We start from the raw sequence: 96,033 nt of genomic DNA on the forward strand, positions 1-96,033 counted from the left end.
CATGCTGCCCGCACGCCAATCAAGACGTATGAACCCCTGTTGATCCGCACCGCTCCGGTTCGCCTCGCGCCACCGGTGCACGTACCGCAACGTGGTCGAATACTCGCCATCGTAATCAGTCTCCGCGAGCAGACGCTCGTGCACCCGTTTGATCGTGTGACGCTGCTTACGGGGCATCAACCGGTCCGCCTCCAGCCACGAATCCACCAGATGCGTGTACGGGTCGATCTTCGAACCATACCGACGATCCGTCTTCGGCCTGGGCGAGCAATCCCGCATATCCGCGTACTTCGCGACCGTCCCGCGATCGACATGCAGCCGCCGCGCTATCTGCGCGCGGGACAATCCCTGCCGATCAAGTCTCCTGATATCCTGCACCATAGGCATCGGTATCGCCATGTTCCTTTCCTTCCCGAGCCTTCGGCCAGCGGCAACCGGCCGAAACCAAAACGAATTGCAACTCGGGAATATACAGACAGGCGAACCGACGTCCCACTACCAAGTACTGCCAAACCTGAGGAAAACCATCAGCCTACACTGCGGAAAAACACTGCCAAACCTGTCGAACAAACATTGAAACAAAACAGGCCCTGCGCTGCCGGATCGTGCTGGCGTGCGCGGAGGGCCTGTCGAACAAGGAGGCGGCCGCGCGGGTCGGCGTCTGCCCGTCGACGGTGGGCAAGTGGCGGCGCCGCTTCCTGCGCGCGCGGTTGGATGGCCTGTCGGACGAGCCGCGTCCGGGCAGGCCGTTCACGGTCACGGACCGGATGGTCGAGGACCTGCTGGTGACGACCCTGGAGGAGACCCCGAGGAACGCGACGCACTGGAGCCGGCGGCTGATGGCCGAGCGCACGGGGCTCAGCGAGTCGAGCGTGGGCAGGATATGGCGCGCGTTCAACCTCAAGCCTCACCGGGAGGACGGGTTCAAGCTGTCGAACGACCCGCTGTTCGTGGACAAGGTGCACGACGTGGTCGGCCTGTACCTCGACCCTCCCGAGAGCGCGGTCGTGCTGTGCGTGGACGAGAAGAGCCAGATCCAGGCGCTCCAGCGCTCCCAGCCGGCCCCGCCGATGATGCCGGGCATGCCCGAGCGGCGCGCCCGCGACTACGTGCGGCACGGCACCACGAGCCTGTTCGCCGCGATGAACGTGGCCGACGGGACCGTGATCAGCGCCACCCACCGGCGCCACCGGGCCGCCGAGTTCGTCTCGTTCCTCGGCAAGATCGACGCCGAGGTGCCCGATGGGCTTGACGTGCACGTGGTGTGCGACAACTACGGGACCCACAAGGCGCCCAGCGTGAACGCGTGGCTGGAACGCCACCCGCGGTTCCACATGCACTTCACGCCCACCTACTCCAGCTGGCTGAACCGGGTCGAGCGCCTGTTCGCCGAGATCACCCGGCAGATGCTCCGGCGCAGCGACCACCGCAGCGTGCAGGCGCTGGAAAGGGATGTGCGCGAATGGGTCAGGACGTGGAATGAGAACCCACGGCCGTTCAAATGGACCAAGACCGCCGACCAGATCCTCGCCTCCATCGCCCGCCTCCTCCAACGCACCACCGGCATCTGACCCACACGAATTAATCAACGAATTAATGACGCAGCATACTAGCTCTGTTTGACTGGGGAACACCCCCACTGGAGTGGACACAACCGGGACACAATGACTGCGGAAAATCGCGAAACCAGTGGCAATCAACGAACACCGCCAATAGCCTAGAAACCGCGTCATATCAACGAAAACGAGACTAACGAAGCTCACAATAATTAACGAAACAACCCATAAACCGAACAAGGGGTCGCGGGTTCAAATCCCGCTGGCCCGATTTTCTGAATAGTCGGGAAAAGCTGCTCAGCCCTACGGGAGTAAGGTTGAGCAGCTTTTCATTTTTACTAGTTTTATTGATTTCTAACCTTTCAGAAAATGCGGGCAAAAGATGCCAGCAAAACCTACTCCTGCAGCGAGAGAACCGCCCCTCGCACCCGGTAATCAGCATCGATGTGCTGGACGAGTGCTACCAACATCCGAAGTCGGCGGTGAAGAATCCAGCAAGGAAAGGAAAGGAGGACGCTTCGCTTCATCGTAGCCAATGGAACGGGCGGAGTCACACCTGAAATGTCAATTGATCTATCCCACTACAGGAGGCACAGCGGGTTTCGGCACGCAGAAGGCCCGGCGCACTGCTCGCTGGTTGTCCCCATCAAGAGTTATTTCCCAGTAGTAATTGCCGGGTGTGAGCGGGAGTCCGTTGGAAAAATCGAGAGTATTTAGTTTCACGGCTCCGATATGGTTCCGCTGATCAAGTTGAAGACCGTTCAAGGCCGCGTCAATGGTGAGGACGCTGGCCACGCGCATCGGTTTCGGAACAGGGCCGGGCAGGCTCACTACACTGTTGCTGTCGTTGCGTAAAGCGTATTCGACAGTGACTTCGCAGGGACACAGTTCAGCGGGAATGTGGATTTCCGCGAATACGGAGAACCGGGGAGTCATGCCCGCGGCGCCAAGCGGGATGATGTTGCCCCCGACGCCGAGGATATTGCCCTTGCCCGTCTGATCGATGTTGGCGAAGTCGGCGATTTGCACGATGACGGTCGCCTGTTCGGATACTTTGCTCATAGTTCAGGCCACCTGACGTTCCAGGATGCCTTGGTTGGCCGTCGTTCCGATATTCTCCCTAGCGGTAAAGTCATTATCCGCGAAGTAGGGGGAAGGCAGGATGATCATCGAGTTGTCGGGAACCACCTCGGCACCACTGTCAAGGAATTCGCGGACCCGCGTCGGCTTGCCGTCATCGAAGTAGAACGGTATGTCCTCGCGTGCGAGTTTGCGTGTTTCTGCGAACGTGTCACCGGCCGCGGAGAATCCCGGCATGTCCTCGGATTCGGCCCACCATGCGCCGTCTTCCTTGTGGTAGGTGATTTTCACCTGTCGAGTGTCCATGTTGCGCCTCTTCACTTCTGTCCGAGGATATCGCGAATGTCCTCTTCGGACAATCCGATGTCCTTCGTCAGTATCTTCTTTACTAGTCCGGGCGGAACGTTCTGCCCGTCATGGAAGGCGAAGGTCAACGGCGGACGACCCTTAGCCTTCATTCTTTTATGCGAACCTTTCGCACGGTCGATCTCATATCCCAGCCCACGAAGGATGCGGATCAGGTCCGAGGCCTTCATCGAAGGGTAGTCGATCGGCATGCGTGATTGCCTTTCGGTTGGTTCAGTTCAGCAACAGTCCCATTTAATCACACTAAAACCGGCCAAAATGTGAATCTTCTATTCCAGGCAAGTGAGGACGCCATGCCCTTCGCCCAGCCGAGCGGTGGCTTCCTGCCGTTCAGTGACGGCTTCCTGCCGTTCCCGCTCCGCGGATGATGCCGTTTTATCCAATACATTTGTCCAATGCGGGCTGCTACTGTCATGGCTGATTTGGAGCGCAGTCGCGGGAAGGAGATGGGTATGGCGTTGACTTGGCTGATGCTGTTCGGGGCTATTTTCTGCGAGGTGGCAGCGACGTTGTCGTTGCGCGCCTCAGAGGGATTCAGCAAACTCGCTTGGGCGGTGCCGGTGATTGTGGGATACGGCGTCTGCTTCTTCCTGCTGGCCATGGTGCTGGATCGGGGCATGCCCACCGCGCTGGCATACGGGGTGTGGTCGTGCGTCGGCATCATCGCCACCGCGATCATCGCGCATTTCGCCTTCCAGGACCCATTGAACTGGCGTATGTGGTTGGGCATGGCGATTATGATCGTCGGTATTATCGTGCTGCAGTGGGGCAGCCATACGGCCGCACGCTGATGCGTATTAACGCGGAAGGTCATTCTCCAGATATTCCCTCAGCACTGCCGCATGGTTGACGATGGGGTCTTTGGCCGCGTACAACAAGGTGACGGCATCGTGCTCCGAGCAAACACGCTTCAACTCATCGACCGCTTCCGTGTTGGCGTCCAACTCCTGCCTGTATTGTTCGGCGAATTCATCGAACCGCTCCGGATCATGGCCGAACCATCGGCGCAATTCAGGCGATGGCGCGATGGCCTTCATCCATAGATCCAGCGCCGCCCGTTCCTTGCTCACGCCACGCGGCCATAGCCGGTCGACCAGAATCCGATATCCATCCTGCGGGGATGGCTCGTCGTAGATCCGTTTGATGCTGACGTTTACCATGGATTTCATGGTGTCAGCCTTCAATAGGCACAGTCAACGAACATGCCGCATAATGAACCCATATTCATACGCCGTCATTAGAATCTGGCAGCAGCGCGTGCGGCCATGCGCATGCATTATCAGGGGGATGGAACATGTCATTGTCGTGGTGGGAAAGGCCGATTGCGCTGACCGAGGCCCTGGTCGCGCAGCATACCGTCAAGCTTGCGCCCGAGCCGGACGGCGAACGTCGGGGATTGGTGCCGGCGCCGAATAGAAACAAGAAGCATCACGGAACGGCCCCGGCCGGGAATGGCAATGCCGCGTCGTCCATGGACACGACCAGCACCGATACTGGCACCGACGCCAACGCCGGTACGACTGCAGTACCGCAGGCGGAGCGGCCGTTCACACTCGTCGTGGTCGGCGATTCGCTCACCGTGGGCTGCGGCGTCGATAACCAGAACGAAGGCCTAGTGCCGGATATGGCGAGGGTTTTGGCCAATACCATCGAACGTCCGGTGCGATGGGTGGCTTACGGCAAGCTCGGTGCCACGATGCGGCGCGTACGGTTCCGGTTGCTGCCGCAAGTCAAGGAACAACCTGATCTGCTGGTGCTGTGCGCCGGCTCCAACGATCTGATGGCCCGTCGCAGCCCGAAGGAATGGCGCTCCGACCTGACCGCCGCCATCGACGAGGCGAAAGCGCTGTGCCCGCACGTCGTGGTCATCAGCTCCGGACAGGTGTACCGTTCGCCGGCGCTCGGGCACACCCTGCGCAAGGCGATTCTCAACATGACGGACGCGCAGACCGCCATCAGCAAGGAGATTTGCGCCGCCAAGCATGTGCGGTTCGTGGACATGACCCATTACGATACGGGGCTCACCGATGCCGAATTCTGGGCATACGACAATTTCCACCCGTCGAAGCGTTGCTATCAGCTGCTCGCAAATGGTGTGATCGCACAGGCAACGCCGGATCTCTGAGCCTTTACGGGCGGATGCAGGTGCGGAATATATTCAACGAATTATTTGGCGCGGGATACTAGTCCACGAGTTCAGGCACAGGGCATTGGACGCGGATACCCTAGGTATAGGTAATCTATTCAGCCGTCTCGCGGAGACCGACGACGCTCAGGGTGACTATGCCGTGCCCGTAGCGCCTCGCAGTGTGCCCCCGCAGCCTCAAAACCATTGTTTTCGGTCTACCGGGGCACACCCTGTGCCCCGGTACCGCTTTGAACCCGGTTTTTCGTCTGGCGGGGCACAGAGTACTGGCCACGAAAACCGCAGAAATCCGCCATTGTTGCGATTTGGCATGATACAGACGCATAACGCGGTGTGCCCCGGCAGCCGTATTTTGTCGAAAAATCAGCTGCCGGGGCACACCATCCGCCGAATATCTCACAATTCGGAATCCAATAGTTCAGATTCCATATGCGCCAAGCATGCGGCGCACGCGCAATGAGTAAACGACAGACGTACAAGACGCATACGAGACGCGCATGAGACGTGTCTGCAATCTCAGCGCGTCTCATGCAGCACTCATACGACATCGCATAGCACACATGCGACATCACGCGCCAGCGTCAGAACGCCATGCGGCAAGCCGCGCACGCCATCACTTGCGCTTGCCGACCTGCTTCTTCTCGCGGATGTTCACCGAAATCTGAATCGGCGTACCCTCGAAGCCGAACTCCTCGCGCAGCGAGCGTTCGATGTAGCGGCGGTACCCGTGATCGAGGAAGCCGGTGGCGAAGATCACGAAGCGCGGCGGGCGCGTGGATGCCTGCGTGGCGAACAGGATGCGCGGCTGCTTGCCACCACGCAACGGGTGCGGGTGGGCGGCCTGGATCTTGCCGAGGAAGGCGTTGAGCTTGCCGGTCGGGATGCGCTGATCCCACGATTCGAGCGCGGTACGCATCGCGTTGGCCAGACGGTTCGTATGCCATCCGGTCTTGGCGGACAGGTTCACGCGCTGGGCCCAGGTCACACGATCGAACTCGGTGATCCACAGGCGTTCCAGACGCTGCTTGTCGAACTCGTCCATCGCGTCCCACTTGTTGAACACCAGCACGATTGCGCGACCGGCATCCACGGCGGTGGACATCACCTTCAGATCCTGATCGGAGATCGGCTGGGAGGCATCGAACAGGATGAGCGCGAGCTCGGCGCGTTCGATGGCGGCCTGCGTGCGCAGGGAGGAATAGTATTCCGCCCCGTTGAGCTTGTGCTGACGGCGCTTGATGCCGGCCGTGTCGATGAACAGCCAATCCTCGCCGTCGACGTCGATGACCTCATCCACCGGGTCGCGTGTGGTGCCCGCAAGGTCGTTGACCACGGTGCGTTCCTCGTGCGCCAACTGGTTCAGCAGGGACGACTTGCCCACGTTCGGGCGGCCCACCAACGCCACACGACGCAGCCCGGACGGCGTGAGGAAGCCCGAGGTCTTCTCGGCCTTCTTCAACGAATCCAGCGCGACGTCAAGCAGATCGCCCACGCCACGACCGTGCATGGCGGAAACCGCGTACGGCTCCCCCAGACCGAGCTTCCAGAACTCGGCGGCCATGTATTCACTGGCCTGATCGTCGATCTTGTTGACGGCAAGGGTCACCGGCTTGCCGGCGGCACGCAGCATCTTCACGATGCGTTCGTCGGTGGAGGTCAGGCCCACAAGGCCATCCACCACGAATACCACGGCGTCGGCCAGCTGCACGGCGACCTGCGCCTGCGAGGCAATGGCCGATTCGATGCCCTCGACGTCGGCCTCCCAACCGCCCGTGTCCACCAGCTTGAAGTCGGTGCCGGCCCATTCCGCGTCATAGCTCACGCGGTCGCGGGTCACGCCGGGCGTATCCTCGACCACCGCGGCGCGACGGCCCAGAATGCGGTTCACCAGCGACGACTTGCCCACGTTCGGGCGGCCGACCACGGCCAGCACGCCCACCGGCTTGGGACCGGCCTTGCGCGTGCCGACCTCGACACCACGGCCGTTGATCAGGTTCTCGTCGTCTTCGGACAGCTCGTAATCCCGCAGGTTCGCGGCGTACTGCTCGTACTCCTGGTTCTCGATGGCCTCCTCGACCAGACCGATGAGCACATCCAGCGTGTGCTCGAAGTCCATGTCGGAGTTATCCACGGTGGTCACGCCGTCCGCGGCCGTCTGGAAGCTGGTCACCTTGGAGTCGGCCTTGTCGCGGGCCGCCACATCCTCGGCGCCGACGCCCTTGCCGCCCACGGCCTGACCGGAACGGCGGGCCTGACGAACCTCCTCACGGGCGGTGAGCAGCACGCGCACCTCGGCATCGGGCGCCACCACGGTGGTGATGTCACGTCCCTCCGCCACGACGCCAAGACCGCCGGAGAACGAATCGGCCGACGCCTCACGGGCGATGTAGGCGCGCTGTGCGGCGATGAGCACGTTGCGCACGGGAATGATGCCCGACACCTTGGAGACGTGCGTGGAGACCTCGGAGGAGCGGATGGCTTCGGAGATGTCCTCACCGTCCGCCATGACCTTCGGGTCGTCGGGGTCGACGGAGATGTCGAAGTGGTCTCCGGTGAAGAACTCCCCCACCGCTTCGGTGACCACACGCTCGTCCACCGTCTCGGCGTCCAGATCGATGCCCTGCTTCAGGCACCACCACGCGCAGGCGCGATACATGGCGCCGGTGTCGAGATAGGCATATCCGAAATACTTGGCCAGTGCCTTGGACGTGGACGATTTGCCCACGCCGGCGGGGCCGTCGATGGCGACGCGGATCACAGGCCGACCTCCTTGGACAGCGAACGGACCTCGACCGGTGACAGCACACGGTAGGAACCGGCCTTGAGGTCACCGAGCTTGATCGGTCCGATCTGGGTGCGGATCAGACGCTTGACCGGGAAGCCGATCGAGCCGAAGATACGGCGCACGATACGGTTCTTGCCGGAGTGCAGCACGACCCTGACGAGCGTACGATCGCGCGAGGAATCGAGGATCGTGCAGTGGTCGAGCTTGATCCAGCCGTCATCCAGCTGCACGCCGGTGGTCACGAGGCGGCGGCACACCGTGCCGGAGATCTTGCCTTCGAGCGTGGCGACGTAGGTCTTCTCGACCTCGTACTTCGGGTGCATGACGTGCTGCGACAGCTCGCCGTCGTTGGTCATGAGGATCAAGCCTTCGGAATCGTAGTCCAGTCGGCCCATGTGGAAGATGCGGTCGTACTTGTCGCCCACGATGTCGCGCAGCGTGTAACGGCCCTTCGGGTCGTCCATCGCAGAGAGCACTTTCCTGGGCTTGTTGAGCGCCAGGGTGACGTGGTTCGGATTGATGTGGACGCGGGAGCCGTCCACACGGACCTGCTGCTTGTGCGGGTCCACGCGGGTGCCGAGTTCGGTGACCAGCTCACCGTCCACCTCGACACGGCCCTCGGTGATCATGTCCTCGCACTTGCGGCGGGAGCCGAAGCCCGCCTGGGCGAGGACCTTCTGCAAACGGATGGAATTGGAATCGTCATGTGCGCTTCTGGCGCGGGAATATGCGTTTGGCATCGTTCTCCCAACGTGGCCGGACGGCATACCTGTCCCCTCATAGGTATTCGTATATGGACGGTTGCCGTGAATGTGTATCGATTGCTGTTCGGTTGGCTGGCATTCCCAGCCAATTCCAACCAATACATAATACCGGGAGCCAACGACTGCTGCTAGACTGGCGGGTTGGGCGGGTTCGCCCGTCTTCCAATAGTTGATGAAAAGGAAATGAAAATCATGGAAGAAACCAAGCAACAGCCGCTGGTCCTGCGCGTGTGCGCCGAACTGGCCGGCAGCTTCCTGCTGTGCTTCGCCATCTACGCCTTCTCCACATGGGGCTCGGCCGTGTATGGCGTCAATGTGGTCTTCACCCCCGTGGCCACCGCGCTGGCATACGCTGTGGTCACCGCGGTCTTCGCCCGCGTGTCCGGTGGCCAGCTGAACCCGGCCGTGACCGTGGCCGCCGTGCTCGCTTCGAAAACCAAGCTCGTTGATGGCGTGCTGTATGTGATCGCCCAGGTCGTCGGCGCCATCGCCGCCGCGTTCGCCGTGGTCAAGCTGCTGCCCACCTCCGAGCAGGTGGCCGCCAAGGTGTGGCTGTCCCCGGCTGTGAACGGTTTCGAGCAGGGGTCCGTTTCGTATTCGCTGCTCACGCAGTATGGCATCACGTTCTCAATCACGCTGGCGATTGTGGTCGAGGTGATCGGTTCGCTGATCATCGTGGCCGCCGCCATGTCCTCGCTGGGCGAGCACGGCGAGCCGTCCGACCGCTACGCCCTCACGATGGGCGCCGCCTATGGTCTGGCGGTCGCCGTGAGCTATCCGGTGACCGGCGCCGGACTCAATCCCGCCCGTTCCACGGGTATCGCGCTGGCCGCCATGAACGAGGGGCTGACGCAGAACCCGCTGCAACAATTGTGGGTCTTCTGGATCAGCCCGGTGCTGGCCGCCGCCGTGGTGGCGCTGGTGATGATCATCGCGCAGATGGCGACCACGCCCAAGGTCAAGGCGGCACATCAGGAGTCCATCGATGGCGTCATCGCCGCCGACGGCAACGTCGATTCCGATGCGGCCGGCCAGCTGCCGGTGACGGAATCATCAGAGGATGGCGTGGCCGAACAGGCCGAAGAAACTCAGGTAGGTTACCAGCAGGCCGATTCCCAGCGCGATGCCGATGAAGGAGTCGAACGCCACTGAGCGTACCTTCCACGGGCTTCGTTCGCGCATGATCAGGCGAATCAGGCCGGTGGTGATGGCCGTCACGGCAAGTACAGCCGTGGCGGCCATCGTGTATCCAAGGAACGCCAGCACGGTGGCGAAGACCACGACGCCGAGCACGATCCATTCGAACCACGGCTTGCCCTCGTGGGCTTCGGAAACGTAGGGATGGTTGTGCATGTGCGGGCTTCCTTTGGATGTTATGACTGAATGTGATGACGTTGCCCGTCACGCCGGACGCGCGACGGATACCGATATGCCGTGTCGCACGTCTAGTAGCTGCGGCAGAAAATCGTTTATTAATTCACTACCCCTCAGACCCGCTTCGCGGGCGGCGGATGACTGCGTGGCGGGGCAAGCCGAAAAGTCAACACGCATACGACGCATCGTCATGTGAGGTTGGGTTTCCTCCCCCACGATTAACAGGAGAGGAAACCCAACCGGTCAGGACCAGTGTCCGAATCAGTGTCAGGATCAGTGGAAGAAGTGACGGGTGCCGGTGAGGTACATGGTCACGCCGGCCTGCTTGGCAGCCTCGATGACCTCCTCATCGCGGATGGACCCGCCGGGCTGCACGATGGCCTTCACACCGGCGTCGATGAGCACCTGGGCGCCATCGGCGAACGGGAAGAAGGCGTCGGAAGCGGCCACGGAGCCCGTGGCGCGATCGGCGCCGTCGGCCAGCGTATTGGCACGCTCGACCGCCAGATGGCAGGAATCGACGCGGTTGACCTGGCCCATGCCGATGCCCACGGTGGCCTGATCGTGGGCCAGCAGGATGGCGTTGGACTTCACGCAACGAATCGCACGCCACGCGAACACCAGATCCTTCAGGGTGTCGGCGTCGGCAGGCTCGCCGGAGACCAGCTTCCACGCATCCGGGTCGTCGCCTACCGCGTTGATGAGGTCGGTGTCCTGCACCAGCAGGCCGCCGTCGATCTGGCGGAACGACTCGTGGCCCTTCGGCGGCTCGGCCACCTTGAGGATGCGCAGGTTCTTCTTCTTGGTCTGCAGCAGCTCCAGCGCCGCGGGCTCGTAGTCGGGGGCCACGATGACCTCGGTGAAGATCGGACGGACGCTCTCCGCCATCTCGAGGGTCACGGTGGAGTTGCAGGCGATCACGCCGCCGTATGCGCTCATCGGGTCGCAGGCGTGCGCCTTCTTGTGAGCCTCGGCCGCGGTGGCGCCGATGGCCAGTCCGCACGGGTTGTTGTGCTTGACCACTGCCACGGCGATGGACGGCGCCATATCCCACACGGTGCGCCAAGCGGCGTCGGCGTCCACGTAGTTGTTGTAGCTCATCGGCTTGCCGCCCAGCTGCTCGGCGTGGGCGAATCCGGTCTGGTTCAGCGGGTCGATATACAGCGCGGCCTGCTGGTGGGAGTTCTCGCCATAGCGCAGGATGTGCGCACGGTCCCAGGTGCGGGTGAACTGGCTCGGGAACTTGGCGGAATCCACTTCCGCGCCCTGATCGTCATGGTCGATCTCGGCCGCGTCCAGCGATGCCGGCTTGGGCCAGTGCTTGGCCGTCCACTCGTTGATGGTGGCGTCGTATGCGGCGGTGTGTGCGAAGGCCTTGGCGGCGAGCCACTTGCGTTCCTCAAGGGAGAATCCGGTGCCGTCGGCCACGCGGGCGGCCACCAGCGCGTAATCGTTCGGATCGGTGACGATGGCCACCGTGGCATGGTTCTTGGCCGCGCCGCGCACCATGGAGGGGCCGCCGATGTCGATCTTCTCGATGGTGTCGGCCTCGGATGCGCCGGAGCGCACGGTGTCGGCGAAGGGGTACAGGTTGACGACCACGAGATCGAACGGCTTGATGCCGAAATCCTCAAGCTGCTTGGCATGCTCCGGGTTGGTCATATCGGCCAGGATGCCGGCGTGGATGTACGGGTGCAGGGTCTTGACACGGCCGTCCAGGCATTCCGGGAAACCGGTGATCTCGGAGACCTCGGTGACCTTGACGCCAAGTTCGGCGAGCTTCTTGGCCGTGGACCCGGTGGAGACGACCTCGGTGCCGGCCTTCACGAACGCCGCGGCGAGAACCTCGACGCCTTCCTTATGAAAGACGGAAACCAGTGCTCGGCGTATCGGCCGGTTCGTGTTTGTCATCCTGTTCCTCCTTGGATTGTGATGGTTGTGGTTGCGATTGTTCATGTCCGACGACCGAGCGTACGCGCGCGGGGCCGTGGTCCGCGCCCTCAGGCGCGGAACGGGTGTGTGATTGCCTGGTATGCTCAGCCATCCAGCCTATCGAAAAAACGAGTGCGGTGCCAATCAGCGCCACCACCCAGGCCATGGCCAATCCGAGGGCGGTGGAATGCCCCACGGCCCGTGTGGAGGCCATGACGTCAACGCCCACATGCGCGAGACGGTGCTGGCCGAGCGAGCCGTTCGACATGGCGAACATCAGCGTGGAGGCCAGCGATACCAGCACTGCGCTCAGGCAGAACGCCCCTGCGGGATATGCCAGATCGAGTATCGCCTTCTGTCGTTCGGACGCCTTGCGGATACCGCCGGGACGGTACCCGAAGCCCTGAGGCAGGAACAACGCCAGCAGTCCGACGATGATGCCGACGGCGAATGGCGTATTCAGGGCGATGGTGCGCCATATCTCGTTCGTAACAGGTTCCGGCAGCATGCCGAACACGGGAACGGCCGGCAGGTCCTTGGATTGGCCCACCCACAGGGTGAAACTGGCCACATCGCCAATGGCGAACCCGGCGCCGAAGAGCCAGGAGACCGCCCATAGCATGAGATTCGGCAACCATATGACCATGGCTACCGTCGTCAAGATGCGGGAGCCCATCTCCATGCCTGACAGCTCATACACCGCTACCACGGCGGCGTGGTTGCGCACCGCCCAGACGACGACGGTGATCAGCCCGATGATCAGATACACTCCGATGATGAGTCCCGCGACGACCGTGCCCATCGTCAGGCAGCGCCTGACCTGGGGCGAGGATTGCTCGCACGCCCAGCCCGTCAGCTCCTTGATCTTCGCCGACTGAGGCAGGGCCACGCACAGATAGGCCACGGTGAATACGATGGCCGCTTTGAGCAGGACCAGCCATTGGTCGTCGATCAGACCGAGATGCACCGACTGACGGAACAGCTCGTTCGTCACCAGCCAGACCGCCAGACCACTGACATAGGAGTGCGGACCGGTAGCCTTGAGCCGCGTCAACATCGCGGCGATCAGCCATATCAGCAGGATGGTGAGCAATAACGGCGTGATGGTCAGTGTGACCGCATCGGTGGCGAATCCGGAGCCCTCGCTCAGCAGCACCATGGCCTGGGTGAGACTCGTGGTGCTTGTGGTGAGGTTCCCGCCGCCTTCCTCCATGGAGATCACGAGCAGCATCAACGCGATGTAGCAGCCCAGTGCGATGGCGTAGACGGCCATGGATGCGAGGGCCGCGATGGCACCTCGCACCCATTGGCGAATCACTGCTTTCATATACCTAACCTAGGCCGGCGGCGCTCAGTCGATATTGGCCTTGGCCAGCACGTCGCGCATGATCTGAGCGGCCTGTCCCGGCGTCTTGCCCACGGGGATGCCTGCGGCCTCAAGCGCGTTCTTCTTGTCCTGCGCGGTGCCCTTGCCACCGGAGACGATGGCGCCGGCATGGCCCATCTGCTTGCCTTCGGGGGCGGTGAAGCCGGCGATGTAGGCCACGACCGGCTTGGTCATGTGTTCCTTGGCCCAGGCGGCCGCCTCCTGCTCGGCGAAACCGCCGATCTCGCCGATCATCATGACGGCCTTCGTATCGGAATCGGCCTCGAATGCTTCAAGCGCCTCGAGCAGCGTGGTGCCCACGATCGGATCGCCGCCGGCGCCGAGGCATGCGGTGAATCCGATGTCGGACAGCTCGCCCATCAGCTGGTAGGTCAGGGTGCCGGACTTGGAGACCAGACCCAGAGGCCCGCGGCCGACGATGCCGTCCGGGATGATGCCGAGGTTGACGCCCGGCTCGCCGAGCGTGATGAGACCGGGGCAGTTCGGTCCGATGACGCGGGTGCCCTTCTCCAAGGCGAGCTCCACGAAGTAGGCGGAATCGGCCACGGGAATGCCTTCCGTGATGACCACCACCAGTTCGATGCCGGCCTCGATGGCCTCGACCACGGCGTCCTTGGCGAAGCGTGGCGGAACAAACACCACGCTGGCCTTCGCGCCGGTCGCCTCGCGCGCTTCGGCGCAGGTGGCGTAGACGGGAATCTCGGCGTCCTGGCCGTCCCGAGCCGCCGGATAGGTCACGGTGGTGCCGGCCTTGCGCGGGTTCACTCCGCCCACGATGTTGGTGCCGGCCTTCAGCATGCGCGCGGTATGGGTCATGCCCTGATGACCGGTCATGCCCTGAACGATGACCGGAGCGCCGTCTTCAATGAACAGCATCAGCGAACCTCCTTGGACTTGATGGCCTCGGCCGCGAGTTGGGCCGCCTTCTGTGCAGCGCCTTCCATGGTCTCGGACACATGGATGGTGGGGTTGTTGGCCTCGGCGAGAATCTGCAGACCCTCGGTTGCGGCGTTGCCGTCGAAGCGCACGACGATCGGCTTGGAGCTGACCAGCGTCTTGACCGCTTCAAGGATGCCGTTGGCCACCTCCACGCATGAGGTGATACCGCCGTACACGTTGATGAACACGGATTCGACCTGCGGGTCGGACAGCACGATCTCCAGGCTGCCGGCCATGACCGACGCGGAGGCGCCGCCGCCGATATCGAGGAAGTTGGCCGGCTTGATGCCGGTGCCCTGCTCCTCGCCAGCACCGGATACGGCGTCGAGGGAGCTCATGACCAGACCGGCGCCGTTGCCGATCACGCCGACCTCGCCGTGCAAGTGCACGTAGTGCAGGCCGTGTTCGCGGGCCTTCTGCTCGAACGGATCGGGCACGATCGGATCGACGAAACGCGTCCAACCGTCATGGCGGAAGGCGGCGTTGTCGTCCAGGGAGATCTTGGCGTCAAGGGCGCACAGCTGCTTGCTGGATTCGTCGTCCGGATCGCCGATCTTCGCCAGCGGGTTGATCTCCACGAGGGTGGCGTCGTTCTCCTTGAAGCAGCGCCACATCTTGAGCAGAATCTGCGCGGCCTGATCCACGTCGGCATGGTAGAAGCCGATGCTTTCGGCCATCTTGGTGGCCGCTGCGAGGTCGAAATCGCCGAGCGCCTCGATGTGCAGACGCTTGACGGATTCCGGATGCTCCTTGGCGATCTCCTCCACCTCGGTGCCGCCGTTGGCAGTGGCCAGCACGTCGAAGTCGCGCGAGGTACGATCCACGGAGATGGACACGTAGTATTCGTGCAGGATGTTCTTGGCCTCGGCCACGAGCACGCCCGACACCTTATGGCCGTGGATGGTCATCGGCAGAATCGACTCGGACTCGAGAATGGCCTCGTCGCGGTTGTGGGCGATCTTGACGCCGCCCGCCTGACCGCGGTGGCCGATTTTCACCTGCGCCTTGATGACGCAAGGATAGCCAATCTTGTCCGCCGCTTCGGCGACTTCATGGGAGTTCTGGGCGAAAATGGCACCCGGCGTGGGGATGTCCTGTTCCTCAAGCAACTGACGTGCCTGGTATTCGTAAAGATCCATGGATCCTTCCCTGATGTAAAAAACGATGGTCCGGCATGCAACTGTACATGTTACATGCCGGACCATGACAATGATGATTGCTCCGTGAGAAGCCCGGATTATGACTCCCGGATGGACGCTCAGGCGGGCATGGAGACCAGCGAGCTGGTGGGCACGCCGCCAAGCTTGTCGATGCCGTCGAGACCTTCCAGCCGCATCACGAAGCTGAAGCCGACCACCGTGCCGCCGGCCTTCTCGATCAGATCGGCGCCGGCCTTGGCCGTGCCGCCGGTGGCGATGAGGTCGTCGACGATCAGGACGCGCTCCCCGTGGGCCACGGCTTCGGTCTCGATCTCCACGCTGGCGGTGCCGTATTCGAGATCATAGGACTCGCCGATGGTCTCGGGCGGCAGTTTGCCGGCTTTGCGGATGGCGATGAATCCCTTGCCTAGATGAGCGGCCAGCGAGGGGCCGAAGAGGAATCCACGGGACTCCAATCCGGCGATGGCATCGAATTCGTCCGGTGCGACCGGCAACGCCTCCTCCAGCGCCTTCAACAGGATCTTCAGGCCCCTCGGGTCCGCAAGTACCGGCATGAAATCACGGAAGATGATGCCTTCCTTGGGGAATCCGGGAACGGACCGGATAAGGGACACCATATACGCGGCGTCCTCCTGCCCGACCTTGTCCAACGACTCGATGGTGATGTCCGACTGTGCCATGTGCTCGTCCCCTATATATCTCAATATATTGCTGGCTGGCTTATGTTATGCGCATCGGCGACGGAGCGACGCCGATGCCTGCACGATTGATCGCGGTCATTGCGACCGCGATCACAGACTGCTTCGACTACTTGGATTCGCCGCTGTTCTGCTGCTTCGTCTCGGTCGCGGTCTTGGTTTCGGCCTGCTCAAGCGCGGATTCGACCGGGACCTGTGCGGAATCGTCGGTGTTCTGGGAGTCGTCGGACTCGTTGGCGTCCTCGGACAGCGGGTTGCCGTTCTCATCGACCTCATCATCGGAGACATAGGCCGGACGGGTGTATTCACGGGCGATGGCGTTGAAGGCGAACCGCATCTTGGAGCCCTCGGAATCGATGACGATCTCCTCGTACTGCTCGTCGACCTCTACGACCTTGCCGATCACCTGGCCGATGGTGATGACCTCGGTGCCGGGCTGGAGGTTGCGGCGGAAGTCCTGACGCTCCTGCTGCTGCTGCTTCGACTTCTTCGACTGCCACCACATCATGCCGCCGATGACCACGACCATGACGATGAGCATAATATACGATGAATCCACGGGGAAACTCCTTCAGACAACGGTCACGGCCACATGTTGACGCATAACCGGATTGTGCAAACAGGCAAAAGTCTAGAAGAGCTTACTGACATCATCTCTGGGCGTAAGGCCCAGATGACGCCATGCCTTTTCGGTGGCCACACGGCCTTTGGGGGTGCGTATGAGGAAACCCTCGCGCACGAGATACGGCTCGCAGACGGTCTCGACGGTCTCCGACTCCTCGCCCACCATGGCGGACAGGTTGTTGAGTCCCACCGGGCCGCCGTTGAAGTTGCGTACGATGGCCTCCAGCACGGCGATGTCCAACCGGTCGAGTCCCTCGGAATCGATCTGGTACAGCGCCAGCGCCTCCTTGACATCGTCCGGACGCACCACGATGAGGTCGTGGACTATCGCCCAATCGCGTACGCGCCGCAGCAGACGGTTTGCGATTCGCGGCGTGCCGCGCGAACGCAGCGCAAGCTCATGCGCCGACCCTGCGTCGAGGTTCACGCCCAGCACGTTGGCGGAGCGTTCGACGAGTTTCTCCAGCTCCTCATGCGGATAGTAGTCCAGATGGGCGGTGAAGCCGAAACGCGCACGCAACGGGCTGGGCAGCATGCCCTCCCTCGTCGTGGCGCCGATGACGGTGAAGCGTGGCAGCGTCAGGGGGATGGAGCTGGCACCAGGTCCCTTGCCCACCATCACATCAACACGGAAGTCCTCCATCGCGATGTACAGCAACTCCTCGGCGGCGCGGGGCAGACGATGGATCTCGTCGATGAACAGCACCTCGCCGGTGTCCAATGAGCTGAGAATGGAGGCCAGATCGCCGGCATGCTGCACCGCCGGGCCCGAGGTGACGCGAATCGGCACCTCCAGTTCGTTGGCCACGATCATGGCCAACGTGGTCTTGCCGAGCCCCGGAGGGCCGGCGAGCAGGATATGGTCAGGCGGCACGTCGCGTTTGCGTGCGGCGTCGAGGAACAGCTGGAGCTGCGCCTTGAGCCGTGGCTGGCCGATGAATCCGTCCAGCACATGCGGTCGCAGCTCCTCGTCGCTCACCGGCTCGTTGCCGATGGGCTGGGAGGACACCATGCGCAGCGACTCCTCATTGGCACCGGTGTTCGAGGTGCCGAAATCCATCTCCTCGGCCATCAGCGCCCCCTATCCATCAATGCCAGTGCGAAACGCAGCACGCGCGGCACATCCTCGGCGGACAGCGGCGTGTTGACGTCGTTCTCCTTGATCGCCTCGCCGACCGCCTGCTGGGCGTCCTGCTGACGCCATCCCAGCGAAATCAGGCCTTCGATGACCTGTTCCATGCCGGTATCCACCGGAGCCTGCGCCGTCGCCGCGGCGGGCGAATCCTCGATCCGGCTCAGATCGATGGACCCCTTGAGTTCGAGGATGATCTTCTGGGCGCCCTTTTTGCCGAGGCCCGGAGCCTTGGCCAGCGTGGTCGCGTCGTTGTCCGCGATGGCATGCGCCAGCTGGATCGGAGTCAGGGTGGACAGCAACGATTGCGCCACCTTGGGGCCGATTCCGGACACCTTGATGAGCTGCAGGAACGTCTTCTTGGCGTCGCGATCGAGGAATCCGTGCAAGGTGACCGCATCCTGCGAGATGTTCATGTAGGTGTAGACGCGCGCGTCCTGACCGGCGTGGAGCCGTCCCAGATCGGTGGCGGACATGCGGACCTCGTATCCGACTCCCCCGACGTCAATCAGTGCGGTATCGGCATCCACCGATTCGACCCGCCCGTTCAGCATGCCGATCATCCCCGCTCCTCCCCTGCGATGTCACGAACGTCACCCAATAATCGAACAACTGTTCGAAGTATACTACATGCCGCGGTCGTGATTGAAGCGGCGGCGTGGCGCGCGTTGGGCCGCCTCGGCCCACTGCCGTTGGGCCGCCGTCAGGTGCTCCTCCCGTTCCCCTCCCTGCAGCGCGCCCGCAGGACGCAGCGCATGACAGATCGCCAGTGCCAAGGCGTCGGCGGCATCGGCCGGGGTGGGCATCTTGGTGAGGTTGAGGATGCGCGTGACCATGCGCTCCACCTGAATCTTCTGGGCCTGCCCGTTGCCGGTGATGGCGAGCTTCGCCTCGGTCGGCGTGTGCAGGGCGACCGGGATGTTGCGCTGGGCGGCGGCCAGCATGGCCAGGCCGGCCGCCTGGGCGGTGCCCAGCACGGTGTTGCGGTTGGACTGCGCGAACACGCGTTCGATGGACACGCTGTCCGGTGCGAACCGGTCCATCTTCTCCGACAAACCGTTGTATATGGCCAGCAGTCGCAGGTCCTGGGAGGTGTCGGGTGAGGACCGCACCACATCCACATGGATAAACGAAAGCCGGCGATGTTCGCCGGCTTCAATCACGCCGACCCCGCAGCGTGTGAGCCCGGGATCGACGCCAAGGATGATCACTGGGGATTACTCCTCGTCGAGCTGGGCCATGACCTCGTCGGAGGCGGTCCAGTTGGAGTAGATGTTCTGCACATCGTCCAGATCATCGAGGTTGTCGATGAGCTTGGAGACCTTGCGGGCGTCCTCGAGGCTCAGCTCGACCTCGTTCTTCGGCTCCATGACCTGATCGGCGGAGTCGTAGTCGAAGCCGGCGTCCTGCAGGGCCTTGCGCACGGCGAACAGATCGGACGGGCCGGTGATGACGGTGAACACCTCGCCGTTGTCCTGAACGTCCTCGGCACCGGCCTCGGCGGCGGTCTCGAAGAGCTTGTCGAAGTCAACGCCCTCGGACGGGACCACGATCTGGCCCTTACGCTCGAAGTTGAAGGAGACGGAGCCGGAGGTGGCCAGGGAGCCGTTGCCCTTGGTCAACGTGGAGCGGACTTCGGCGGCGGCGCGGTTGCGGTTGTCGGTCAGGCACTCGATGATGAGGCCCACGCCGGCGGGCGCGTAGCCCTCGTAGACGATGTCCTCATAGTTGGCGGCGCCATCCTCGGCACCGGAGCCACGCTTGACGGCGCGGGTGATGTTGTCGGCCGGCATGGAGGCCTTCTTGGCCTTGTAGATGGCGTCATACAGGGACGGGTTGCCGTCCGGATCGCCGCCGCCCAGACGGGCCGCGATCTCGATGTTCTTGATGAGCTTGGCGAAGAGCTTGCCGCGCTTGGCGTCGATGGCGGCCTTCTTGTTCTTGGTGGTCGCCCACTTGGAATGACCTGACATAATGCTCCTAGCGATTAAACGGATGATGTCAAACGAAGCGATTATAGGCCGTCAATCAGACATACCCGGGATTGTGCTCGAAAATTGTGACCGAAAACATGCCCGGTGACGGCCCGCAGCAACCCACCGGCCCCACGGGCTGAGGCACCGATGGACGGGAACCGGAAAACCGCATCAGCGAATCCGGCCAGCGGACCGGTGAATCGGCTCGAAGGACCGACTAATCGGTTCAGCGGTCCAACGGTCCAACGGTCCAACGGTTCAGCGGTCCAGCGGCAGCCCCGACTGCGGCGCGAGCCGCGTGAACGCCTCGGCGTAGGCGGCCCGCTGGTCGGACAGAAGAATCGGCATGGTACGGGTCTCGGCCACAATCGGCATGAAGTTCGCATCGCCGTTCCAGCGTGGCACCACATGCTGATGCAGGTGCGCGGCCACGCCGGCGCCGGCCACTTCGCCCTGGTTGATGCCGATGTTGTACCCGTCCGGGTGGGATACGGTCTCCATCACCTTCATGGCGAGCGTGGTGGCCTTCTCGAATTCGAACAGCTCGTCGTCGTCAAGTTCGGTGATGAACCCCACATGGCGGTACGGGCAGATCATGAGATGCCCCACATTGTAGGGGTAAAGGTTCATGATGGCGAACACATGCGTGCCGCGCCACGCGATCAGGCCGTCCTCGTCGGACTTCTTCGGCCCGACGCAGAACGGGCATTCCTTGGATTTCGGCTTGGTCGGCCGCCCCTCCGTGTTGCGCAGCACGTAGGTCATGCGCTGCGGGGTCCACAGGCGCTCGACCGTGTCCTCCTGCGGCGGGAAGCCGGCCGGGTCGTCGATACGCACGTCATCGGTCATCTGATTCGCACCTCTCCATAATCCCATAATCGGTATGCATCAATCCGTATACGTCCTTATGCGCATCCGCGCATACTGTCCGCGTATTTCCGAATAAATCCGGATATATTCGGACCGTCCTATATACGATTCGGCTCCCCCGGGAAGGGAGCCACCGGTCGCAGAGGAACCGCCGGGAGATGCCGGATGCGGATGCACCGGATCTCTTACGGTCCCCGCGCGAGCGGCTTCCCTTCCCGGGGGAGCCGAATCACGTCAGGGCAATGACGCCAAACCTACGGACGTCAGCCCTGTTGGCGCCAGTCTCCCGCTGCGATCAGGCCGCGGGCTCGGCCAACGCGGCGTTGAAGTCGTCCACGGAGTTGACCTGGACGCGCTTCTTGATCACGGCGAGGATGTCGGCGCGGGCCTCGTCCACCGGCACGCCATTGAGCTGGCTGCCGTCGCGGAAGCGGAAGCTCACCGCGTTGTTGTTCATGTCCTCCTCGCCGACGATGAGGATGAATGGCGCCTTGGACTTGGAGGCGTTGCGGATCTTCTTGCCGAAGCGGTCGTCGGAGGAATCAATCTCGCAGCGGACCATCTCGTCCTCGAGGGACTTGACGAACTCCTCGAGGTGCGGGGCGAACTCGTCGGCCACCGGCACGCCGAGAACCTGGACCGGGGCAAGCCACGCCGGGAACGCGCCGGCGTAGTGTTCGAGCAGCACGGCGAAGAAGCGCTCGATGGAGCCGAACAGGGCACGGTGAATCATCACCGGGCGCTGGTGGGTGCCATCCTTCGCGATGTACTCGAGCTGGAAGCGCTCGGGCAGGTTGAAGTCGAGCTGGATGGTCGAGACCTGCCAGGTGCGGCCGATGGCGTCGCGGGCCTGCACGGAGATCTTCGGGCCGTAGAAGGCGGCGCCGCCCGGATCGGCCACGAGATGCAGACCGGACTCCTTGGCGACCTCGGCGAGCGTGTTGGTCGCCTCCTCCCAGATCTCATCGGAGCCGACGTACTTGTTCGGGTCCTTGGTGGACAGCTCGAGATAGAAGTCGCTCAGGCCGAAGTCCTTGAGCACCTTGAGCACGAAGGTGAGCAGGTTGGTCAGCTCGCCCTTCATCTGCTCGCGGGTGCAGTAGATGTGGGAATCATCCTGCGTAAGGCCGCGCACACGGGTCAGGCCGTGGACCTCGCCGGACTTCTCGTAGCGGTACACGGTGCCGAACTCGAAGAGGCGCAGCGGCAGCTCGCGGTAGGAGCGCTGGCGGGACTTGAAGATCAGGTTGTGCATCGGGCAGTTCATCGGCTTGAGGTAGTAGTCGAAGCCGGGCTTGGTCACGTTGCCGTCCTCGTCGTACTCCTCATCGAGGTGCATCGGCGGGTACATGCCGTCCTTGTACCAGTGCAGGTGGCCGGAGGTCTCGTACAGGCCGCCCTTGGTGATGTGCGGGGTCTGCACGAAGCTGTAGTGGTACTTGCGGTGCATCTCGCGGGAGTAGTCCTCCATCGCGTTGATCACCGCGGCGCCCTTCGGGTGGAACACGGCCAGGCCCGGGCCGATCTCGTCCGGGAAGGAGAACAGGTCCATTTCGGCGCCGAGCTTGCGGTGGTCGCGCTTGGCGGCCTCCTCGAGACGGGTCTGGTAGGCCTTGAGATCCTCCTTGGAGGCCCATGCGGTGCCGTAGATGCGCTGCATGGTCGGGTTCTTCTCGCTGCCACGCCAGTAGGCGGCGGCGGAACGCTCGATCTTGAAGGCCTTGATGAAGTGCGTGTTCGGCAGGTGCGGTCCGCGGCACAGGTCCTTCCACACCACGTTGCCGTCACGGTCGACGTTGTCGTAGAAGCTGAGCTCCTTGCCGGAGATCTCGGTGGCGGTGGACGGGTCGAGGTGCGCTTCCTTGTCCTTGATCAGCTCGATCTTGAACGGCTGGTCGGCCTCCTCGGCCAGCGCCTCCTCCTCGGTGACCGTGCGGCGGCGGAAGGACTGCGCGGACTTGATGATCCGCTGCATGTGCTTCTCGATGTTCTTCAGGTCGTCCGGGGTGAACGGCTGCTCGACCTGGAAGTCGTAGTAGAAGCCGTCCTTGATGATCGGGCCCACGCCGAGCTTAGCGTCCGGGAACAGTTCCTGGACCGCCTGGGCCATGACGTGCGTGGCCGAATGGCGCATGATGCCGAGACCGTCCTCGCTGTCGAGGGCGACGGCTTCGACGGTGTCGCCGTCGGTGAGGGGCGTGTACAGGTCGCGCAGTTCGCCGTTGAGACGCACGGCGATGATGTTCTTGTCATCCGCGAAGAGCTCGACGCCGGTGGTGGTTGCTTCCACCTCCTTCGCTTCGCCGTTGACTGTTATGGAGATGGTAGCTTGCGCCATGATTTGTCCTTTGCTATCGGGGTCCGCGGTACTAATGTGCAGGCCTGGACTGGTTAATCAACAGTCGTCACCATAGGCAGGGCATACGACAAACCGGGACGGACCAGAACAAGCCAGAACGGACCGGGTTGGAGCCGGAAAACGAAAAAGCCTCACCGCGATGGTGAGGCTCGAGCTGGAGCGGACAACGGGACTCGAACCCGCGGTCTCAACCTTGGCAAGGTTGCGCTTTACCAACTAAGCTATGTCCGCAAAGGAATCCGCCGTGAGAAGCGGTTTCCAGTGGGCGATGTAGGAATCGAACCTACGACCCCTTCGGTGTGAACGAAGTGCGCTAGCCGCTGCGCCAATCGCCCGAAATCAATCGGTATTCAGTTATATCGGCGATACAAGTTCGTCTGCGTGGGCGATACAAGATTCGAACTTGTGACCCCTTCCGTGTCAGGGAAGTGCGCTACCTCTGCGCCAACCGCCCGGGTCTGCTCATTCATGCGAATTGCTTCGCGGTCCTGAGAGGTGGGTACGAGAGTCGAACTCGTCTATACGGCTTTGCAGGCCGCTGCCTAACCGCTTGGCTAACCCACCGTAAGGTCTGTCAACTCATCGGACCTAGAGCGGACAACGGGACTCGAACCCGCGGTCTCAACCTTGGCAAGGTTGCGCTTTACCAACTAAGCTATGTCCGCATGTGTCTTACAGGGGAACACCAGAAGGCGTCTCGCCGAAGCACGAGTGATTACTATACTCACATGCCTGTAATTCGTCCAGTCACGGCGTGTCGCCTTGTGACAGTTGGTGTTCGCGCCCATCGAAACTCCGCTCGCTGATGGCTAAAGGCGGCATCGGGCATGGTCGCGTCCTTTACGCTGGAGAGTATGAGTGAAGAAGCGAACGCCCAGACGCCGGTGATGATCGCCGCATTCGAGGGATGGAACGACGCCTGTCAGGCCGCCACGAATGTGGTGCGTCATCTGGTCCGCCGCTACGAGTCCCGTGAGATCCGGCATATCGACTGCGACGGGTTCTACGACTATCAGGTGGCCCGTCCGATGCTGTGCCATGTCTCCGGCCGGGCCACGCTGGTGTGGCCGCAGACCACGTTCTACGACATCACCCTCGACGCCAACCGTCATCTGTACGCGCAAATCGCCCCCGAGCCGAACTACCGCTGGCAGGAGTACTGCGCGCAGAGCCTGCATATCGCCGAAGAGCTGGACGTGGCGCAGGTGGTCACACTCGGTTCGATGTTCTGCGACTGCCCGCACACGCGCCCCCTGCCCCTGTCCGTAAGCGACGGCGAACGCCAATGCGAATGCGATCGGGAATACAACGGCCCGGTGGGAATACCCACCGTGCTTGATCTGGCCGCGGCCGACCGGGGATTCGGCCATGCCTCCATGTGGGTTTCCATCCCCCAATATCTCGGCAGCGACGAATGCGCGGCCGGCACGCTGCGACTATTGGATGCGCTGGGCAAGCGCATCGGCTTCACCTTCGACACGGGCGATCTCAAGCGCAAGGCCGAGCACTGGAAGGCCCAGGCCTCAGTGCTGGTGCGGTGCAACGACCAGCTCAGAGAATACGTGGAGCATCTCGAACGCGACTACGACCTCAAATGCAAGGCCGACGAGGAAGCCGGCCTGGGCACCCCGCAGTGCGAGCAGCTGATCCGTGAGGCCGAGGCGTTCCTGCGGCAGATGGGCGACTAAACCGACGCCGCGGTCTCGGCGCACGTCCGGCCGTCGCATCATTGTCAGTGTCCCGTGTCAAGAATTCGTTGGTTTTTTGGGTCCCCTTGTTAGGACGTTGCCGTGAAGTGGCGTGGCATACTGGGGCGTCGAATCGGCTGACCAGATAATCGTCGGATTATCGTCGATGGGGCGTCGGCGGACCCATTTTTCCGCCGACGCCCCATCCCTTTTGTCTCAGCAGCGTTCCCGCGCCTACGCCGCGACCATGGACGGATCGATGGCGGGAAGAACACCGGTGATGAGCAGCAGCGCCACCACCACGGCCAGACCGATGCGGTAGATGGCGAAGGCCTTGTAGGAGAACGTGGCCACGAACTTCAGGAAGCCGATAATCACCACGTAGCCCACGAAGAACGAGACCAGCGTGGCGGCGATGGTGGGGCCCCAGCCGGGGAACGCTCCGATCGCCGTGCAGGCGGCGGCGTCACCGCCGGAGCAGGCCGCGACGTCCTTGACTGCGGAGACGGTTTCGAGAATACCGGCGCCGAACACCGCCGGGATGGCCATGAGGAAGCTCACCCGAACGGCGGCCTCACGGGTGTAGCCCATCGCACGGCCGAAGGTGATGGTGCCGCCGGAACGCGAGACGCCCGGGATAAGCGCCAGCATCTGGCCGATGCCGAACAGCAACGCGTCCTTCCAGGTCATCTGCTTCATGGTCTTGAGCTGCTTGGAGCGCGCGTCGAACACCCACAGCAGCACGCCGAAGATGATGAGCACGGTCACCGTGATCCAAAGGTTGCGCAGGGTGGTCTCGATGGCGTCCTTGAACAGCAGTCCGGCGATGAGAATCGGCATGGTGCCGATGATGATGAACCATCCCATCTGCGTATCCGGATTATGGGCGCCGAGACGGCTTTTGAGGTCTTTGCCCTCCTTGCCGAACAGGGAGCCGAACCATGCGCCCAGAATGCGGATGATGTCCCGTCGGTAATACAGGATGACGGCCAGCTCCGTGCCGATCTGGATGATGGCGGTGAACGCCGCGCCGGGGTCGCGACCGATCATCAGGTCGCCGATGATACGGATGTGGGCGCTGGACGACACCGGCAGGTATTCGGTGAGCGCCTGGACCAGACCCATGAAAAGCGCTTGGAAGAAATTCATAACCCTTCGTCACTTCCGTGATATGTGATGTATCTGATGTACGTACTGTGGTAGACGGAAGAACACGATACCCAAAGGGGCGTAGAACAACACTAGGAAAACGTAAACTGCACGGCTTCTACAATGAAACCGTCACCCGCGTCGCCATGCATCACATGCGACGCAATCGCAGGATGTACGATGTGCGAGGCAATGCGCATGGCAGCCGACGCGCACGGGCGAAACGAGCGCACCAAGAGTTTAAGAGTTAAGGAGTGGTCATGACCGTTTACCGCAAGAGCAGGGCGTTTGCGCCGCAGGGGTTCTTCGAATGCGAGGGCCGCGGGCTCAAATGGCTGGGCGCCGCGCACGCGCAGGGAGGTCCGCGCGTGGTCGAGGTGTACGACTGGGGCAAGGATTACCTGGACATCGAGCGTATCTCCAGCTCCTCCCCGACGCCCAAGGCCGCGCATGATTTCGGTGCGGCGCTGGCCCGCATGCACGACGCCGGCGCCCCGTACTTCGGCTCGGCCCCGGAAGGGTACGACGGTACGTGCTACTTCGGCCCCCTGCAGGACCCGGTGAAGATGGACACCGGCGAATGGACCGATCCGATCAGCTACTTCGCCGATGGCCGGTTGCGCCCGATGGTCGATCTGGGCGTGCGCCGCGGCGAGCTCGACCATCGCGACGTCGAATTGACGGAACGGGTGATCGAGGCGCTGCCGGACATCATGGGCCGGGCGGCCGACGACAAGCCCGCACGCATCCACGGCGACCTGTGGAGCGGCAATGTGATGTGGACCGCGGACCGCGGCCATTCGGAGGCCGTGCTCATCGATCCCGCGGCCCACGGCGGCCATCGCGAGGAGGATCTGGCCATGCTGCACCTGTTCGGCATGAGCTATCTGAGTGAGATCACCGACGGATACCAGTCCGTCCACCCGCTCAAGGCCGGCTGGCAGGAGCGCATCACGCTGTGGCAGCTCTATCCGATCGCCGGCCATTGCGTGTTCTTCGGCGGCGGCTATGTGAGTGAGTACCGCTCGATGTGCCGCTCGCTGCTCAAGTAGTCGCAGTGATACTAAAAGGTATTAGTGGGCTGCGTCAGAATCGCCTTGCCGAATTGGCTACCCCTCAGTCCCGCTTCGCGGGTCAGGTCGTCCTGCAATTTTGGACGCGCCCCGCGCGCAACGTCCTAACAAGGGGAGCCAAAATCAACGAATTAATGATGCACGATACGGGACGAAACATAAGTCCGGAACGACCTTGACTTATGTTTCGTCCCGTTTTCAGATAACAAAGTGGGATGAAACATAAGTCGGCTTCGTCGCTAACTTACGTTTCATCCCACTGTTGCGTCGCTGAGTGCTCAGCCCAGCGCATCCTTCAACTTGCTGAAGAACCCGCCCTTCTTCTGGCCGCCCCCGGCCTGCGGACGGGACGCTTGCGACACATGGCCGGCGTCCGCATCATGGGAGGCCGCGAACTGTTCGATGAGGCCGCGTTCGGCATCGTTGAGCTTGGTGGGAATGAGCACGTTCACATGTGCGACGAGGTTGCCACGCTCATCGTTGCGACGCAGGTTCGTCACGCCCAGACCTTTGAGCGTGACCGTATCCTCAGGCTGGCAACCGGCGGGGATGGTCACGGTCTGCTCGCCGTCGAACGTGTCGATGGCGAGATCGTGGCCGAGCACCGCCCAGCTCATCGGCACCTGAATCCAGCAGTGCAGATCGTCGCCGTCGCGCGTGAACTGCTTGTCCGCCCGGATATGAACGTCGATGTACAGGTCGCCCGCGGCGCCGCCGCCCTCGCCGACCTCACCCTGGTTCGCCAGACGCAGGCGCGCGTTGTCGTTGATGCCCGCGGGCACGGTCACGCCGACGTTGCGCGTGGTGCGCACGCGACCGTGGCCCATGCAGCTCGGGCACGGGTTGGTGATGATGGTGCCGTGGCCTTCGCAGCGCTCGCATGGCGCCGAGGTCATCATCTGGCCGAGCATGGTGCGCACGACCTTCTGCCGGAAGCCCTGTCCGTGGCAGTCGGGGCAGGTGACCGGCTGGGCGCCGCCCTGGGCGCCGGAACCGCCGCATTCCTGACACAGCGAGAACGTGTTGATCTTCACATGGGCCGTGCCGCCGAACACCGCGGTCTTGAGGTCGATGGATGCGGAGGCCAGCGAATCGCGACCGGGCTGGGTGCGCGACACGGGCCCCTGCGCGCCGCCGCCAAACGCAGATCCGAAGAACGTGGAGAAGACGTCGCCCATGTCGCCGAACCCGGCGCCGGAGAAGCCGCCCGCGCCGCCGTTCGGGTCGTTGGGATCCACACCGGAGTCGTACATGCGACGCTTGTCGGGGTTGGACAGCACGTCGTAGGCGTTGTTCACTTCCTTGAACTTGTCCTCGAACTCCGGCCCCGCGATATCAGGGTGGTATTTGCGGCTGAGCTTGCGGTAGGCCTTCTTGATCTCGTCGTCGCTGGCGTTGCGGTCCACGCCCAACGTCTCGTAATAATCTGCCACTTAATTTGTTCCTTTGTGTTCGTTTGGTCCGCGGGTTATTGTGCCATATCCCGCGGTCAGTGGACGACCGATTCGTCCGCGACTGTCCGTCTAGGCCAGCCCGTCACGGACGAACGCCGTAAGATACCGTGCCACCGCCTTGACCGCCGCCATGGTGGCGGCATAATCCATGTGCGTGGGACCGATGGATCCGACGAAGGCGATGGGTTCGTCGGCGGAACCGGACGTGTCACCAACGGACGATTCATCCCCGTCCTGCTCCCCGTCCGCGTCGCGCGCCGCAGCCGCACGCCCGTAGCCGCTGCTCACCACCGAGGCGTGCAACAGCTCCGGACTGTGGTTCTCCGACCCGATGGACACGCCCACGCCCGAAGCGTTCGTCTCCTCGCTCAGGTTGCTCATGAGCTTCATGAGCACCACCTGTTCCTCCAGCGCGTCGAACAGCGGGGCCAAATCGGCCACGGACTGGGTATGGGCGAGTCGGGAGGCGCCGGACATATACAGCTCGTTGGCCCGTTCGTCCAGCGCCATCGATTCGAAGGCGTCGGCCAACGATTCGGCCACCGCGCGCACGTCCTCATATCCCACGGAGGAGCCGATGGCACGCACCGTTTCGGCCGATCGCGACAGCGACAGGCCATTGCACTGCTCGTTGACCGCATTGGACAGACGCGCGACCGCGTCGGTCGGCGGCATCGCCGAGACGCCGAGACCATGCTGCGCCACACGGCCGCTGTCGGTGATGACCACGGCGAGCAGGGTGGTCATGGCGACCGGCACCATCTCCACATGGCGCAACGTGGCCTTGGCCAGCGACGGCGACGCCACGACGGCCACCTGACCGGTGATCTCCGAAAGCAGACGCGCCGAACGCTGCAGCGCGTCGGTAAGGCTCACCGAACCGGACAGGAAACTGTTGATGCCCCTGCGTTGGGCCTCGCTGAGCGGCACCACGGTGGCCAGCCGGTCCACGAAATAGCGGTACCCCTTTTCGGTGGGCACACGGCCCGCCGAGGTGTGTGGCTGGATCAGATAGCCCTCGTCCTCGAGCGCGGCCATGTCGTTGCGTATGGTGGCCGAGCTGACCCCCAGATGGTGTTGTTTGGTCAGTGACGTGGACCCCACCGGCTCCTGCGAGCGGATGTAGTCCTCCACCACGGCGCGCAGCACCAGCATGCGTCGCGATTGCGTCATGCGCGCCTCCTTATATATGGCAAGAATTCATGCACGGTTCACCTGCGCTCCTCATGCGACTTTCAAACGACCGAGCAAACACTTCGATTCGCCCTCATTCCATTGGAATTCCGCCGAATCGAGTCGCCGCTGGACGCAATCGCCTACGCAGCTACCGCGTACCATTGTATTAGCACTCCGGCGTTTCGAGTGCTAACCCGTTCGTCCGTAGCGAAGTGACGATAATTGTGAACGCTAACAGCACACAAGTTACCAAAACACGCCAAAATTGCACCACAACGTCGCAAACCGACGCTAGCATGGGAAACGCAATGTGAGGGCGTCTTGCGCTCGGCACAAGCCGGATACGCGGCCCGACCAATTGGAAGGAAAGTAATCCATGACCGAATTCAAGGAGACCGAACTGGACGAACGCGCCATCAAGATGGCCAAGGTCCTGTCGGCCGACGCGGTTGAGAAGGCCGGTTCCGGCCACCCCGGTTCCCCCATCTCCCTGGCGCCCGTCGCCTACACCCTGTACCAGCACTTCATCAAGCATGATCCGAACGATCCCAACTGGGAAGGCCGCGATCGCTTCATCCTTTCGGGCGGTCACGCATCCCTCACCCAGTACGTTCAGCTGTACTTCTCCGGCTACGGCGTGACCCTGGACGACCTCAAGCACTTCCGCGGTGGCGCCGACACCCGTACACCGGGCCACCCCGAGTACGGCCTGACCCCGGGCATTGAGATGACCACCGGCCCGCTGGGCCAGGGCTTCGCCTCCGCCATCGGCTTCGCCTACGGCGAGCGTTTCCAGCGCGGTCTGCTCGACCCGGAGACCCCGAAGGAAGAGTCCCCGTTCTACCACAAGATCTGGGCCATCTGCGGTGAAGGCGACATCGAGGAAGGCATCTCCGGCGAGGCCGCCGCTCTTGCCGCCAACCAGAAGCTCGGCAACCTGACCGTGATCTTCGACGCCAACCGCATCCAGATCGAGGGCGACACCAACCTAGTGCTGGCCGAGGACGTGCTCAAGCGCTTCCAGGCCTACGGCTGGTACACCGACGAGTTCAGCTTCATCCAGCCCGATGGCTCTTACAAGGAGGACATCGAGGGTCTGGCCGACGTGATCGCCAAGGCCGAGGCCGCCGCTCCGGATCAGCCGAAGCTCATCAAGGTCCACTCCCTGATCGCCTGGCCGACCCCGGGCAAGACCAACGACCCGTCCTCCCACGGCTCCAAGCTGGGCGCCGAGGCCGTCGCCGGCCTCAAGAAGCTCCTCGGCTACGACCCGGAGGAGTCCTTCCACGTCGATGAGGAGGCCCTCGCCCACGCCCGCAAGGTCGCCGAGCGCGGCCTCGAGGCCCACAAGGAATGGGACGAGAAGTTCGACGCCTGGCGCAAGGCCAACCCGGACAAGGCCGCCCTGTACGACCGCATCAAGGCCGGCAAGCTGCCTGAGGACTTCGACAAGGCCATCGACGATCTCGAGGCCACCTTCGAGGTCGGCAAGGGCGTCGCCACCCGTGGCGCCTCCGGCTCCGTCCTGAACGCCATCGCGGCCGTCATGCCGGAACTCTGGGGCGGCTCCGCCGACCTCGGTGGCTCCAACAAGACCGACCTCAAGGGCGCCGCCACCTTCGCCCCGGCCGAGTGCGCCACCGTTCAGTGGCCGAACTGCAACGAGTTCGGTCGCCAGCTGCACTTCGGCGTGCGCGAGTTCACCATGGGCTGCATCACCAACGGCATCCTGCTGGGCTCCCACACCCGTCCGTTCGGCGGCACCTTCTTCATGTTCTCCGACTACGAGCGCTCCGCCGTCCGTCTGGCCGCCCTCATGGAGATCCCGAACCTGTACGTGTGGACCCACGACTCCGTGGCCGTGGGCGAGGACGGCCCGACCCACCAGCCGGTCGAGCACCTGGCCTCCTTCCGCGCCATCCCGCAGCTCGAGGTCATCCGTCCTGCCGACGCCTTCGAGACCGCCGAGGCATACCGCTACTTCTTCGAGAAGAAGAACACCCTGCCGGGTGCCATGGTGCTGACCCGTCAGGGTGTCCCGACCCTCGCCGAGACCGCCGCCAAGGCCAAGGAAGGTGTCAAGAAGGGCGCCTACGTGCTCGTCGACACCGAGGGCACCCCGGACGTCATCATCATGGCCTCCGGTTCCGAGGTCCAGTGGGCCGTGGCCGCCGCCAAGACCCTGGCCGAGAAGAACATCAAGGCCCGCGTGGTCTCCTTCCCGTCCATGGAGTGGTTCGAGGAGCAGGACGCCGAGTACAAGGAGGCCGTGCTTCCGGCTTCCGTCAAGGCCCGCGTCTCCGTCGAGGCCGGTGTGGCCATGCCGTGGTACAAGTACCTCGGCACCTACGGCAAGCCGGTTTCCATCGAGCAGTTCGGCCTGCAGGGCAACGGCGCGCAGAACATGATCGACCTCGGCATCACCGCCGAGCATGTGGTCGAGGCCGCCGAGGCTTCCCTGGCCGAGGTGAACGCCTGATTCGGTTTTCCCGTATCGGCGCGTCCATATAACCGAATGATTTTGTTGGCTCCCCTTTCCGAGGGGAGCCGTCAGGCGAAAGTCTGACTGGAGGAGAGCAATGCTTGAGCCCACTCCCCTCCGGTCCGCATCAGCGGACGGCTTCCCTCATCCACGGAAAAGGGAGCCTAGGGCGAAATCCATCAAGGAGAAAACACAATGACTGAAGCAACTCAGCGTACGTCCGACAACGGCGTTTCCATCTGGCTGGACGATCTGTCCCGCTCCCGCATCGAGTCCGGCTCCCTGCAGGACCTCATCGCCAACAAGAACGTCGTTGGTGTGACCACCAACCCGTCCATCTTCCAGAAGGCCCTGAGCCAGGTCGGCCCGTACGACGCTCAGCTCAAGGAACTCGGCAAGGTTGACGTCGAGACCGCCGTGCGCGAGCTCACCACCACCGATGTGCGCAACGCCACCGACATCTTCCGCGAGATCGCCGAGGCCACCGACTTCGTCGACGGCCGTGTCTCCATCGAGGTCGACCCGCGTCTGGCCCACGAGACCGAGGCCACCGAGAAGCAGGCCGTTGAGCTGTGGGAGAAGGTCAACCGTCCGAACGCCATGATCAAGATCCCGGCGACCCTCGAGGGCCTGCCGGCCATCACCGCCACCCTGGCCAAGGGCATCTCCGTCAACGTCACCCTGATCTTCTCGCTCGAGCGCTACGAGCAGGTCATCGACGCCTACATCGAGGGCATCGCCCAGGCTGACGCCAACGGCCACGACCTCAAGCACATCGGCTCCGTCGCTTCCTTCTTCGTCTCCCGCGTGGACACCGCCGTGGACAAGCTGCTGGAAGCCAACGGCTCCGACGAGGCCAAGGCCCTCGAGGGCAAGGCCGCCGTGGCCAACGCCCGTCTGGCCTACGAGCTGTTCGAGAAGAAGTTCGCCGAGGATCCGCGCTGGGCCGACCTGGCCGCCAAGGGTGCCAAGGTCCAGCGTCCGCTGTGGGCCTCCACCGGCACTAAGAACCCGGCCTACTCCGACTGCAAGTACGTTGACGAGCTGGTTGCCAAGCACATCGTCAACACCATGCCGGAGAAGACCCTGAACGCCCTGGCCGACCACGGCAACGGCGCCCCGTCCATCGAGGGCACCTACGAGGAGTCCCACGCCATCATCAACAAGCTGGCTGAGCTGGGCATCAACCTCAAGGACGTCACCGACAAGCTGGAGGCCGACGGTGTCGCCGCCTTCATCAAGTCCTGGGATTCCGTGCTCGCCGACGTGCAGTCCGGCATCGATCGCGTGAACGCCTGAGACCATTTGCGGCGGTAGACGTCTTATAACGTCCCTGCCGTGAGGTTTTTCAGGGGGGCTTCCTTCCCAATCCACTGCGGGTTGGGAAGGAAGCCCCCTTTGTTATGGACTGGTTGTTATGGACTGTCACGGATTTCCGAGGACTGCCATCGGCCGCTTCATCCGAATCAGTGGGAGATCCACAAAACGACTGTATGTATGCGCCGTTACGAAGCACCCGCGTACTTACCGTCCCTCTTAAGCCCGAAACAAGCGGTAAGTACGCGGGACCTTCGACGAGACGCGTACTTACCGCCTGTTGTCATCGCCAAACACGTAGCGCGTCCACCAGCCCATCCAGCCATACGCGCATGCGGCACAGCGCAAGCATGTCCCTAAACGGCTGGCTAGTCAAGCAGCATCCAGCCACGCGCGCATGCGGCGCAGACCCTCCGCGGTGTCCTCGGCGGTGCCGACGTAGGACAGGCGCACGTAGCCACGGCCCCGCGAGCCGAAACCCGACGCCGGGGTCACCACCACTTTGGCCTCATGCAGCAAGCGTACGGCGAAGTCGTGGTCGTTCATGCCACCCGTGGTCACGATGATCTCGTTGTCCGGGTCGTAGGCGAGGCCGTCGCCGGACTCATCCGAACCCGCGCCGTCCGACCTCGCGTCGTCAGGTAACGCACCGTCAATCCGGGCGCGGTACCGGCACCATGCCCGGCGCAGCGCCAACGTGCCGCGATTCGGCGTGTAATGCGTGTCGCCGTGAATCGCCGCCTGATACGCGGCGTCTATCATCGGCCGAGGCGTGTCGAAGCCGGGCTCCCCCACGGCGAACGAAATCGCACCCGGCACGCCGGCCGCCAGCTCGAACATCTCCCTGACACTGGGATACAGCGCTTCCTGCGCGCGATGCGAAACCTCCGGCATACCTTACCTCCTCAATCCGCCCATTGGTACGGTTGTTGCCCATATCGTAGACGTGCGATGTTTCCGCGAAAGCGCCGTCCACGGGTTAGGAGGGTCCGTGCCGCGCGCCGGTCGCATGACCAGCACACGAGCATGGCCACATGCCTGCAGGTCAATATGGTCGCATGATCGATACGTGAGCATGATCGTCGCACACGGGCCGCATAACCTTGACCACGGCTCATGTTGGCTGCTAGTATCCCGCGTTAGAGATTCGTTGACTCAATGGCCACCCTTCAGAATCTCTTCACCGGGCCAACTCCCCCTGACGAGGAGGGCCGACAATACCATCAACGAATTAATTCACGCAGGCATCAGGTCCGCGGAAAGTGCAACTCGTACGGAGAGAGGCAGGATATGCATATGTTGAACACTCGCGCACGAGTGGTGATGACGTTCACGTTCTTTTCGATGTTCTTCGGGGCCGGAAACCTGATTTTCCCCCCGTTCGTGGGCGCTCAGGCCGGTTCCGCCACGGTGCCCGCGGCCATCGGGTTCATCGTCTCGGCAGTGGGTCTGCCGATTCTTGGCGTGATGGCGGTGACGTTCGCCGGCGGCTTCGACAAACTGGCCACCCGCGTCTCCCCCAGGTTCGCATTGTTCCTGGGACTCGCCATCATCCTGACCATCGGCCCGTGCTTCGCCATCCCCCGCACGGCCACCACTTCGTTCGAGATGATGGTCGCCCCGTTCACACCGGACGGTTCCATCTGGCTCGCGCGGCTCGTCTACTCGTTCGTGTTCTTCGCACTGGCGTTCGTCTTCGCCCAGCATCCCGAAAAGCTCTCCAAGGTGCTGGGCCGTTTCATGGGTCCGTTGCTACTCGTCCTTATCGCCGCGCTGTTCGTGGCCTGCCTGGTGCATGGCATCGGCACACCGGCCAAGCCGATGGGTGACTATGCGGTCAATCAGCTGGCACGTGGCTTCCTTGACGGATATCAGACCATGGATCTGCTGGCCGCCCTGTACTTCGGCATCGTGATCTCGGCGAACATCCGCGCGCAGCAGGTGGACGACGAGGCGCAGGTGCAACGCGAGACGGCGTTCGCGGGTCTCGGCACCGGCGTGCTGCTGGTGCTTATCTATGGCGCGCTCGCCTATGTGGGCGTGGTCTCCGGCGCAATCGCCGCAATCGATCCCGCGACGGACACGGGCGCCACGGTGCTCACCAATCTCACGTCCTCGGTGTTCGGCGCGGGCGGCACGGTGTTCCTCGGTCTGGTGTTCGTCATCGCCTGTCTGAATGTGTGCACTGGGCTAATCTGCACATGCGCCACCTATTTCCATACGAAGTTCCCCACCGTCGCCGGCCGGAAAGTGAGCTACCGCGCCTGGCAGGTGCTGTTCACCGTGTTCAGCTTCGTGGTGTCGAACGCCGGACTGAGCGCGATCATCAAGGTGTCCGTGCCGGTGCTCTCCGCCCTGTATCCGATGGCTATCGTGCTGGTGCTGTTGGCCCTGACCCATCATGTGTTCGGTGCGCGCTTCCCGCGCGTGTACTTCTGGACCGTTCTGTTGGTGGGCATCGTGGCGGTTCTGGGGTGCATCGAATCGTTGGTGCAGGTGTTCGGCGGCTCGCTGCCGTGGCTCGCTGCCGTATTGGGACTGCTGCCGATGCAGTCCTATCAGCTCGGCTGGCTGGTCCCGGCCGCTCTCGGCCTCGCGATCGGCGTGATTGATTCACTCGTCCGTGGTGCCGCCGACGGACGGGTTCACGGTCGGGTCTAGCGTCCGGCAGTCAGGTTGGCGGGATGATTGGTGAGATGAGCGGAGGCGTGCGGCGGAGTATTCGGGTAAGGTACGTCACGTATGCCGTTTCATACGACGCCGGCACGAGGGCGATTGTCGGAGCGGCTGAGTGGAACGAACGAGCCGGATTCTGATTGGTCTGGTTCACACCAACGGTTCAAAGGAGACGAACGACTATGACCTATGCGAAGAACGCGCCGTTCCGTGCGGATGTGGTGGGCAGCTATCTGCGTCCCGCCGAGCTCAAGGCCGCCCGCGCCGACTTCGAGGCGGGCCGCATCGACGCCGATGCGTTGAAGGCCGTGGAGGACAAGGTCATCGTGGATCTGGTGGCCAAGCAGAAGGCGGCGGGACTGCATGTGATCACGGATGGCGAGTTCCGTCGCGCCTATTGGCATCTTGATTTCATGTGGAATCTGCAGGGTGTCAAGCGCGGCACGGCTCCCATCCAGTTCAAGGGCTCCGATGGCACGGCCGTGGTCGAGGCGGCCGGCGTGGACGGCGAGATCAGCGGCGAGCACCACCCGTTCGTGGAGCATTACCGGTTCGTCAAGGCGCTTGAGGATGACAACACCCGCGCCAAGCAGACCGTCCCCTCCCCCGCGCAGACGCTGTTCGTGCTGCAGCAGGGCATCGCCGAGGACGCGACCAACCCGTACAAGGACAGTGACGCTCTGGCCGAGGCTATCGCCAACGCCTACATCCAGGTGGCGCATGACCTGTACGAGGCGGGCTGCCGCACGCTGCAGTTCGATGACTGCACATGGGGCGCGTTCGTGTCCGAGGACTTCAAGGACACCGTGTTCGGCGTGGACGCCAAAACCGTGCAGCGCCAGTACGCTGCGGTGAACAACGCGGTGATCGCCGCCGTGCCGGACGACATGGTGGTCACCACGCATATCTGCCGCGGCAACTACCAGTCGCAGTGGTTCTCCGCCGGCGGATACGGCCAGGTGGCGGATGTGCTGTTCGGCGAGGAGAACGTGGCCGCCTACTATCTGGAGTTCGATGACGACCGTTCCGGCGACTTCGAGCCGCTGGCCAAGGTCTCGGACGGCAAGCAGGTGGTGCTCGGCCTCATCACCTCGAAGAAGCCGGAGCTCGAGGACCCCGAGACCATCAAGGCCCGTATCGCCGAGGCAGCGCAGTATGTGCCGCTGGAGCGCCTGTGCCTGTCCACCCAGTGCGGCTTCGCCTCCACCGAGGAAGGCAACCACCTCACCGAAGACCAGCAGTGGGCCAAGATCGCTCTGGTACGTTCCATCGCCGAGGAGGTATGGCCTTCATCGGCGGAGACCGACCTCACGCCTGCCAATAATAACTGAAGAAGTCCGCGATCTTGGTGGTCGCATCCCTGAGTACTTCGATGCGGGGCAGATACACGATGCGGAAGTGGTCCGGTTCGGCCCAGTTGAAGCCGCCACCTCGGGTGATGAGGATGCGCTCGTCGTGGAGCAGATCGAGGGCAAACTGCTCATCGTCGCGGATATTGAACTTCTTGACGTCGATCTTCGGGAAGATGTAGAACGCGGCCTTCGGCTTGACGGCGGTCAAGCCGGGGATCGCGTTGATTGCGTTGTAGATGTATTCGCGCTGCTCGTACAGACGGCCGCCGGGCACGATGTAGTCGTTCACGCTCTGGTGCCCGCCGAGGGCCGTCTGCACGATGGACTGGGCGGGCACGTTCGAGCAGATACGCATGTTCGCCAGCATGTTGATGCCCTCGATGTAGTCCTTGGCGATACGCTTGTTGCCGGACAGCACCATCCAGCCGACGCGGTAGCCGGCGATCATGTGGGACTTGGACAGTCCGGAGAACGTGACGCAGAACAGATCCGGGGCGAGCGAGGCGATGGAGATGTGTTTGAGCCCGTCCATGACGAGACGGTCGTAGATCTCGTCGGAGAAGATCATGAGCTGGTGTTCGCGCGCGATGTCGACGATCTGCTGGAGCACCTCCTTCGGATAGAGCGCGCCCGTCGGGTTGTTCGGGTTGATGAGCACGATGGCCACGGTACGGTCGGTGATCTTGGCGCGGATATCGTCGATGTCCGGATACCATTCGGACTGCTCGTCGCACACGTAGTGCACGGCGGTGCCGCCGGCCAGATTCACGCAGGCGGTCCACAGCGGATAGTCGGGGCTGGGGATGAGCACCTCGTCGCCGTCGTCCAGCAGCGCGGACATGCACAGGTTGATGAGCTCGCTCACGCCGTTGCCGGTGTAGATGTCGTCGATGGTGACGTTCGGCAGATTCTTGAGCTGCGCGTACTGCATGATGGCCTTGCGCGCGGAGAACAGGCCCTTGGACGGCGAGTAGCCTTCAGTGTCGGTCAGCTGGTGGGCCATGTCGTAGACGACCTCGTCCGGCGTGCGGAAGCCAAACGGCGCCGGGTTGCCGATGTTCAATTTGAGGATGTGGGTGCCGTCCGCCTCCATGCGGGCAGCCTCGTCCACCACCGGACCGCGCACGTCGTACAGCACGTTGTCAAGCTTGTGGGATTTGCCGAAGGAGCGGCGACGGGCCGTCGGGATTTCGGCATCCGCGAGGTTCACGGCGTTCATGTCGGGATGCGCGGCGGTCGGTCCCGGCGTGTCGGCACCGGCTGCCGCTGCGGTGATGGACGTGGCGCCGAAGCCGGCCGGTTGTTCCTGCGGGCAAGTGGCGACGGACTCGACGGGCGTGGCTGCTGCTCCCTGGAGCTGCGGCTGTGATTCCTCGCCGTGCAGCCAATTCACGTCAACGTCCAGTTCATTGGCGAGGAAGTTCAGCACGTCCTCGCGCGGCATGGTCTTACCGGCGACGTATTGGCTGATGTGGCTTTTGCCCATCTTGACGCCATTGCGTTCGGCGGCGCGCACCAGATCGATCTGCTTGAGTCCCCTGCTGTCCATCGCCTTGCGCAGCCGCTCCGCGAACACCGATACGCTCATCATGCCTCCAACCAAGAGTTCAATTTATTGTTGAACAACGGTTCAAAGCATACGCCCGGTTCAACACTAGTTCAATTACAGGCGTGTGCCGCGTTCAAATAACGGACCGTCCTGTCCGATGATCTGTCTCATTACTAGTGATTACTAGTGAGACAGACCACTAGGCACGGTTCAGCAATGGTTCAACCTCACTGCGGGCGGGGCAGGTGGCGGGCCCGCGACGGGTCACCGAAATCGCGGCGGCCACATTGGCCGCGCGCACCGCATCCTCAAGCGAGGCGCCACGGATGAGTTCGGCGCTCACCACGCCGACGTGACAGTCGCCGGCGCCGTTGGTATCCACGGCATGCACATGGTGGGAGAGAATAAGCACCGAACGCTCCCCCGGCGCGGCGCTAAGCCATGCGCCCGAGGCCCCCGCGCGCAGGATCACCGGCGCGTCCAGTCGTCCGCTCAACGCCGCACAGGTGCCGGCGGCATCCTCCAATACCGCGCCAGACAATCCCAGACGCCGCGCCAAAGCCAGCGATTCCTCATAATTGCACGACCAGATCGGCCGATGGGCGACGATGGCGTCCAGCAGGCGGTCTTCGGCGCCGGCTGCCACCGAAGACGGGTCGAACACGGTGGTGAACCGGTGCGTCCGGTATCGTTCGAGGAAGGCGAGCAATCCGCGTGAGGTGGGGTGGGCGAACGTGTATCCGTTGATATGCACGATGTCGGTGTCGGACGGATTCAACGCATCGAAGCAGTGCTCGTCACCCTGTGTCTCGGCTCCACGCACGGTGACGAACGTGCGCTCGGCGCGTGCGTCGGTCATGGCAATGCAGATGCCGGAGTCGCGTGACGAATCGGTCAGACCGATGTGGTCGATGCCGTCGTCGGCCAGCGCTGCGCGGATTTGCGCCGCCCACGGACCGGTGCCGATGATGCCGCCATGCGCGGCGGGAACACCCATCTGCCTCACAGCATGCAGGATATTGAAGCTGGAGCCCACCCGCGCGACGGCCTCGTCGGCGAAGGCGTCGCCGCCCGGTTCAGGTACGCGGTCGATGCGCATGGTGAGGTCCACCAGCATCTGGCCCATGCTGATGACCCGTCCTGTTGCCGGCCGTGGCTCGGCCGATTGCGCTGCCGTCGGTTGAGCCGACGTGAACCGGTCCTCCGCATTCATACGATTCGTGTTGTTCATGCTCATATGGCTCACGCGTCGTTCCTTCCGGACAGGGCCAGCAGCCGGTCGGCGGTGGTGGCCAAATCGAGGTCGTTGACGTCCTGCACGGTGGTGGCGAGCGATTCCGGGAAGGCGGACGCACCGTGTGCCGCACCGAGGATCGCGCCGGTCATGGCGGCGATGGTGTCGGTGTCGCCCCCGATGTTGGCGGCCACACATAGCGCGTCGTAGGGCCGCTGCGCGTATCGGGTGGCGATGGCGAACGCGGCGGGCACGGACTCGTTGGCCTCCACGCTGGTGCCGATGAGCGCACGCAGCTGGTCGCCGAACATGTCGTGGTCGTACAGGTCGACCGCATCGTCACCGGTATGATTGCGCGCCCAGTTGATGGCCCACCGCGTGCGGGCGATCACCGAGGCCTTGGGAGACCAGTGGCCGAGCGCATGGCCTTCGAAACGGCTCATGGCAAGGTATCCGGCCACGTAGTTGCAGGCCATGAGCATGGCTTCCTCCGGGTCTGCGCCATCGATGCCGTAGCTCACCGCGGCGGCCACCAGCATCGTGGATTCGATGCCTTGCTCGGTGTTGTGCGTCACGATGGAGGATCGGCGAGCGGTCTCGGCCAGATGCGGCCCGGGCCGGTTGGCGATGCCGATGGGGCATGCGCGCATCGCGCCGCCATTGGTGGTGCCGAGTATGCCGGTCTGCTCCACGTCCATACCGGCCTGGAAGCGCTCGAGGGCCCGTTTGGTGGAGGGACCGAGCAGGTCGAGCGACCCGCGTGCCTTCATGTCCTCCTCCCAATTGAGCAGGGCGTAGGCGTACTGGCGGATGTCGAGATCGCCGTCGCCATCCATGAGCTGGCCGGCGAGCAGCAGCGCCTGTTCGGTGTCGTCAGTGACGGAACCGGCCTTCATGTTCGGGGCGATGGGCTGGTTGGGCGAGGCGTCCACGAACGAGCGAATCGGCGTCGACCCGTATTCAAGGCTGATCCGCTCGTGGGACATGCTTTGCGTGGGCATGCCGAGCGCGTCGCCGATGGCCAAGCCCAGCAGCGCACCCAGCGCATGGTCGTATGTGTCGTTGCTCGTGCTGACGCCGACGGAATCATGGGAAGCATTGCGTGCGAGATCGCGGCCGGAGCCGTGCGAAGTACCGTTCACCATGACTCCTACTGTAGCCCCACCGGTCCCATGAACCCCGACTCGCCCATCGAACCATCGAACCATCGGGTCATCAGACCGCCGACCGCCGCGGCGCTAGTGCTCCGCATCGGAAATCGTTGAATAGATTTTTGGCGCAGGACACTAACCGAGCCGTGCCTCGATCCACTGGGCCACGCCATCCTCGTTGTTGGACGGGCACACCTCGTCGGCGATGGCCAACACCTGGGGATTGGCGTTGGCTACGGCCACTCCCCTGCCCGACGCGCGCATCATGGCAATGTCGATGAGGTCATCACCAAACGCGACCGTACGGACGAGCGGAACGCCCATGCGCTCGCACAGGACCCGCATGGCGTACTCCTTGTTGGCCTTCGGGTTCATCAGCATCCACATCACGCCTTCGCTGATGGAGACCTCGAAATCGTCGGGGATGAGTGGACGCAGGGCATCCCATTGGTCCGGAGCGGGGAAGATGGTGATCTTGTCGGCCACGCCGTCGGGCACGTCATGGAAATCGGTGTACCGGAAGGTCTGGGTCTTCCAGTACACGCTGACGTCGAAGTTGGTGTAGCGCACATCGTCCATCACGATGCCGAGCTTCAGATCCGGCATCCGTTCGAGCAGGTCGAGACAGACCTCACAGGCTCGGGACGCCGGGAAACCGATTTTGACCAGATGACCGTCCTCAGGCAGTTCGCCGGAGGTGAGCATGTCGAAGTCGGAGGCCGCCGGGTCGAAGTCGATGAGCGCGCCGTTGAGATAGATCACCGCGTCGACGGGCAGCAGTTCAGCGAACCTGAGACCGGTGCTCACCGGCCGTGCCGTGGCGATGGCGAACCGGCAGCCGGCCTCATGCGCCCGGTTGATGGCATCGATGCTGCGCTGGGTGATGTCACGGTCCTCGAACACCTCGGCGTCATGCAACACCGTGCCGTCGAGGTCGGCGACGATGAGGTCGGGAAGCGCCGATTGGCCTGCGGGCGGGTTCACGGTTCGGGTCACAGCAGTCCTTTGCAGTAGGAGCGAACGATTTCGGCCGAATGATGGAACTTCGCCAGTTCCTCATCACTGAGATCGAGTTCGACGATCTCGTTGGCGCCGTTGGCGCGCAGCTCGGTGGGCACGCCGAGGAACACATCGTGTTCGCTGTATTCGCCGTCCAACAGCGTGGAGACGGGCACGATGCGGCGCTCGTCCCACAGGATGGTCTGCACGATGCCGGCCACGGTGGAGGCAATGCCGAAGTTGGTGCCGTGCTTGGCCGCAACGATGTCATCGCCGCGCTGGCGGGTCTTGCGTTCGATCTCCTCGGTGGAGACGGAGGAGAAACGGTCCTGATTGTCCGCAAGGAACCGGGCGAACGGCTTGCCGCCGAGGGAGACGGTGGACCACGCCGCGAACTGGGAGTCGCCGTGCTCGCCCATCACGAAACCGCCCACGTTGCGCGGGTCGAGTCCGGTCTCCTCGCCGATGATGGTCTTGAGGCGCGAGGTGTCGAGCGCCGTGCCGGTGCCGAGCACCTGCGTGCGGGGCAGGCCGGAACGCTTCCATGCGTACCACGCCATCACATCCACCGGGTTGGAGACCATGAGAATCACGCCGTCGAAACCGGAAGCCATGACCTTGTCCACGACCTCGCCCACGAGGCCGACCGTGAAGCCGAGTTCGGCGAGTCTGTTGGAGCCGACCGGGGGCTTGCGGCCCACGGTGATGACCACGATATCCGCGTCCTTGCAATCGTCGTAGTCTCCAGTGCGCACCTTGACGTGACGGTCCTGGAATTCGCTGCCGTCGTCCAGATCACGAGCCTCGCCAAGCGCCTTGGCGGCGAAGTGGTCGATGAGCACGAGCTCGTTGCACAAGCCGTGCGTGACGATGCCGAATGCGGCGGTGGCTCCGACCTGGCCCGTGCCGACGATGACGACGCGATTGCGGTTCATGGTGACCATGTGGTGCTCCTTGTCTCTATCTCGTACCGTACCTGTAATCCGTGCCTGCGTGTATCTGGCCTGCGTTGCATGAGCCCCTCGTTCCGCCACCGAGCCTGATTGGTCCGGTGCGGTCGGCGATGGCGGCTGCAAACGAATGCGACCCATGACCCCGCAGACGGGTCATGGGTCGCATATCAGGCCAGCCGAAAGTACAATCAGCCGAGGTTGAACTTGGTCATCATGTCAAGGCCGATGATCAGCGCGACCCACAGCAGGGCGATGATTACGGTCCAGCGGTTCAGGTTCTTCTCGGCCACACCGGACGTACCGGCGTTCTGGGTCAGACCGCCACCGAACATGTCGGACAGACCGCCGCCCTTGCCCTTGTGCATAAGGATAAGCAGCGTCAACAGGGCGCTGAGCAGTACGACGACGACTTCAAGCGTGATCTTAAGAGCGGTCACAGGTAACCTCCGATGTGTAACAAACTGTGGACTAGCATAGCGCATGTGGCGGAAAAACGCCGCATCAGCGCCCGGATTTCGTCGATTTCAATACGATTCGCGCGATTTTGGACAGTTCGTCGGCGTTCAGGGCCGCGCCGCCGATCAGGAATCCGTCCACATCCGGTTGCTGGATGAGTTCCTCGGCGTTCTTCGAGGTGACCGATCCGCCGTAGAGGATGCGCACGGATTCGGAGACCTTCTCGCCGAACGTGGCTTTGAGATCCTCGCGGATGGCCTGGGAGGCGTCCTGGGCGGATTGCGGGGTGGCGACCATGCCGGTGCCGATGGCCCAGACCGGCTCGTAGGCGACGATGAGCCGGGCGGCCTCCTCGTCGCTGAGGTCGCGGGTGACGTCACGCACCTGGCCCACGGCGAAGTCGAGTTCGATGCCCTGACGACGTTCTTCGAAGCTTTCGCCGACGCACAGAATCGGCTGCATGCCGGCCGCGAGCACGGCGCGGACCTGATCGACGATGTTGGCGTCGTCCTCGGGATGGTATTTACGGCGTTCCGAATGTCCCACAATGACGTACGAGCAGCCGAGGTGGGCGATCATGTCCGCCGAGACGTCGCCCGTGAAAGCGCCCTGCGTGGTCACGGACACGGATTGGGCACCGTAGCTGATGCGCAGATGGTCCGCTTCGATCAGCACCTGAACGCTGCGCAGGGAGGTGAAGGAGGGGAACAGGGCGATCTCGCACCGTTTGAAGTCGAAATGCGCATCACGCAGCAGCCATGCCAGCTTCTGCACGAAATAGGTGGCTTCGAGATGGTCGAAGTTCATCTTCCAGTTGCCCGCCACCAATGGAATGCGCTTGAACGCCATAATTTCCCTTCCTTGCGTTGTAGAGTGTGGGTCTCCCTCGTGTAGAGGAGGACCCACGAAACGAAAAGGCGGCTATCGCCGCCCTTTCGCCTACAAACAGTCCACCGGGCTGTTTGTTTTACGACTCAACTACTCGAGCACCTTCAGACCCGGGAGCTCCTTGCCCTCGAGGAACTCGAGGGAGGCGCCGCCACCGGTGGAGATGTGGGAGAAGCCGTCCTCCGGGAAGCCGAGGTTGCGCACGGCGGAGGCGGAGTCACCGCCACCGACGATGGTGAACGCACCGGCCGCGGTCGCGTCGACGAGGCCCTGGGCCACGGCCTTGGTGCCGGCGGCGAACTCGGGGATCTCGAACACGCCCATCGGGCCGTTCCACACCACGGTCTTGGAGTCCACGATCTTGTCGTGGAACAGCTTCTGGGAGTCCGGACCGATGTCCAGACCCATCTTGTCGGCCGGGATGGCGTCCGCGGCAACGACTTCGGGGGCGACCGGGGTATCGCCGGCCGGGAAGCCGGGGTTAACGACGATGTCGGTCGGCAGCACGAGCTCGACGCCGTTCTTCTCGGCGGTCTCGATGTAGCCCTTGACCTTGTCGAGCTGGTCCTCCTCGAGCAGGGAGGTGCCGACCTCGTAGCCCTTGGCCTTGAGGAAGGTGAAGACCATGCCGCCGCCGATGACGAGACGGTTGGCCTTGTCGAGCAGGTTCTCGATCACGCCGAGCTTGTCGGAGACCTTGGAACCGCCGAGCACCACGGTGAACGGGCGCTCCGGGTTCTCGGTGGCCTTGGACAGGGCCTTGACTTCCTTCTCGACCAGCAGGCCGGCGGCGGCCGGCAGATCGGCGGCGACGTCGTAGTCGGAGCCCTGGGCGCGGTGGACCACGCCGAAGCCGTCGGAGACGAAGACCTCGCCGAGGGCGGCGAGCTTCTTGGCGTACGGGGCGCGCACCTCGGGGTCCTTGCTGGTCTCCTCCGGGTTGAAGCGCACGTTCTCGAGCAGGACGACGTCGCCGTCGTTCATCGCGGCGACCTTGGCCTGAGCGTCCTCGCCGTAGGTGTCCTTGGCCAACTTGACGTCGGCGCCGAGCAGCTCGCCCAGACGCTTGGCGACCGGGGCCAGCGACAGCTCGGGGACAACCTTGCCCTTCGGGCGGCCGAGGTGGGCCATCAGGATGACCTTGGCACCCTCGTCGCGCAGGGCCGTGATGGTCGGCAGCGCAGCCTTGATACGACCGTCATCGGTAATCGTGGTGCCGTCCAGCGGGACGTTGAAATCGGCGCGCATCAGAACGCGCTTGCCCTTGAGATCTCCAAGATCCTTGAGTGTCTTCATAATATCCTTTCCTTGACGAATCAAGTCAAAGTAAGTGGCCAGTTTTGCCACTTCGCATATTACAGGCACAAAGCGAAAAACACCGCATTCAATCCGGTAGATGAATGCGGTGTCGTGCATATTGTGGTCAATGCGGCCGGGCATGGCCGGCATACGTCGGATGCGGTAATCCCCTATCCCTCACATCGGCGCTGCCGAAGTGGGGATCCACAGTGCAATCGGGCTAGACAGGACCTGACCAAAGCTTGACAGTGCTTGCGGGGAGAGATCAGTTGCCTGCTTCTCGTATGCGACGCATGGCGGGCGACTGACCTATGCAGTTACCCGCGTCCGGTACCCACCTGATTGAATCCACAAGCCTACTGAGGCCTACTTGCCTTCGGCCGCACGGGCCTTCTCGGTCTTTTCGGCAAGCTGGAGCAGACGACGGATACGGCCGGCGATGGCATCCTTGGTGATCTGCGGCTCGGCGAGCTTGCCCAACTCCTCGAGGCTCTTGTCCACATGGTCGATGCGCAGTTGTCCGGCCTGACGCAGGTTGTCGGGGATGCTGTCGCCCAGCACCTCGAAGGCATGCTGCACCTTTTCGCTCGCCTCGGCCGCGGCCTTCGCGGAGCGGCGCATGTTGGCATCATCGAAGTTGGCCAGACGGTTGGCCTTGCCGCGAGCCTCGCCGTCAGAGCGCTTGCCGGTCCATTCGCGCGCGGAACGCGAAGCGCCCATGAGCTTGAGCATGCGTTCGATGGCATCCGGGTCCTTAAGCGTCACGCGCTCGGAGCTGCGCAGCGTACGGTGCTTGGCCTGAATGCCGAGACGACGGGCCACGCCGCATAGGGCCATGGCGGCCTCTTCGGTGGGGCAGGCGATCTCCAGGAAGCTGGCCTTGCCCGGATCGGACAGGAAGCCGCGCGCCATGAACGCGCCGCGCCATGCGGCCTTGATTTGAGCGATGGAACCATTGACAACTTCGGCCGGCAATCCGCGGACCTGCTGTTTGCGACGATCCACCAAACCCGTCTGTAGGGCCAAAGCCACTACGTTGCGCGTGACGAGCACCACATAGGTCTCGACCGGACCGTTCGGCGTCTGCCTAGTGAGATGATTAATCTCGGCTTCATGGCCGAACACGTCCCTCAACGTGTTGCGCAGCCATTCGGCGGCATCGAGCGAAGTGAACACCGCCTGAATCACATAGGCGTTCTGCACGGGGCGCAGACCGCCTCCGAAACGGATCATGGCAGCGGCTTGGGCCTTGATAGCGGCTGGGGAGTCACCCTCAAAGGCTGCCAATTCGCTTTTAACATCATCCAGAAGAGCCAAGATCCAACCTCCTACAGTCCCGTTCTCCGCAATGCTTCAGGCGTTTTCGAGTCGTCATCACTATGCTCGCACATGTGACGCGCCGGCAGCCATCGGCTTTCTGTGATACCTAATCTCGTGGACAAGCAAACCCGTTCGATGGCCATTTCGGGCTACTTCTTCTCGCAGTGTGGTCATTCAGGACGACCGACTTTTGTGCTGTTCACGCGCGGAAACGGTCACATTGAGGCCGTGCGCGCGAAGGCGACGGGCGAGCTCCTCGCTCATCGCCACGGAGCGGTGCTGCCCTCCGGTGCATCCCACGGCGATGGTCAGGTAGTGCTTGTCCTCCTGCGCATACCCCTCCAGCGCGATTTCGATGGCCCTCTCATAAGCATCGAGAAACTCCTTGGCGCCCTTGCTGGACAGTACGTAGTCGGCCACCGGCTTGTCCCGTCCTGTCAACTCTCGGAGCGAGGGCACCCAGAAGGGGTTGGGCAGAAAGCGCACATCCGCCACGAAGTCGGCATCGATGGGCATGCCGTACTTGAAACCGAAGCTGAAAATGTGCACCGCCACGGTCGTGGGCCCGGAACCCAGCATCGCCTCGTAGAGCCGCGTGGAAAGCTGATGAATGGAAAGCTTGCTGGTATCGATCACCCAGTCGGCGCGCTCCTTGAGGTTGCCGAGCAGCTGACGCTCCTCAAGGATGCCGTCGACGAGGCGGTTGCCATGCTGCAACGGGTGCGGGCGGCGGACGGACTCGTACCGTTTGATGAGCACCTCGTTGCTGGCGTCGAGGAAAAGGATGCGGGTCTTCACGCCGAGGTCATCGAGATGCCCCAGCACGGCGGACAGGTCGTCGAAGTAGCTGCGGGACCGCACATCGATGACGGCGGCAAGCTTGTGCACGCCACCATCCTTGCCGGAGGTGGTCATCATGTCCACAAGCGGCACGAGCAGCTTGGGCGGCAGATTGTCCACCACATACCAGCCCATGTCCTCCACACAGTCGGCCGCGTGCGAACGGCCCGCGCCGGACATGCCCGTAATGAGGAGCACCTCGAACGAATCAAGGGGGTTCGGCCGGGTTCCTAACGACTGCGCATCGGATGTCGATCGTGCGTCGGATGGCAACGCACCGGCCGGCGACATGCCGTCCGGCCGCGTGTTGTCCGATTGCGTGCCACCACGGTCCTGCGTGGGATCCTGCATGGGATTCGCCATGACGGACTCACGTTCGGAGCCGATGTTCGGGGTCGGCTGATTCATTACAACGCCTCCTCAAGCGCCCTGCGCATGGCTATCTCCAAGTGGTCGTCCTCGGTGGTGGTGTCCTGCAGACGCCGGTCGGCGTCGCTGGGCGGATCATCGTCCCAGATGCCGGTCATCAGCAGCACCTGTACGAGGGCTTGGTACAGCAGCATCTCCTCGCCTCCGATGGCGCGGCCGCCGCGGGAGCGCCATGCGGCCATGAGCTTGGTGGGGCGCGGATCGTAGACCACGTCGAGCAGCAGACCGGTGAACGGTGCGATGCCGGCCGGGGCGGCGGCAAGCGTATCGGCCACGGCGTCGGCCGCGTGCCCGGGAATGGTGTTGATGACGTACGTCGCATCGCCCGCCGCAGCGAGCAGCGCTTCGGCGTCGGACAGCGGAATCTCGTCGTACGGATGATGGGTGGTGATGAACCTGCCCAGTACATCGCCGAGTCCGGGATTCTTGCCCGGGTGCCGAGCGGCGACGGTGACGTGGCCTATCTCCTGCATCATCGCGCAGGCTGCGGCGGCCGAGGTGGCCGTGTTGCCGTTGCCGATGATGAGCGCGTTATGCTTCCTGTCCGGTCCGTGGTGGGCGCCGAGCTCCCGATTGGCGTTGTCGAAGGCGAGTTGGATGCCCACGACGTCGGTGTTGTAGAGACGGATGCACGGTTTGCCGTGGGGCCACGCCGGATTGTCATAGGTCGCCTGTTCCCAGTCGAACACGGCGGTGTTGGCGATGCGCAGCTCCTTGGCCCACAGGTTCGAGGGCACGCCATACGGCTGGATGGTCTTCTTCAGTGGCATGGTCAGGCTCAGGCCGGCCCATGAGGGGTCCAGCCCTTTCAGGAAGGAGTCCAGCTCCTCCTCGCCGACCTCGTGTTTGTCGTAGAACCAGTCGTTCAGCCCCAACGAACGATATGCGGCGTTGTGCAGCACCGGCGAAAGCGAATGCGCGATGGGCTTGCCAAGTACCGCGCAGCGATGGTTGACCATATCCCCTCCTTCGTTGACGTTCCCCATGCTAGCTGACTACGTGGGCAGAAGCTGTTACATTCACGGGGCGGTCGCCGAAACTTAAGGTTCTACCTGTCTGTGTCCTGCCCATGCATCGGCTCAAATCGGTTCGGCAACGGCTCGAAAGCGGCGTAGTGATGGCTCAACGCCCATCCCGTCATCGCTCCGTCATCACGGTAATCGCGTTGAGATACCGGACAGTCATCGATCATCCATCAGTCATCAGTCCGCTGCCATGGCGATTACCTGCTTATCGTTGCCATCCCGGACGGTCTTGCCGTCCCGGGCGGAGGACTCGGCGTGCAGGGCCCGGTACAGCGCCTCGGCCTTGGCATGGCCAATACCCTTGACCGCCTCGAACTCCTCGATCGAGGCGTCGCGCATCGCCTTGACCGATCCGAAGTGGGCGAGCAACCGTTTCTGGTAGCTCTCGCCGATGCCGGGAATGTCGTCGAGGGCGCTGCGCAAGGCGCCCTTGCGCCGTTGCTGGCGGTGGTAGGTGATGGCGAAACGATGCGATTCGTCGCGCACCCGCTGTAGCAGGTACATGCCTTCGGACTGCCGTTTGAGGATGATCGGATAATCGTCATCCGGCACCCAGACCTCTTCGAGCCGTTTCGCCAGACCGCAGACCGCCACATCATCCACGCCGCAGTCCTCCAAGGCCTTGGCCGCTGCCATGACCTGCGGACGGCCCCCATCGACGACGACCATATTCGGCTTGTAGGCGAAATGCCTCCGATCGGTGTTCTGCTGGACGACGTCGTTCTGCGAGGTACCGGCCTGCACTGTCTGCACGGCCTGCGCTGTTTGTACTGCTGGCACGGAAGTCTGTACGGCTGGTGCTGTCTGCATGGACCGCACGGCCTGGTCACGATCCTTGGCTGCTTTGGCCGCCCGCTGCTCGGCGTCGATGCTGTCGCCCGAATCGCCGGCGATATTGCCGTGCCGGAAGCGACGGGTGAGCGTCTCATAGAGCGCGGAGAGGTCGTCCACCGCACCGGTGCCATCCTTGCCGCGGATGGCGAAGCGACGGTATTCGGATTTCTTGGCGACGGCGTCCTCGAATACCACCATCGAGGCCACTTGGAACGCGCCACCCACGGTGTTGGAGATGTCGTAGCATTCGATGCGCAGCGGCGCTTCGGTGAGTCCCAGCGCCTTAGCCACGTCGTTCATGGCTTGGGTTCGAGCGCCCATATCCGAGATGCGGCTCATCTTCGCACGGGCCAGCGCCTGATTGGCGTTCTCGTTGGCTCGGTCCATAAGCTGCTTCTTGTCGCCACGAGAGGCCACACGAATGCTCACCGCTCCCCCGCGCAGCCCCGTCAACCAGCGTTCGAGCTCTTCGCGGCGCGTCGGCTCGATGGGCACGATGATCTCCCGAGGCACCGGGGCGATGGGGGCGAGCAAATCGGCGCGACCGGTCATCTCCTGCCGGTTGTTGCGCTCACGAGTGGCCCTGGCGCGAGCCAAGGCATCCGTGGCGGTGACGGTCTGCGTGGAGCCGATCGCCTCGCGCCGTTCGGAGATGGCCGCGCCTCCGGTCATCATGGCGGGCGCGATATCGGATACTGCACCGGCAACGCCATCAGATGCGGGGTTGAACGCGGAACCCGCCATCGAACCGGATGCGGATGATTCGAGTGTCACGTCTGCGTCGCCCCGCGTTGCCGTCGCCGCCGATGGCGACGCGGATCGCGATGTCGATTGCTGCGCCGATTGCGATGTCGATTGCGACATCGGTTGTGACACGACGGCGGCCTCATCGCCGGCAACGGACTGTGATGCAGCCAGCTGGGAGCCGGCGTCGCCGGAGGCGTCCGAATACACCTGGACGATGAGGTCGGCCATGAGGTCGCCGTCGGCGATGTCCTCCACACGCTCGACGCTCCAATTGCGTTCGCCGCGAATCGACCCGGCACGCACATAGAAGGCGTGGACGGAGGCCTCGAGTTCGTCACTGGCGAAACCAAACACGTCGGCGTCCACATCCTGATCGAAGACGACCGCGTTCTGCTGTACCACCGTCTCGAGCATCTGGATCTGGTCGCGCAGGCGTGCGGCCTTCTCGAATTCGAGTTCGGCGCTCGCCTCCTTCATCTCACGGGTGAGCTGCGCGATGTAGGGGCGTCCCAGCCGGCCGGTCATCACGCCCACCAATTGTTCGGCGAGACGACGATGCTCATCCGTATCGATCCGGTTCACGCACGGCGCAGAGCATTTGCCAATCGAGGCGAGCAGACAAGGTCTGCCGGTGAGCTGTGCCTTGTGGAACACGTTGGTGGTGCAAGTGCGCACCGGGAAGGTCTTGAGCAACCGGTCGAGGCTGTGCCGCAGCTCCCATACCTTGGCGTAGGGGCCGAAATACCTAGTGTCCCGGCGTTTGCGGGATCGGGTGACCCAGACGCGGGGAATGCGCTCCCCCGTGCTCACCGCCAGATACGGGTAGGTCTTGTCGTCACGGAACTGCACGTTGAACCGCGGGTCGAACTCCTTGATCCATGTGTATTCGAGGGTCAAGGATTCCAGCTCCGTGGCCACGACGGTCCATTCGAGGCTGCGGGCCGTGAGCACCATCGTCTGGGTACGCGGGTGCAGGAGGTACAACGGCTGGAAGTAATTGGTCAGGCGGTTGCGCAGGTTCTTGGCCTTGCCCACGTAGATGACCCGGCCCTCGCCGTCGCGCCATTTGTATACGCCGGGCCGGGCCGGGATGTCCGAGGTCTTCGGCCGGAACAGATCACGGGAGTCCCCCAGCAAAGGGGCTCCGTTCACATTCACCTTCACGTCTGCGGCGCCCGACGTATCACTCTGAGGCCTCTGAGACATCAGCGCCGCGGCGGTCTTCCGCCACTCGTCCGGACTATGCCGCTCGATATCGTTCGTCATAATCCTCCTCAATGCCTTACGAACAACGTACCTATACGAACCATGTACTTATACGAACCATATGCCCATCAGGATTGACACCAACCGAAATAGAAAGATTCGGTGCATCCGATCGCGCTGGCCTTGCCGGGAAGGGATCTGCATCCTTCCCCCGGAGTGGTGCGACATCGTCCGACATACCGGGTGACGTTCGCGTCCCGAATCCCCCAAACCCAATCCTCACGGTCGGGCCACGCACCCCGGCTCCGGCAATCGTCATAGTCAATAATCAGGATTGCCGTTTGCTCAGCATCGGCTTGAGGAACCTGCCCGTCCACGAGTCCTCGCATTCGGCCACCTGATCCGGGGTGCCTTGCGTGACGACGGTGCCGCCGCCGTCACCGCCCTCCGGGCCCAGATCGATGATCCAGTCGGCCTCCTTGATCACATCGAGGTTGTGCTCGATGACGATCACCGTATTGCCCTTGTCCACCAACGATTGCAGCACCTTGAGCAGCTTGTTCACGTCCTCGAAGTGCAGGCCGGTGGTCGGCTCGTCGAGGATGTACACGGTCTTGCCGTCAGACCGGCGCTGCAGTTCGGTGGCGAGCTTGACGCGTTGCGACTCGCCGCCGGAGAGCGTCGGCGCGGGCTGTCCGAGGCGGATGTAGCCGAGTCCGACGTCCACCAAGGTTTTGAGGTACCGGGAGATGCCGGTATACGCCTTAAAGAAGTCGGCCGCCTCCTCGATGGGCATGTCCAAGATGTCGGAGACGGTCTTGCCGTTGTACTTCACCTCGAGCGTCTCGCGGTTGTAGCGCTTGCCGTGGCAGGTTTCGCATTCCACGTAAACGTCGGGCAGGAAGTTCATCTCGATCTTCAACGTGCCGTCGCCGTGGCATGCCTCGCAGCGGCCTCCCTTGACGTTGAAGCTGAACCGGCCGGGCCCGTAGCCACGCACCTGTGCCTCGGGGGTCTTGGCGAACAGCGTGCGGATTTTGTCCCACACGCCGGTGTAGGTGGCGGGGTTGGAGCGCGGCGTGCGGCCGATTGGGTTCTGGTCCACATGGATGACCTTGCGCGCCTGGTCCACGCCTTCGACGCGCGTGTGCTTGCCCGGCACGATGCGTGCGCCGTTGAGTTTGTCGGCAAGCACCGGATACAGAATCGTGTTGACCAGCGAAGATTTGCCGGAGCCGGAGACCCCGGTGACCACGGTGAACACGCCGAGCGGGAAGCTCACGTCGATGTTCTTGAGGTTGTTCTCGCGTGCACCGACCACTTTGAGCACCTTGGTCCGATGGACCTTGCGCCGGCGCTCGGGGACGGTGATCTCGCGTCGATGGGCGATGTAGTCGCCAGTGATTGAACGCTTCGCCTCGATGAGATGCTTGGCCGGACCGGAATAGATGACCTCGCCTCCATGCTCGCCGGCGCCCGGACCGATGTCCACCACCCAGTCGGCCTGACGTATCGTATCCTCGTCGTGCTCGACCACGATGAGCGTGTTGCCGAGGTCACGCAAGTGGTGCAGCGTTTCGATAAGTCGTTCGTTGTCCCGCTGGTGCAGGCCGATGGACGGCTCGTCGAGCACATACATGACACCCACCAGTCCCGAGCCGATCTGCGTGGCAAGACGGATGCGCTGCGCCTCACCGCCGGACAGCGTGGCGGCCGCGCGGGAAAGCGTGAGGTAGTCGAGGCCGACGTCGTTGAGGAAGCCAAGACGCGCCTTGATCTCCTTGAGCACCTCGCCGGCGATCATCGCGGCGGAGCCTTCAAGCTTCAGTCCGTTCACCCATTCGAGTTCACGGACCACAGGCATGTCGCATACGTCGAAGATGGACTTGCCCTCCACGGTGACGGCCAGCACCTCGGGCTTGAGTCTGCGGCCCTGACACATCTGGCAGGGTACCTCGCGCATGTAGGACTCGTAGTATTCGCGCATGGACTGGGAGTCGGTCTCGTCATGCCGACGCATGAGGGTGCGCACCACGCCCTCAAAGCCCGTGGAGTATTCACGCAGACGGCCCCATCGGTTGCGGTAGGAGACGTCCACCTTGAAGTCGTGGCCGTACAGGATGTCGTGGCGCACGTCCTCCGGCAGATCCTTCCATGGGGTGCGCATCGAGAAGCCCATCTCCCGTGCCAGACCCTCCAGAATATGGCCGTAGTACTGGGAGGTCATCTTGGTGCCGCTCCACGGCTCGATGACGCCTTCAGCCAAGGACTTGTCCGGATCGGAGATGACGAGGTCCGGGTCGATCTCCAGTTTGAAGCCGAGGCCAGTGCAGGCCGGGCACGCACCGTAGGGCGCGTTGAAGGAGAAGGTGCGCGGTTCGACCTCGTCGAGTTCCAGCGTGTGCCCGTTCGGGCAGCTACGATGTTCGGAGAACGGCCGACGACGGGCCGGGCTGCCTTCCTCCTCATCCACGAAATCGATGACAATGCTACCGTTGGCGAGTTTCAGGGCCGTCTCCACCGAATCGGTGAGCCTTTGACGAATGCCTTCCTTGATCACCAGACGATCCACCACCACCTCGATGGTGTGCTTCTTCTGCTTGGTGAGCTTGATATCCTCGGAAAGCTGTTTCATCTCACCGTCGATGAGCGCGCGGGCGTAGCCGTCGGAGCGCAGCAGCTCGAGCATGTCCACGAATTCGCCTTTGCGGCCGCGGACCACCGGCGCGAGAATCTGGAAGCGGGTGCGCTCGGGATAGTCGAGCAGCGTATCCACGATCTGCTGCGGAGTTTGAGAGGCCACGGGCTCGCCGCATTCAGGACAGTGCGGCACACCGGTGCGCGCGAACAGGAGTCGCAGGTAATCGTAGATCTCGGTGATGGTGCCCACAGTGGATCGCGGGTTGCGGTTCGTGGTCTTCTGGTCGATGGAGACCGCGGGACTCAGACCCTCGATGAAATCGACATCGGGCTTGTCCATCTGCCCCAGGAACTGTCGGGCATACGCGGACAGCGATTCGACGTACCGGCGCTGGCCTTCGGCGAACAGCGTATCGAACGCAAGCGAGGATTTGCCCGATCCGGACAGACCGGTGAACACAACCATGCGATTGCGCGGAATCGCCAAATCCACGTTCTTGAGGTTATGCTCGCGCGCGCCCTGAATCGTGATCTTCAGATCGTTGGGGATATGCGAAATATCGGCGACCAGCGCGCCGTCATGCTCGACGAGCGGCGCCTTCCTGATCTCCCTGGCCAGAAACGAGTCGCTGGTCATCACCTTCTCGATGATGACCTCGCCGTTCCTTCCCTTATTCCCGGTCGCGCGCTTCGCGCCAGCCTGCGTTGCCGCCACAGTCTCCCGCCTTTCTAGCCGCCCGTATATGCGGTCTCTATCACCGCATTCGTCGTACCCACGCCTACGGTTCCACCGCCGATTCCGTCACCACAGGCGCATGCCGCCGCCCCTCAGCAGCCACACGCACCGAACCTTCCCCAAGGATACCCGAATTCAAGACAAAAATCGAACACATGTTCGACCGGCGTGTTGATGAGAGCCACGACAGTCATGCGCGAGGCCAGCCAGTACGAGCCCAATACCCTGGTTCCGGCCGGAGAATGACGGTCCCGCGCGAGACCGACCAGTCAAGCGGAAACGCCACACCGCCCTCCATTCACTTAGAGGTGTTTGAATGGCCTCGGCCCCAAACGACGAATGGACGCGGAACGAGAGGATGCACGAGGGAGAATCCGATGACAGCGCAGAACGCACAAGCCGGCACCGACACGCAATCGCAAGCAGGCATCCGCACCTACACGCTTCCGCAACCCATACGGCAACAGGGCTCGCACCAGATTGCGGTATCGGCGCTGTGGCGCAGGCGCGGCAGCAATGCCTTCACCATGTTTTTGGGCGCTTTCGGGATATTGGTCCTGCTCAGCTTCATCATCACCGGCATCGGTGGCATCCAGTACCGGTTCGAGCAGATGCATGTCACAAACCATGGCGACGACTCGCATCTTGTGGTCACCTTCACCGACGTCGTCATCATCCTCATCTGCGTAGTGGTCATCGTCATCCCCACGCTGATACTCATATTCTCCGCGTGGAGTCTTGGCTCCGACATACTGCACGGCGGGGCACGCCGCAGGTTCGTCCGCGACCCGCATACGTTGGGGGTGCGCACCGACCAGTTCGCACCCAGCATCGAAATCGTCAGGCAACCCGACCGGGATGACGGGGATGACGATTCCACAGGATATCCGATACCGCGCATCCTGTTCCGATCCGGATCGCCTTCAACCGAATTCCGGATGCTCGCCTATATCCCCGAATCATTATGGCGCGAAGCAGGCGGCGGTTATGACCCACGACCTTCCTGGGACAATCGTCATCACATGGCATGGCTCACCCTGCACATTGGCGGCAGCCTTATCGCCATCACCGCAATCAAACCGATTCCGGTGCAACCCGTGCTCGAAGCGTTCAAGACTGGCAAACCCGATCGCGCAATCTTCGACTATGGCACAACGCCCGGCGCCGAACTCTACGATTCCGATTACATCATTCTCGATGCCACACGGGTCGGCAATGCGAAGACGGACGCTGCGTAGCTCGCCACCACACAGCCCAAGAACGCGCAGCTCGATACCGCGCAGCACGGTGCCGCAAAACCAGAGGTTGCACAGCCCGAGAATGCACAGTTCGATACCGCGGAAGCCCAAAGACACACAGACACGGTAGCCGAAAGCAGCTGCCGAGCCATGCACTGGCCTAATAACGCCGCTGAGGCCATGCGGGATGCCGTTACCAAGCCAGACCATGGCCCGATAACTACGTTGAACCCGTCACCGTCGCCGCCGGGCCAAAGCTTGGCCGAATGACTCCGTCTATCGCCCCTTCAGCGCATTCATCAGGCCATGCACTGGCCTGACAGCTACGCTAAGCCCGTCACCGTCAGCACCAAGCCAAAGCCTGGCCTGTTGGCAACGCCGATTGTCCGTCCAGCATCTGCATCAGGCCAAGCACTGGCCGAGAAGCGACGGTGGCAGCAGCCATCACCGGTTGGCGCTCGGTCAGTAGGTGCTCGGTCCGCGAATGACCAAGCGCCAACCAAGTACCAATCAGATCAAGCGCGCGTCTCACCCGCATAGGTCGCATCCGTATAGGTCTCATCCGTATAGGTCTCATCCGTATGGGTCGCGTCCGAGTGCGCCTCATCCTCATGTACATCATTCGAATGCACCTCATCCGCAAACGCCTCGTCGAGCAGGGCATCAATCTCGGGGAACCGATCCGGCTTGGGCCGCCATACTGGCCGTCCCGCGGCGACGACCAGTGCGGGATGGGCCAAGGCGCGCAGATCATCGAGCGGATTGGCGTCAAGCACCAGTAGGTCGGCGGATTTTCCGGGCTCCAACGCGCCGGTCACCGAATCGACACCCAGGATCGTCGCGTTCGTCTGTGTGACGGCGTGGATGGCTTCGGCCGGCGTGAACCCGGCGAATCGCACCAGCAACGCCAGCTCGCGCCATGTGGCGTACTGCGGCACGAACGTCATGCCCGTGTCGGTACCGACGCCGACCACGAGCCCTGCCTCGTGCGCCTGCCGCGCACCCGCGACCATGCCCTCCACCACGGTCTTGGAGTTCTCCAGCTGGATGTCCGTGATGCCGGTCACATCCTGCCCGATCATAGTCAGCGGAAGCCCCGCGGACAGCGTGGGCACCAACGCCGAGTAGCCGCGCAAGGCGTTGGGATTGTTGCGGAACAATGCGATGAGCTCGTCGTCGAGCACACTGCCGTGTTCGATGGTGTCCACACCGGCGGCGAGCGCGCGCCGCACGCCTTCCGGACTCTGCGCATGCGCGGCGACGATGATGCCATGTTCGTGGGCCTCGTCGCAGATGGCCCGCATCTGATCGATGCTCATCTGCGGACTGCCCGCCTCTCCTATCTTCTGCGCATCGGTCACGCCGCCGGTGGCCGCGATCTTCAGCACGTTCACACCTGCCATGATGTTCTTTGCGGCGGTCTCGCGCGCCTCCTCGGGCGTGGAGCTGGTCAGGGCGATCAGTGGGGCTCCGTGTCCTTCCGGAATCGCCAGCAGCGGCCCGGATGCCAGAATGCGCGGCCCCGGCGTCTCCCCCGCATTGATGTGGTCGCGCAGGGCCACCACCTCGTAGCCTACATCGCCGAGTGTGCGAATCGTCGTGACGCCGGATTTCAAGAGTTCCATGGCATTGCGCTTCACCAGGGCGTTGAGGTACGGCCTGCCCAACGGCGAGTGGACGAGCGAGGAGACCATGCGCTGTCCCTGCGGCGTGGCGAGTTTCGGGTTGAGCGGCTTGCCCTGCGCGAACAGGTGGGTATGCAGGTTGATGAGGCCCGGCATCACCGTTCGCCCGGTGCCGTCGAGGTAGTGGTATTCCTCGGGGATGCTGGTTTCGATGCTCGGCGCGATCTGCTCGATGCGGCCGTTCGCCCCCACCAGGATGGTCATGTTGCGTCGCACGGTGCCCGCCTTGTCGCCGGTGACGATGGTCACATGGGCCAGCGCGAACGGTTCGATGATCGCATTGCTGGAAAACGCGCGGGAAAACTTATCGAATGACTTCTGCAGGAACCTCATGACCAGTACTCCTTCGCTACGGGGTCGATATTGTCCGCTCCCTCCCACTCTATCCGCCCGTCCCCGCATTCCGGCGGATGACGAGGCCGGCCGCATTACGCACCGCATCATATGACCGGAGCCGATGAAGCAACTGCCATGCACCGACGCGGCACATATCCGTCGGTGGAAGGCGGCCGATCGTCGAACAGCCGAGCCGCTTAATGCTTACGGTCATTACATCGTAGAAACCGGATACGGTAACGCCGCACTACGATGGAGGGCATGACCGATATCGAATCCATGAGTATGACCGATGCCGACGGCGCGACCGATGTGACCGCCACTACCACTGCCGCAACGCCGGCCGCGCGACTTGAGCCGGGCCAGATCGCTCCCGATTTCACGCTGACCGCCGTCGAGCCCGATGGCGCGGAAGCCACTGTGACGCTTTCCGAGCTGACGACGGCTGGCCGCAAGGTGATCCTGTACTTCTACCCCGCCGCGATGACGCCCGGCTGCACGACCGAAGCCTGCGATTTCCGCGACAACATGGCCCGACTGGGCTCCCTCGGCTACACCGTGCTGGGGGTGTCCAAGGACCCGGTGGCCAAACTGCAGCGGTTCCGCGAACGCGACGACCTGTCGTTCCCGCTGTTGTCCGACCCGGATCTCGCGGTGCACAAGCGTTACGCGGCATACGGCGAGAAGAAGCTGTACGGCAAGACGCATGTGGGCGTGCTGCGCTCCACGTTCGCCATCGCCGCGGACGGCCGCATCGAGTTGGCCCGGTACAACGTGCGCGCCAAGGGGCATGTCGAGTCGTTGCTCAAGCGTCTCGGCTGACGGTCTCGCCTCGGCGGCTAGTATACCGCGCCAATAATCGTTGTTGAATTCACTACCCCTCAGACCCGCTTCGCGGGCCAACTCGTCCTGCAATTACGGGCGCGCTTCGCGCGTGTTCTGCTGGCTCGCCTGTCGGCTCGCACGTTGCCTACAAACAGCTCCGCTGTTTGCTTCACGGCAACGTCCTAACAAGGGGAGCCAAAAATATAATCAACGAACTTACGGTGTAGACCGCTAGTCCTTGGACGAGGGGTGCAGGAGATCGCGCGTCTGCCGCCACCAGAGGGCCAGTCGCACACGGCGGGCGGAGCCGAACCGTCGTCCGGGCAGGCCCGGGTCGGGGATGCGAATCCGCCGCACACATCGGACGATGGCTATGGCGAGCATGGCGAGGCACAGTTCCGTCAGCAGCATCAACATGGCTCCTGGCACGCCGTCCGGCCACGGCATGACCGCCCACGCGCCACCGCCCAGCCACATCGCCACCCGCTCCATCACCAACGTTCCGAGGGAGGCGACCCATGCAAGCGCCCCGGCCAGCCACGGCAGGCACCATGCGCAGGCCAGAGCCATGAGTCCGGTGATCGTCGCGAATCCCACGAACGGCGAGACCAGCAGGTTCGCCGGCACGGAGAGCAACGGCAGCTCAGGTTCCATCAGTATCTGAATCGGCAATGTGAACAGTTGTGCGCCCACGGTCATCGCAACCATTTGCGCCATGGCTTCCGGCAATACATGGCCCAACACCTCGCCCAGCGGACCGGCGAACAGCACGATGCCGAGCACGGCGGCCGAGGACAGGGCGAATCCGTAGCTTCGCGACATGTCCGGGTCGAGGGTGAGCGCGCCGATCACCGTCCAACACAGGGCGCTCAACGGTTGCGTCCGTCGGCCGACGGCGTGCGCCGCGGCTCCCATCAGTCCCATGACGAGGGCGCGGGTGACCGAATCACCGGGGAACACGACCAGCGCCAACACCACGTATGCGAACGCTATCAGTCCGGCGCTGATGTACCGGTGGATCAGCCATCGTTTGCACAGTCTGCGGACCATGTCCGCCAGCAGTACGAAATGACCTCCGGAAACGGCCATGAGATGCATGATGCCGGAATGACGGAAACGGTCCTCAAGCGTGTTGGCGTAGGTGTCGTTGAGAGGCGTCGGATTGCCGGACCGCGAGGAATCGTCCTGCGCGGCACCGTTTTGTGCGGAATTATCCCGTACGAAATCGTCCTGTACGGCATCGTCAGGCGAACCCACATCGTCGTCCGACGCCATGGTCACGAGGTCCACGTAATCCTGTCCGAGCACGCCCATGGTCAGTCCCGGCACCAATATGCGCCCCTGATCGGAGAGCCGTTCGGTGACCTGGAAGAACGCCTGCTGCATGTGCTCCACCACCGCACGATGCAACGGCGGGCCGCTCACCTCCACGACCGCATCGCCGCCTTCCACCAGCAGCCATAACGGCATGCCGCCATATTCCGCCACCTCAAGCGTCCCACCGAGACGGTATGACGCTCCCCTATGCAATGCCGCGCAATGCCGCCGTCCGGCGTACAAACGGGCGTTCGCAGCGGAACGACGCATGCCGCTTGCAGAATCATCCGCCGCGATGACGCCGTGAAGACGCACGTCCACCTGACAGTCGTATGCGCGTTGGTCGGAGGCAACCACCGGGGCGACGACCATGCCCCACACCCTCGTATACGTCCCCCGCTCCCTGGCCCATGCCGATGCCGGATCATGCCATGCCACGGTGTCGGAAGCGATTGCCGTGATGCCGCCGGCGCACGCCACGGCGAGGCATACCGCCACGGTGCCGGTCCAGCGGATATTGCGCCGGAACCCGAACCATATCAGCGTCAGTGCAATCGACAGCACCGCCACCGCCGGCACGACGACACCGATGCATGTCGGCAGATGCGCGAACGATTCCTCGACCGCGTCGCTCACCGGCGATGCCCCGACCTGAGCTGCGCCACTGACGACACTACCGACAACATCGTCGGCAACACCGCCGGCATCGGAGCCACCGGACAGCCCCGAACCTCCGGCAAAGGCGACGTCTCCCTCCGATTGTCCGACGGCCATCCATCGTTCAAAGGCAAGGTGAGCGGCAAGGCTGGAGGCCCACATGGTCAGAGCAGCCGGCAGGAGACGCCAATCACGGCTGCCTTGTTCGCGCAGCATCCAATCCATGCCGACAAGGGCATGCAATAGTCGTCGGGGCGAAGCGTTCACCGCATTGCATCCTTTGCGGTTTCCACCTGTTCCGCCGCGTCTCGCCCTAGTGGCGTTACCATTACCGTTACCGTCGTCGTCAGTCATGACGCCGTGCATCATGACACTGCTCATCGCACCGTCATTCATCGCATCGTCATTCATCGCACCGTCACCTGCCCGCGGATCTTCTCCAGCGTTTTGGACCCAATACCTTTGACATCCAGCAACTGGTCCACGCTGGTGAACCGTCCGATGGACCGGCGATGGGCGAGAATGCGGTCGGCGGTCACCGGACCGATGCCGTTGATGGTCTGCAACTGTTCGGCAGTGGCCGTGTTGAGATCGATACGGCCGTCATCGACCGAATCCGTTGTCCCAGCGCCAGCGTTTGCATCTGCATTCGTTGGCATCCCCTCTTCTCCGGATGTGCCGGACGTCGCACCGCCGCCGACCGATTCGCCCGCTGCTCCCGCATCGGATTCGCCGTTCGCCGCATCACCGGCGTCGTTAGCATCCGCGGAACCGGCGCCAGCCGCATCCGCATCTGATGATCGTTCCGTCCCGTCGCCGGATGCCCCCTCGCGCACATCATCCTGTGTCCGACCGGACGTCGTATCGTCGCTCCCTGCCATCTCGGCGACGATGTCTGCAACGTCTCCCGCACCTGACAACGCAGCAAGGTTCATCGATTGCTGTACCAGCATCGTCAGACTGACGCCGAGTGCGGCGATCAGGAGCAGAATCACGATGAGCGCATGATTGACGGTGAATACCACACGCGGTTTGTCCCGCATACGTCGCGCGGTCTCTCCTGCCGCATCGGACTGGCGGACGCCAATCAGCGAGGCAAGCGATTGCCGACCGGCACCATCGCCGCCCTGCGCCATCGACCCCGGTTTCGGCCCATCACCGGCATCCGCACGCCGAATCGTCGCGGACACAGGCGTGCGAGGAGATGCCGGCCGATGCGGTGCCACCGGCCGTCCGGCAGCAACCGGTGGAGAGACAGGTCTCGGCTGTTTGGATTGCGGCGCCGCCTCCGGCAATTGCACGCCGCGAATGCGCGTGTGCCCGGGAGGCGGTGGCGGTACACCCGGATTGGTTGTCCGCCATGCGAGGGAATCGCCTTTCCGCGATACAGGTACATGGGTGATCGGCGTTCGTCGGTCCCAGTCGGATTCTTGGACGCGAACCCGTCTGCCGGCGTCCACAGCGGAGTCGGCGAGTTCGCGCAGACGCCGACCCGTTCGGGTGGAGTCTTTGGATTGCTTGGCGTGAGTATGCAATGGGCCCATGAATCCACGCTGAAGGATTCATGGGCCCATTGTCCAGCCGGAACGGGGTATGTGGTTCCAGCTTATGCAGTTATCCACAATCGAAACGGACCGGACCGTTTCGATCTGGGTCGTTGCGAATCACCGACGACCACGGCAGTTCGCCTCCGGTGGAGGGGGAAAAAAAATCTCTCCCCCAGCCAGCTTCGCCAACAGACCGTCGTCAGAGGGGCCGCGCAGAAAGGCGTCCCGCTGGAGCCGTTCAGGACGGGCGTCCAAAGCCGGTGTCCCGCCGCAACCCCTTTCCGTCGAGCGGCAATCACTCGGCGGGCACGATGGAGACGATCTTCGGGGCCTTGACGATTACCTTGCGGGGCGCCTTGCCGCCGAGACGGGAGGCGACGGCCTCGAGGGCCTGCTTCTCCAGATCGGCCGGATCGATGTCCACCGGCACTTCGAGCTTGGCGCGCACCTTGCCCTTGATCTGTACCACGGCGGTCACGGTGTCGTGGCCCACGTAGCGCTCGTCGGCCACCGGCCACGGCGCGGCGGACAGGGACTCGTCATGGCCGAGACGGGACCACATCTCCTCGCAGATGTGCGGCGCGATCGGCGCGAGCATGAGGATCAGCGGCTCCACGGCGGCGCGCGGCACGGACTCGAGGCTGGTCAGGTGGTTGTTGAGCACGATGAGTTTGGCGATGGCGGTGTTCGGACGCATGCCCTCCATCTCCTCGGTCACCTCGGCGATGGTGTTGTTGAGCAGCTTCAGGGTCTTCTCGTCCGGAGTATCCTCGGACACATGCGCCTCGCCGGTGGTCTCGTCCACCACGTTGCGCCACAGGCGCTGGAGGAAGCGCATGCCGCCGACCACGTTGCGCGTGTTCCACGGGCGGGACTCGTCGAGCGGGCCCATGCTCATCTCGTACAGGCGGAAGGTGTCCGCGCCGTAGTTCTCGTACATGTAGTCCGGGGTGATGATGTTCTTGAGGCTCTTGCCCATCTTGCCGAACTCGCGGTTGGCGTGCTCGCCGTGCCAGGTGAAGGTCGGCTCGCCGTTGGCGTCGGCAGGGCCCTCCACGACCTCGTCGGCCGGCACGTACTGGCCGCGGTCATCGGTGTAGGCGTACGCCTGGATCATGCCCTGGTTGAACAGCTTGTGGAATGGCTCGGCGGAGTCCACGTAGCCGAGGTCGAAGAGGACCTTGTGCCAGAAGCGGGAGTAGAGCAGGTGCAGCACGGCGTGCTCGACGCCGCCGATGTACAGGTCCACACCACCCTCGTCACCGGAGTACTTGTTGTGGTTCGGGCCCATCCAGTAGTCGAACTCGTCCTTCTCTACCATGTGGGCGGTGTCGGTCGGGTCGATGTAGCGCATGTAGTACCAGCAGGAGCCGGCCCAGTTCGGCATCGTGTTGGTGTCGCGGTAGTAGGTCTTCACGCCATCGCCCAGATCGAGCTGGACCTTGACCCAATCCTCGTTGCGCGAAAGCGGCGCCTCCGGGTTGGATTCGGCGTCCATCGGGTCGAAGGTGCGCGGCTGGTAGTCGGGCACGTCCGGCAGGTTGATGGGCAGGGCGGAATCGGGCAGCAGGTGCGGGGTGCCGTCCTCGCCGTAGACGATTGGGAAGGGCTCGCCCCAGTAGCGCTGGCGGGAGAACAGCCAGTCGCGCAGACGGTAGGACACCGTGCCCTTGCCCACGCCCGCGGACTCGAGCCATTCGTTGACCTTGGCGATGGCGTCGTCCACCCTGAGACCGTTCAGGCTCAGCGCGTCGCCCTTGGCCTTGGTGGCCTCGACCGCGGAGTTGATCACGATGCCGTCGTGGGAGACGAACGGAGCCTTGCCCTCGTAGTTCTCCAGGGAATCGCCGGATTCGGGCAGCGGCTGAACGGTGTAGATGACCGGCAGGCCGAACTTGGTCGCGAAATCGTAGTCGCGCTGGTCGCCGCCGGGCACGGCCATGATGGCGCCGGTACCGTAGTCCATAAGCACGTAGTCGGCCGTGAACAGCGGGAGCTTCGCACCGGTGATCGGGTTCGTGGCGTACAGGCCGGTGAACAGACCGGTCTTCTCGCCGCCCTCGTCCACGCGGTCCTTGGCGGTCTTGGATTCGGCGGCGAGACGGTAGGCCTTCACGCCTTCGACCGGCGTGGCGTATCCGCCCTTCCAAGCCTCCGGGGTTTCGGCCGGCCACTCGGCGGGCACGTCCTCGAGCAGGTGGTGCTCCGGGGAGACCACGGCGAACGTGGTGCCGAAGAGCGTGTCGGGACGGGTGGTGTAGATCTCCATGTCCTTGTCGCCGGCCGGCGTGGCCACGGTGAAGTGTACGGAGGCGCCGTGGGATTCGCCGATCCAGTTGCGCTGCATGAGCTTGACCTTCTCGGGCCAGTCGATGCCGTCCAGATCCTCGATGAGGCGGTGGCCGTACTTGGTGATGCGCATGGACCACTGGCGCAGCTCGCGCTGGAACACCGGGAAGTTGCCGCGCTCGGACTTGCCTTCGGCGGTGACCTCCTCGTTGGCCAGCACGGTTCCGAGGCCCGGGCACCAGTTGACCGGGGACTTGGAGATGTAGGCGATGCGGAAGTCGTTGAGGATGTCCTGCTGCTCGGCGTCGGTCAGGTCGGCCCATGCCTTGCCGTCCGTCTCGTGACCGGGGATGGCCTTCTCGCCGGATTCGAACTTGGCGACGAGCTCGCTGATCGGGCGGGCGGAGCCCTTGGTGCCGGACGGGTTGGTGGCGTCCTCGTCATACCAGGAATCGTAGATGCGCGAGAAGATCCACTGGGTCCAGCGCACGTAGCCGGGGTCGATGGTGGCGAAGGTGCGGCGGTTGTCGAAGCTCAGGCCCATGCGGTGCAGCTGGCGGGACATGTTGGCGATGTTCTGCTCGGTGGTGATGCGCGGGTGCTGGCCGGTCTGTACGGCGTACTGCTCGGCGGGCAGGCCGAAGGCGTCGTAGCCCATCGCGTGCAGCACGTTCTCACCCTTCATGCGGTGGTAGCGGCTCACCACATCGGAGGCCAGATAGCCCAGCGGATGGCCCACATGCAGGCCCTTGCCGGACGGGTAGGGGAACATGTCCATGGCGAAATATGCAGGGCGCCCCTCGGCGTTGCGGCCGCTGCCGTCCGTGAGATCGCCGTTGACGTTGGCGGCCCAGAAGGTGCCGTGCTCGTCCCAGTACTTCTGCCACTTGTTCTCGATGTCCTGCGCCAGACGGGCGTTGTAGCGGAAGTCGGGCTCTTCGGTTTGCGTGCTCTTCTCGTTGTCACTCATAAATCAGCAAGGTAGCCGCGCAACTGGACACGCCGCACACCTCAGTCGGCACTGGATTCAGCATCCGAGACGATGGCCTTGGGATCGCCGACGAGCGTGGTCTCAAGCCCGGTCCGACGCCTGAGCTCGGTTCGCGCGGCCGCCAGCGTGCCGTCCTCGACCATGTCCTGCAACGCCTCCGCGATCTTCTGCGCGAGCTGCGGATTGCCCTTGCCCACGGCGATGCCGTAACGCACGGTGCCCTCGCCGGCGATCATGGCCATGTACTGCGGGCCGTTCGCCGCGCGCAGTCCGGAGAGTATCGCCAGATCGGAGGCGATGGCGTCCGCGGCGCCCACCTGCAGCGCGGTGACGCACTGGGCGTAGCTGTCGCGTTCCTGCAATGTCGTCTCCGGGTGTTCCCGCTGGACGGCGAGCGCGGTCTCGTCGCCGGTGACGGCGCACACGACGCCGCCGGCGAAGTCGTCGGGCTTGGGTTCGGCTTTGGCGTCGGCCGCGTCGCCGCCGTCCGTCGCACCCCGGTTGCGGCCTTCGGCGCCATCGCCGGCACCGTCCTTATAATCGTCGGCGCGGACGAGCAATCCCATGCCGGTCTCCAGATACGGGCCGGCGAATTCGACGGCCGCGCTCGACGCTGCGGTGATTGGCCATGAGGCGACTATCATGTCCACCGACCCGTCGTCCAGCATGGATTGGCGGGTTCCGGGACGGACCTGTTTGAAGACGATCTGCTTGTTCGCGTATCCGAGTTCGGTGGCCACGTATTTGGCCACGTCCACGTCGAAGCCTTCGTATGCGCCGTCATGCCATACACCGAGGGCCGGCTCGTCGGCGGACACGCCGATGGCGATGGTCGGTCCTTCCGGCGCCCCGGTCACGGTGGTCACGCGCACCTGGCCGCAGCCGGCGAGCGTGAGCCCCGCAACGAGCGCGGCGGCCGTCACGGTGACGAAACGTCTGCGCACACGGTCGGCAATCACTCTTCGTCACGGACCTTACTTGAACATGCGGGAGCGCGTGAGGAACCAGGTGACCACGCCGGAAAGCACCACGGAGATCACGATGATGAGCGTGAATCCCCAGGTCTTGTCGGTGAACGGCATGCCCAGCTGACCGGGCACGAAGTTCATGCCGTACATCGAGAAGATCAGCGTCGGGATGGACAGCGTGATGGAGATGATGGTGAAGATGCGCATCACGTTGTTCAGGTTGTTGGACACGATCGAGGCGAAGGCATCGGTCATGTTCGCGAGAACGCCGCTGTAGATGTTGGCCATCTCGATGGCCTGCTTGTTCTCGGTGATGACGTCGTCGAGCAGGTCCTCGTCGTCCGGGTACTGTTTGATGCGCTGCAGCGTGGTGAGCTTCTCCATCACGATCTCGTTCGATTTGAGGGAGGTGGTGAAGTACACCAAGGTCTTGGACAGCTCCATAAGCATCACGATCTCGCGGTTCTGCATGGAGTGGCGCAGTTTCAGTTCCAGCTTGTCGCTTTCGCGGTCGATGATGCGCAGGTATCGCAGGTACATCGTGGCGTTGCGGTAGAGGATCTGGAGGATGAAGCGCGAGCGCATGTAGGTGTTGAAGCCGCGGATCGTGCCTTCCATGAACGGGTGGAGCACCGGGGTGTCCTGCATGCAGACGGTGATGATGAGGTTTTCGGTGACGATGATCGACAGAGGGATGGTCTCGTACCAGTCGCGTCCGCCGCGCTCCTCCACGGTGGGGATGTCCACGATGATCATCGTGTACTCGTCCTCGACGTCCACGCGGGAGCGTTCCTCGTCATCCAGGGGGGCGCGCAGGTCGGCGAGGTCGATGCCGGTCTGTGAGGCCACGGTGGCGAGTTCGACGTCGGTGGGTTCGCTGAGACATAGCCAGGCGCCGTTCTCGGGTTTCTCCACCTGCTCCACTTGGCCGTTGATCGAGCTGAAGATTCTCAGCATGACGTTTCTCACCCGCCTTCCGCGCTTTCCGGTGTTCTATCGCTGTACGGTGTCACAAACCGTGATTAGTCTAGACCCACCTTGGGAACTTCGCCACCGTGCGCACCAGACAATGCGCGCTACCAGACGAGGGGACGCCAGTCGGGCATGTTGGGGCCGCGCAGCTCTGCCGGACCGTTCTCCCAATCGGCGACGTCCGCGATGGCGGGCGCCTTGTTGTATTCCTCGAGTTCGAACAACGGCTCGGATACGGGGCGCCCGTTGACCGTGTGACGCACCTTGAGCCGGCACCAACAAGCGTTGCGCATGCCGCCGAGCGAGTTCATGCCGTTCGGATCGAGCTCCAGCAGGTTAGCAATGGTGGCCGTGATCCACGATCCGTGCCCGACGAGCATCAGCGTGGTTCGGATCCCTGCGGCGTCATCGGCCCCGGACGGCTCCACACCGGCCGCATTCCGCGACGCTGCCGCATCGGCGGCGGCCCGTGTCCCGGCTTCCGAATCGGAGCGGTCCTTCATGGCGGAATCCTTGATGGCGGAATCGTCGTATTCCCTGATCAGGCTGCGGACCGCCGCCGCGCCGCGCTCGCCCACCTGTGCCCGGCTTTCGACACCGTATTTGGTCTCGCCGCCGGTGTGCCGCTTCCACGAGGCGTATGCTTCGGCGTCCTGCGCCTTGATCTCGGCGCGTGTGAATCCCTCCCATTGGCCGAAGCTGCGTTCGCGCAGACGCGCGTCGAGCCGCACCTCGAGCCCCAGCAGGTCGGCGAAGGCGTGGGCGGTCTGCTGGGCCCGGAACAGGTCCGAGGAGACCACCACCATGCGCCGCGCGGCGGCCGGCGCCTCCTGCCATTGGCGGATGTCGGTGCGTGCGGCGGCATCCGGGCCGGGTTGCGCGATGCGTGCGGGGTCCGCGGCCAGACGGTTCACCTTGGCCCAGTAGTAGCGGGATGCGAGCGCGTAGCCGGCCTGATCGGCCTGCCATTGGCCCACGATGTCGAGCGGCACGTCGATCTGGCCTTGAAGCCGGTGTGCGAGGTTGTACTGGGTGCGTCCGTGACGCAGCATCATCACTTCGTCGATCATGCTCCCATCTCACCATGAGCCATGGAGACCTCGGGCGCGTTGCCGGGCGGCCGCGATAGACGGCAACGTCCTTCGTGAGGGTGAGACGGCATCCGCGTCTCGGGACGGTTCCAACCCGATCCGGGGGTTCCAGCCGCATCCGCGCTCCCCCTACAATGGCCTACGTGGAGATCACCAAGGAGACGTGGGCGTTCATCGACGCCCATCAGCATGAGGATGTACGTGACGTGGCGCTGCACGCCCGACGCGCGGACGGTGTGGATGTGCCGTTCGCCCTGGAGCAGATCGCCGGCCGTCAGCGGGCGCGCGTGAAGCTGCCCGATTGGGCCGCGATCGACGGGCTCATATTCCCGCCGCAGGTGCCGATGGAACAGTGCTCCTCCCAGTTCACCGCGCTGTACAAGGCGCGGCTTGCCCAGCGGCTGGTCGAAAGCCTACGGGACGGTACGCCGCACACCGCTGACGTCGGCCGTCCGGCCGATGCGTCCGGCGATGCGCCAGCCGGCCGGACAACGGGCCACCCGCCGGCCGCCACATCCCTGATCGACCTTACCGGCGGCTTCGGCGTGGATTTCTCGTATATGGCCCAGGTCTTCGACCGTGCCACGTATGTGGAGCGCCAACCCTTGTTGTGTGACATCGCGCGCCATAATCTCCCGCTGCTTGGGCTCACGCATGCCAACGTGGTCAATGGCGATTCCGCCGACGTGCTCCGCTCGCTGGAACCTGCCTCGATGATCTTCCTCGACCCGGCCCGGCGTGACGACCATGGCGCCCGCACCTACGCCATCGCCGACTGCACCCCCGATGTGCTGGCGCTTCAGGAGACGCTGCTGGCCAAGGCTCCGGTGGTGATGGTCAAGCTCTCCCCCATGCTCGACTGGCATAAGACCGTGGCCGATTTCGACGGCGCGGTGGCCGAGGTGCACATCGTCTCCACCGGCAACGAGTGCAAGGAGCTGCTGCTGGTGCTGACGCGCGCGCACGTCGATGCGCCGCGCGTGTGGTGCGTCAATGACGATCAGGTGCTCGATTTCGTCGATGCCCATCCCGTCTCTTTTGCCGGTCCGATGCCGCCCGATCAATGGCGGTATCTGTACGAGCCGAACGCCTCGATCATGAAGGCCGGATGCTTCGACGTCGTGGAACGGCGGTTCGGTGTGCGGGCGGTCGGACGCAACAGCCACCTGTTCGTCGCGGCCGAGCCGGTCGCCGACTTCCCCGGCCGGTCGTTCGTCATCGAATCGATCGCGACGATGAACAAGCACGAACTCAAATCGCTGACGGAGGGTCTCACGCACGCCAACATCGCCGTGCGCAATTTTCCGATGCCCGTGGCCCAGCTGCGCAGGAAGCTCAAACTCAAGGACGGCGGCGACGTCTATCTCTTCGCCACCACCGACGCGCGCGACCGTCACATCGTCATCCGCACCGTGAAAGCGGCGACACGGTACTCCAACGTGCTTTAGATCGGTCTTCCTTTAGATCGGTCTTCGTCAAGGAAAGACCGTCGGCATCGGCACAGCGGTTGCACGCTCCTGCTCGAATCCAAGCCTCAATACAAAGAAGCGTACGATCAGCCCAGCCGAGCGTACGCTTCTTCCCACGCCGACGAACCAGCCTTATGTCAGGCTCTCGTCCGGCATCCGAAATATCCAAGGCATCCGGACCATGCGGTCCATCATGGAATCTTGGACGATCTTGCCGGTCCGTCAGTCCTTGGCGATGGTCTTGCCGGCGTTCGGGCCGGAGGCGAGGTTCTGGATCTCGGTGACCTCGAGAACCGGAATCACGGCCGGCTTCTTGGTGCCCTTCTCCTCGGCGACCTTGACCTGCTCCTCGTAGATGGCGTCATCGGAGTGCAGGGTCACGGTGCCGCGGAAGCGGTAGCCCTGCTTCTTCTCGAGGTTGGCGAAGGCGATGACCAGCGGGGAGCCGTTCTTGAGGTTCTCGTAGGCCTGACCGGCGGTGCGCTCGTGGTAGGCGATGTGCGTGTCGTCCAGCACGAACAGGGACATCTTCGGACCGAGGTCCAGCTGGCCGTCCTTGGAGACGGTGCTGATCCAGCCGAGGTTGTTCTCGATGAATTCCTTCATTTCCGGGGTGATGACTGCCATGATGCAGGTCCTTTCCTTGCGATGTGAAAACCCGTATTCAACGTTACCAGCCTAACGAATTACGGCATGCGCCAAGCGGATGTTCGCTGTGAGGATGCTCACGCGCGGCCGTGTTGCGCCCCCGATTTTGACCGGCCGTCCCCGTACCCTAGTGAGGCGAGAAAACCGAAGGACCATGAGGTGCATGTATGGGATTGACCGACCGTTTCAGCGCGTTGCGCAGCCGTTGGTCGCGTTCGTTTCCGCCGAATCTCGCGCGTCTGATGCTGTTGTCATGCGCCGCGTTGTGGGGAGGCAGCTATCTGCTGGCCAAGTTCGCGATGGAGGCGATTCCGCCGCAATGGCTGATGGGGCTGCGCATGATCGGGGCGTGCGCGTGCATGCTGGCGTTGTTCCACCGGCACATCACCCCCTATCTCACGCCGAAGATCATCGTGCCGGCCTTAGTGGTCGGGTTGACCTACTGGGGCACGATGGTCACCCAGACCATCGGTTTGCAGACCATCGAACCGGGCCGCAGCGCGTTCCTGACCGCCGCCTACTGCGTGCTCACGCCGTTCGCCACATGGATCGTCTCGAAGACCCGGCCGAAGGCCATCAATCTGGTGGCGGGCGTGATCTGCCTGGTGGGTGTGGGCTTCGTGTCGCTCAAGCCCGGCGGATCACTGTCGCTGAGCACCGGTGATTGGCTGACCATCGCCACCGCCGTCATCTTCTCGTTCAACCTCACCTGCCTCGGCGTCTACACGAAGCGGTTCGACCCGATCGCCGTGACGTTCGTGCAGTTCGGCGTCGCCGGCATCATGTTCCTCGTGGGCGCGGTGTCCACCGAGCCCGCCCCGAACGCCGGGTGGCTGGCCCCCTCGGTGGTGGCAAGCGTGCTGTATCTGTTCCTCGGCGCCACGATGAGCGCGCAGATCATGCAGAACATCGGGCTTGCGCATGTGCCCGCCTCGCAGGCCTCGATCATCATGTGCACCGAAAGCCTGTTCGCCGTCTCGTTCTCCGCCCTGTTCTGGGGCGAACGGATCATGTGGAGCTCGCTGGTGGGATTCGCGCTCATCTTCGCGGCCGTGCTGCTCTCCGTGATTCGGCCGACCCGTCATTCGCTGCACCGTAACTGATGTTCCGTGCCGTCCGCGCCGGTGGCACGAAACGGGACGCATTAGTCCGGACGCATTAGTATTGAACCGTCATTATGGACGCCATGCATGGTGTGTGGCGTCCGCCGCCTTGGGCAGGATGATGCGCCGTCGCGGCGGACGTCCCGCCCACGTCCGAACCGACCGCACGAAAGGGAATCGTCATGAACCTGCTTGAGGCCATGGAACTGCGCCATGCGGTGCGCGACTACACCGATGAGCCGCTCACGGCCGACCAGACGGCGGCATTGCAGGAGGCCATCGCCTCCGCGAACAGCCGGCACGGTCTTGATATCCAGCTGGTTCATGACGTGCCCGACGCCCTTGGCGGATGCCCGACACATTACGGGCGGTTCAAGAACGTGCGCAATCTCATCGCGCTCATCGGCCGCGACGAACCGGGTGCCGATGAAGCCGATCTGGACGAGCGTGCGGGGTATGCAGGCGAGCTGTTGGCGTTGACGGCCGTATCGCTCGGATTGGACACCTCTTGGGCGGTGCTGCATGAAACCGCCGACCACGAAGGCTGCTGGACGCTCGGCGAGGGAGAACGCATGCCCGCCGCCATCGCGTTGGGGCACGGCACCCGTCCGGGCCGTCCGCATCGCAGCAAGCCGGCAGATCAGTTGGGCGCCATCGAGAACGGCGACTACGCCGACGCCCCCGACTGGTTCCATCGTGGCATCGAGGCGGTCATGCTGGCGCCGAGCGCGCTGGGCAAGCAGCCGGTCCGGTTCACCCTGCTCGCCGACGGGCGCACGGTCCGGGCCGAAGCGTTGGAGGGCGTTCAGGCCGAGATCTGTCTGGGCATCGCGAAACTGCATTTCGAGCTGGCCGTAGACGGAACGGATTTCGTCTGGGCCTGACCCGTCGATTCTGTGCGCGGACCCATCCGGTACCCGATACCAGCTCTCCGACACCCCCGATGTGAAGGTTTTGAAGGTCTCGTGTAATCATTCCGTCATAGTCACTGCGCCTTCAGGAACTTTGGAGCCCCACCGTCTATTTTCGGGGGTGTGAAGAAGTTTTTCCAAGGCCTTTCCCTGTCCTCGATCGTGGCCGGGACTCTGGCCGCCATCACCTCGTTCCTATTGGCGGCGAAGATCGGCGTCGCCGGCTCGGTGATCGGTGCGGCGACCAGTTACATCGTTTCCGTAGTGGCCACGAACATCTACCAGAACGTCATCAGGGCGTCCACCGAGAAACTGCAATCGGTCGGCACCGACGGCGATCCGGGTGATGGAGACCCCGACGGCGACTCCCCCGCCGATGGCTCCACGGACGACACTGCGACCGCCGCCGAAAGCTCCGCCTCGGGTTCCTCTCCTGACGGCCCCGTCACGGAGAACGCCACCGATCGCTCTGCGGCGGGCAGCGGCTCCAACGCCACACAGCTCGCCGCCTCCGGGGAATCGCGCAGCACCGTGTCGGCGGCCGACCTGCCCGGCACCGGACGCACGGCCGTCCGCCGTCCCCGTGAGATCATCTCCAACCGCGCGGCCGGACGCACATACTCGGTCGCCGAACTGCGCCGTGCGCGCAAGCCGCGCAACGTCAAGCGCACGGCCGTGATCGTCACTCTGGTCTCCGGACTGCTCACCGTGGCGGTGAGCGCCGGCGTCGTGATGCTGCTGACGCGCGGTCAAGGCACGGATACGGTGGTGCGCGACTGGAGCACGCCGAGCGTCACCACCCCATCCCAGACCGATTCGGATACGCAGCAGACCACTCCGCTGCCCAAGAACGACGCCACGCAGCACGACGGCACTAACGATTCGAAGGATTCCACCTCCAACGGCAGCACCAGCGGCACCGACAATACCACCGGAGAGTCAGGCAACGAATCCACGGAATCCGGCACGAACTCGGACACCAACGGGTCCACCGGCACCGACTCCTCCGAATCGAACGGCAATACGACCGGTTCCAACGGGTCCACAGGCACCGATTCCGGGTCGAACGGCGGCTCCACGGAATCCGGCACGGACTCCGGGTCGAACGGCTCCACGGGTTCCTCGGGCTCGGACAATTCGTCGAGCTCATCGAACGGCACCGGATCGAACTCGTCCAGTTCCTCCAACACCGGCACCGCCAACGGCACGAGCGTGAAGTCGGTCGGCTGACCTCGGATTCATCGACATAGCCATTACGGCCCAACACGGGCCGTACGCCATCCCCCACGCCAATGACGTGGGGCAATGAGAGACTGGAAGACTATGAGTACCATTATCATGCGCACCTCCGAGGGCGACATCACCATCAACCTGTTCGACGACAAGGCCCCGAACACCGTGGCCAACTTCCTGGGCCTCGCCACCGGCGAGAAGGAATGGGCGGACCCGTACACCGGCCAGCCGTCCCACGCCAAGTTCTACAACGGCCTGACCTTCCACCGCATCATCAAGGACTTCATGATCCAGGGCGGTTGCCCGCTGGGCACCGGCACCGGCGGCCCCGGCTACGAGTTCGACGACGAGATCGACCCGAGCCTGAAGTTCGACCGTCCCTACCTGCTGGCCATGGCGAACGCCGGCCTGCGCCGCGGCCGTGACGGCAAGGTCCACGGCACCAACGGCTCCCAGTTCTTCATCACCACCGTGCCGACCCCGTGGCTGGACGGCCACCACACCATCTTCGGCGAGGTCGCTGATGAGGAGTCCAAGCAGGTCGTGAACAAGCTCGAGGCGCTGTCCACCGATCCGATGGACCGTCCGACCGAACCGGCTGTGATCCTGTCCGTGGACGTGGTGGAGTAAGGGCCGATCGTCCGTCTCGTTCGGTGGGGCGCGGCTCTTGCGGCTCGCGTCCTGCACGCGCGGCACGGGCCGCGCAGGACGTCCGATGATCGTCGTGCGATGAAAGCCCATTGGATGAGATCCCATTGACAAGCAAAAGCCCTCTGATTCGATTTCGAGTCAGAGGGCTTTTCGTATGCCGACATGCCAGCAAATCCGGAACCGACGTGCCACGACGGCGGGAGCGCCTAAGCCAATCACGACGCTCCCGGCCGCTTCCCTACTTCATCTTGCGCAGGCGCGGCTCGGCGGACTCCTTGGCGCCGGTGATGCGGTACACGTCGAAGACGCCGTCGATCTTGCGCACGGCGGCCAGCAGCGAATTGAGGTGCTGCGGGTCGGCCATTTCGAAGCTGAACTGGCTGGTGGCCACGCGGTCGGAGCCGGTGGCGATGGTGCCGGAGATGATGTTCACGCCGTGGTCGGACAGCACGCGCGTCACGTCGGAGAGCAGGTTGCGGCGGTCCAGCGCCTCGACCTGGATCTTGACCATGAACAGGCCCTTGGTGCTGGTCCATTCGACCACCACCACACGCTCGGGCTGCTTGGCCTTGAGGTCGATCATGTTCTGGCAGTCGGTGCGGTGCACGGACACGCCCTGACTGCGCGTGATGAAGCCGATGATGTCGTCGCCGGGCACGGGCATGCAGCATCGGGCCAGCTTGATCCACACATCACCCACGCCCTTGACGGACACGCCGGTGGAACTGCTCGGCGTCTTGCGCTCGACGGGCTTGAAGGGCAGGACCTCCTGCTCGACCTCCTCGTCCACCTCGTCGGCGCCCGCATCCTTGACCAGATGCGAGATGACGTTCTGCGTGGAGATCTGCCCGTCGCCGATGGCGGCGAACACGGCGTCCGCGTTCGGGAAGTTGAGGTCGACGGCCACGCCGATGAGCGCCTCGGGGGTGAGCAGCGTGTTGATCGGCAGACTGCGCTTTCGCATGGCGCGCGTCAGCTCGTCACGACCCTCCTCGATGGCCTCGGTGCGGCGTTCCTTGGAGAACCACTGACGGATCTTGTTGCGGGCCTTCGGGCTCTTGACGAAGCTCAGCCAGTCGCGCGAGGGGCCGGCGGTATCGGACTTGGAGGTCAGGATCTCGACTGTGTCGCCATTGTCGAGCGTGGTGTCGAGCGGCACCAGACGGCCGTTGACGCGCGCACCCATCGTACGGTGGCCCACCTCGGTGTGCACGGCGTAGGCGAAGTCCACAGGCGTGGCGTGGGCCGGCAGGGAGACGATCTTGCCCTTCGGGGTGAAGACGTACACCTCGGCCGAACCGAGATCCTCCTTGAGGGAGCCGAGGAACTCATTGGAGTCCGGGGTCTCGCTGGTCCAGTCGGCCAGCTGCTGGATCCATTTGAGGTTGTCCGCCTCGGAAAGCTCCTGATGGCCCTCGTCGCGCTTACGGTCGGACTTGTCGGGCGAGCTCAGCGCGCGGCCGGCCTGACCGTTCTCCTTGTACTTCCAGTGCGCGGCGATGCCGAATTCGGCGCGACGGTGCATGTCCCAAGTGCGGATCTGGATTTCGACCGGCTTGCCGCCGGGACCCACCACCGTGGTGTGCAGCGACTGGTACATGTTGAGCTTGGGCATGGCGATGTAGTCCTTGAACCGGCCGGGGACCGGGTTCCACCGCGCATGCACGGCGCCAAGCGCCGCATAGCAGTCCTGAATGGTATCGACGATGATGCGTACGCCCACCAGATCGTAGATGTTGGCGAAATCATGGCCTCGCACGATCATCTTCTGGTAGATGGAGAAGTAGTCCTTCGGGCGACCGGTGACGTACGCCTTGATGTGCTGGGCGTCGAGGTCCTCGTTGATTTCGGCCAGGATCTGCTTCAGGTAGACGTCGCGCTGGCCCGCGCGGCGCGCCACCAGCACCACGATCTCGTTGTAGATCTTCGGATAGAGCACCTTGAAGCTCAGCTCCTCGAGCTCCGTCTTGATGGCGTTCATGCCGAGACGGTTGGCCAGCGGCGCATACACATCAAGGGTCTCGCGCGCCTTGCGCTGGGCGGAGGAGGTCTTCACGTAACGCCACGTACGGGCGTTGTGCACACGGTCGGCGAGCTTGACCACGAGGGTGCGCACGTCACGGCTCATGGCCACCACCAGCTTGCGGATGGTCTCGGCCTGGGCGGAGTCGCCCACTTCGAGCTGGCTCAGCTTGGTCACGCCGTCCACGAGCCCGGCCACGGTGTCGCCGAATTCGGAGCGGCACTGGTCGAGCGTGTAGTCGGTGTCCTCCACCGTGTCGTGCAGCAGGCCGGCCGCCACCACCACCGGTCCCATGCCGAGGTCGGCGAGGATCTGGGAGACGGCCAACGGATGGATGATGTACGGCTCGCCGGACTTGCGGCGTTGCGCGGAATGCTGGATCACGGCGCGCCGGTAGGCCCGGTCGAGGATGGACAGATCCTCGCCGGGATGATGCGCCGCGCACACCTTCTTGATCGGCTCGAGCGGATTGAGCGGATCGGCGCTGATCTCGCAACCCAGCTTGCGGGCGGCATACTGCTCGCCATCATTCTCTGACATGCCAGTTACCTCCCTATGTGAAGCTCATTGTAGCCGCGAACCGCCACATCGCCACGGGACATGCCTATCCCGTCAATCTCGGCCGTATGCGGTTGCCGTTGCGGCGGCCCGTGGAACGGTCAGGACGCGACGCCCGTCGAACCGAATCCACGCTCGGCCCTGTCGGAGCCGGGCAACGTCTCGGCCGGGACGAACCGGGCTTCGACGTACCGTTGAATCACCATCTGGGCGATGCGGTCCCCCGGATGGAACACGACCGTGTGTTCGGGGTCGAGGTTGATGAGCGGCACCTTGATCTCACCGCGATACCCGGCGTCTATGGTGCCGGGGGCGTTGAGCACGGTGACGCCCTGCTTGACGGCAAGACCGGACCGCGGGTGAACCAATGCCACATAGCCTGCGGGCAACGCGATGACCACGCCGGTGGGCACCAGCGCACGTTCGAACGGCTTGAGCGTCACCTCGACGGTGGTGATCAGATCGGCGCCGGCGTCCCCCGCATGGGCATAGCGCAGCTCGGCGGGGTGATCGGCGTTCAGGTACTTGACCAGAACCTCGGTGGATTCAGGCTCGTTGTAGGTCTCGTCGAAGGCCATCAGGCGGCGCACTCCTCGCACACCGGCTGGCCGTCCTCATCCATGTAGGCGAGCTGGCTGCGGTGCTTGACCAGGAAGCACTGGGAGCAGACGAATTCGTCGCCCTGCATCGGAATCACAGTGACCGAAGAGTCTTCGTTGCTGAGATCGGCGCCCGGCAGCTCGTAGTCCTCGGCGATGGCGTTCTCATCATCATCGATGTCGCTCGAGGCGTTCTGCGTGGACTTGCCGAGAGCCTGCAGCGATTCCTCGTCCTCGTCCTTGTTGCGGGGGGAATCATAATCCTGAGCCATGATGGTCCTTTCATCAGGTTGTGCGCGTTGTCGCGACGCCAGTGTAGCGCCCGTACTCGCCGGAATGATACACGATTCCGGGAGTTTTTTTCGTGAATCACCGAAACATGGCATGACGCCTCCGCTACAGGAGACCAAAACAGGCGGAATCAAGCCGTTTTCGCAGAGTTTGTCACGATTGCCCCCGGTCCGTCCCGGCGCGTCGCGAATTATGCTTTTTCGACGCCGTCCGGCCGCCCCCGGCGCACCCGCGAATGGATATCCGTCTCGTTCCACTCGCGCTTCACGAACGGATTGGTCACAAACCGTCCTCCACGGGAATCGACAGCAAGGTGCGAGAGGAAGCTCTTCGGCGTCTTGCGGGTTGCGGCGCAATAACTGAAATACATGCAAAGTTCGGCGCGTGGGGCATACTTAAGAAGAATAATGTCTCTGGTACGGAAAGCGGTGTGACCATGGCTGAGGAGCGGCTTGAGAAGGCCGGTTTTGTGCGCGTCAGCGAGTCCGGCGACCTGGTGTTTTCCACGAGTGGCCGACAGTTTGCCGTCAGCGTGGACGATACGTTGGAACGCGCGATCCTCGAGGCCAAACAGATCAAAAGCGAGACGCAACGTATGCCGCAGCCGCATCAGCAATCCACGCTCCCGATTTCCCAGATTCAGTCGCTCATCCGCGCTGGCGCGGACCCCGCGCGCGTGGCGGAGCGCTACCATCTAAGCGAGACGCTGGTACGCCGGTTCTCCGCAGCCGTGGAGACCGAAAAGCAGTACGCCATTGAACAGTTCCTGACCGTGCCCGCGCCGAAGGACAGCCGCGTGCGAACCATCAGCGAGCTGGTGGAGCGCACGTTGGCCTCCGTGTCGATCGGCATGGAGTCGGTGACGTGGAAATCCACGCGCCGCGGGCTTGAACCGTGGCGGATTGTGGCCATCTTCAATTCCGCAGGACGTGAAATCCACGCCGAATGGACGTGGAACATGCACGACAACTCCGTGGTGTGCCTCAACAACGCCGCCCGCAAGCTGCTCGGCGAGCAGCATCCCGGCTCGCACGCCGCGGATTCCGGACTGCAGATCGACAGGGCAGATCTGCCGGGAGACTCCGTGCGCTCCGCACGTATCGAACGTGCGGTGTCCGCATGGGCCGCCCCGGCCGGCTCCTCGATGGCGACCGGCGCATCGGGAACCCTCTCCGGCACGCCCACCGGCTCGATGCCGCCCATCGACCTGCCCACAACCGGGTCGATTCCGGCGGTGAATCCGCTCAACAGCGCAACGGCGGCAGGCTCGGCGTCAGTGGGTTCGACGGCAGCCACCTCATCTACATCAGGCACCGTCTCCACCCCGGCCACTCTATCCGGCCTCCCATCGACGGGTCAGACCGCAAACGGCGAGTCCGCCACGGCCCCCATCGCCGTCCCCGGCACCGCAATCGCATCCGGCAGCCCGGACCCGGAAGCCGAAACGGTCTCAAAAGCCAAGCCCGACGCGCCCGCACGCCCGGCCAAGCGCCGCTCAGGCCGCTCCGCAGTCCCCAGTTGGGACGAAATCCTCTTCGGCGAATAGAAACAGCCCGCACCACGCGGACAGCCAGATTCGCCATCACGAGCCGTGTGCGGGTACGGACAACCGCAACCACGAGCTGTGGGGGTTTGGTGCATGACGCCCGACCGTAGACTCGGCCGAGCGGCCTTGAGCGTGTCGGGCGTCATGCACCAAACCCCCACAGCGTCAGACCACAACATCAGACCGTAACGATAACCCCAACATCAGCACGCAAAAATCCGCACGAAACCCTAGAGTCACGCAATCCCGGATTACGCAACCCCAAATTCACGCAACGTCGATCAGGCACGGGATATCCATCTCCAGCATGGTCTGCGAACCGTGCACGCTCGGCAGATGCGTGGCCTTGTCCGACTGGGTGCGCGAATCCACAAACGTGGCGGCGCCGGCGGCCTGTACGATCACGTCGCCGATCATCGGACGGACGCGGTCGGCCACCGGTCCGAACAGCCCATCCGCAATAGCCTCGTCGCGCGTGCGCACCAAAGCCGACTCCCCCAGGCGTGACCGCCATCGGCCGGCGATGGTCTCGGCGCTTTCGCCGTCGGCCGCGTACAGCATCAGCGAGCGTGGCTCGCCGCCCACCAGCGCCACACCCCGGCTGAGTTCGGGCTCGTCGGCGATGTCCACCCGCCGGTCCGGGTCCGTCTGCACCATGCCGTGATCGGCCACGATCACGATGAGCGTGCCCGCGGGAGCGTTGCGTCGCAGCAGGGCGAGCTGCGCGTCGATGTGTTCGAACGTGGCCACCCAGTTCTCGGAATCCCAACCGTGATTGTGCCCCACTTTGTCCGCGTCGCGGATATAGAGGTAGGTCAGGCCCGGCTCGCGCGCGGCACGGGCGGCGGCGAGCACGCGGTCGCGCGGGGTCACGCCGGCACGGTAGTCGCTGCCGCGCAGGGCCGCCTCGGTCAGGGGCGAGCCGGCGAACTTGGGTAATCCGGAGCTGGTGACGCGCACGCCCTGGGCCGCGAGCAGTTCGAACACCGTCGGCTCGCGTTGCAGGTCCCGTGGGTCGATCATGGGCGGGACGGGGACGTGTGGATTGGCGGGTTTGGGGGCGAGCGCGTCCTTGAACTGAATAAGCTGGATGAGTTTGCCGCTTGCAGGTTCGAGCTGCGTGTAGCCGGCCATGCCGGTCAGTCCCGGGCAGGTGCCGGTGCCGAATGAGGCCATCGCGGCCACGGTGGTGCTGGGCGCGCATGTGGCGATGGGACGCTGGTTGGCGGGCTCGTTCATCAGCGAGCGCAGATAGGGCGCGTGCCCCAGTCGCATGGCGAGGTTCCAGTAGCCGAGGCCGTCCACGAGCACCACGACGGCGGATGACGCGTCCGGCAGACCGAGGGCGCGCTGGCATGCCTTGGGGTCGGCGTGTACCGCGGTGGGCGTCGGATGCCCGATCGCGCTGGACAGGGCGGGCAGTACGGCGGACAGGTGCAACGCTCCCCCGCGCTCGCTCCCGCTGCCGCTCTCGTGCGCGTTCGCGTGGGTCTCCCGGTGACCATCAACGGCGTCCCCGTGGCCATCGGCGGTCCGGCCCGGCAAGGCATCCCCGTAGGTCGCGGTGGGCACCAGTCGCAGCAGTTCGTCCATATCCGGCGTCTCAACATTCATAGTTGTCCATTCAAGTCGCACCCCCCAACCTCACGGGTCGCCCCGGGAATCGCGCGTTCCACCGAATCGGCTAATATGGTGCGAGTTTGAAAGGGGTTCCATGGCATCACACCGCAAACCTTCCGTGCAGTCCTACGATCCGCGCACGGTCAAGGAGCATATCGTCGAGACGCCGTTGAACGAGGAGATGAGCAAGTCCTTCCTCGAGTATGCGTATTCGGTGATCTACGCTAGAGCCCTGCCCGATGCGCGCGACGGCATGAAGCCGGTGCAGCGCCGCATCGTCTATCAGATGGGCCAAATGAACCTCAATCCGGACCGTCCGTACATGAAGTCGGCCCGCGTAGTGGGCGAGGTGATGGGCAAGCTGCACCCGCACGGCGATTCGGCGATCTACGAGGCCATGGTGCGACTGGCCCAGCCGTTCGCCATGCGCCTGCCGCTCGTCGATGGCCACGGCAACTTCGGTTCGCTCGACGACGGTCCTGCAGCATCCCGTTACACCGAGGCGCGACTCGCCCCGGCGGCGCTCGGCATGAACGCGGATATCGACGAGGACACGGTCGACTTCACGCCGAACTACGACAACAAGCTCAAGGAGCCGACCGTACTGCCCTCCGCCATCCCGAACCTCCTGGTCAACGGCGGCTCGGGCATCGCCGTGGGCATGGCCACGAACCTCGCCACCCACAATCTCGGCGAGGTGGTGAACGCCGCGAAGTTCCTCATGGATCATCCGGACGCCACGCTCGAACAGCTGATGCGCTACGTGCCCGGCCCCGATTGGCCGACCGGCGGCACGATCATCGGACGCGACGGCATCCGCGAGGCCTACGAGACCGGGCGCGGCACGCTCACCACACGGGCGGCCACGCACATCGAGCACGTCACCGCCCGTAAGCAGGCGATTGTGGTGACCGAGCTGCCCTACATGGTGGGCCCGGAAAAAGTGATCGAACGTATCTCGGACGGCGTCAAAAGCCGCAAGCTGGAGGGCATCTCCGGCGCGTTCGACCTGACCGACCGTCATAACGGCACGCGTCTGGTCATCGAGATCAAGACCGGGTTCGACCCGCACGCCGTGCTGGTGCAGCTGTTCAAGCACACGCCGCTGCAGGACAACTTCGCCATGAACAACGTGGCGCTGGTGGGCGGCCGGCCCCACACGATGGGCTTGAAGGAGATGCTGCAGGTGTGGATCGACCACCGTCGCGTGGTGATCCGGCGCCGCAGCGAATTCCGCAAGAAGAAGGCGCAGGAGCGGCTGCATCTGGTCGAGGGCCTGCTGCTGGCCATGCTCGACATCGACGAGGTGATCCAGGTGATCCGCACCTCCGATGACGCCGACGCCGCCAAGACCCGGTTGATGGCCGTCTTCGACCTGGACGAGGTGCAGGCCCAGTACATCCTCGACCTGCGTCTGCGCCGATTGACCAAGATGAACCGTATCGAGCTCGAAGCCGAACGCGACGACCTGAAGAAGAGCATCGAGGAGCTCACCCGTATTCTGGCGTCCGCCGAGGCGCTGGACCGCGTGGTCACCGATGAGATGGATCAGGCCGTGGCCAAGTGGGGCACGCCACGGCGCACGATCCTGCTGGACGCGAATCCGGACGGCACGCTGACCCCGGTGGTGGCGCAGGGCGCCGGCACCTCGGCCACCGCATCCCGTACGGCGCTCGAGGCCGCGAAGGCGGCGGCCACGATCTCCTCCGCGGCCGCGGATGTGGAGGCCGCCGCTGCCGCCGCGAAGAAGAGCGGCGAAGCCGATGCGCTGACCGGAGCGCTCAAGATTGAGGACGAACCGTGCGTGGTGATGATGAGCGCCACCGGTCTGATCGCCCGCACCACGCCGAGCGCGATGGATGTGTTCCATGCCCGGTCCGCCTCCGATGCGCGCGTGCGCGACGACCAGATCACCACGATCTTCCCCACGTCCACGCAGGCCACGTACGCCCTCATCACCTCGGCGGGACGTCTGGTGCTGGCCCATGTGGTCGATCTGCCGGCATTGCCCGCCTCGGACACGCTGTCGCTCAAGGGCGGGGTCAAGGCCGACGAGCTGATCGGCATGACCGAATCGACCGATCCGATTCCGGACGAACGCGTGGTCACGGCGATCGCCATGGAACGGCCGTCCGACGGCAAGGCCGCGGACGAAGCAGCGGAGAACGTGAAAGCCGGCACCGACGGCGACGCCAATGCCGCGGACGCCCAGGATGCGCCACTGCCGTCGCTGGCCATCGGCACCCGTAACGGCGTGGTCAAACGCTGGAACCGCGAGGCGCCCACCACGATGGATTCGTGGCCGGTCATCGACCTGAAGGACGGCGACGAAGTGGTGTTCGCGGCCGTGGCCGAGGACGACGACCGTCTGGTGTTCGTCTCCTCCGATTCCTCGCTGCTCACCTTCGATGCGAGGAACGTGCGTCCGCAGGGCCGCACCGCCGGTGGCATGGCCGGCATCAAGCTGGCCGCAGGCGCGCGCGTCATGGCGTTCAACGTGGTGCCCGCCGGCAAGGTGGCGTGGACGTACGAGGAGGGCGAAAACGGATTGTCGTCGGGCTCCGGCGCGGTGGTGCTCACCGTCGCCGGCGACGCGGACGCACTGCCCGGCACCGAAAACGGCGCCGCCAAGGTAACCCCGTTGGAGATGTACCCCACCAAGGGCCGCGCCACGGGCGGCGTACGTTCGCAGCGCTTCCTCAAGGGCCAGAACACGCTGATTCTCGCATGGGTGGGCCTGTACCCGCTCAGGGCCTCGGCCTCCTCCGGCACACCGGTGGAACTGCCGAAGCCGGATATGCGCCGTGACGGTTCGGGCGTGGATCTCGCCGCACCGGTCGCCTTCATCGGCTGATCGCGCTCGCGTTGTTGCGGGGAGCGGGGCAGGCTGCTGTTCGGCTCCCCACTCCCCGCAACGGTTCGGGCTGATATATGGGAATGGGCGGGCAAGCGGCCGTTCCGTTCATTGCATGCCCATGCTTCTCCCTGCCGTCGGTCTCCCGACACCATTGACAGGGAGATTCCCTACATGCCCGGGCCTACACTGGAGTATCGAGGAGGTGTGCGATGAAGCTGTTGGTCGCCGCGTCGAATGAACCGTTGGCCCGCGCCATACGGGGGACCCTGCTGGGTGCGCATCATGAGGCCAATCAGGTCGGCACTGCCGATGCCGTGCTCGAGGCACTGAACGAGGACTCCTACAACGGGGTGGTGCTGGACGAGGATCTGGTGGACTCCCCCGCCAATGCCCTCATCGCCTCCATCCGCGACGTGCAGCCATCCGTGAAGATCCTGCTGCTCACCTCGACGCCGTTGAGCAAGGCGACGGGCGCGGGCAACCGCTGGCGCGCGCTGCCCGATGAATACGAGCCAATCAAGCCCGCCGGATATGCAGACGAAACCGGCGCCGCGGCCGCCAGCCAGCGCAACGAGGACGGTACGGCGATGGCCACGGGCGCAGTGGACGCGTCGGCGCCCGCAGGAGTGAGTACAGCTACCGCCGCGCTCACGAATCCCACACAATCATTATCCTCGTCGAACGCGGAACCCCTGCCGGCATCAGACGGGGAAGCCGACCCCGTAAAGGCCCCTGCGACTTCCGGCGCGATGCCGGGCAATCAGCCGGACGCCGTGTTGCGCAAGCCGTTCTCGGACACGGAGCTGCTCTCCTACATGGCGATGCTGTCCGCCGGCTCGCCCACGATGATCATCCGCGGCAACCTCACGCTGGACACCACCAACCGCAAGGCGTACTACGCCTCCACACATTCGCCGGTCACATTGTCACGGCTGGAATACAGCCTGCTGGAGGCGCTGGTGAAGGCCAACGGCGAATTCGTGAACACCCGTGAGCTGGTCAAACTCGTGGGCGGCCCGTTCTTCGAGCAGCAGGGACTGCTGCGCAACGCGCTGTACACCCTGGACAAGAAGCTCACCAAGGCCGGTCTCATCATGACCCAGCGCGGCTCCAACTGGCGCATCCGCTAGTGTTCTGCGTCATTACATACCCTGTGTTTCCATGTCCGCGCAGGGCATATGCGCCCTTTGGCATCCCGCAGCTGTCCCACGGTGTAGGGATTCGCCCATGATGTAGGGAACTTCCCATGGTGTAGGGAGCGGTTTTTCACTTTTCGCGGAATTCCGCCATTTTGCATCCCTACACCATGGGCAAATCCCTACATCATGGGAAGTTCCCTACATCATGGGGGTCCTTGCGGCTCGCAACATCCCCATGGGGGCTTTACTTCACCGACACGCAACTTGTTGCCATACCGGAAAGTGGTATTGTTTTCCGTAGCGGAAAGTGGTTTGGCCGCGGCGCACTCCGCGTTCCGGCCTCCAGCCCGGTCCTGCATAAGGAGGTCATCGTGACGGATATACGGCATACGCGGTCGAACGCCGACGACGCACCACACGATCTACGGCAGAGTCGGCAACCGCAGCAACACCAATCCGATGCGCGACACACATCGCAAATCACGCCAGCACCAGCATCTTCACCGGCATCGAACATGCCGACCGTGTCCGATGCGCCGGCCGCCTTGGATGTGCTGAGCGCCCTGGACACGGATCGGGCGCGGCTCGCCTCCGACTATTACGAGAGAAACCGCGTCCCGACCGTCATATGGGTGACGGTGATATATGGCATGATCACCCTGACGTATTGGCTGATTCCACAGGTGTTTCTCAACCGGTTCCATCAGCCGGGCAATCCCGCATGGCTCCTGTTCGCATTGCTGGCGGTCTCCGTGCTGTTGGTCTACGCGATGATGATGTTCACCTGCCACATGCAGGGCGTTGCCATCCAATGGCTTCCCCCACGGCCTGTGATGAAGAGCCGGCGGTTCCGAATCATCCTCGCCGTACATGCCATCGCCAATTTCATCCCGGCAGCCGTCGCCCTAGCGGTGGGCTATGCCACGAACGCCTGGTGGTCGGCCGTTGCGGTCACGGCAGTGGGTGCCGCATTCAACGGTTTCATGGAGCATCTTGAACTCAGCGAGACCATCCGCGCACTCAGGCAACGCACGACTCCCATCGGTGAACCCACCAGCGACGGGGAGACACATCATGGCGTCGGATGATCCAGAACCAATCTTCAACGAGGTAATCCACGCCCCGGTGCGGCTGCGCATCTGCGGACTGCTGGACACCTACGGCGCCCTGCGGTTCGATGTGCTGCGCGACACGCTTGGCATCAGCGACGCCACCTGCTCCAAGCATCTAAAGACACTCGCCGACCACGGTTACGTGCAATTGGACAAGAAGGCCGATGAGGGTGGCAAGGCGTACAAGGTCACATGGGTCAAGTTGACCAGCGGGGGCGGGTCCGCGTTCCGGTCGCATGTGGCAGCGTTGAGGCAGATCGTCGCCGGGCAATAGACCGCCGATAACCGCCAATAGCCACCAAGCCATAGCCGTCGCCCCACATCCGCCACAGCGGCCGCGGGATTCGCACAGTTCGCCAACCCAATATCACACACCATCGCCCGGCGTAAGCCATACCTGAAACCGCGGTTTCGCGCATGGTCTGGCGTGAGCATACCCGAAATCAACTTTCCGGCATCACCGGCCAATCCACGAATCGAGGCTCATATGAAGGCCGTCCTGTACAAGGATCTGCAGCAGATCCGGCATAACACGGCGATGCTCATCACCGCCGTCATCGCCATCGTGGCACCCCTCTCGCTGATCGCCACCATCACCCCGCTGGCCATGGGCCCTGACATGGCCGGAGTGATGCTGCGTTTCGCCGTCGCATCGTTCACGATGGGCCTGGCACCGACACTGGCGCTCGACGCGATCCGCAGCGACTTCGTCAACGGCACCATCGTTTCAGTACGCGCCTGCGGACGTCCGTTCCGGCAGTATCTCGCAGCGCAACTGGCGTACGCCGTAGTCCCTATCACCGTACTGTCCGCGGCGCTGATGGGGTTCGCGTTCCTCGACGCTCCCGCACTCCGCCCGACCATCGCGGGGCCGCAGGGCGTCGCGTTGACCGTCACGCCGACACTCGCCGCGCTGGCGCTGTACCTGTGGTCGATATTCATCAAGGGAAAGGCAATGATCATGACCACTACCACACTCGATTCCATCGCCGAGACGACGTCCGCGGCATCTGCCCCCGTGACTTCTGATTCGGCGGTATCCCCGCTCACGGCCTCCGATTCCGCGGCCTCCGGCATGCCCTCCGCATCAGGAACGGCCGCGGTGGCACCCACAGGCCCGACCCCGCTCGCCATCCGCGTCACGGACATGACGTTCGGATACAGGCGTCGCAAACCCGTACTCGAGCACATCGACCTCGATGTGCCGGCCGGTCAGTCATTGGGCATTCTCGGCTACAACGGCGTGGGCAAGACCACCCTGTTCGGCGTGATCACCGGACTGCTGCGCCCGCAGACGGGATCCGCGACCATCAACGAGGCCGTATTCCATTCCATGCGCGAGGTGTTCCAGCTCACCGATTCGGGCAATCTCTCCCCCACGATGACCATCCGCGAGAATCTCAGGTTCCGTTCGATGCTGTACGCCACGCATGACGACCAGCATCCGCTTGACCTGAAGCACCTTGACCGACTGCCGATGGTCCGCGCGTTCGAACTCGGCGAGCATCTCGACAAGAAGGTCAAGGATCTTTCCAGCGGATTGAGGAAGCGTGCGGGCATCATGGCCGGCATGCTGTTCGATCCCCGGCTCATCCTGCTGGACGAGCCGACCAACGCGGTCGATCCGGTCACCCGGCAGCTCCTCATCGATCTGATGCGGCAGCTCAAGGCGGATGGACGCACGATACTGACCATCACGCATGACCTCGACTACTGCTGGGAGGTCGCCGACCGTGTGATCGTTCTGGATGACAAGCGTGTGGTCAAAGATTGCCTGCTCGCCGACTTCGGCGATATCGACGCCTTCCGGCAAGCGGCCACGCTCGGCCGCGAGCGCGATCATGTGGACTTCGGATTGGGAGGTGCGCGATGAAGGCGATGCTCTGGCACGACTGGACGCTGCTACGTAAAAGCCCGTTATACTTGGCGTTTGCCGTGGGCATGTGGCTGTTCATACCGATCATGCTCGCCGTACTATTGGGCGGCTCCTCGCCGCAGCAACTGGCTACGATCAATGTATGGGGCATGGCGCAGGGACTGGCGGCGTGGTATGGGTATACCGCATCGATGCTGGCCTTCGGCACGTTGTATTCCAATTCGTCTTCGATGGACTTGAGCGAAGTGCCGCGAACCGACGGCACGTTGGAGAACTGGCGCGGTTCGGGGCGCTCGATGCTGGGATACTGCCTGGCCAAGAGTCTGCTTCCTGTGCTCCTCGCGGAGTTCATGATCCTGACCACCGTGGGCTATCTGGCATGGGCAGGGCTCGATGCCTCAGCCACCGTCATGCGGGTCATCTATGTCGTACTGGCACCGGCGGTGCTGTCATTCGCGACCGAGCAGATGTTCCTCGCCACTCACACCGGCTCGATGGGTTCGCTATCGGCGGCGACCCTGATTGCATCGCTTCCCATGCTGCTGCTTACGGTGCTGGCGTTCACACTCACCTTGCCGTGGGTGTTGGCCGTGATGGTCGTCTTCGGCCTGGTTGCCATGGGCGCGACCGTGGTCTCCTGCAACCGCCGTTATCCGCGGGTACTGGGACCGATTGTGGCCCGGCGACCGTAACCAGCTTGGCGGCTCCCAACGAGTGTTGACCGGCTCGTCGTCCCGATGGCTATCCAGGACTCGCATGCCACCGTTCATGTACCGCATTCAATGCGTCGTCTGCAATGCGTCATCTTCACCACCCGTCTTCGGAACACAGCACCGCGGCGACGTCAGTACAGGCGCATGCCTTGGGGGACGGGAACGAAGCCGGCCTGATGGAGGATGCGCGCGAAGGGGTGACGGGCATTCAACGGTTCGCCATTGACGTCCGCGAAGGTCACGGTTCCGGAGCCGTCCCGCTTGAGCGCATAGGCCAGTTCGGACGCCGCCCTCCGCAACCGGTCTTCGCTATCGGTCGCGGCATCCTGATGATCCGACGAGTCGAATACCGTGAGCCGCTTGGATTTGACCGTGGCATAAAGCATGGGGCCCTGTGCGCCCAGCACCACGACGGAGCCGGCGCGTCTGACCGGTTTGGCGGCGTTGGCGGTGATGGCCGGCCAGCCAATGGCGGTGCCGGCAAGATTCGCCGGGTCGAGCACGCTCAATGCCATCACTGAATGTGACCGCTCTTCCAACGGATGTCTCAGCGCGTCCACGGTCTCACGTTCCGCGAATTGGGCCGCGCCGAAGCCGCGGACGAACATGCCGCGGACCAGACGGCCATGCTCCTCCAAGCGTTTCAACACCGGGTACAGCGCGGAATAGCCGCCGGGCACGTTCTCGCGGTCGACCAGAGGCTGGGCGATGATGCCATAACGGTCCAGCAGCACATCGATCAGCGCGAGCATGCGCTCGGCCTGTTCCCGCTGCATGTCCTCCGCTTCCTGGTTTACACCGGGCACGGCCGACCATAGTCCGCCCAACGTCATATCCGTGACGGCGCGACGGATTGGAGCCACCCTTCCGCGCCGATGCGATGCGCCGGTTTTGCGCGGGGTACTCGAGCCCGCGCTCAATGCACGCACGGGCGCGAAGCTGGAATTGGTGACTCTTCCCTGCCATACCAGACTCCACAGGGCGTCCTTGAACTGCCGCTCGCTCCACTCCTGCGGGATGATCTCGCCGGTGTTCGGGTTGATGTCCGGTTCGACGGTCTCGTTCCAGACACGCTTGGCCGCATCCGCCAACTGCCGCGCATGGAAGGCGCCACCGGAATCCAGCGCCGCGAGTATCGATTCGGGCACGGTGACGGATGGCCCGTCCGGACCGCCACGCCCCGGCGGTATCGCTCCCGACGGCGCAGTTCCCGACGGCGCCAAGCCCGATGACACCGCTCCCGACGGCGCTGAACTCGACGATACCCTGCCCGATGGCAATGAGGCTGATAGTGCCGGGCCGGAAAGCATTGAGTCCAGAAGCAACGAGTCGACCGGATGGAACGCCACCTCGCCGGTCTCCAGCGCACCGGTGGCACCGGTCTTGGACCCGACCCAGACCACGTCGCCGGAGGTCAGCAGTTCGTCCAGCAACGCCGGCTGGTAATCGCGCACACGGGCGGGGAAAACGAAGGATTCCCACAACGCGGCGGGCAACGTCACGCCCTCGAGCTGTTCGATGACGCGCATCAGCCCGTCCGCGTCCTCGTATCGCTCGCCACCCACTGGTCCTACGCCTTGCTGGTCGAGCAGGAACATTTGGTAGGCGGACGGTTCGACCGGTTTGATCGTCTTGCGCGCCTTGGCCAGCGACCGCGAGCGTATGCGGCGGAAAACGTCTTTGTGCAGCCATTGAACCGCTGCAGCGCCGTTGCCGGCCGACGTCATCCCATCGGAGTCCGCATCAGTGGAGTCCGCATCCATGAAATGCCCTTGCAGCAGCTCGCCCTTGGCGGCGAGCGCATCCAGCGTATGCACGGCATCCGTGGCGGTCAGATGGAGATCGGCGATAAGCCGTTCCCCGGTAAAGGGGCCATGCGTTTTGGCGTAACGGGTCACACGGCCGGTCAGGTCGTCGTCCGCGAGCTCGTTCCAGAAGGTGTGCTCCTTGAGCTCCCGTTCGACATCGCGGATCACGTCCGGGTCCAGCACCTGCGCCATGTCCGTGGAGCCCAGCAGCCGTTCCAGCACCTGCGGATCGAGGGACAGCAGCTGCGCGCTGCGTTCGGCCTGCGGCTGGTCGTACTGGTACATGACCGCGCCGACGAAGCCGAAGAGGATGTTCTCGGCGAATGGCGATGGCGTGTCGGTTTCCACGTCCTTCACGACGATAGCGCCGGATTGGAGCCCGGTCATCACCTCGTCGAGCGCGGGCATGTCGTAGACATCCTGTAGGCATTCGCGAGCCGTTTCAAGCAGTAGCGGGAAGTTTTTGGCCGTACGCGCGGATTGCAGCAGTTGCGCGGCCCTGAGCCGCTGCTGCCACAGGGGCACGCGGCGGCCGGGTTCGGAACGCGGCATGAACAGCGACCGGGCGGCGCATTCGCGGAACCGAGCGGCGAACAGCACGGACTCGCCCACCTGACGTTCCACGTCCGCCCTCAGGTCTTCGGGATCGAACAGGAACAGGTCCGCCATGGGGATATGGCCTTCGCCGTCCGGCAGTTGGATCACGATGCCATCGTCCGCAGCGTAGGCCTGACCGTCGAAACCGTACCGGGTGGCGAGTCGGCGGCTGATGGCCATGGCCCATGGTTCGTGCACGCGACGGCCGAAGGGACTGAGCAGTACGACTCGCCATCCTCCGTCCTCGTCACGGGTGCGTTCGACCACCAGAGTGTGGTCGTCGGGCACCACTCCCGTGGCGGACCGCTGTTCCGACAGCAGTCGGGCGAGGTTGCTGACGGCGTTATCGTCGAGGCCGTCGTGGCGGAGTCGATTGAGGATGGCCGTGCCGAAGGTGGGCGAGGACGGGGTGGTTGCTGTGATGGGGGTTTCCTCGGAGATCCCCTCAGTCTGCTGCGCAGCCAGCTCCCCTCGGAGAGGGGAGCCAAGTATCGTTTCCCCGGCATGGGGAATCGCTTCCCGTAGCTTCTTTCGGAGAGGGGAGCTGGGATTGGGAACGAACCGACTGGAACTGTCTTCGGGAGAGGGGACGGATCGGCCGGGGTCTCCCTCATGACTCCCCTCAGTCTGCTGTGCAGACAGCTCCCCTCGGAGAAGGGAGCCGGATATCGCATCCTTGTCTTTGCGCGGGAGGGCGGGGGCAAATATGAGGCCGGCGCTGGTCTCGCGGAGGAAACGGCCTATCGTGCGACTGAAGCCGTAGTCGCGACCGGCGCCTTCACCATGCCAGAACGGCAGGCGTGCGGTGCGGCCCGGTGCCGGGGTCACCACCACGCGATCCCGCGTGATCTCCTGAATCTGCCATGTGGAGGTGCCAAGTGTGATGACGTCGCCCACGCGCGATTCGTAGACCATCTCCTCATCGAGCTCACCCACGCGGCGCTGCCCCTTGCCCGCGTCCGCCTCGGGCAACACCACGGTGTACAGGCCACGGTCGGGTATCGTGCCGCCGGAGGTCACGGCGATCTTCTGCGCGCCGGGTCTGGCGGAAATGACGCCGTCCTCCCGGTTCCACATCAGGCGAGGCTTGAACGCGGAGAATTCCTCGGCGTTGTATGCGCCGGACATCATGCCGATCACCGCGTCGAACATGTCCCTTGGAAGCTTGGCGAAGGGTGCCGCCCTGCATACCGTGGCATACCATTCATCCGCATCGAGATTATGCATCGAGGCGGCGGCCACGGTCTGCTGGGCCAGCACGTCGAGCGGGTTCCTGGGCACGGCAAGCGGCTCGATGTCCCCGGTCGCCATGGCCTCCAGACTCGCCGCGCCGGTGACGATCTGCATACGGGTGAGTGGATAGAACAACGCATGTGAGACGCCGCCCACCTGATGGTCGGCACGGCCTACACGTTGCAGGCCTGAGGACACCGACAATGGCGTATCGACCTGAATCACCAGATCCACCGAACCCATATCGATGCCAAGTTCGAGGCTGGAGGTGGCCACCACGCAGCGCAGTTCGCCGCGCTTGAGCCGTTCCTCGATAAGTTTGCGGCGGTCCTTGGAGACCGAGCCGTGATGCGCCATCGCGATGACGTCCTCGCCCTCATGCGAGCCGACCAACATGGTGGTGGATCCCACCACGGCGTCGTAATGCGCAGCGAAGCCCTCACGGCCTTCGGGCGAGCCGAGATAGCCATCGGCATGGCCGGAATCCGCCGGCACGGCGCCGTGATGGCTTTCGGCGTACATGTCGTTAAGCCGTGCGGTGAGCTTTTCGGCCACGCCACGCGAGTTGACGAACACCAGCGTGGTGCGGTGCGCGAGGATCTCATCGAGGATGCTGCGCTCCACCACCGGCCAAATCGAACCCGAGGTGCGGTCGCCGCGCGCACCGACGATCGCGGAGAAGTCCGCCCGCCCGCCGCCGGACGCGCCCACGCTCCCATATTCATCATCGGTCGGTAATCCGCCGGCATGTGATCCGGGCAACCCCATGCGTTCGGCGAGCCGTTGCATGGCGGGTGTGACACCGCTGATATGCGGCATCGAGGCATGACCGCCCGGGGGCACGTCCACGCCGCCGGCACGCTGCGGCACATTGGCGGAATCGAGGTCGCGCATATCCGCCAACGGTTCGACCATGCGCAGAGCCATGGCGGGCCGCCCGCCGGGATTCACGATGGTCACGGGCCGCCCGCCGCCCAGAAACCGCGCTGCCTCCTCGGGCGGGTTCACGGTGGCCGACAGACCGATACGCTGCAAAGGCGACGCATCTCGCGCAATCACGCGCGGGGCCCCTTCACCCTGTACGGAATCACCCGATGCGGAGCCGCCCTGTGCTGAGCCGCCCAATACAAGCCCATCGGATTCCGCAGGAATCATCTCAATGCCGCTGCGGTCCTGCACAATGGGATTTCCTGCAGGACAAGCGTTACCACCAAGAACACCCTGCACCATACGACCGCCACCAGTGCGACCATCATCGGCATCCCCGTCACCGCCGTCACGGTCCATCGCCTCGCGTCTGCGTGATTCCACGACCAATCGTTCAAGCCGCTCAAGGCTCAACGCCAGGTGGGCGCCGCGTTTGGTGCCTGCCACGGCGTGAATCTCGTCCACGATCACCGTGTCGACGGTGGAGAGGATGCGACCGGCCTTCGAGGTGAGCAGCAGATACAGCGATTCCGGCGTGGTGACCAGGATGTCCGGCGGATGGGATGCGATGCGCCTCCGCTCCTGTGCGGTGGTGTCCCCCGAGCGGGTGGCGACGGCAATCGTGGGCACGGGCCTCCCCTGCGCTTCGCATTGCATGGCGATGCCCTCGAGCGGCCGTTCGAGGTTTTTGGCCACATCCACCGCCAGCGCCTTGAGCGGTGAGATGTAGAGCACCCTTACACCTTTGCGCCCACGTCTCGGCCGGGGCGAGACCATCAGCCGATCAATCGCCGAAAGGAACGCCGCCAACGTCTTGCCGGAGCCAGTAGGCGCGATGACCAGCACATTGCGCCCCGACCGGATCGCCGGCCACGCCTGAGCCTGCGCCTCGGTGGGCCTACCGAAGGCGTGCTCGAACCACACCCGCGTGGGTTCGGCGAACAGACTCAAACTTTCGTACATATGTTCGATTATATCGAACACCCAAGGACATCACCGCGCCGCGCGGTCGATTGCGGGAGAACGCACAGCTAGTATGCCGCGCCAAAAGTTCGTTGAATATATTATTGGCTCTCCTTGTTAGGGGAGCTGGCCTGCGAAGCGGGTCTGAGGGGTAGTGAATTAATAAGGCGCTATTGCTGTTTTCGTGGGTGGTTGTTTGCCGGTGAGGCGTTGAACCGGTAAGAGAAGAGCGCTTTTTGGTTAGGATGTTCATCGACCAAGAAAAACACAACCGAAAAGCGCCTGATGAACAGCATATTCAAACAGCTCCTCAACGTCAAAGGCATGGTCGTCGAGAACGTNTGCATCGTCGATGGTCCCATGCGCCCCGAACCCGTGCTCGAGGTGCGGGTGCGTCCGCGTGCGGGCATGCTCAGGTG

Annotated in this window: 71 protein-coding genes, 5 tRNA genes and 5 pseudogenes; 24 read left to right on the forward strand and 57 right to left on the reverse strand. The window is 63.6% G+C overall.

Annotated features, from left to right (window positions below; all coding sequences use genetic code 11):
• On the reverse strand, nt 1-399 hold a 399-nt coding region (locus tag BMYO_RS08735), incomplete at its 3' end, for an IS21 family transposase (RefSeq protein ID WP_476695612.1).
• A 188-nt stretch (nt 400-587) separates the two neighbouring features.
• Between BMYO_RS08735 and BMYO_RS08740 the strand changes: the two are divergent.
• Nucleotides 588-1,571 (forward strand): annotated as a pseudogene (locus tag BMYO_RS08740) (IS630 family transposase); the annotation flags it as partial.
• 558 nt (nt 1,572-2,129) lie between these two features.
• On the opposite strand, the gene BMYO_RS08745 reads toward BMYO_RS08740, so the two are convergent.
• The 3 genes from BMYO_RS08745 to BMYO_RS08755 are packed head-to-tail and all read right to left on the reverse strand — an operon-like array spanning nt 2,130 to nt 3,193.
• Complete coding sequence (locus BMYO_RS08745; protein ID WP_094668101.1) at nt 2,130-2,618, reverse strand: hypothetical protein; 489 nt, start codon at nt 2,616-2,618, stop codon at nt 2,130-2,132.
• A gap of 3 nt (nt 2,619-2,621) precedes the next feature.
• Nucleotides 2,622-2,942, reverse strand: a complete 321-nt coding sequence (locus tag BMYO_RS08750) for a type II toxin-antitoxin system HicB family antitoxin (RefSeq protein WP_094668102.1) — start codon at nt 2,940-2,942, stop codon at nt 2,622-2,624.
• 11 nt (nt 2,943-2,953) lie between these two features.
• Complete coding sequence (locus tag BMYO_RS08755; RefSeq protein ID WP_094668103.1) at nt 2,954-3,193, reverse strand: type II toxin-antitoxin system HicA family toxin; 240 nt, start codon at nt 3,191-3,193, stop codon at nt 2,954-2,956.
• Between the two features lie 261 nt (nt 3,194-3,454).
• On the opposite strand from BMYO_RS08755, the gene BMYO_RS08760 reads away from it, so the two are divergent.
• Nucleotides 3,455-3,793: a DMT family transporter gene (locus BMYO_RS08760; protein WP_169834115.1), complete on the forward strand. Its 339-nt coding sequence runs from the start codon at nt 3,455-3,457 to the stop codon at nt 3,791-3,793.
• Nucleotides 3,794-3,799: 6 nt separating this feature from the next.
• Here BMYO_RS08760 and BMYO_RS08765 read toward each other — a convergent pair whose 3' ends face one another.
• Entirely contained in the window at nt 3,800-4,162 is a 363-nt protein-coding gene (locus BMYO_RS08765) for a DUF488 domain-containing protein (protein ID WP_094668157.1), read from the reverse strand.
• Nucleotides 4,163-4,302: 140 nt separating this feature from the next.
• Here BMYO_RS08765 and BMYO_RS08770 point away from each other — a divergent pair, with 140 nt between their 5' ends.
• Nucleotides 4,303-5,127, forward strand: coding sequence for an SGNH/GDSL hydrolase family protein (locus BMYO_RS08770; protein WP_233428234.1), 825 nt, complete (start codon nt 4,303-4,305; stop codon nt 5,125-5,127).
• A 634-nt stretch (nt 5,128-5,761) separates the two neighbouring features.
• Here the strand turns inward: BMYO_RS08770 and der are convergent.
• Both der and BMYO_RS08780 read right to left on the reverse strand, forming a co-directional pair.
• A complete protein-coding gene (gene der / locus BMYO_RS08775) occupies nt 5,762-7,906 on the reverse strand; it encodes a bifunctional cytidylate kinase/GTPase Der (RefSeq protein ID WP_094668104.1) in 2,145 nt (714 codons plus the stop codon).
• Nucleotides 7,903-8,673, reverse strand: coding sequence for a pseudouridine synthase (locus BMYO_RS08780; RefSeq protein WP_094668105.1), 771 nt, complete (start codon nt 8,671-8,673; stop codon nt 7,903-7,905). Before BMYO_RS08780 ends, der begins: the two co-directional genes overlap by 4 nt.
• Before the next feature lie 216 nt (nt 8,674-8,889).
• On the opposite strand from BMYO_RS08780, the gene BMYO_RS08785 reads away from it, so the two are divergent.
• Nucleotides 8,890-9,849, forward strand: a complete 960-nt coding sequence (locus BMYO_RS08785; protein WP_094668159.1) for an MIP/aquaporin family protein — start codon at nt 8,890-8,892, stop codon at nt 9,847-9,849.
• Here BMYO_RS08785 and BMYO_RS08790 read toward each other — a convergent pair.
• The 18 genes from BMYO_RS08790 to BMYO_RS08875 all read right to left on the reverse strand — a co-directional run bounded on the left by BMYO_RS08790 (nt 9,751) and on the right by BMYO_RS08875 (nt 23,813).
• The gene (locus tag BMYO_RS08790; protein ID WP_094668106.1) at nt 9,751-10,050 is read right to left on the reverse strand and encodes a DUF3017 domain-containing protein; all 300 of its coding nucleotides are present in this window, start codon (nt 10,048-10,050) and stop codon (nt 9,751-9,753) included. The genes BMYO_RS08785 and BMYO_RS08790 overlap by 99 nt on opposite strands.
• A 294-nt stretch (nt 10,051-10,344) precedes the next feature.
• Nucleotides 10,345-11,982, reverse strand: coding sequence for a bifunctional phosphoribosylaminoimidazolecarboxamide formyltransferase/IMP cyclohydrolase (gene purH, locus BMYO_RS08795; protein ID WP_094668107.1), 1,638 nt, complete (start codon nt 11,980-11,982; stop codon nt 10,345-10,347).
• The gene (locus BMYO_RS08800) at nt 11,930-13,330 is read right to left on the reverse strand and encodes a cell division protein PerM (protein WP_094668108.1); all 1,401 of its coding nucleotides are present in this window, start codon (nt 13,328-13,330) and stop codon (nt 11,930-11,932) included. The genes purH and BMYO_RS08800 overlap by 53 nt, the downstream gene beginning before the upstream one ends.
• 24 nt (nt 13,331-13,354) lie before the next feature.
• Nucleotides 13,355-14,266 (reverse strand): succinate--CoA ligase subunit alpha, encoded by a 912-nt coding sequence (gene sucD, locus BMYO_RS08805; RefSeq protein WP_094668109.1) that lies wholly within the window; start codon nt 14,264-14,266, stop codon nt 13,355-13,357.
• Nucleotides 14,266-15,468 (reverse strand): ADP-forming succinate--CoA ligase subunit beta, encoded by a 1,203-nt coding sequence (gene sucC / locus BMYO_RS08810; RefSeq protein WP_094668110.1) that lies wholly within the window; start codon nt 15,466-15,468, stop codon nt 14,266-14,268. Before sucC ends, sucD begins: the two co-directional genes overlap by 1 nt.
• 119 nt (nt 15,469-15,587) lie before the next feature.
• Nucleotides 15,588-16,169, reverse strand: a complete 582-nt coding sequence (locus tag BMYO_RS08815) for an adenine phosphoribosyltransferase (protein ID WP_094668111.1) — start codon at nt 16,167-16,169, stop codon at nt 15,588-15,590.
• Between the two features lie 127 nt (nt 16,170-16,296).
• Complete coding sequence (locus tag BMYO_RS08820) at nt 16,297-16,728, reverse strand: preprotein translocase subunit YajC (protein WP_094668112.1); 432 nt, start codon at nt 16,726-16,728, stop codon at nt 16,297-16,299.
• 90 nt (nt 16,729-16,818) lie between these two features.
• On the reverse strand, nt 16,819-17,883 hold the full coding sequence (gene ruvB / locus BMYO_RS08825; RefSeq protein ID WP_094668113.1) for a Holliday junction branch migration DNA helicase RuvB: 1,065 nt from the start codon (nt 17,881-17,883) through the stop codon (nt 16,819-16,821).
• Nucleotides 17,883-18,506 carry a Holliday junction branch migration protein RuvA gene (ruvA, locus tag BMYO_RS08830; protein ID WP_094668114.1) on the reverse strand — a complete coding sequence of 208 codons (624 nt, stop codon included), beginning with the start codon at nt 18,504-18,506 and terminating at the stop codon, nt 17,883-17,885. The genes ruvB and ruvA overlap by 1 nt, the downstream gene beginning before the upstream one ends.
• Before the next feature lie 63 nt (nt 18,507-18,569).
• Entirely contained in the window at nt 18,570-19,154 is a 585-nt protein-coding gene (gene ruvC / locus BMYO_RS08835; protein WP_094668115.1) for a crossover junction endodeoxyribonuclease RuvC, read from the reverse strand.
• Between the two features lie 6 nt (nt 19,155-19,160).
• On the reverse strand, nt 19,161-19,916 hold the full coding sequence (locus tag BMYO_RS08840) for a YebC/PmpR family DNA-binding transcriptional regulator (RefSeq protein ID WP_094668116.1): 756 nt from the start codon (nt 19,914-19,916) through the stop codon (nt 19,161-19,163).
• Nucleotides 19,917-20,177: 261 nt separating this feature from the next.
• The gene (locus BMYO_RS08845; RefSeq protein ID WP_094668117.1) at nt 20,178-20,768 is read right to left on the reverse strand and encodes an HIT family protein; all 591 of its coding nucleotides are present in this window, start codon (nt 20,766-20,768) and stop codon (nt 20,178-20,180) included.
• Between the two features lie 316 nt (nt 20,769-21,084).
• A complete protein-coding gene (gene thrS, locus BMYO_RS08850; protein ID WP_094668118.1) occupies nt 21,085-23,127 on the reverse strand; it encodes a threonine--tRNA ligase in 2,043 nt (680 codons plus the stop codon).
• 176 nt (nt 23,128-23,303) lie between these two features.
• Nucleotides 23,304-23,379: transfer RNA gene (locus tag BMYO_RS08855), tRNA-Gly, on the reverse strand.
• A 31-nt stretch (nt 23,380-23,410) separates the two neighbouring features.
• Nucleotides 23,411-23,483: transfer RNA gene (locus BMYO_RS08860), tRNA-Val, on the reverse strand.
• A gap of 47 nt (nt 23,484-23,530) precedes the next feature.
• A tRNA-Val gene (locus BMYO_RS08865) sits at nt 23,531-23,602 on the reverse strand.
• Between the two features lie 39 nt (nt 23,603-23,641).
• Nucleotides 23,642-23,712 (reverse strand) — tRNA-Cys (locus BMYO_RS08870).
• Nucleotides 23,713-23,740: 28 nt separating this feature from the next.
• Nucleotides 23,741-23,813: transfer RNA gene (locus BMYO_RS08875), tRNA-Gly, on the reverse strand.
• A gap of 189 nt (nt 23,814-24,002) precedes the next feature.
• Between BMYO_RS08875 and BMYO_RS08880 the strand changes: the two genes are divergently transcribed.
• Nucleotides 24,003-24,836 (forward strand): PAC2 family protein, encoded by an 834-nt coding sequence (locus BMYO_RS08880; protein WP_169834116.1) that lies wholly within the window; start codon nt 24,003-24,005, stop codon nt 24,834-24,836.
• A 234-nt stretch (nt 24,837-25,070) separates the two neighbouring features.
• Here BMYO_RS08880 and BMYO_RS08885 read toward each other — a convergent pair whose 3' ends face one another.
• Nucleotides 25,071-25,985: an undecaprenyl-diphosphate phosphatase gene (locus BMYO_RS08885; protein ID WP_094668120.1), complete on the reverse strand. Its 915-nt coding sequence runs from the start codon at nt 25,983-25,985 to the stop codon at nt 25,071-25,073.
• Between the two features lie 260 nt (nt 25,986-26,245).
• On the opposite strand from BMYO_RS08885, the gene BMYO_RS08890 reads away from it, so the two are divergent.
• A complete protein-coding gene (locus BMYO_RS08890) occupies nt 26,246-27,037 on the forward strand; it encodes a fructosamine kinase family protein (RefSeq protein ID WP_094668121.1) in 792 nt (263 codons plus the stop codon).
• A 299-nt stretch (nt 27,038-27,336) separates the two neighbouring features.
• Here BMYO_RS08890 and dnaJ read toward each other — a convergent pair whose 3' ends face one another.
• Together dnaJ and hrcA are read right to left on the reverse strand one after the other, a co-directional pair.
• Nucleotides 27,337-28,491, reverse strand: coding sequence for a molecular chaperone DnaJ (gene dnaJ, locus BMYO_RS08895; protein ID WP_094668122.1), 1,155 nt, complete (start codon nt 28,489-28,491; stop codon nt 27,337-27,339).
• Between the two features lie 90 nt (nt 28,492-28,581).
• Nucleotides 28,582-29,685, reverse strand: coding sequence for a heat-inducible transcriptional repressor HrcA (hrcA, locus tag BMYO_RS08900; RefSeq protein WP_094668123.1), 1,104 nt, complete (start codon nt 29,683-29,685; stop codon nt 28,582-28,584).
• Between the two features lie 379 nt (nt 29,686-30,064).
• Here hrcA and tkt point away from each other — a divergent pair, with 379 nt between their 5' ends.
• On the forward strand, nt 30,065-32,167 hold the full coding sequence (gene tkt, locus BMYO_RS08905) for a transketolase (protein WP_094668124.1): 2,103 nt from the start codon (nt 30,065-30,067) through the stop codon (nt 32,165-32,167).
• A 198-nt stretch (nt 32,168-32,365) separates the two neighbouring features.
• Nucleotides 32,366-33,469, forward strand: coding sequence for a transaldolase (tal, locus tag BMYO_RS08910; protein ID WP_094668125.1), 1,104 nt, complete (start codon nt 32,366-32,368; stop codon nt 33,467-33,469).
• A 390-nt stretch (nt 33,470-33,859) separates the two neighbouring features.
• On the opposite strand, the gene BMYO_RS08915 is transcribed toward tal, so the two are convergent.
• Nucleotides 33,860-34,381 carry a pyridoxal phosphate-dependent aminotransferase family protein gene (locus tag BMYO_RS08915; RefSeq protein WP_094668126.1) on the reverse strand — a complete coding sequence of 174 codons (522 nt, stop codon included), beginning with the start codon at nt 34,379-34,381 and terminating at the stop codon, nt 33,860-33,862.
• A 396-nt stretch (nt 34,382-34,777) separates the two neighbouring features.
• Here BMYO_RS08915 and brnQ point away from each other — a divergent pair, with 396 nt between their 5' ends.
• A complete protein-coding gene (gene brnQ, locus BMYO_RS08920) occupies nt 34,778-36,148 on the forward strand; it encodes a branched-chain amino acid transport system II carrier protein (RefSeq protein WP_094668127.1) in 1,371 nt (456 codons plus the stop codon).
• A 197-nt stretch (nt 36,149-36,345) separates the two neighbouring features.
• Nucleotides 36,346-37,494 carry a 5-methyltetrahydropteroyltriglutamate--homocysteine S-methyltransferase gene (locus BMYO_RS08925; protein ID WP_094668128.1) on the forward strand — a complete coding sequence of 383 codons (1,149 nt, stop codon included), beginning with the start codon at nt 36,346-36,348 and terminating at the stop codon, nt 37,492-37,494.
• On the opposite strand, the gene BMYO_RS08930 is transcribed toward BMYO_RS08925, so the two are convergent.
• From BMYO_RS08930 to uvrA, 13 genes are all read right to left on the reverse strand, one after another.
• Nucleotides 37,472-39,103: an aminotransferase class I/II-fold pyridoxal phosphate-dependent enzyme gene (locus tag BMYO_RS08930; RefSeq protein ID WP_169834120.1), complete on the reverse strand. Its 1,632-nt coding sequence runs from the start codon at nt 39,101-39,103 to the stop codon at nt 37,472-37,474. The two genes, BMYO_RS08925 and BMYO_RS08930, sit on opposite strands and share 23 nt — an antisense overlap.
• Nucleotides 39,104-39,263: 160 nt before the next feature.
• Nucleotides 39,264-40,301, reverse strand: a complete 1,038-nt coding sequence (locus BMYO_RS08935) for a PfkB family carbohydrate kinase (RefSeq protein WP_233428240.1) — start codon at nt 40,299-40,301, stop codon at nt 39,264-39,266.
• Between the two features lie 5 nt (nt 40,302-40,306).
• Nucleotides 40,307-41,443: an ADP-ribosylglycohydrolase family protein gene (locus tag BMYO_RS08940; RefSeq protein WP_094668129.1), complete on the reverse strand. Its 1,137-nt coding sequence runs from the start codon at nt 41,441-41,443 to the stop codon at nt 40,307-40,309.
• A gap of 141 nt (nt 41,444-41,584) precedes the next feature.
• Nucleotides 41,585-42,445, reverse strand: coding sequence for an HAD family hydrolase (locus BMYO_RS08945; RefSeq protein ID WP_420807302.1), 861 nt, complete (start codon nt 42,443-42,445; stop codon nt 41,585-41,587).
• Nucleotides 42,442-43,392, reverse strand: a complete 951-nt coding sequence (locus BMYO_RS08950; RefSeq protein ID WP_094668130.1) for an L-lactate dehydrogenase — start codon at nt 43,390-43,392, stop codon at nt 42,442-42,444. Before BMYO_RS08950 ends, BMYO_RS08945 begins: the two co-directional genes overlap by 4 nt.
• A 197-nt stretch (nt 43,393-43,589) precedes the next feature.
• Entirely contained in the window at nt 43,590-43,838 is a 249-nt protein-coding gene (gene secG / locus BMYO_RS08955; RefSeq protein WP_094668131.1) for a preprotein translocase subunit SecG, read from the reverse strand.
• Between the two features lie 64 nt (nt 43,839-43,902).
• A complete protein-coding gene (tpiA, locus tag BMYO_RS08960; protein ID WP_094668132.1) occupies nt 43,903-44,706 on the reverse strand; it encodes a triose-phosphate isomerase in 804 nt (267 codons plus the stop codon).
• Between the two features lie 129 nt (nt 44,707-44,835).
• The gene (locus tag BMYO_RS08965) at nt 44,836-46,041 is read right to left on the reverse strand and encodes a phosphoglycerate kinase (RefSeq protein ID WP_094668133.1); all 1,206 of its coding nucleotides are present in this window, start codon (nt 46,039-46,041) and stop codon (nt 44,836-44,838) included.
• 369 nt (nt 46,042-46,410) lie between these two features.
• Nucleotides 46,411-47,361 (reverse strand): DNA-binding protein WhiA, encoded by a 951-nt coding sequence (whiA, locus tag BMYO_RS08970; RefSeq protein WP_094668134.1) that lies wholly within the window; start codon nt 47,359-47,361, stop codon nt 46,411-46,413.
• Nucleotides 47,362-47,538: 177 nt separating this feature from the next.
• Nucleotides 47,539-48,495 carry an RNase adapter RapZ gene (rapZ, locus tag BMYO_RS08975; protein ID WP_420807304.1) on the reverse strand — a complete coding sequence of 319 codons (957 nt, stop codon included), beginning with the start codon at nt 48,493-48,495 and terminating at the stop codon, nt 47,539-47,541.
• 116 nt (nt 48,496-48,611) lie between these two features.
• Nucleotides 48,612-49,592 (reverse strand): shikimate dehydrogenase family protein, encoded by a 981-nt coding sequence (locus BMYO_RS08980; protein ID WP_094668135.1) that lies wholly within the window; start codon nt 49,590-49,592, stop codon nt 48,612-48,614.
• 243 nt (nt 49,593-49,835) lie between these two features.
• A complete protein-coding gene (gene uvrC, locus BMYO_RS08985; RefSeq protein ID WP_094668136.1) occupies nt 49,836-52,505 on the reverse strand; it encodes an excinuclease ABC subunit UvrC in 2,670 nt (889 codons plus the stop codon).
• Nucleotides 52,506-52,773: 268 nt separating this feature from the next.
• Nucleotides 52,774-55,800 (reverse strand): excinuclease ABC subunit UvrA, encoded by a 3,027-nt coding sequence (gene uvrA / locus BMYO_RS08990; RefSeq protein WP_211276842.1) that lies wholly within the window; start codon nt 55,798-55,800, stop codon nt 52,774-52,776.
• Between the two features lie 263 nt (nt 55,801-56,063).
• Between uvrA and BMYO_RS08995 the strand changes: the two genes are divergently transcribed.
• Nucleotides 56,064-57,059 carry a hypothetical protein gene (locus BMYO_RS08995; RefSeq protein ID WP_158216978.1) on the forward strand — a complete coding sequence of 332 codons (996 nt, stop codon included), beginning with the start codon at nt 56,064-56,066 and terminating at the stop codon, nt 57,057-57,059.
• 638 nt (nt 57,060-57,697) lie between these two features.
• Here the strand turns inward: BMYO_RS08995 and BMYO_RS09000 are convergent.
• A pseudogene (locus BMYO_RS09000) lies at nt 57,698-59,077 on the reverse strand (metal-dependent hydrolase family protein); the annotation flags it as partial.
• Nucleotides 59,078-59,341: 264 nt separating this feature from the next.
• Between BMYO_RS09000 and BMYO_RS09005 the strand changes: the two are divergent.
• Nucleotides 59,342-59,902, forward strand: a complete 561-nt coding sequence (locus BMYO_RS09005) for a peroxiredoxin (RefSeq protein ID WP_420807303.1) — start codon at nt 59,342-59,344, stop codon at nt 59,900-59,902.
• A gap of 234 nt (nt 59,903-60,136) precedes the next feature.
• Here BMYO_RS09005 and BMYO_RS09010 read toward each other — a convergent pair whose 3' ends face one another.
• The 6 genes from BMYO_RS09010 to BMYO_RS09035 all read right to left on the reverse strand — a co-directional run bounded on the left by BMYO_RS09010 (nt 60,137) and on the right by BMYO_RS09035 (nt 69,716).
• Nucleotides 60,137-62,104: a ComEC/Rec2 family competence protein gene (locus tag BMYO_RS09010; protein ID WP_233428241.1), complete on the reverse strand. Its 1,968-nt coding sequence runs from the start codon at nt 62,102-62,104 to the stop codon at nt 60,137-60,139.
• Between the two features lie 182 nt (nt 62,105-62,286).
• Nucleotides 62,287-63,015, reverse strand: a complete 729-nt coding sequence (locus BMYO_RS09015) for a ComEA family DNA-binding protein (RefSeq protein ID WP_233428236.1) — start codon at nt 63,013-63,015, stop codon at nt 62,287-62,289.
• 706 nt (nt 63,016-63,721) lie between these two features.
• Complete coding sequence (gene leuS, locus BMYO_RS09020; RefSeq protein ID WP_094668139.1) at nt 63,722-66,685, reverse strand: leucine--tRNA ligase; 2,964 nt, start codon at nt 66,683-66,685, stop codon at nt 63,722-63,724.
• Between the two features lie 41 nt (nt 66,686-66,726).
• A complete protein-coding gene (locus tag BMYO_RS09025; RefSeq protein WP_420807305.1) occupies nt 66,727-67,629 on the reverse strand; it encodes a transporter substrate-binding domain-containing protein in 903 nt (300 codons plus the stop codon).
• Between the two features lie 51 nt (nt 67,630-67,680).
• Nucleotides 67,681-68,631, reverse strand: coding sequence for a magnesium transporter CorA family protein (locus BMYO_RS09030; protein ID WP_094668141.1), 951 nt, complete (start codon nt 68,629-68,631; stop codon nt 67,681-67,683).
• A 119-nt stretch (nt 68,632-68,750) separates the two neighbouring features.
• Entirely contained in the window at nt 68,751-69,716 is a 966-nt protein-coding gene (locus tag BMYO_RS09035; protein WP_094668142.1) for a histidine phosphatase family protein, read from the reverse strand.
• 164 nt (nt 69,717-69,880) lie between these two features.
• On the opposite strand from BMYO_RS09035, the gene BMYO_RS09040 reads away from it, so the two are divergent.
• Nucleotides 69,881-71,185 (forward strand): THUMP-like domain-containing protein, encoded by a 1,305-nt coding sequence (locus BMYO_RS09040; protein ID WP_094668168.1) that lies wholly within the window; start codon nt 69,881-69,883, stop codon nt 71,183-71,185.
• Between the two features lie 243 nt (nt 71,186-71,428).
• On the opposite strand, the gene BMYO_RS09045 is transcribed toward BMYO_RS09040, so the two are convergent.
• Nucleotides 71,429-71,833 (reverse strand): pyridoxamine 5'-phosphate oxidase family protein, encoded by a 405-nt coding sequence (locus tag BMYO_RS09045; protein ID WP_094668143.1) that lies wholly within the window; start codon nt 71,831-71,833, stop codon nt 71,429-71,431.
• Nucleotides 71,834-72,021: 188 nt separating this feature from the next.
• Between BMYO_RS09045 and BMYO_RS09050 the strand changes: the two genes are divergently transcribed.
• The 4 genes from BMYO_RS09050 to BMYO_RS09065 all read left to right on the forward strand — a co-directional run bounded on the left by BMYO_RS09050 (nt 72,022) and on the right by BMYO_RS09065 (nt 75,731).
• Nucleotides 72,022-72,957 (forward strand): DMT family transporter, encoded by a 936-nt coding sequence (locus BMYO_RS09050; protein ID WP_094668144.1) that lies wholly within the window; start codon nt 72,022-72,024, stop codon nt 72,955-72,957.
• Between the two features lie 182 nt (nt 72,958-73,139).
• Nucleotides 73,140-73,841 (forward strand): nitroreductase family protein, encoded by a 702-nt coding sequence (locus BMYO_RS09055; protein ID WP_094668145.1) that lies wholly within the window; start codon nt 73,140-73,142, stop codon nt 73,839-73,841.
• Between the two features lie 150 nt (nt 73,842-73,991).
• Entirely contained in the window at nt 73,992-75,098 is a 1,107-nt protein-coding gene (locus BMYO_RS09060) for a hypothetical protein (protein WP_094668146.1), read from the forward strand.
• 93 nt (nt 75,099-75,191) lie between these two features.
• On the forward strand, nt 75,192-75,731 hold the full coding sequence (locus BMYO_RS09065) for a peptidylprolyl isomerase (protein ID WP_094668147.1): 540 nt from the start codon (nt 75,192-75,194) through the stop codon (nt 75,729-75,731).
• A 259-nt stretch (nt 75,732-75,990) separates the two neighbouring features.
• On the opposite strand, the gene BMYO_RS09070 is transcribed toward BMYO_RS09065, so the two are convergent.
• From BMYO_RS09070 to BMYO_RS09080, 3 genes are all read right to left on the reverse strand, one after another.
• Nucleotides 75,991-78,315, reverse strand: a complete 2,325-nt coding sequence (locus BMYO_RS09070) for a RelA/SpoT family protein (RefSeq protein WP_094668148.1) — start codon at nt 78,313-78,315, stop codon at nt 75,991-75,993.
• A gap of 119 nt (nt 78,316-78,434) precedes the next feature.
• Nucleotides 78,435-78,911 carry a dUTP diphosphatase gene (gene dut / locus BMYO_RS09075; protein WP_094668149.1) on the reverse strand — a complete coding sequence of 159 codons (477 nt, stop codon included), beginning with the start codon at nt 78,909-78,911 and terminating at the stop codon, nt 78,435-78,437.
• Nucleotides 78,911-79,204, reverse strand: coding sequence for a DUF4193 domain-containing protein (locus tag BMYO_RS09080; protein WP_094668150.1), 294 nt, complete (start codon nt 79,202-79,204; stop codon nt 78,911-78,913). The genes dut and BMYO_RS09080 overlap by 1 nt, the downstream gene beginning before the upstream one ends.
• A 455-nt stretch (nt 79,205-79,659) precedes the next feature.
• Here BMYO_RS09080 and sepH point away from each other — a divergent pair, with 455 nt between their 5' ends.
• Nucleotides 79,660-80,769: a septation protein SepH gene (gene sepH, locus BMYO_RS09085; protein WP_094668169.1), complete on the forward strand. Its 1,110-nt coding sequence runs from the start codon at nt 79,660-79,662 to the stop codon at nt 80,767-80,769.
• Nucleotides 80,770-81,036: 267 nt separating this feature from the next.
• Here sepH and BMYO_RS09090 read toward each other — a convergent pair whose 3' ends face one another.
• Nucleotides 81,037-82,383, reverse strand: coding sequence for an alkaline phosphatase family protein (locus tag BMYO_RS09090; RefSeq protein WP_169834118.1), 1,347 nt, complete (start codon nt 82,381-82,383; stop codon nt 81,037-81,039).
• 100 nt (nt 82,384-82,483) lie between these two features.
• On the opposite strand from BMYO_RS09090, the gene BMYO_RS09095 reads away from it, so the two are divergent.
• The 6 genes from BMYO_RS09095 to BMYO_RS09120 all read left to right on the forward strand — a co-directional run bounded on the left by BMYO_RS09095 (nt 82,484) and on the right by BMYO_RS09120 (nt 90,065).
• The gene (locus BMYO_RS09095) at nt 82,484-85,243 is read left to right on the forward strand and encodes a DNA gyrase/topoisomerase IV subunit A (protein WP_094668152.1); all 2,760 of its coding nucleotides are present in this window, start codon (nt 82,484-82,486) and stop codon (nt 85,241-85,243) included.
• A 212-nt stretch (nt 85,244-85,455) separates the two neighbouring features.
• Nucleotides 85,456-86,376, forward strand: a complete 921-nt coding sequence (locus BMYO_RS12205; RefSeq protein ID WP_233428237.1) for a response regulator transcription factor — start codon at nt 85,456-85,458, stop codon at nt 86,374-86,376.
• A gap of 524 nt (nt 86,377-86,900) precedes the next feature.
• Nucleotides 86,901-87,473 (forward strand): hypothetical protein, encoded by a 573-nt coding sequence (locus BMYO_RS09105; RefSeq protein WP_094668153.1) that lies wholly within the window; start codon nt 86,901-86,903, stop codon nt 87,471-87,473.
• A complete protein-coding gene (locus BMYO_RS09110) occupies nt 87,460-87,771 on the forward strand; it encodes a transcriptional regulator (RefSeq protein ID WP_094668154.1) in 312 nt (103 codons plus the stop codon). The genes BMYO_RS09105 and BMYO_RS09110 overlap by 14 nt, the downstream gene beginning before the upstream one ends.
• A gap of 213 nt (nt 87,772-87,984) precedes the next feature.
• Complete coding sequence (locus BMYO_RS12210; protein WP_233428238.1) at nt 87,985-89,370, forward strand: ATP-binding cassette domain-containing protein; 1,386 nt, start codon at nt 87,985-87,987, stop codon at nt 89,368-89,370.
• Nucleotides 89,367-90,065, forward strand: a complete 699-nt coding sequence (locus BMYO_RS09120) for a hypothetical protein (RefSeq protein ID WP_094668155.1) — start codon at nt 89,367-89,369, stop codon at nt 90,063-90,065. Before BMYO_RS12210 ends, BMYO_RS09120 begins: the two co-directional genes overlap by 4 nt.
• A gap of 152 nt (nt 90,066-90,217) precedes the next feature.
• Here BMYO_RS09120 and BMYO_RS12670 read toward each other — a convergent pair.
• The 3 pseudogenes from BMYO_RS12670 to BMYO_RS12640 all read right to left on the reverse strand — a co-directional run.
• Nucleotides 90,218-91,243 (reverse strand): annotated as a pseudogene (locus tag BMYO_RS12670) (Lhr family helicase); the annotation flags it as partial.
• Between the two features lie 123 nt (nt 91,244-91,366).
• A pseudogene (locus BMYO_RS12215) lies at nt 91,367-94,954 on the reverse strand (Lhr family ATP-dependent helicase); the annotation flags it as partial.
• Nucleotides 94,940-95,614 (reverse strand): annotated as a pseudogene (locus BMYO_RS12640) (DEAD/DEAH box helicase); the annotation flags it as partial. The pseudogenes BMYO_RS12640 and BMYO_RS12215, both read right to left, overlap by 15 nt.
• Nucleotides 95,615-96,033: the final 419 nt, after the last annotated feature.

It is taken from the genome of Bifidobacterium myosotis (genome assembly GCF_002259745.1).
Classification (GTDB): Bacteria; Actinomycetota; Actinomycetes; order Actinomycetales; family Bifidobacteriaceae; genus Bifidobacterium; species Bifidobacterium myosotis.

Coding starts and splice junctions, on each gene's coding strand:
- BMYO_RS08885 (WP_094668120.1), bottom strand. CDS start 25,985: ATGAATTTCTTCCAAGCGCTTTTCATGGGTCTGGTCCAGGCGCTCACC.
- BMYO_RS12210 (WP_233428238.1), top strand. CDS start 87,985: ATGAAGGCCGTCCTGTACAAGGATCTGCAGCAGATCCGGCATAACACG.
- BMYO_RS08930 (WP_169834120.1), bottom strand. CDS start 39,103: ATGAGCGTATCGGTGTTCGCGGAGCGGCTGCGCAAGGCGATGGACAGC.
- purH (WP_094668107.1), bottom strand. CDS start 11,982: ATGACAAACACGAACCGGCCGATACGCCGAGCACTGGTTTCCGTCTTT.
- BMYO_RS08890 (WP_094668121.1), top strand. CDS start 26,246: ATGACCGTTTACCGCAAGAGCAGGGCGTTTGCGCCGCAGGGGTTCTTC.
- BMYO_RS09065 (WP_094668147.1), top strand. CDS start 75,192: ATGAGTACCATTATCATGCGCACCTCCGAGGGCGACATCACCATCAAC.
- sepH (WP_094668169.1), top strand. CDS start 79,660: ATGGCTGAGGAGCGGCTTGAGAAGGCCGGTTTTGTGCGCGTCAGCGAG.
- BMYO_RS09010 (WP_233428241.1), bottom strand. CDS start 62,104: ATGGATTGGATGCTGCGCGAACAAGGCAGCCGTGATTGGCGTCTCCTG.
- ruvB (WP_094668113.1), bottom strand. CDS start 17,883: ATGGCCGAGGAGATGGATTTCGGCACCTCGAACACCGGTGCCAATGAG.
- BMYO_RS08840 (WP_094668116.1), bottom strand. CDS start 19,916: ATGTCAGGTCATTCCAAGTGGGCGACCACCAAGAACAAGAAGGCCGCC.
- BMYO_RS09090 (WP_169834118.1), bottom strand. CDS start 82,383: ATGAATGTTGAGACGCCGGATATGGACGAACTGCTGCGACTGGTGCCC.
- leuS (WP_094668139.1), bottom strand. CDS start 66,685: ATGAGTGACAACGAGAAGAGCACGCAAACCGAAGAGCCCGACTTCCGC.
- sucD (WP_094668109.1), bottom strand. CDS start 14,266: ATGCTGTTCATTGAAGACGGCGCTCCGGTCATCGTTCAGGGCATGACC.
- BMYO_RS08790 (WP_094668106.1), bottom strand. CDS start 10,050: ATGCACAACCATCCCTACGTTTCCGAAGCCCACGAGGGCAAGCCGTGG.
- BMYO_RS08745 (WP_094668101.1), bottom strand. CDS start 2,618: ATGAGCAAAGTATCCGAACAGGCGACCGTCATCGTGCAAATCGCCGAC.
- BMYO_RS08935 (WP_233428240.1), bottom strand. CDS start 40,301: ATGAGCATGAACAACACGAATCGTATGAATGCGGAGGACCGGTTCACG.
- BMYO_RS08965 (WP_094668133.1), bottom strand. CDS start 46,041: ATGAAGACACTCAAGGATCTTGGAGATCTCAAGGGCAAGCGCGTTCTG.
- BMYO_RS08925 (WP_094668128.1), top strand. CDS start 36,346: ATGACCTATGCGAAGAACGCGCCGTTCCGTGCGGATGTGGTGGGCAGC.
- dut (WP_094668149.1), bottom strand. CDS start 78,911: ATGGCCTTCGACGAGACCTACAACGAGCCTGAATCCACCGAGGTTCTG.
- BMYO_RS08800 (WP_094668108.1), bottom strand. CDS start 13,330: ATGAAAGCAGTGATTCGCCAATGGGTGCGAGGTGCCATCGCGGCCCTC.
- hrcA (WP_094668123.1), bottom strand. CDS start 29,685: ATGACGCAATCGCGACGCATGCTGGTGCTGCGCGCCGTGGTGGAGGAC.
- BMYO_RS08765 (WP_094668157.1), bottom strand. CDS start 4,162: ATGGTAAACGTCAGCATCAAACGGATCTACGACGAGCCATCCCCGCAG.
- uvrC (WP_094668136.1), bottom strand. CDS start 52,505: ATGACGAACGATATCGAGCGGCATAGTCCGGACGAGTGGCGGAAGACC.
- BMYO_RS08845 (WP_094668117.1), bottom strand. CDS start 20,768: ATGACCGATGACGTGCGTATCGACGACCCGGCCGGCTTCCCGCCGCAG.
- BMYO_RS08995 (WP_158216978.1), top strand. CDS start 56,064: ATGACGGTCCCGCGCGAGACCGACCAGTCAAGCGGAAACGCCACACCG.
- BMYO_RS08760 (WP_169834115.1), top strand. CDS start 3,455: ATGGCGTTGACTTGGCTGATGCTGTTCGGGGCTATTTTCTGCGAGGTG.
- BMYO_RS08980 (WP_094668135.1), bottom strand. CDS start 49,592: ATGGTCAACCATCGCTGCGCGGTACTTGGCAAGCCCATCGCGCATTCG.
- thrS (WP_094668118.1), bottom strand. CDS start 23,127: ATGGCGCAAGCTACCATCTCCATAACAGTCAACGGCGAAGCGAAGGAG.
- BMYO_RS08780 (WP_094668105.1), bottom strand. CDS start 8,673: ATGCCAAACGCATATTCCCGCGCCAGAAGCGCACATGACGATTCCAAT.
- BMYO_RS09030 (WP_094668141.1), bottom strand. CDS start 68,631: ATGCTGAGAATCTTCAGCTCGATCAACGGCCAAGTGGAGCAGGTGGAG.
- BMYO_RS09095 (WP_094668152.1), top strand. CDS start 82,484: ATGGCATCACACCGCAAACCTTCCGTGCAGTCCTACGATCCGCGCACG.
- BMYO_RS08755 (WP_094668103.1), bottom strand. CDS start 3,193: ATGCCGATCGACTACCCTTCGATGAAGGCCTCGGACCTGATCCGCATC.
- BMYO_RS09110 (WP_094668154.1), top strand. CDS start 87,460: ATGGCGTCGGATGATCCAGAACCAATCTTCAACGAGGTAATCCACGCC.
- BMYO_RS09035 (WP_094668142.1), bottom strand. CDS start 69,716: ATGATCGACGAAGTGATGATGCTGCGTCACGGACGCACCCAGTACAAC.
- BMYO_RS08915 (WP_094668126.1), bottom strand. CDS start 34,381: ATGCCGGAGGTTTCGCATCGCGCGCAGGAAGCGCTGTATCCCAGTGTC.
- BMYO_RS08940 (WP_094668129.1), bottom strand. CDS start 41,443: ATGGTGAACGGTACTTCGCACGGCTCCGGCCGCGATCTCGCACGCAAT.
- BMYO_RS09055 (WP_094668145.1), top strand. CDS start 73,140: ATGAACCTGCTTGAGGCCATGGAACTGCGCCATGCGGTGCGCGACTAC.
- brnQ (WP_094668127.1), top strand. CDS start 34,778: ATGCATATGTTGAACACTCGCGCACGAGTGGTGATGACGTTCACGTTC.
- BMYO_RS08785 (WP_094668159.1), top strand. CDS start 8,890: ATGGAAGAAACCAAGCAACAGCCGCTGGTCCTGCGCGTGTGCGCCGAA.
- BMYO_RS09080 (WP_094668150.1), bottom strand. CDS start 79,204: ATGGCTCAGGATTATGATTCCCCCCGCAACAAGGACGAGGACGAGGAA.
- ruvA (WP_094668114.1), bottom strand. CDS start 18,506: ATGATCGGCATGCTGAACGGGCGGGTCGAATCGGTGGATGCCGATACC.
- BMYO_RS12205 (WP_233428237.1), top strand. CDS start 85,456: ATGAAGCTGTTGGTCGCCGCGTCGAATGAACCGTTGGCCCGCGCCATA.
- BMYO_RS08950 (WP_094668130.1), bottom strand. CDS start 43,392: ATGGTCACCATGAACCGCAATCGCGTCGTCATCGTCGGCACGGGCCAG.
- BMYO_RS08820 (WP_094668112.1), bottom strand. CDS start 16,728: ATGCTCATCGTCATGGTCGTGGTCATCGGCGGCATGATGTGGTGGCAG.
- BMYO_RS08880 (WP_169834116.1), top strand. CDS start 24,003: ATGAGTGAAGAAGCGAACGCCCAGACGCCGGTGATGATCGCCGCATTC.
- BMYO_RS09120 (WP_094668155.1), top strand. CDS start 89,367: ATGAAGGCGATGCTCTGGCACGACTGGACGCTGCTACGTAAAAGCCCG.
- sucC (WP_094668110.1), bottom strand. CDS start 15,468: ATGGATCTTTACGAATACCAGGCACGTCAGTTGCTTGAGGAACAGGAC.
- BMYO_RS08815 (WP_094668111.1), bottom strand. CDS start 16,169: ATGGCACAGTCGGACATCACCATCGAGTCGTTGGACAAGGTCGGGCAG.
- BMYO_RS09050 (WP_094668144.1), top strand. CDS start 72,022: ATGGGATTGACCGACCGTTTCAGCGCGTTGCGCAGCCGTTGGTCGCGT.
- BMYO_RS09105 (WP_094668153.1), top strand. CDS start 86,901: ATGCCGACCGTGTCCGATGCGCCGGCCGCCTTGGATGTGCTGAGCGCC.
- BMYO_RS09045 (WP_094668143.1), bottom strand. CDS start 71,833: ATGGCAGTCATCACCCCGGAAATGAAGGAATTCATCGAGAACAACCTC.
- BMYO_RS09015 (WP_233428236.1), bottom strand. CDS start 63,015: ATGGCGCAGGGCGGCGATGGTGCCGGTCGGCAATCGCTTGCCTCGCTG.
- BMYO_RS09005 (WP_420807303.1), top strand. CDS start 59,342: ATGACCGATATCGAATCCATGAGTATGACCGATGCCGACGGCGCGACC.
- tpiA (WP_094668132.1), bottom strand. CDS start 44,706: ATGGCGTTCAAGCGCATTCCATTGGTGGCGGGCAACTGGAAGATGAAC.
- rapZ (WP_420807304.1), bottom strand. CDS start 48,495: ATGTCGCCGGCCGGTGCGTTGCCATCCGACGCACGATCGACATCCGAT.
- tal (WP_094668125.1), top strand. CDS start 32,366: ATGACTGAAGCAACTCAGCGTACGTCCGACAACGGCGTTTCCATCTGG.
- tkt (WP_094668124.1), top strand. CDS start 30,065: ATGACCGAATTCAAGGAGACCGAACTGGACGAACGCGCCATCAAGATG.
- BMYO_RS08750 (WP_094668102.1), bottom strand. CDS start 2,942: ATGGACACTCGACAGGTGAAAATCACCTACCACAAGGAAGACGGCGCA.
- BMYO_RS09070 (WP_094668148.1), bottom strand. CDS start 78,315: ATGTCAGAGAATGATGGCGAGCAGTATGCCGCCCGCAAGCTGGGTTGC.